This is a genomic window from Bradyrhizobium sp. Ec3.3 (assembly GCF_000472925.1).
In the GTDB taxonomy this organism is placed as follows: domain Bacteria; phylum Pseudomonadota; class Alphaproteobacteria; order Rhizobiales; family Xanthobacteraceae; genus Bradyrhizobium.
Genome location: NZ_AXAS01000018.1, coordinates 1 through 113,767 on the forward strand (window position 1 = coordinate 1; position 113,767 = coordinate 113,767).

The 113,767-nt window shown below is 64.0% G+C and carries 100 protein-coding genes, 1 tRNA gene and 2 pseudogenes (1 of these 103 cut by a window edge); 56 read left to right on the top strand and 47 right to left on the bottom strand.

Annotated features, from left to right (window positions below; all coding sequences use genetic code 11):
* From YUU_RS51200 to YUU_RS61260, 3 genes and pseudogenes are all read right to left on the bottom strand, one after another.
* Window positions 1-276, bottom strand: a pseudogene (locus YUU_RS51200) (IS110 family transposase); the annotation flags it as partial.
* A gap of 250 nt (window positions 277-526) precedes the next feature.
* Window positions 527-1,576, bottom strand: a complete 1,050-nt coding sequence (locus YUU_RS55145; RefSeq protein WP_051389806.1) for a lipopolysaccharide assembly protein LapB — start codon at window positions 1,574-1,576, stop codon at window positions 527-529.
* Between the two features lie 83 nt (window positions 1,577-1,659).
* Window positions 1,660-1,965, bottom strand: a complete 306-nt coding sequence (locus tag YUU_RS61260; RefSeq protein ID WP_245288051.1) for a hypothetical protein — start codon at window positions 1,963-1,965, stop codon at window positions 1,660-1,662.
* Between the two features lie 749 nt (window positions 1,966-2,714).
* Between YUU_RS61260 and YUU_RS51210 the strand changes: the two genes are divergently transcribed.
* Window positions 2,715-3,233 carry a GDSL-type esterase/lipase family protein gene (locus YUU_RS51210; RefSeq protein WP_245288052.1) on the top strand — a complete coding sequence of 173 codons (519 nt, stop codon included), beginning with the start codon at window positions 2,715-2,717 and terminating at the stop codon, window positions 3,231-3,233.
* Window positions 3,234-3,342: 109 nt separating this feature from the next.
* On the opposite strand, the gene YUU_RS0119695 is transcribed toward YUU_RS51210, so the two are convergent.
* The 4 genes and pseudogenes from YUU_RS0119695 to YUU_RS51215 all read right to left on the bottom strand — a co-directional run bounded on the left by YUU_RS0119695 (window position 3,343) and on the right by YUU_RS51215 (window position 6,042).
* A complete protein-coding gene (locus tag YUU_RS0119695; protein WP_035662825.1) occupies window positions 3,343-3,822 on the bottom strand; it encodes a hypothetical protein in 480 nt (159 codons plus the stop codon).
* Between the two features lie 247 nt (window positions 3,823-4,069).
* Window positions 4,070-4,741: a dienelactone hydrolase family protein gene (locus YUU_RS0119700; RefSeq protein ID WP_027523941.1), complete on the bottom strand. Its 672-nt coding sequence runs from the start codon at window positions 4,739-4,741 to the stop codon at window positions 4,070-4,072.
* 174 nt (window positions 4,742-4,915) lie between these two features.
* Window positions 4,916-5,254: a hypothetical protein gene (locus YUU_RS0119705; RefSeq protein WP_027523942.1), complete on the bottom strand. Its 339-nt coding sequence runs from the start codon at window positions 5,252-5,254 to the stop codon at window positions 4,916-4,918.
* 3 nt (window positions 5,255-5,257) lie between these two features.
* Window positions 5,258-6,042: pseudogene (locus tag YUU_RS51215) on the bottom strand (alpha/beta fold hydrolase).
* Window positions 6,043-6,350: 308 nt separating this feature from the next.
* Here YUU_RS51215 and YUU_RS0119715 point away from each other — a divergent pair.
* The 3 genes from YUU_RS0119715 (at window position 6,351) to YUU_RS0119725 (ending at window position 10,680) form a co-directional block, all read left to right on the top strand.
* Window positions 6,351-6,842, top strand: a complete 492-nt coding sequence (locus tag YUU_RS0119715; RefSeq protein WP_027523943.1) for a (2Fe-2S)-binding protein — start codon at window positions 6,351-6,353, stop codon at window positions 6,840-6,842.
* Complete coding sequence (locus tag YUU_RS0119720; protein WP_027523944.1) at window positions 6,839-9,130, top strand: molybdopterin cofactor-binding domain-containing protein; 2,292 nt, start codon at window positions 6,839-6,841, stop codon at window positions 9,128-9,130. Before YUU_RS0119715 ends, YUU_RS0119720 begins: the two co-directional genes overlap by 4 nt.
* 455 nt (window positions 9,131-9,585) lie before the next feature.
* On the top strand, window positions 9,586-10,680 hold the full coding sequence (locus YUU_RS0119725; protein WP_027523945.1) for an HD domain-containing protein: 1,095 nt from the start codon (window positions 9,586-9,588) through the stop codon (window positions 10,678-10,680).
* A 118-nt stretch (window positions 10,681-10,798) separates the two neighbouring features.
* On the opposite strand, the gene YUU_RS0119730 is transcribed toward YUU_RS0119725, so the two are convergent.
* Window positions 10,799-11,209 carry a VOC family protein gene (locus tag YUU_RS0119730; RefSeq protein WP_027523946.1) on the bottom strand — a complete coding sequence of 137 codons (411 nt, stop codon included), beginning with the start codon at window positions 11,207-11,209 and terminating at the stop codon, window positions 10,799-10,801.
* Window positions 11,210-11,312: 103 nt separating this feature from the next.
* On the opposite strand from YUU_RS0119730, the gene YUU_RS0119735 reads away from it, so the two are divergent.
* The 4 genes from YUU_RS0119735 (at window position 11,313) to YUU_RS0119750 (ending at window position 14,001) form a co-directional block, all read left to right on the top strand.
* On the top strand, window positions 11,313-12,287 hold the full coding sequence (locus tag YUU_RS0119735) for a tripartite tricarboxylate transporter substrate binding protein (RefSeq protein ID WP_027523947.1): 975 nt from the start codon (window positions 11,313-11,315) through the stop codon (window positions 12,285-12,287).
* Between the two features lie 170 nt (window positions 12,288-12,457).
* The gene (locus tag YUU_RS0119740; protein ID WP_035662828.1) at window positions 12,458-12,904 is read left to right on the top strand and encodes a helix-turn-helix transcriptional regulator; all 447 of its coding nucleotides are present in this window, start codon (window positions 12,458-12,460) and stop codon (window positions 12,902-12,904) included.
* Complete coding sequence (locus tag YUU_RS0119745) at window positions 12,787-13,248, top strand: SRPBCC domain-containing protein (protein WP_156944395.1); 462 nt, start codon at window positions 12,787-12,789, stop codon at window positions 13,246-13,248. The genes YUU_RS0119740 and YUU_RS0119745 overlap by 118 nt, the downstream gene beginning before the upstream one ends.
* A gap of 15 nt (window positions 13,249-13,263) precedes the next feature.
* Window positions 13,264-14,001, top strand: a complete 738-nt coding sequence (locus tag YUU_RS0119750; RefSeq protein ID WP_027523950.1) for a thioredoxin family protein — start codon at window positions 13,264-13,266, stop codon at window positions 13,999-14,001.
* 147 nt (window positions 14,002-14,148) lie between these two features.
* On the opposite strand, the gene YUU_RS0119755 is transcribed toward YUU_RS0119750, so the two are convergent.
* Window positions 14,149-15,390, bottom strand: a complete 1,242-nt coding sequence (locus YUU_RS0119755; RefSeq protein ID WP_035662831.1) for a S1C family serine protease — start codon at window positions 15,388-15,390, stop codon at window positions 14,149-14,151.
* A gap of 199 nt (window positions 15,391-15,589) precedes the next feature.
* On the opposite strand from YUU_RS0119755, the gene YUU_RS0119760 reads away from it, so the two are divergent.
* The 4 genes from YUU_RS0119760 to YUU_RS0119775 all read left to right on the top strand — a co-directional run bounded on the left by YUU_RS0119760 (window position 15,590) and on the right by YUU_RS0119775 (window position 17,925).
* Entirely contained in the window at window positions 15,590-16,207 is a 618-nt protein-coding gene (locus tag YUU_RS0119760; RefSeq protein ID WP_027523952.1) for a hypothetical protein, read from the top strand.
* The gene (locus YUU_RS0119765; protein ID WP_027523953.1) at window positions 16,194-16,568 is read left to right on the top strand and encodes a transcriptional regulator; all 375 of its coding nucleotides are present in this window, start codon (window positions 16,194-16,196) and stop codon (window positions 16,566-16,568) included. Before YUU_RS0119760 ends, YUU_RS0119765 begins: the two co-directional genes overlap by 14 nt.
* Before the next feature lie 30 nt (window positions 16,569-16,598).
* Window positions 16,599-17,330 (top strand): di-trans,poly-cis-decaprenylcistransferase, encoded by a 732-nt coding sequence (locus YUU_RS0119770; RefSeq protein ID WP_027523954.1) that lies wholly within the window; start codon window positions 16,599-16,601, stop codon window positions 17,328-17,330.
* Between the two features lie 109 nt (window positions 17,331-17,439).
* Window positions 17,440-17,925: a cyclic nucleotide-binding domain-containing protein gene (locus YUU_RS0119775; RefSeq protein ID WP_027523955.1), complete on the top strand. Its 486-nt coding sequence runs from the start codon at window positions 17,440-17,442 to the stop codon at window positions 17,923-17,925.
* Here the strand turns inward: YUU_RS0119775 and YUU_RS0119780 are convergent.
* Window positions 17,864-18,691: a metallophosphoesterase gene (locus YUU_RS0119780; RefSeq protein WP_027523956.1), complete on the bottom strand. Its 828-nt coding sequence runs from the start codon at window positions 18,689-18,691 to the stop codon at window positions 17,864-17,866. The two genes, YUU_RS0119775 and YUU_RS0119780, sit on opposite strands and share 62 nt — an antisense overlap.
* Before the next feature lie 159 nt (window positions 18,692-18,850).
* On the opposite strand from YUU_RS0119780, the gene YUU_RS0119785 reads away from it, so the two are divergent.
* From YUU_RS0119785 to acdA, 10 genes are all read left to right on the top strand, one after another.
* Window positions 18,851-19,537, top strand: a complete 687-nt coding sequence (locus YUU_RS0119785) for a DNA-3-methyladenine glycosylase I (RefSeq protein WP_027523957.1) — start codon at window positions 18,851-18,853, stop codon at window positions 19,535-19,537.
* A 55-nt stretch (window positions 19,538-19,592) separates the two neighbouring features.
* Window positions 19,593-20,321: an SDR family oxidoreductase gene (locus YUU_RS0119790; protein WP_027523958.1), complete on the top strand. Its 729-nt coding sequence runs from the start codon at window positions 19,593-19,595 to the stop codon at window positions 20,319-20,321.
* Between the two features lie 402 nt (window positions 20,322-20,723).
* Window positions 20,724-21,017: a hypothetical protein gene (locus YUU_RS0119795; RefSeq protein WP_027523959.1), complete on the top strand. Its 294-nt coding sequence runs from the start codon at window positions 20,724-20,726 to the stop codon at window positions 21,015-21,017.
* Between the two features lie 600 nt (window positions 21,018-21,617).
* The gene (locus YUU_RS0119800) at window positions 21,618-22,724 is read left to right on the top strand and encodes an OmpA family protein (protein ID WP_156944397.1); all 1,107 of its coding nucleotides are present in this window, start codon (window positions 21,618-21,620) and stop codon (window positions 22,722-22,724) included.
* A gap of 189 nt (window positions 22,725-22,913) precedes the next feature.
* Complete coding sequence (locus YUU_RS51220; RefSeq protein ID WP_035662834.1) at window positions 22,914-23,330, top strand: VOC family protein; 417 nt, start codon at window positions 22,914-22,916, stop codon at window positions 23,328-23,330.
* Window positions 23,331-24,070: 740 nt separating this feature from the next.
* Window positions 24,071-24,472 carry a hypothetical protein gene (locus tag YUU_RS60290; RefSeq protein ID WP_198031783.1) on the top strand — a complete coding sequence of 134 codons (402 nt, stop codon included), beginning with the start codon at window positions 24,071-24,073 and terminating at the stop codon, window positions 24,470-24,472.
* Window positions 24,469-25,125, top strand: a complete 657-nt coding sequence (locus YUU_RS0119815; RefSeq protein ID WP_245288053.1) for a TetR/AcrR family transcriptional regulator — start codon at window positions 24,469-24,471, stop codon at window positions 25,123-25,125. Before YUU_RS60290 ends, YUU_RS0119815 begins: the two co-directional genes overlap by 4 nt.
* 2 nt (window positions 25,126-25,127) lie before the next feature.
* A complete protein-coding gene (locus YUU_RS0119820) occupies window positions 25,128-26,126 on the top strand; it encodes an MDR family oxidoreductase (protein ID WP_035662837.1) in 999 nt (332 codons plus the stop codon).
* Window positions 26,127-26,143: 17 nt separating this feature from the next.
* Window positions 26,144-26,719: a peroxidase-related enzyme gene (locus tag YUU_RS0119825; RefSeq protein WP_027523963.1), complete on the top strand. Its 576-nt coding sequence runs from the start codon at window positions 26,144-26,146 to the stop codon at window positions 26,717-26,719.
* Window positions 26,720-26,756: 37 nt separating this feature from the next.
* Window positions 26,757-27,962, top strand: a complete 1,206-nt coding sequence (gene acdA / locus YUU_RS0119830; RefSeq protein ID WP_245288054.1) for a 3-sulfinopropanoyl-CoA desulfinase — start codon at window positions 26,757-26,759, stop codon at window positions 27,960-27,962.
* Between the two features lie 24 nt (window positions 27,963-27,986).
* Here acdA and YUU_RS0119835 read toward each other — a convergent pair whose 3' ends face one another.
* Entirely contained in the window at window positions 27,987-28,919 is a 933-nt protein-coding gene (locus YUU_RS0119835; RefSeq protein ID WP_084801488.1) for a LysR family transcriptional regulator, read from the bottom strand.
* A gap of 85 nt (window positions 28,920-29,004) precedes the next feature.
* On the opposite strand from YUU_RS0119835, the gene YUU_RS0119840 reads away from it, so the two are divergent.
* Complete coding sequence (locus YUU_RS0119840; protein ID WP_051389808.1) at window positions 29,005-29,949, top strand: MBL fold metallo-hydrolase; 945 nt, start codon at window positions 29,005-29,007, stop codon at window positions 29,947-29,949.
* Between the two features lie 211 nt (window positions 29,950-30,160).
* Here YUU_RS0119840 and YUU_RS0119845 read toward each other — a convergent pair.
* From YUU_RS0119845 to YUU_RS0119910, 14 genes are all read right to left on the bottom strand, one after another.
* Window positions 30,161-30,237: transfer RNA gene (locus YUU_RS0119845), tRNA-Arg, on the bottom strand.
* A gap of 155 nt (window positions 30,238-30,392) precedes the next feature.
* Window positions 30,393-33,503 carry an EAL domain-containing protein gene (locus YUU_RS0119850; RefSeq protein WP_027523967.1) on the bottom strand — a complete coding sequence of 1,037 codons (3,111 nt, stop codon included), beginning with the start codon at window positions 33,501-33,503 and terminating at the stop codon, window positions 30,393-30,395.
* 184 nt (window positions 33,504-33,687) lie between these two features.
* Window positions 33,688-34,773: a branched-chain amino acid ABC transporter permease gene (locus YUU_RS0119855; protein WP_198031784.1), complete on the bottom strand. Its 1,086-nt coding sequence runs from the start codon at window positions 34,771-34,773 to the stop codon at window positions 33,688-33,690.
* Entirely contained in the window at window positions 34,770-35,780 is a 1,011-nt protein-coding gene (locus YUU_RS0119860; protein ID WP_027523969.1) for a branched-chain amino acid ABC transporter permease, read from the bottom strand. Before YUU_RS0119860 ends, YUU_RS0119855 begins: the two co-directional genes overlap by 4 nt.
* Entirely contained in the window at window positions 35,777-36,499 is a 723-nt protein-coding gene (locus tag YUU_RS0119865) for an ABC transporter ATP-binding protein (protein WP_027523970.1), read from the bottom strand. The genes YUU_RS0119860 and YUU_RS0119865 overlap by 4 nt, the downstream gene beginning before the upstream one ends.
* A complete protein-coding gene (locus YUU_RS0119870) occupies window positions 36,496-37,260 on the bottom strand; it encodes an ABC transporter ATP-binding protein (protein ID WP_027523971.1) in 765 nt (254 codons plus the stop codon). Before YUU_RS0119870 ends, YUU_RS0119865 begins: the two co-directional genes overlap by 4 nt.
* A 70-nt stretch (window positions 37,261-37,330) precedes the next feature.
* On the bottom strand, window positions 37,331-38,512 hold the full coding sequence (locus YUU_RS0119875) for a substrate-binding domain-containing protein (protein ID WP_156944412.1): 1,182 nt from the start codon (window positions 38,510-38,512) through the stop codon (window positions 37,331-37,333).
* Window positions 38,513-38,630: 118 nt separating this feature from the next.
* Window positions 38,631-40,682, bottom strand: a complete 2,052-nt coding sequence (locus YUU_RS0119880) for an acyl CoA:acetate/3-ketoacid CoA transferase (protein ID WP_027523973.1) — start codon at window positions 40,680-40,682, stop codon at window positions 38,631-38,633.
* Window positions 40,683-40,798: 116 nt separating this feature from the next.
* Window positions 40,799-42,109 (bottom strand): MFS transporter, encoded by a 1,311-nt coding sequence (locus YUU_RS0119885; protein ID WP_198031785.1) that lies wholly within the window; start codon window positions 42,107-42,109, stop codon window positions 40,799-40,801.
* Between the two features lie 198 nt (window positions 42,110-42,307).
* A complete protein-coding gene (locus YUU_RS0119890; protein WP_027523975.1) occupies window positions 42,308-43,750 on the bottom strand; it encodes a sigma-54-dependent Fis family transcriptional regulator in 1,443 nt (480 codons plus the stop codon).
* 278 nt (window positions 43,751-44,028) lie between these two features.
* Window positions 44,029-45,765: a bifunctional diguanylate cyclase/phosphodiesterase gene (locus YUU_RS0119895; RefSeq protein WP_027523976.1), complete on the bottom strand. Its 1,737-nt coding sequence runs from the start codon at window positions 45,763-45,765 to the stop codon at window positions 44,029-44,031.
* A gap of 221 nt (window positions 45,766-45,986) precedes the next feature.
* On the bottom strand, window positions 45,987-46,949 hold the full coding sequence (locus YUU_RS0119900) for a sensor histidine kinase (protein WP_027523977.1): 963 nt from the start codon (window positions 46,947-46,949) through the stop codon (window positions 45,987-45,989).
* Window positions 46,950-47,330: 381 nt separating this feature from the next.
* Window positions 47,331-48,707 carry a cytochrome P450 gene (locus tag YUU_RS0119905; RefSeq protein WP_027523978.1) on the bottom strand — a complete coding sequence of 459 codons (1,377 nt, stop codon included), beginning with the start codon at window positions 48,705-48,707 and terminating at the stop codon, window positions 47,331-47,333.
* Window positions 48,708-48,834: 127 nt separating this feature from the next.
* Window positions 48,835-50,076 carry an LLM class flavin-dependent oxidoreductase gene (locus tag YUU_RS0119910; protein ID WP_027523979.1) on the bottom strand — a complete coding sequence of 414 codons (1,242 nt, stop codon included), beginning with the start codon at window positions 50,074-50,076 and terminating at the stop codon, window positions 48,835-48,837.
* Between the two features lie 546 nt (window positions 50,077-50,622).
* Between YUU_RS0119910 and YUU_RS0119920 the strand changes: the two genes are divergently transcribed.
* On the top strand, window positions 50,623-51,819 hold the full coding sequence (locus YUU_RS0119920; protein ID WP_027523980.1) for a PHB depolymerase family esterase: 1,197 nt from the start codon (window positions 50,623-50,625) through the stop codon (window positions 51,817-51,819).
* A gap of 1 nt (window position 51,820) precedes the next feature.
* Here the strand turns inward: YUU_RS0119920 and YUU_RS0119925 are convergent, their stop codons facing one another.
* Window positions 51,821-52,126 (bottom strand): hypothetical protein, encoded by a 306-nt coding sequence (locus tag YUU_RS0119925; protein ID WP_027523981.1) that lies wholly within the window; start codon window positions 52,124-52,126, stop codon window positions 51,821-51,823.
* Window positions 52,127-52,261: 135 nt separating this feature from the next.
* Here YUU_RS0119925 and YUU_RS0119930 point away from each other — a divergent pair, with 135 nt between their 5' ends.
* Window positions 52,262-52,633, top strand: a complete 372-nt coding sequence (locus tag YUU_RS0119930; RefSeq protein ID WP_027523982.1) for a helix-turn-helix domain-containing protein — start codon at window positions 52,262-52,264, stop codon at window positions 52,631-52,633.
* Between the two features lie 109 nt (window positions 52,634-52,742).
* Here YUU_RS0119930 and YUU_RS0119935 read toward each other — a convergent pair whose 3' ends face one another.
* Window positions 52,743-53,417 (bottom strand): MBL fold metallo-hydrolase, encoded by a 675-nt coding sequence (locus YUU_RS0119935; RefSeq protein ID WP_027523983.1) that lies wholly within the window; start codon window positions 53,415-53,417, stop codon window positions 52,743-52,745.
* 174 nt (window positions 53,418-53,591) lie between these two features.
* A complete protein-coding gene (locus YUU_RS0119940; protein WP_027523984.1) occupies window positions 53,592-54,710 on the bottom strand; it encodes a VWA domain-containing protein in 1,119 nt (372 codons plus the stop codon).
* A 231-nt stretch (window positions 54,711-54,941) separates the two neighbouring features.
* Here YUU_RS0119940 and YUU_RS0119945 point away from each other — a divergent pair, with 231 nt between their 5' ends.
* Window positions 54,942-56,543, top strand: coding sequence for an alpha-amylase family glycosyl hydrolase (locus YUU_RS0119945; protein ID WP_027523985.1), 1,602 nt, complete (start codon window positions 54,942-54,944; stop codon window positions 56,541-56,543).
* A gap of 51 nt (window positions 56,544-56,594) precedes the next feature.
* On the opposite strand, the gene YUU_RS0119950 is transcribed toward YUU_RS0119945, so the two are convergent.
* Entirely contained in the window at window positions 56,595-58,295 is a 1,701-nt protein-coding gene (locus YUU_RS0119950) for an alpha-amylase family protein (protein WP_027523986.1), read from the bottom strand.
* A 201-nt stretch (window positions 58,296-58,496) separates the two neighbouring features.
* Here YUU_RS0119950 and YUU_RS0119955 point away from each other — a divergent pair, with 201 nt between their 5' ends.
* Complete coding sequence (locus YUU_RS0119955; RefSeq protein WP_027523987.1) at window positions 58,497-58,988, top strand: MmcB family DNA repair protein; 492 nt, start codon at window positions 58,497-58,499, stop codon at window positions 58,986-58,988.
* 147 nt (window positions 58,989-59,135) lie between these two features.
* Here YUU_RS0119955 and YUU_RS0119960 read toward each other — a convergent pair whose 3' ends face one another.
* Both YUU_RS0119960 and YUU_RS0119965 read right to left on the bottom strand, forming a co-directional pair.
* Window positions 59,136-59,690 carry an ActR/PrrA/RegA family redox response regulator transcription factor gene (locus YUU_RS0119960; protein ID WP_027523988.1) on the bottom strand — a complete coding sequence of 185 codons (555 nt, stop codon included), beginning with the start codon at window positions 59,688-59,690 and terminating at the stop codon, window positions 59,136-59,138.
* A gap of 103 nt (window positions 59,691-59,793) precedes the next feature.
* Entirely contained in the window at window positions 59,794-61,116 is a 1,323-nt protein-coding gene (locus YUU_RS0119965; protein ID WP_027523989.1) for an ActS/PrrB/RegB family redox-sensitive histidine kinase, read from the bottom strand.
* Window positions 61,117-61,224: 108 nt separating this feature from the next.
* On the opposite strand from YUU_RS0119965, the gene YUU_RS0119970 reads away from it, so the two are divergent.
* From YUU_RS0119970 to YUU_RS0119985, 4 genes are all read left to right on the top strand, one after another.
* Window positions 61,225-62,031: an ABC transporter ATP-binding protein gene (locus YUU_RS0119970; RefSeq protein ID WP_027523990.1), complete on the top strand. Its 807-nt coding sequence runs from the start codon at window positions 61,225-61,227 to the stop codon at window positions 62,029-62,031.
* Window positions 62,028-62,846, top strand: coding sequence for an ABC transporter permease (locus YUU_RS0119975; RefSeq protein ID WP_027523991.1), 819 nt, complete (start codon window positions 62,028-62,030; stop codon window positions 62,844-62,846). Before YUU_RS0119970 ends, YUU_RS0119975 begins: the two co-directional genes overlap by 4 nt.
* Window positions 62,847-62,967: 121 nt before the next feature.
* On the top strand, window positions 62,968-64,296 hold the full coding sequence (locus tag YUU_RS0119980; protein WP_027523992.1) for a polyhydroxyalkanoate depolymerase: 1,329 nt from the start codon (window positions 62,968-62,970) through the stop codon (window positions 64,294-64,296).
* A 206-nt stretch (window positions 64,297-64,502) separates the two neighbouring features.
* Window positions 64,503-65,342 carry a M48 family metallopeptidase gene (locus tag YUU_RS0119985; RefSeq protein ID WP_027523993.1) on the top strand — a complete coding sequence of 280 codons (840 nt, stop codon included), beginning with the start codon at window positions 64,503-64,505 and terminating at the stop codon, window positions 65,340-65,342.
* A gap of 346 nt (window positions 65,343-65,688) precedes the next feature.
* Here the strand turns inward: YUU_RS0119985 and YUU_RS0119990 are convergent, their stop codons facing one another.
* On the bottom strand, window positions 65,689-67,887 hold the full coding sequence (locus YUU_RS0119990; protein WP_027523994.1) for a transglycosylase domain-containing protein: 2,199 nt from the start codon (window positions 67,885-67,887) through the stop codon (window positions 65,689-65,691).
* Between the two features lie 166 nt (window positions 67,888-68,053).
* Here YUU_RS0119990 and YUU_RS0119995 point away from each other — a divergent pair, with 166 nt between their 5' ends.
* Window positions 68,054-68,479, top strand: a complete 426-nt coding sequence (locus tag YUU_RS0119995; protein ID WP_027523995.1) for a DUF1330 domain-containing protein — start codon at window positions 68,054-68,056, stop codon at window positions 68,477-68,479.
* Between the two features lie 131 nt (window positions 68,480-68,610).
* Here the strand turns inward: YUU_RS0119995 and YUU_RS0120000 are convergent, their stop codons facing one another.
* Window positions 68,611-69,837, bottom strand: a complete 1,227-nt coding sequence (locus tag YUU_RS0120000) for an ABC transporter substrate-binding protein (protein WP_027523996.1) — start codon at window positions 69,835-69,837, stop codon at window positions 68,611-68,613.
* Window positions 69,838-70,022: 185 nt separating this feature from the next.
* Here YUU_RS0120000 and YUU_RS0120005 point away from each other — a divergent pair, with 185 nt between their 5' ends.
* Window positions 70,023-70,550 (top strand): methylated-DNA--[protein]-cysteine S-methyltransferase, encoded by a 528-nt coding sequence (locus YUU_RS0120005; protein WP_027523997.1) that lies wholly within the window; start codon window positions 70,023-70,025, stop codon window positions 70,548-70,550.
* 155 nt (window positions 70,551-70,705) lie between these two features.
* Here YUU_RS0120005 and YUU_RS0120010 read toward each other — a convergent pair whose 3' ends face one another.
* Entirely contained in the window at window positions 70,706-73,495 is a 2,790-nt protein-coding gene (locus YUU_RS0120010; protein ID WP_027523998.1) for a [protein-PII] uridylyltransferase, read from the bottom strand.
* 188 nt (window positions 73,496-73,683) lie between these two features.
* Between YUU_RS0120010 and YUU_RS0120015 the strand changes: the two genes are divergently transcribed.
* The 6 genes from YUU_RS0120015 to YUU_RS0120045 all read left to right on the top strand — a co-directional run bounded on the left by YUU_RS0120015 (window position 73,684) and on the right by YUU_RS0120045 (window position 80,079).
* Window positions 73,684-74,658 carry an aliphatic sulfonate ABC transporter substrate-binding protein gene (locus YUU_RS0120015; RefSeq protein ID WP_027523999.1) on the top strand — a complete coding sequence of 325 codons (975 nt, stop codon included), beginning with the start codon at window positions 73,684-73,686 and terminating at the stop codon, window positions 74,656-74,658.
* A gap of 136 nt (window positions 74,659-74,794) precedes the next feature.
* Window positions 74,795-75,640, top strand: a complete 846-nt coding sequence (locus YUU_RS0120020; RefSeq protein ID WP_371260492.1) for an ABC transporter permease — start codon at window positions 74,795-74,797, stop codon at window positions 75,638-75,640.
* Window positions 75,640-76,425 (top strand): ABC transporter ATP-binding protein, encoded by a 786-nt coding sequence (locus YUU_RS0120025; protein ID WP_027524001.1) that lies wholly within the window; start codon window positions 75,640-75,642, stop codon window positions 76,423-76,425. Before YUU_RS0120020 ends, YUU_RS0120025 begins: the two co-directional genes overlap by 1 nt.
* Before the next feature lie 54 nt (window positions 76,426-76,479).
* The gene (locus YUU_RS0120030; RefSeq protein WP_027524002.1) at window positions 76,480-76,989 is read left to right on the top strand and encodes an OsmC family protein; all 510 of its coding nucleotides are present in this window, start codon (window positions 76,480-76,482) and stop codon (window positions 76,987-76,989) included.
* Window positions 76,990-77,163: 174 nt separating this feature from the next.
* The gene (locus tag YUU_RS0120035; RefSeq protein ID WP_027524003.1) at window positions 77,164-77,958 is read left to right on the top strand and encodes a hypothetical protein; all 795 of its coding nucleotides are present in this window, start codon (window positions 77,164-77,166) and stop codon (window positions 77,956-77,958) included.
* 444 nt (window positions 77,959-78,402) lie between these two features.
* Entirely contained in the window at window positions 78,403-80,079 is a 1,677-nt protein-coding gene (locus tag YUU_RS0120045) for a PAS domain-containing methyl-accepting chemotaxis protein (RefSeq protein WP_027524004.1), read from the top strand.
* Window positions 80,080-80,187: 108 nt separating this feature from the next.
* Here YUU_RS0120045 and mutS read toward each other — a convergent pair whose 3' ends face one another.
* A complete protein-coding gene (gene mutS / locus YUU_RS0120050; RefSeq protein WP_027524005.1) occupies window positions 80,188-82,926 on the bottom strand; it encodes a DNA mismatch repair protein MutS in 2,739 nt (912 codons plus the stop codon).
* A gap of 350 nt (window positions 82,927-83,276) precedes the next feature.
* Between mutS and pcaF the strand changes: the two genes are divergently transcribed.
* The 5 genes from pcaF (at window position 83,277) to YUU_RS0120075 (ending at window position 88,062) form a co-directional block, all read left to right on the top strand.
* Window positions 83,277-84,485 (top strand): 3-oxoadipyl-CoA thiolase, encoded by a 1,209-nt coding sequence (gene pcaF / locus YUU_RS0120055; RefSeq protein WP_027524006.1) that lies wholly within the window; start codon window positions 83,277-83,279, stop codon window positions 84,483-84,485.
* Window positions 84,486-84,601: 116 nt separating this feature from the next.
* Entirely contained in the window at window positions 84,602-85,495 is an 894-nt protein-coding gene (locus YUU_RS0120060; protein ID WP_027524007.1) for a dioxygenase, read from the top strand.
* A 138-nt stretch (window positions 85,496-85,633) separates the two neighbouring features.
* Window positions 85,634-86,335: a protocatechuate 3,4-dioxygenase subunit beta gene (gene pcaH, locus YUU_RS0120065; RefSeq protein WP_027524008.1), complete on the top strand. Its 702-nt coding sequence runs from the start codon at window positions 85,634-85,636 to the stop codon at window positions 86,333-86,335.
* Entirely contained in the window at window positions 86,336-86,938 is a 603-nt protein-coding gene (pcaG, locus tag YUU_RS0120070; protein ID WP_027524009.1) for a protocatechuate 3,4-dioxygenase subunit alpha, read from the top strand.
* Window positions 86,939-86,997: 59 nt separating this feature from the next.
* Complete coding sequence (locus tag YUU_RS0120075; protein WP_027524010.1) at window positions 86,998-88,062, top strand: phosphotransferase; 1,065 nt, start codon at window positions 86,998-87,000, stop codon at window positions 88,060-88,062.
* Window positions 88,063-88,190: 128 nt separating this feature from the next.
* On the opposite strand, the gene YUU_RS0120080 is transcribed toward YUU_RS0120075, so the two are convergent.
* The 3 genes from YUU_RS0120080 to YUU_RS0120090 are packed head-to-tail and all read right to left on the bottom strand — an operon-like array spanning window position 88,191 to window position 91,397.
* A complete protein-coding gene (locus YUU_RS0120080) occupies window positions 88,191-89,747 on the bottom strand; it encodes an MDR family MFS transporter (protein WP_027524011.1) in 1,557 nt (518 codons plus the stop codon).
* A gap of 5 nt (window positions 89,748-89,752) precedes the next feature.
* Window positions 89,753-90,922 carry an HlyD family secretion protein gene (locus YUU_RS0120085; RefSeq protein ID WP_027524012.1) on the bottom strand — a complete coding sequence of 390 codons (1,170 nt, stop codon included), beginning with the start codon at window positions 90,920-90,922 and terminating at the stop codon, window positions 89,753-89,755.
* Entirely contained in the window at window positions 90,915-91,397 is a 483-nt protein-coding gene (locus YUU_RS0120090; protein WP_027524013.1) for a MarR family winged helix-turn-helix transcriptional regulator, read from the bottom strand. Before YUU_RS0120090 ends, YUU_RS0120085 begins: the two co-directional genes overlap by 8 nt.
* A 157-nt stretch (window positions 91,398-91,554) precedes the next feature.
* Between YUU_RS0120090 and YUU_RS0120095 the strand changes: the two genes are divergently transcribed.
* From YUU_RS0120095 to YUU_RS0120115, 5 genes are all read left to right on the top strand, one after another.
* The gene (locus YUU_RS0120095; protein ID WP_027524014.1) at window positions 91,555-92,046 is read left to right on the top strand and encodes a Fur family transcriptional regulator; all 492 of its coding nucleotides are present in this window, start codon (window positions 91,555-91,557) and stop codon (window positions 92,044-92,046) included.
* Between the two features lie 34 nt (window positions 92,047-92,080).
* Window positions 92,081-93,034 carry a DMT family transporter gene (locus tag YUU_RS0120100; RefSeq protein ID WP_027524015.1) on the top strand — a complete coding sequence of 318 codons (954 nt, stop codon included), beginning with the start codon at window positions 92,081-92,083 and terminating at the stop codon, window positions 93,032-93,034.
* 12 nt (window positions 93,035-93,046) lie between these two features.
* Window positions 93,047-94,330, top strand: coding sequence for a flavodoxin-dependent (E)-4-hydroxy-3-methylbut-2-enyl-diphosphate synthase (ispG, locus tag YUU_RS0120105; RefSeq protein ID WP_027524016.1), 1,284 nt, complete (start codon window positions 93,047-93,049; stop codon window positions 94,328-94,330).
* A gap of 286 nt (window positions 94,331-94,616) precedes the next feature.
* Window positions 94,617-95,513 carry a TauD/TfdA family dioxygenase gene (locus tag YUU_RS0120110; RefSeq protein ID WP_027524017.1) on the top strand — a complete coding sequence of 299 codons (897 nt, stop codon included), beginning with the start codon at window positions 94,617-94,619 and terminating at the stop codon, window positions 95,511-95,513.
* A 3-nt stretch (window positions 95,514-95,516) separates the two neighbouring features.
* On the top strand, window positions 95,517-96,338 hold the full coding sequence (locus YUU_RS0120115) for an N-acetylmuramoyl-L-alanine amidase (protein ID WP_027524018.1): 822 nt from the start codon (window positions 95,517-95,519) through the stop codon (window positions 96,336-96,338).
* A 115-nt stretch (window positions 96,339-96,453) separates the two neighbouring features.
* On the opposite strand, the gene YUU_RS0120120 is transcribed toward YUU_RS0120115, so the two are convergent.
* The 3 genes from YUU_RS0120120 to YUU_RS0120135 all read right to left on the bottom strand — a co-directional run bounded on the left by YUU_RS0120120 (window position 96,454) and on the right by YUU_RS0120135 (window position 99,659).
* Window positions 96,454-98,061 carry a Na+/H+ antiporter gene (locus YUU_RS0120120; RefSeq protein ID WP_027524019.1) on the bottom strand — a complete coding sequence of 536 codons (1,608 nt, stop codon included), beginning with the start codon at window positions 98,059-98,061 and terminating at the stop codon, window positions 96,454-96,456.
* Window positions 98,062-98,109: 48 nt separating this feature from the next.
* Window positions 98,110-98,967 carry a class A beta-lactamase gene (gene bla / locus YUU_RS0120125; RefSeq protein WP_027524020.1) on the bottom strand — a complete coding sequence of 286 codons (858 nt, stop codon included), beginning with the start codon at window positions 98,965-98,967 and terminating at the stop codon, window positions 98,110-98,112.
* A gap of 317 nt (window positions 98,968-99,284) precedes the next feature.
* Window positions 99,285-99,659: a nuclear transport factor 2 family protein gene (locus YUU_RS0120135; protein ID WP_027524022.1), complete on the bottom strand. Its 375-nt coding sequence runs from the start codon at window positions 99,657-99,659 to the stop codon at window positions 99,285-99,287.
* Window positions 99,660-99,808: 149 nt separating this feature from the next.
* Here YUU_RS0120135 and YUU_RS0120140 point away from each other — a divergent pair, with 149 nt between their 5' ends.
* Both YUU_RS0120140 and YUU_RS0120145 read left to right on the top strand, forming a co-directional pair.
* Window positions 99,809-100,231, top strand: a complete 423-nt coding sequence (locus YUU_RS0120140) for a GFA family protein (RefSeq protein WP_027524023.1) — start codon at window positions 99,809-99,811, stop codon at window positions 100,229-100,231.
* Between the two features lie 210 nt (window positions 100,232-100,441).
* Window positions 100,442-102,223, top strand: coding sequence for a caspase family protein (locus YUU_RS0120145; RefSeq protein WP_027524024.1), 1,782 nt, complete (start codon window positions 100,442-100,444; stop codon window positions 102,221-102,223).
* Between the two features lie 50 nt (window positions 102,224-102,273).
* On the opposite strand, the gene YUU_RS0120150 is transcribed toward YUU_RS0120145, so the two are convergent.
* Together YUU_RS0120150 and YUU_RS0120155 are read right to left on the bottom strand one after the other, a co-directional pair.
* Entirely contained in the window at window positions 102,274-102,954 is a 681-nt protein-coding gene (locus YUU_RS0120150) for a DUF1345 domain-containing protein (protein WP_035662844.1), read from the bottom strand.
* 90 nt (window positions 102,955-103,044) lie between these two features.
* The gene (locus YUU_RS0120155) at window positions 103,045-103,968 is read right to left on the bottom strand and encodes a polyprenyl synthetase family protein (protein WP_027524026.1); all 924 of its coding nucleotides are present in this window, start codon (window positions 103,966-103,968) and stop codon (window positions 103,045-103,047) included.
* A gap of 161 nt (window positions 103,969-104,129) precedes the next feature.
* Between YUU_RS0120155 and mtgA the strand changes: the two genes are divergently transcribed.
* The 3 genes from mtgA to YUU_RS0120170 all read left to right on the top strand — a co-directional run bounded on the left by mtgA (window position 104,130) and on the right by YUU_RS0120170 (window position 105,944).
* Window positions 104,130-104,807 (top strand): monofunctional biosynthetic peptidoglycan transglycosylase, encoded by a 678-nt coding sequence (gene mtgA / locus YUU_RS0120160; RefSeq protein WP_035662871.1) that lies wholly within the window; start codon window positions 104,130-104,132, stop codon window positions 104,805-104,807.
* Between the two features lie 163 nt (window positions 104,808-104,970).
* The gene (rpmF, locus tag YUU_RS0120165) at window positions 104,971-105,153 is read left to right on the top strand and encodes a 50S ribosomal protein L32 (RefSeq protein ID WP_024509484.1); all 183 of its coding nucleotides are present in this window, start codon (window positions 104,971-104,973) and stop codon (window positions 105,151-105,153) included.
* Between the two features lie 140 nt (window positions 105,154-105,293).
* Window positions 105,294-105,944: a hypothetical protein gene (locus YUU_RS0120170; RefSeq protein ID WP_027524028.1), complete on the top strand. Its 651-nt coding sequence runs from the start codon at window positions 105,294-105,296 to the stop codon at window positions 105,942-105,944.
* Between the two features lie 50 nt (window positions 105,945-105,994).
* Here YUU_RS0120170 and YUU_RS0120175 read toward each other — a convergent pair whose 3' ends face one another.
* Entirely contained in the window at window positions 105,995-106,258 is a 264-nt protein-coding gene (locus tag YUU_RS0120175) for a hypothetical protein (protein WP_027524029.1), read from the bottom strand.
* A gap of 234 nt (window positions 106,259-106,492) precedes the next feature.
* Here YUU_RS0120175 and YUU_RS0120180 point away from each other — a divergent pair, with 234 nt between their 5' ends.
* A complete protein-coding gene (locus tag YUU_RS0120180; protein ID WP_027524030.1) occupies window positions 106,493-108,187 on the top strand; it encodes a bifunctional diguanylate cyclase/phosphodiesterase in 1,695 nt (564 codons plus the stop codon).
* A 106-nt stretch (window positions 108,188-108,293) separates the two neighbouring features.
* Entirely contained in the window at window positions 108,294-109,214 is a 921-nt protein-coding gene (locus YUU_RS56455; protein ID WP_198031786.1) for an ankyrin repeat domain-containing protein, read from the top strand.
* A 6-nt stretch (window positions 109,215-109,220) separates the two neighbouring features.
* On the opposite strand, the gene YUU_RS51230 is transcribed toward YUU_RS56455, so the two are convergent.
* From YUU_RS51230 to YUU_RS0120205, 3 genes are all read right to left on the bottom strand, one after another.
* A complete protein-coding gene (locus YUU_RS51230) occupies window positions 109,221-109,844 on the bottom strand; it encodes a c-type cytochrome (RefSeq protein ID WP_245288055.1) in 624 nt (207 codons plus the stop codon).
* 67 nt (window positions 109,845-109,911) lie between these two features.
* Window positions 109,912-111,627, bottom strand: coding sequence for a PQQ-binding-like beta-propeller repeat protein (locus YUU_RS0120195; protein ID WP_051389811.1), 1,716 nt, complete (start codon window positions 111,625-111,627; stop codon window positions 109,912-109,914).
* Between the two features lie 461 nt (window positions 111,628-112,088).
* Window positions 112,089-113,767, bottom strand: partial view of a PAS-domain containing protein gene (locus tag YUU_RS0120205; RefSeq protein ID WP_027524033.1) — the 3' portion only. The gene runs 1,189 nt beyond the window's last position; the window shows 1,679 of its 2,868 coding nt (coding positions 1,190-2,868); its start codon lies beyond the right edge, outside the window; its stop codon occupies window positions 112,089-112,091.

Sequence of the window (113,767 nt, forward strand, 5' to 3'; positions counted from 1 at the left end):
CTGTCCCTTGCTATACGGCCGCACGTATTTGGCTGGCATCAGCCGGGCATTGTGGCCGAGTCCCTGTAGCTTGCGGCTGAGATGATGCGCGCCGACGCAAGCCTCCATCCCGATCAGGCACGGCGCCAGGTTGGCAAGTCGCGCCTCGACCTGGCCACGCGACCATTTTTGCCGGAGTACGATCGCACCACGCCGATCGTGCCCTACGACGTGAAACGAGTTCTTGCCGATATCGATACCAACCACGGCAATTGCGCTGCTAGATTTCTGAGACATGGCGCGCTCCTTTTCGGTGCCCCGAACCAGCTTCGATCACTGGCGGGGCTGGAGCACGGCCGGACCATGCCATTAGCGGTCACTGACAGGTCTAGCGGACAGTATCAATTTCCAGCGTCTAGTCTTCTTCACGCATGCCGGCTCACTATCGGAAATACTCTGGGGAAACCGTCGCCGCCGCACACGGGTGGGCCGCCGCACACGAATATCCGCAACAAGTCGCGCCTGACCGTCCTGCAGGAAACCCGAGCTAAGCCGACATGTGCTTCTCCAGAGCTACCGCGATCTTCTCCAGGGCGGCATTCCTGTGCTTCATGTCGACGGTCTGTTGTTCGCACATCTCGATCATCGTCCGGCCGGACCAGCGTCTGCGCGCATGCAAACCTAATCGGGAACAAAGCCAGCCCGCCACCGCGAAGAGGCCTATCGTGGCGAGCCAGGATAGCGCCTGCCCCTGACCGAAGTCCGCGATGGCGCGGCGGAAATCGCCCCTGGTCAGGTACGCGCTGGCGCGACCGCTATGGGCGTCGCTATCTTTCGGATCGAGCGCGATCATCTGATCGTAGTCGGCGATGGCGCGGTCAATATCGCCCTTGGCTTGATAAGCGTAGCCGCGGTTGTAGTAGGCGTCCCTGTATCTCGGATAGAGCGCGATCGCCTGACTGCAGTCGGCGATGACGCGATCGAGGTCACCCTTTGCCCTGTATGCGAGGGAACGGTTGTAATATGCGACCGCATATTTCGGGTCGCGCGCGATCACCTGGTCGTAGTCGGCGATTGCGCGATCAAGGTCGCCTTTGCCATAGTAGGCGTTGCCGCGGGCGGTGAGGGCGACATTGTTGTTCGCATCGAGTTCGAGGCTGTCGGTATAGTCGGCAATGGCACGGTCGTTGTCGCCCTTGGCCTGATAGGCGTCGCCGCGCTCGCCGTATCCGACGCGCTTTCCATAGTCCGACAGACCGCTTTCGAACGCCCGGTTCACGTCCGCTATCGCCCGATCGTAGTCGTGCCGCTGGTTGTAGATACGCGACCTGTTGAGCAGTGAGCCGGCGGCTTTCGGTTCGAGCCGGATCGCCTCGTTGTAGTCGTTCAAAGCGCGGTCGACGCGATCGGCGAGACTTGTCCACGACCAGGAATAGCCACGCGCATGATACAAGTTGGACAGGCCTTGGTCATCGTAGTCGCCGCTTTCGATCGCACGGGTACAGGCGGCGATGGTCGCGGCAGCGGTTTCCTTCGATCCGTTCAAACAGTCCTGTCGATCGCCGGCTGCCGCGGGCCGGCTGACGGCGGCTGCCATTGCGATTACCAAGGCAGCCAGCCAGGCATACGCAGAAATCCTAGAGCGCATCCTCTTCTCTCCGCGACGCACCGATGTTCGGGCTAACCGGCAGACGGCTTTTCCAGAGCCGCCGCGATCCTCTCCAACAATGCGTTCGTGCGTTGGGTTTCCACAACCTGCTGCTCGAAGAGATCGACCCAACTCGCTCCGGATGCTGCGCGCCCATTCCTGCGCGAAAACCACAGCCAAACGCCGATCAGCGCCAGGAACGGCAACCAGGACATGATCAGACTCACCAACCAGTACGGCGCACCACCGCGTGCTGTGAGCGTAAACCAGGCGAAGAAAGCTCCGACGAGAACGATCCACACAGCGGCGGGCAGAAACCAAGAGCGAAGCTTGGTCATTCCATGCACGACAGTTCCCCTTGGTTGATCTTGGGATACAGACGCTATCATTGGTTGATTGGTCTTTCCATGCAGTCCCCTCTGCAGCCGTCGCAACGTGGTTAGCCGTTTCTTTGCGAGATGCCTCAGCCACCATGAAAAGCTTGGCGCAAGCTGGCGCATTGCCGCATGTCACGACTGCGCCCCTTGCTGCAACGCCTCTACACCTGCAAGAAGTGCGGCACGGTCGAGGTAAACAGAGAGCTTGCGGACTCCACGCGCCGCTCCCGGTTCGGGGCCTGTCGCTACTCTGCTATTGATTACGGTTCGCGGCCGTCATGACGAAAGTGGCAGCGCCGTTGAGCTTGTTGCAATTGTCTGGATTTGGCCCATCGGCGAAGTGGCCGCGCGCCTCGTCGAGATCCGGACACGGTTGCTGGAGCGACACGGGTTCGAATCGCCGAAATAGGGCACGACCGGATATATGAAGATAGGAAATCTACTCGAGCCGGGCGTCGACCTGTTATGCTTCAATTGGAGACCGAATTGCCTGTCCCGCACGGGGCGCCGGAGGTAGGTGATGACGACTCGGCGCCCATAGTTCTATTCGCCGCAATCTTTCACAGCATCCATTCCAAGTTCAACTGAGCGAGGTTCTCGTGGCCAGGCGAATCCTGTGTTTTGGCGACTTTCTGACGTGGGGGTAGATTGCCGTTCGCGAGGGCGCACCAACGACAAGATTCCCTTATCCAGAGCGGTGGACGGGGATCATGGCCTCCAGACTTGGATCCGACTACGAGATCGTGGAGGAAGGTCTGAGTGCACGAACGACGGCGATCGATGATCCCGTTGATCCGCGTCTGAACGGATCCGTCTATCTGCCCTCCGCGCTGGCAAGTCACCTTCCGCTGGACCTCGTCATCATCATGCTCGGAACGAACGATGCGAAGAGTTACTATCATCGCACGTCATATGAAATTGCAGTCGGCATGTCGAAACTGGTCGGCCAGGTGCTCACGTCGACGGGTGGCGTAGGCACGGTTTACGGAGCCCCTCAGGTGCGCGTCGTGGTGCCGCCTCCACTTGCGCCGGTAGCCGATCCCTGGCTCCAGGGAATGTTCGAGGGCGGGCGCGAGAAGACGGTGGAGCTTGCGACGCAGTACAGGTCTCTGGCCAACTTCATGAAGGTCGACTTCTTCGACGCAGGACGCGTGATCCCAACAGGCGGTCTGGATGGGAATCCATTTCTCCGCGCAAAACAATGCGGATCTCGGCAACGCCCTGGCTGACAAGGTCTTGGAGATATTTTCGCGCAAGCACGGTGAATGTCGGCAGGTGAAGCTTGCGCGCCTCTGCCCATTGCTCGTGTGAATATACGGCTTGGTCACAACTCGCGCCTCACCGCCTGAAATCAAGTCGCCCGTTCGGAAAGCATCCGTCGATGCGCGCCGCGTCGACCACGCGCCCGACCCATGGCCGCGTGATGCCGGGGTCCGTCAGGTTGATGTATTTTCCGACCAGGCGATCTGCACCGTCGCGCACGGCATCGATGAGCCCGTGCCTTCGGCCATCGTCCCAATCGAAGCGCAGATAGATCCGGTTCCCCGCGACGCGGAGCTCGGCGCGGCCCTGTTTCCACTTGTCCGGCGCATCGCCCAAAATGGTCGGATCGGCGCCGCCGCTCCACCGGCTCGCCCAGGCGCCGTCCAGAGGATCGGATGCTGCAGGCATCGAGGCCCATTGTGCCGCGTTGCCGTCGTCCTCGCCGCCGCCGAGTGTCGCCGTCGCGGCATAGGTGATCACGTCATGGTCGTTGGGTTCCGGCACGTCCATTGTGCCGAACGGGTTGCGGATGACGCGGCGCATGGTGTCTTGCATGACGATGTCCCGAGATGAGTTGGCTTTGAAACAGCTCTATCGCCAGGACCAGTCATCGCCCACCCGATTTCCGCAAAGGCAAACGCGATCCTCCCCCTCCGTCATTCCGGGGCGCGACGAAGTCGCGAGCCCGGAATCCATTTCGTTACGATCTCTGAGGCGCGATGGATTCCGGGCCTGCGCCTGTCCGCGCATCCCCATTGCGCAAGTGCGCAATGTGGAATGACGACGGTGAGAGAGTCGCGCTCTACTTCAAATGCTTCGCAAAGAACGCCATGCTGCGCGGCCAGGCGATGTCGGCGCTGGTCTTGTCGTAGCTCGCGCGCTCGTCGCAGTGGAAGCCATGTTGAGCGCCGGGATAGATGAAGACCTCGACGTCCGCCCGCTTGCCCTTGATGGTCTCGACGTCAGTCAGGGGAATGCCGGCGTCTTTCTCTCCGAAATGCAGCTGCGTCGGCACCTTCGGCTTCTCGTCGGCAAAGCGCACGACGGCGCCGCCATAATAGCCGATCGCGGCCGAGAGGCCGGACAGCCGTGCCGCCGCGACATAGGCGATGCTGCCCCCCAAGCAGAAGCCGATGATGCCGACCGGGCCGACACTCTTCACCGCGTCGATCGCGGCCTGCGTATCGTGCAGCATCGCTGACCAGTCGGGGTTGACGACGAACTTGCGTGCCTCGGCGATCTCGTCGGGCGAATAGCCCGACTGGAAATTGGGCGAGGTGCGATCGAAGATCGACGGCGCGACCGCGACATAGCCTTCCTTGGCGAGCCGGTCGCACACCGAGCGGATGTGATGATTGACCCCAAAAATCTCCTGGATCACCACCACCGCGCCTTTCGGCGCGCCGGTGGGGTCGGCGCGATAGGCGCCAAGCTGAAAATTGTCGGAGGCCGTCAGTTGGATGTCCTGTCCCACGAGGTTGTCCTTCGTTGTTGGTTGTTGATCCAGAATACCGCTCCGACTCGTCATCCTCAGGAGCGTGCTCTTGCGCGCGTCTCGAAGGATGAAGGCCCTGTTGCTTCAGCGGAGGCTGCATGGTTCGAGAGGCGCCTTCGGCGCTCCTCACCATGAGGAGTGAGAGTCGCGGTTCTACTCCCACATCCAGTTCTCGCCGTAGTCTTCTTTCCAGCCTGCGAGGCGACCATGGCGGAATTGCAGGAACAGGCGGTGGCGGTGGGGGATGAGCCGGCTGCCGCCGAGATTGCGCAAGGCGAGGTAGATCTCGTTGCCGGGGCGTCCGCGAACATATTGCAGCGGCTGGCCCAGCGCCTGCGCCGCCTGGGTGGCATCCATCCCGAAGGCCAGCGGCGTGGTGTTCGACAATGTCATGACGAAGGGTAGGCGCGGCGGCGTCCATTGCTCGGCTTGCGCCGCGGCCGTCATCATGCCCAGCACTATCGCGACAGTTGCCATCATCGTCGGCTTCATCGTTCAGGTCCCTTCGCGGCCCGCCTCGTGCGGCAGATTTTTCAGGAAGGGGACCACTGCGTCAACAAAAGCCTGCGGCTGATCGATGTTGACGGCATGCCCGGCTGCGGGAATCACGACCTTGTGTGCGCCGGGGATTTTTGCCGCCATGTAGTCGGACGCGGCGAGGAACGGGGTGTCGTCGGCGCCGACCACGATTAGCGACGGCACCTCGATGTCCGGCAGCAGCTCCATCACCTTCGCGTCGCGCTGGGTCAGCATGCGCGCGCGGCGAGCGCAAGCCCCCTGGCGTTGCGGTGGCTGGCGGTCGCGCGCTCGCGGGTCGCCGATGTCAGCACCTCGAGACCTTCGCGGTCGAGCTTGTCGGCCGTGGCGCGTGCGCGCGCGTTCCAGGCCTCGCGCGCATGGTCCTTTTTGAAGCCCGGACCGGTGTCGACGATCAGGAGCGCACGCACGCGCTTCTGATGCGCGCGATAGAAGGCGAGCGACATGTAACCGCCGAGCGACAGCCCGCCGATGATGGCGCGCTGCGCGCCGACCGCATCGAGGACCCCGGCCATGTCGCCGACGGTCAGCGCTTCGCTATAGGCATTGGGGTCGTCGGGATAATCCGACTGGCCGTGACCGCGCATGTCCCACAGCACGAGCGTGGTGTGCCTGGCGAGCGCATCGATATGCCCATGCCACATCGCCGAGGTCGATGAATAGCCGTGGGTCAGAAGCAGCGGCGGCCCGCTGCCGTGGACTTCGTAGTGGATGGCAACTCCGTCCCGATCGATCCGTGGCATCGCGCCCACCTGTGTTGATGTCGAACATCCTAGCGTGATGAGTTACTTCGAGGAAACTGCCTCAGCGTGACGGCATGCATGCGTCATGCGAATTTTACGCTTATTCCGTCAGGCGGTTGCGTCAGATCGTTGTGGCAACGCACAACGGTGATGCCAGCATCATGTTTGTTTCGATCGTTTCCAAATTGCATTTGCCTCGGCAAACGAACGCGATCATTCTCGCGCCCAAGGCCGACGCCAGCCCGGTGGGTTTCGGTCAGACAAGTTGCCGCCGTAAGCGGCTTCATGCACCGGCAGGGGAAGAAACCATGCCTACTCTCACCATCAACGGGCGGAGTATGTCCGTGGATGCGGCGCACGATACGCCGCTCCTTTGGGCGATCCGCGAGCAATTGCAGATGACCGGCACGAAATTCGGCTGCGGGGCCGGTCTGTGCGGTGCCTGCACCGTGCACGTCAACGGCGAAGCCGTCCGCTCGTGCCAGACCATGGTCGGTGACGTCGCCGGCAAGAAGATCACCACCATCGAAGGCCTCTCCGCCAAGGGCGATCACCCCTTGCAGAAGGCGTGGATCGCCGAGCAGGTCCCGCAATGCGGCTACTGCCAGTCCGGTCAGATCATGCAGGCCGCAGCGCTGCTGTCGAAGAACTCGAACCCGACCAAGGAAGAGGTCGTCGCGCATATGGACGGCAATCTCTGCCGTTGCATGACCTATTCGCGGATTCAGAAGGCGATCATGCGTGCCGCATCCGAGATGCGCACCGCGTCCGCCTCCGGCAATGAGCGGAGGCCCACATGAATCAGCACGTAAAGAACGTCACCGCCGAGACGACTGATCTCAGCCGCCGCTCGTTCCTGGTCGGCACTGCGGCCACCGGCCTCGTGCTTGGCTATGCCGGCGTCCCCGGCGTCAGTGAGGCGCTTGCCGCGCCTTCGAATTTCGAGCCGAGCGTCTGGTACTCGATCTCGCCCGAAGGTCTCGTCACCGTGACCTGCGGCAAGGCCGACATGGGCCAGCACATCGCCTCCACCATGGCGCAGATCGTCTGCGAAGAGCTGGGCGCAAAGTGGAGCGACATGCGCGTGCAACTCGCCTCCAACGATCCGAAGTTCAACGACCCCGTGCTGGGTGCGCAGATCACCGGCGGCAGCTGGTCGACCATGATGAACTTCGACGCGATGAGCCGTGCGGGTGCCGCGGGCCGCATTGCGCTCACGGAAGCTGCGGCCGCCGCGATGGGCCTGCCGCCCTTCTACAAGGACGAGCTGGTCGTGCGCGACTCCGTGATCTCGCATCCGAAGTCGAAGAAGCAGATGACCTTTGCCGATATCGTCAAGAGCGGCAAGGCGACCAAGACCTTCACGGCCGACGATCTCAAGGCCATCAAGCTGAAGACGCCGGACCAGTACACCATGATCGGCGTGTCGGTGCCGCAGCTCGACATCCCCTCCAAGACCAACGGCACGGCCAAGTATGGCATCGACGTCATGCTGCCGGGCATGGCCTACGGCAAGGTCGTCACTCCGCCGGTGCGCTTCGGCGCCACGGTGAAATCGGTCGACGACAGCGATGCCAAGAAAGTGCCGGGCTTCATCAAGGCGGTCATCGTCGACGACAAGACGCAGACCACCTCGGGCTGGGTCGTGGCGGTGGCCAACACCTACGCGCAGGCCCGCAAGGCGGCGGACGCGCTGAAGATCGCCTATGACGGCGGTCCGAACGCAAAGCTGTCGAGCCAGTCGTTGCTGGACGAGGCGAAGCGGCTCCAGGGCCTCGACGATTCCGGACAGTATTTCGTCAAGGACGGCGATCCGAACGCGGCGTTCGGCTCGGCGGCCAAGGTGCTGGAGGCGGAATACACCACCAACATCAACATCCACGCGCCGATGGAGCCGATGAACGCCACCGCGGAGTTCAAGGGCGACATCCTGCACATCTATTCCGGCAACCAGTTCGCAACGCGCTCCGGCGCGATCGCCGCCGGTGCCGCCGGGATCGATCCGAAGTTCGTGGTCATGCACCAGATGTGGCTCGGCGGCGGCTTCGGCCGGCGGCTCGATGCCGACATGATGGTGCCGGCGGTGCAGGCGGCCAAGGCCGTGGGCAAGCCGGTCAAGGTGATCTACTCGCGCGAGAACGACATGACGATGGATTTCTCGCGTCCGCTCACCTACCAGAAGGTCAAGGCCGGCGTGGACGGCGACGGCAAGATCGCCGCGATCAGCCACGACGTAGTCTCGGCCTGGCCGACCGCGCGCTGGGGAATCCCCGATTTCCTGACACCCTCGGTCGACCAGAAGGGCCCGCTCGATAGCTTCACGGTGAACGGGTCGGACTTCTTCTACACCGTGCCCAACCACTATGTGCGGGCGATCAAGAACGAGATGGCGCACAACGCCACTCCGTCCGGTCAGCTCCGCTCGGTGGCGCCAGGTTGGACCTTCTGGGCCGTCGAAAGCATGATCGACGAGATCGCGGCTGCGACGGGCAAGGATCCGGCCCAGCTCCGCATCTCGCTGCTCGACGGCGCAGGCAAGAACGACGGCGGCGCTCAGCGGCTGCGCAACACGCTGCTCGCCGCGATGGGCCTTGCCGGCTACGGCACCAAGAAGCTCCCCAAGGGAGAAGGCATGGGCGTGGCCTGCGTGTCGTCGCAGGAGCGCGCCACCGCAAGCTGGACGGCATGCGTCGCGCATGTCGCCGTCGCGCCGTCGGGGGCCGTGACCGTGAAGAAGCTCACGGTGGCGACCGACGTCGGCACGCAGGTGCATCCCGACAACATCCGCGCCCAGGTCGAGGGCGCAGCGCTGTGGGGCCTGTCGCTTGCGCTGTACGAAAAGGCGACGCTGAAGGACGGTGGCATCGAGCAGACCAACTTCGACAGCTACACGCCCTTGCGCATGAGCCAGATGCCGGAAGTCGCGGTCGCCGTGATCGCCAATGGCGAGAAGGCGACTGGCGTCGGCGAGCCCGCGGTGACGGTGGTCGCCCCGGCCATCGGCAACGCCATCTTCAACGCCTCGGGCGCGCGCGTCCGCGCGCTGCCGATCACGGCGGAAGCCGTGAAGGCGAACATGAAGGCGTAAGGCCGGCCGCAAATTGCATCGAGACGATCCGCCGGAGGCAACCTCCGGCGGATTTGTTTTTGCGCTCGGCCTTGCCACAAACTCAACGTCATGCCCCGCGAAAGCGGGGCATCCAGTACGCCGCGGCCTCTCCGTATCCTCGCGCTGTCGCTGGAATACTGGATCACCCGCTTTCGGGGGTGATGACGGCCGAGAGTGGGGTTGGCATCCAGCACGGTCTCTTTGGCCGACCTGTCAAATGGCTTCGGCGACTGCCGCGTTACTTTGCATGGGGTTGTTTTCGACATTTTTGGCCGAGCCGTCGGCACCTCGGCAAAATCCCTCAAACTTTAACAAACCCCGCAGGTTCCCGTTCAGCACGCGCATTAAGGGCCGGAGAACCTGATGCCGCTAGGGTGGTGCAGTCGAGCGCAGTGCTCTTTTCAGTTTCCTGTTCAGTTGCTTTTGGGGAAGCCATGACCGCCTCAGCCAAACCCGCCGCCAAACGCAGGCTCCTCCTGGCCTCCGACCGCAGCGACCAGAGCAGCGAGCTCGCCCACATCCTGCAGTCCGTCGGCGACGTCGCAACGGTCTCGACTGAGGAGATCCCCGAGCAGCCGGCGCTCGATCTCTCCGGCATCGTCGTCGACATCAACCTGCGCTCGCCCGAGAGCGTGCAGCGGGTGCGCAACAAGCTGCGCGGCGATGCCTATCGTTCGATGCCGCGTCTGTTCGTGCTGGCGGATGCGCTTCACCACGGCACCATGCAGGCGTGGGCGCTGGGCGCCACCGACACGATCTCGCGGCCACTGCAACCCGAGGCCATTTTGCAGCGCATCCGCGCCGCGTTTCCGGACACCACCACTTACGACGCCAGCGATCGCGGCAAGACGCTGAACCGTGGCGTCGAGGCGGCGCATGGCGTGCTGGCGAAAATGTTCGAGAAGCTGCCGCTCGGCGTGCCCCTGACCTTCGACGACGTCATCGCCGCCGAGAGCAAGATCCTCAAGGCGATCAAGCATTCCTCGCTGCGCGAGTGGCTCACCACCGTCGGCTGCCATCATGTCGGCAGCTACCGGCACTGTCTGTTCGTCACCGGCTTTGCGGTTGCCTTCGCGCAGCATCTCGGCATGCGCGAGGACGACCAGCGCCGCCTGACCCGCGCCGCTCTGCTGCACGATGTCGGCAAGGCCTTCGTGCCGTCACAGCTTCTGGACAAGCCCGGCAAGCTCACCGACGAGGAGATGGACGAGGTTCGCCAGCATCCGCGCCGCGGTTACGAGGCGCTCGCGGCGCAAGGCGGCTTTCCGCCGGAAATGCTCGATGTGGTGCTGCACCACCACGAGTTCCTCGACGGCAGCGGCTATCCGAACAAGCTCTCGTCGAACCAGATCAGCGACATCGTCCGCCTGACGACCATCGTCGACATCTACGCGGCGCTGGTCGAGAAGCGCGCCTACCGCATGCCCTTCACCCATTCCCGCGCCTTCGCGATGCTGGAGGGCATGGCCGGCAAGCTGGACCAGCAGCTCGTGCAGGCCTTCCGCCCGGTGGCGCTGGGATCGTTCTGACTTCCCACTTTCTCATTCCGGGGGCGCGCGAAGCACGAACCCGGAATCTCGAGATTCCGGGTTCGGTGCTGACGCACCGCCCCGGAATGACGATCTACCTCATGAACGCCAGCCCGCTTCAATTCTCATACGACGAAATCTCGATCAGGCTCCCGTCCGGATCGCGGCAATAGACCGAGCGCAGCGTGCCGCGGGCGCCTTGCTTCTCCACCGGGCCTTCCTCGATCGCGACGCCATGCGCCGTCAGATGCGCCACCACCTCATCGGGCGTGGCCGTGGTGAGGAAGCACAGATCCTCGCTGCCGGCAGTCGCGTGGTTCGCGGTGAACCACTCCACCCTGTCGGCATCGCGCGGCCGGACGTTGATCTTCTGGTTGCCGAACTGAAGCGAGGTCCGCGGCGCTTTGCCGCCGCCCGGATCGAACACCCTCACTTCCATGCCGAGGATTTTGCGGTACCACTCGGCGGTAGTTGCGACATCTGCGACGTTGATGACGAGGTGATCGAGGGCCTGGACCTTGACGGACATGCCTTATCCTTTCGTCGCGATGCAGCTAGCGCACTTCTCGTCGCTGGCGCGCTTTGTTACAACGCGCTGCCTTCAAGAACAACAAACCGGGAGACGACTTCAGATGATCACACGCCGCACCGCGCTGCGCCTGCTCGCCGCCAGTCCGCTTGCAACCGCGCCGTTCTCAAGGGCCTTTGCGGCGGAGTATCCGGCGCGGCCGGTGAAATGGGTCGTCGGCTATCCGCCGGGAGGCGCCACCGACATCCTGGCGCGGCTGATCGGCCAGCGGCTGTCCGAAAAGTTCGGCCAGCAGTTCGTGATCGAGAACAAGCCCGGCGCCGGCAACAACATCGGCACCGAGTCCGTCGTCAATGCCGAGCCCGACGGCTACACGCTGCTGCTGGTCAACCCGGCCAACTACATCAACGCCTCGCTCTACGCCAATCTCAAGTTCAACTTCGTGCGCGACATCGCGCCGGTCGCCTCGTTCCAGCGCGTGCCGAACGTGATGACCGTGAACAAGGACGTGCCGGCGAAGAACGTCGCCGAGTTCATCGAGTATGTGAAGGCCAATCCCGGCAAGGTGAACATGGCCTCCTCCGGCAACGGCACCTCGGTGCATCTGTCCGGCGAGATGTTCATGGCGATGACCGGCTGCAAGATGCAGCACGTGCCCTATCGCGGCGCAGCGCCCGCGATCACCGACATGCTGGGCGGTCAGGTGCAGGTGATCTTCGACAACATGCCCTCGATCATCCAGCACATCCGCTCCGGCTCGCTTCGCGCGCTCGGCGTCACCACCGCCGACAGATCCTCGCAATTGCCCGACGTGCAGGCGATCGCGGAAACCGTTCCGAACTACGAGGCGAGCGCGCTGTTCGGCATGGGCGCGCCGAAAAACACGCCGAAGGAGATCATCGCGAAGCTCAACGGCGAGATCAACGCCATCATGAAGGAGCCCGACATGACCAAGCGCCTGGTTGAGCTCGGCGGCGAGCCGCTCGTGCAGACGCCGGACGGGTTCGGCGACATGATCAAGGCCGAGACCGAAAAGTGGAAGAAGGTCGTTGAGTTCGCCGGCCTGAAGGTCGACTAGCGATCTCGGCTAGCGCATCACGACGCTGACGAAGCCCCGCCGCGAGGCGGGGCTTTTTAATGTGCGGTCCGGAACAGGTTCCCGAGCCTGCGCGCGATCACGCACTCGTGCGGAGGAGTGTGCGCGCGGTCCGGCTTGACGTCCTCGCGCTTTCGCTTATACTAAACCATATGGTTAAGTATCAAAACGAGACGCTGGACCGAACCTTTGCGGCGCTGTCCGATCCGACGCGGCGTGCGCTGCTGGCGCGGCTCGGCGAGGAGGACAGCCTGTCGGTGAGCGAGCTGGCCGCGCCGTTTTCGATCTCGCTGCCCGCGATCATGAAGCATCTCGAGGTGTTGTCGGATGCAGGCCTGATCGTGCGGGAGAAGACCGGGCGCACGGTCGCCTGCCGGCTCACCGCCAAGCCGATGGAGCAGGCGATGGACTGGCTCAATCGCTACGCACGCTTCTGGTCCGACAATTTCGATCGCCTTGCAGCTTTTGTGGAGGACGACCCATGGCCATCAACCAAGCAGCCGCCCGCGCCGATGAGCGCCCAAGCCTCACCCTCACGCGCCGCTTCCGCGCGAGGCCGGAAAGGGTCTACGCCGCGTGGACGCAGGCCGAGCAGCTAGCGCAGTGGTTCGGCCCGCCGAACATGAAGCCCGCGACGGCGCAGGCCGACCTCGACGTCCGCACCGGCGGCCGCTACCGGATCAGCTTCACCCGCGACGATGGCGAATATTTCGAGGCCGGCGGCATCTACCGCGAGGTCGTGCCGAACGAGCGGCTGGTGTTCTCCTGGGCCTGGCACTCGACGCCGGAACGCGAGTCGCTCGTCACCATCTCGTTCAAGCCCGACAACGGCGGCACGCTGATGATCTTCCACCATGCCCAGTTCTTCGACGAAACCGCACGCGACAACCATCAGCGCGGCTGGAGCTCGTTCTTCGACAAGCTCGATGCCTTCGTCGCCTGATCAGCGGAGTTCATCATGCAGCAACATCAGATCGTTTCCCGCCAAGAGTGGATCACGGCGCGCAAGGCCCATCTGGCGCGTGAGAAGGAGCTTTCGCAGGCGCGCGAGCGCCTCGCTGAGGAGCGTCGCCGGCTTCCCTGGGTCAAGATCGACAAGGAGTACGTATTCGACGGCCTGAACGGCAAGGTGACGCTCGCCGACCTGTTCACGGGACGTCCGCAGCTCGTCGTGCAGCATGTGATGTTCGCACCCGACTGGGAGGCGGCCTGCAAGAGCTGCTCGTTCTGGGCCGATGGTTTTGAGCGCATGGTGCCGCATCTTGCCGCGCGCGACACCACCATGGTCGCGATCTCGCTCGCGCCGGTCGCCAAGCTCGAGGCGTTCAAGCAGCGCATGGGCTGGACCTTCGACTGGGTGTCCTCGGGCGGCAACGACTTCAACCATGACTTTGGCGTGACGTTCACGCGCGAAGAGATCGAGAAAGGCGAGCCGAAATACAATTTCGGTACCACGCCGTTCTACGGTCCCGAGCTGCCCGGCATCAGCGTGTTCTTCCGCGACGAATCAGGTGCCGTCTTCCACACCTACTCGTGCTTTGCCCGCGGTCTCGACATGATGAACGCGGCCTACCAGTACCTCGATCTCACCCCGCTCGGCCGTCACGAGGAAGGCCTGCCCTATCCGATGGACTGGGTGCGCCTGCGCGACCAGTATCAGCCAGAAGCGGCGAAGGCGGGGTGCTGCCATAGCTAGATCCCGGACGGCGCTGCCGTAGGGTGGGTAATGGCGCGAAGCGCCGTCCCCCCATCTCTCCGAGATTGCGAGAAAGGAGGTGGGCACGCTTCGCTTTGCCCACCCTGCGGCTCCTGAGTTGAGCGGGTCGTCCTGAATACGCACAAGCTACCGCTTCGCGTCGGCCTGCTCCGTGCCCGTGCACGAGATCAGCATCGTGTAGGCGCGGGCGTTGCCGGCGATGTCGGTGGTCTTAAGTTCGCCTTTCGGCTCTGCGGTCTGGTAGGGCACGACGGAATTGTCGAGGAAGTCGCGCACTGCGCCGGTCTTGATCGCGAAGTTGATGTTTTCGGGGATCGTCCCGGTCGCCTTGATCACTGTCCTGGCATCGAGCTTCGCCACGACGACGCCGACCAGCTGGCCGGACGTGTCGAACAGTGGGCCGCCGCTGTTGCCCGGCTGGACGGCCGCGCTGATCTGGAGGTGACGGGTGTCGTTGAGAATGCCGCTGAGCGAGCTCACGATTCCCGTCGTGACCGTGAAGTCGGAGGTCAGGAGGCCATGGTAGGGAAAGCCGATCGCCACGACGGAATCGCCGGAACGGATTGAACGATCGCGGATCCTGGCAAAGTCCTTGAACGTGGCTGTCGCGGGCGCCTGGAGCAGCGCCAGATCGTTGATCGCATCGCGCGACACGACGCGCAGCACCATCGTCGCTTCGCCGGTGAGATTACCCTTGATGTCCCCGACGCAGCCGTCGATGACATGATTGTTGGTGACAATGTGCCCGCTGGCGCTGACCACAAAGCCCGTGCCGCTGTAGGTTCCGGTCTTGCCCGGCTTGGCGGCGGGCGGCGCGGCTGGTTTCTCTCCCGTCGCCGGCTTCGCCGCGACCTTGGTGAAATCGCCGGCCTTGCTGAGTCCGTCGGCCTTTACCTTGGTGACGCAATTGGCCAGCGCCGCGATCACGGGCCCGCTCGACGTCAACTGGAATTGCAGGACGGTGCGGCCGGCCGTCGCGACCATAAGGCTCGCCTTCTGGAACGACCGCACGACATTCGACGGCATGATCGCGGTGAGCATGTCGGATCGATTGGCTGTGGCAAACACGCGCGCTTGCTCCTGGCCGTCGAAGATCACGTCGATCGCTGCGTTCTCGCCCTTGTTGAATTTGTAGCCGGGACTGGCGAAGCTCAGCAGCCACGAGCCCGCTGCATTCTGGGCGACGACGAGAATGACGCCGTTGGCATAGGGCGCCGTTGCTGCGCAATGCGAGAACGCGCCGGACTCATCATTGCTGAACGCGCCGCCGACCCAATTGCCGATATTGACGGACCCGAACGGCCCCGCGGCATTGGCAAACCCGACAAGAAGAACGTGCAACACGCACGCAACAGCCCACTTCAGCATCGCAAAGCCCCCGGAACGCCCTTGGGCCGCATCTTACCTGTCCGATCCGGCCAGGCGCAACCGGCAGTTGTCCGGCGCCGGCCGTCGCCCGGCCGGACGGCGGCGCCCTTGCATTTACTTTGCGACGCGGTATACTTTGCATCACAAAGTAAGGCTTGCACCCGTGGGTGCGAGGGTGGAACGAGGCTCGACGTTGCAGATGCGCGATCTCGACAAGGCGCTGGCGGATATCGTGGCGATCCGCAGCCAGATCGCAGCCGGCACCGCCTTTCGCGGCTACGGTCCCGCGACGATGGTCGCAACCGGAGCGCTCGCACTGATCACCGCCATCCTGCAATATCTCTTCATCGACGACCCGACCACCGAGCCGCTCGCGTTCTTCCTCGGCTGGGGTCTTGCGGCGGCGCTCTCCGGCGCCATCATCTGGATCGAGATGCGCGCGCGCTCGCGCCGTCATCACTCCGGTCTTGCCGATGTCATGATCTACCAGGCGATCGAGCAGTTCCTGCCGGCCGGTGTCGCCGGCGTGCTGCTTGCGGTGGTGTTGTGGAAGTTCTCGGCCGAGACGCTCTGGTTGTTGCCGGGCTTGTGGCAGATCCTGGTGTCGCTCGGCATTTTCGCTTCCGTCCGCTCGCTGCCACGCAGCGTGGCGCTGGCGGGCGCCTGGTATTTCGTGTCGGGATTCGCGGTCGTTGTGCTGGCGAGCCAGACCCACACGCTTTCGCCCTGGACCATGGGGCTACCCTTCGTGATCGGGCAGTCCGTGATGGCCGGGATTCTCTATGTTGCGTCTGGAGACAATGATGTCGAAGACTGAAAGCGCGCCCTTCTCCTACGAAGGCCTCGACCGCGTCATCCACGAGAAGGCGAGGCTTGGCCTTTTGACCTCGCTGATGGCGCATCCGAAGGGTCTTGCCTTCGCCGATCTCAAACAGCTTTGCGGCCTGACCGACGGCAATCTCAGCCGGCATCTCGCCGTGTTGCAGGAGGCCGGCCTCGTCGACGTGACCAAGGGCTACGAAGGCAACCGCCCCCACACCACCTGCCGGCTGACAAAAGCCGGTCGCCGCCGCTTCCTGGACTATCTCAGCGTGCTCGAACGCCTGGTGCGCGATGCCGCCAAGGCCGCCGGCCGCGAGGCGCCGCCGCTCGGCCGCCTCGGCATCATCTCGACCTGATCACCCCATTTCTTGACCGGAGACTTTGCGATGCAAAGTGACGTCACGCAGGCAAACGAAAAGCTTCACGTCGGCATCATCATGGACGGCAACGGAAGATGGGCGACACGGCGCGGCCTGTCGCGCGTCCGCGGCCACGAGGCCGGCGTTGAGACGATCAGGCGCATCGTCGAAGCGGCACCGAAGCAAGGCATCGGCACGTTGACGCTCTATGCGTTCTCGACCGACAACTGGCGCCGGCCCAAGGCCGAGGTCGCAGCGCTGATGACGCTGCTCCGCTTCTATCTCGCCAACGAGGTACAGAGCCTGGTCAAGAACGGCGTGCGGCTCTCCGTTATCGGCCGCCGCGACCGCCTGCCCGAGGGCATCGCCGCGGCGATTGCAGGTGCGGAGCGCGCGACCGCCCGCGGCAAGACTCTGCATTTGCGCATCGCCGTCGACTATTCGGCGCGCGACGCCATCCTCAACGCCGCCGCGAAGGCGGCCGCGCTGACGAGCCTGACCCGCGAGGCCTTCTCGCAGCTCGTCACCGGCGAAGCATCCTTGCGCGACGTCGATCTCATCATCCGCACGTCTGGCGAAAAGCGGCTGTCGGACTTCCTGTTGTGGGAGGGCGCCTATGCCGAGCTGCATTTCACCGAGCGGATGTGGCCCGAATTCGATGCCGGCGATCTCGCCGAGGCGCTTGCCTCCTTCCATCGCAGGGAACGCCGCTTCGGCGGCTTGCAGTCCCTGCCGCTGGAGCCCGCGCCGAGCATTTGACGCGATGCGGCATGGCGGCCGATGCCGAAAAGTTGAGCAGCTTCGCCGCTTTTATCCCTTCGACGCCGGACGTGCCGGTGCCTAGTCTCCCGGAGATGGGGATATCGATATGCGCGCAGTCCTTGACTATTGCACTGGCGGAACGCAGCGGCAGGTGCCAGCCGGAACCTTGATCCTCACCGAGGGCGGCGCCTCCGGGCACCTCTACGTGCTGATGGAAGGCAAGCTCGAGGTGATCAAGGGCGGCACCGTGGTTGCGACCATCGCCGAGCCCGGCGCCGTGTTCGGCGAGATGTCGGTGCTGCTCCAGCAACCCCATACCGCGACGGTACGTGCTTGCGTCGATTCCGTCATCTACGAGTTCGACGATGCCGCCTCGTTCCTGATCCAGAAGCCGGAGGTCGCGCTTCTGCTTGCGCGCCTGCTGGCGCAGCGGCTCAATGTCGCCAACACCTATCTTGCCGATCTCAAGCGGCAATATGCCGGCCAGGGCAACCATCTGGCGATGGTCGGCGACGTCCTGCAAAGCATGATCAATCTGCCGCCGCAGGAGGTTTCGCCAGGCTCGGATCGGCAATCCGATCCAAGAATGTGAGCCAGTCGGGCGGCCGCGTGATTGCTGCCGCAGGCCGCCGCAAAGGCGCATCGAGATCGATCCATTGGGCTTCGCCCGCCGCGAGCCAAAAGGCCTTGCCCGCGTCGAGATCGAGTACGATGTGGGTCGGCGGCCGGCCGTGCTGGAGGCCTGCATTGAATACCCAGGTGGTGCCGAGCCGGTCGTACCACGAGCCTTCGGTGATGAAGGGCGATTGGTGCACATGGCCCGAGATCACCATCGCCGGCTGGTACTGCGCGATCCATTGCACGAGATCGACGTCACCGAAGAAGCGCTTGCCGCCCCAGCTCGTCGGCGAATTCGCCGGCGGCGCGTGATGCGCCCAGATCCAGCGCCGCGGTCGTCTTGCGGCGGCCTCGCGCAGTTGCTCGGCGATGCGTGCCTTGGCCAGCGGCCCGTCCCACCACGGGCAGACCGTGAACAGCGTGTCGCCGATCCTCAAGTCGTCGCCGTCGCAGGCAATGCCGAGCTCGCGCACGTCAGCGATCCAGCGCGAGATTTTCTCGCCCTCGGCGCTGCGCTCGTCGAGGTCATGATTGCCCGAGCACAGGATGACGCGCGTCTGGCGCACCAGCGTCGCGAGGTATTTTTTCACCACCACGATCTGCGCGCGAAAATCCACCTGTGAGGAGATGTCCAGCGCATCGCCTGCGAAGATCACGAGGTCGAACTGCGGCGCCGCGCTGACGAGCCAGTCGAGCTGCGGCAGCGAGTAATGCAGGTCGGCGACGACCAGGCAGCGCATCGAAAATCCGTCAGGTCAGGAAATAAGGCGCGGGAATTCCGTATCGGAAAAGCAAGAAGCAGACCAGCGCGGCCAGCCCGCGGCCGCGGCAAATTGGCAAGGGCTGGACCTTCCCGGCGAAGTCTGATGTCGTAGCGCGGCCTCATCGCAGGTGATCGCATGACCTCGTTCAAAACCATTCGCGCCCGCGCCGAGAAGCGCAAGGGCGGGCCCAAACAGCTCGAGAAGCTGCTGCCGGCAAAGCCCGATGCAAAGGCGCTCGCCAAACTATCTGACGATCGCATCCTCGCGGAGATGACGAAGCGGGTGTTTTGCGCGGGCTTTGCCTGGAGCGTGATCGACCAGAAATGGGACGGCTTTGAGCAGGCCTTCCTGCGCTTCCAGCCGGCCAAGCTGAGTTTCCAGCCCGAGGACTACTGGGAAGGCCTGATGCGCGACGCCCGCATCGTGCGCAACGGCGCAAAGATTATGTCGGTGCGCGAGAATGCCGCCTTCGTGCAGGAGATTGCAAAAGAGCACGGCAGCTTCGGCAAGTTCCTGGCGAAATGGCCGACCTCGGATGAGATCGGCCTGCTCGATCTGCTCGCCAAGCGTGGCAGCAGGCTGGGGGGCAATACCGGCCAGATGTTGCTGCGCTTCGTCGGCTGGGACGGCTTCGTCACCTCCCGGGACGTCGTCGCGTGCCTGCGCGATGCCGGCCTCGATATTGCCGAGGAGGTGAAATCGAAGGGCGATCTCGCCAAAGTGCAGGCGCAGTTCAACGCCTGGGCCAAGGAGACGGGCTTGCCCTATGCGCACCTCTCGCGCATCTGCGCGTTGTCGGTGGGAGAAAACCGCGGGGAGTGACGGCCGCCGCGCCACGGCAGGCGCCGGACGAAGCGCCCAACAGGGAGAAGCGTCCATGGCAAAAGATCTGGAAGGCAAGGTTGCCGTCGTGACCGGGGCTGCGTCGGGCATTGGCCTTGCGAGCTCCGAGGCGATGCTGGCTGCGGGCGCGCGCGTGGTGCTGGTCGACCGCGACGACGCAGGCCTGAAGGCCGTTTGCAACAGGCACGGCGACGCCGCGATCCCGCTCGTCATCGACCTGCTCAACCCGAAGGACTGCGCCACACTGCTGCCGCGCGTTCTGGAGAAGGCTGGTCAGCTCGATATCCTGCACGCCAATGCGGGCACGTATATTGGCGGCGACCTCGTCGATGCCGACAGCGGCGCGATCGACCGGATGCTGAACCTGAACGTCAACGTCGTGATGAAGAATGTCCACGACGTGCTGCCTCACATGATCGAACGCCGGACCGGCGACATCATCATCACGAGCTCGCTGGCGGCCCATTTTCCGACGCCGTGGGAGCCGGTTTATGCGTCGTCCAAATGGGCGATCAACTGCTTCGTGCAGACGGTGCGGCGCCAGGTGTTCAAGCACGGCATCCGCGTCGGATCGATTTCGCCCGGTCCCGTCATCACCGCGCTGCTCGCGGACTGGCCGCCGGACAAGCTGAAGGAAGCGAGGGACTCCGGAAGCCTGCTCGAGGCCGGTGAAGTCGCGGATGTGGTGATGTTCATGCTGACGCGGCCGCGTGGCATGACCATTCGCGACGTGGTCATGCTGCCGACCAATTTCGATCTCTAGAGCATGATCCGGACCCGAAGGGCCGCGTTAGCGCAAAGTGCGAAGCGGTTTTCCCTCGCGACAAACGCGGAACGCGTTTGCGCGGAGATCATGCTCAAACAACAACCTAAAGCGCGATGACGATTCTCCCTAATCTCATCGCGCTTTAGACGCGTCCTGATCTCCAGACGCGTCCTGCGGGCAACCGCCGCAGCGTGTCGACTACGTTGAGCCGCCATCTCGATGTCGCCCCAATCATGCCACGAGCACGGCACACGCAACCGATCGCCTCGGACATGGTGGCGCGGGGGAACAATTGCGCGCGCGATCTGTTCGGAAGTCTAGGCCGGGGCGGCCAGTGCTGGAACAAAGTCCGCCACGGTTACGCCGGGGACAACAGACAAGCGCGAAATGGAGCGGCTCATGAAGCTGAATCCCATCCAGGTCAAAGAGACCATGAGACAGTTGGACGCCCAGGTGCTTCCCGACGGACACCCGGCCGTGCCTCAGCTCAACAGCCTGTTCGGAGACCATACGTTTTTCGTCGACGAGAGCGGACTGAAAGTGCTGGAGCCCACCGATTCCTCCGAGATGGAGAGCCGGACCGGCGAAGTCGTCAGTCTTGCCGACTGGAGCGATCCGGAGCTGACCAGCCTCCGGGCGCACGAGCCGGAGCCGACCGGCGTGATCGTGGTGTTCGAGCCGAGCAAGCATTGAAGGATTTCGCGCAAGCGCGACGGCCGTCGGCGCGCTGATGGGCGCGCCGCGGCCGATGACGATCGGATGACGACTGGACCCCAGATTTGCCATTGATGCCGCTCGCTAACCGGCGACCGAGCCGTCGCTCGCCCACGACAACGCGCTACTCGACGCCAGCAGCGTCGGACATTGCATGCGGAAGCTTGCCAGGGAGCGCCGCAGCCAATGAAGATGGGCACTGCTCGTTCTCCGTGGCGCCATGATGCAGCAGCCTGCTGCGCGATCCGCCGGGTGGTCGGGTTACCCCTGTAGTTGCTTCACCGATCACCACCATCGGCGGCTTGCTCTTGACGTGTAGTCGAGCACATGAAACCGTTCGCGCCCTGCGGCCATCGGATTTCAAGCTTGGTCGTTTCGTCATGTCTCCTTTTTAGGCACGTCTCGTTGTGAGACGAGGGCCAAATTGAAATAGTTAAAGGACTACGCGTGAAATCCCCGCTGCATTTGACAATCGCCATTCTTGCTCTCGTTGCTTCGACACCGGCCTGGGCGCTCAAGGGCCTTCCCGCGTCCGTTCAGTTGCCGCCAGGTGTGGCCTTCAAGAATACCGATCGCAATGTGGACGTCGAGGATTTTGGCCAGGCGGAGTTTCTGATCGAAAAGAATGCGGAAGGCTTCGATCAACGGATCGTGCAGCAGGGCAAGCACTATCAGAGCATTTTGCACATGATTCCTCGACCGAAGCCCGATGACAGCAACAAGACGTGGCAGGAGATCAAGCCCTATTGGCTCAAGGCCGGCTGGCAGATCGTGCGCGAGTGGGAAACTGGCGCGACGCTCAAGAGTTCTCAGGGCGGAGCGGAAGTTTGGGCGACGGTGGGTGTTGCCAATGATTTCGACGAGATACAGATCGATATCGTCGAGGTGGGCGGCTCGAAGGTCGCTCTGACCCTGCGCCCTCCGGGCGCCACGCCGGAAAAGGCCGGCGACAAGGATGACTTTCCTTATCTTGCGCACTTCCCCGGGACGACGCTTGGAGGCACCAGCCAGGATCCTTCGCCGCTTGATGTCACCGTGCCGCAGAAGGACCAGGAGAGAGTGCTGGCGGGAACCGGACAGGTCATCAAGAGCTATCGCTATCCTGCGAGCGTGTCGGTGCTGCAATTCATTACGGTCTACCGTGAAGCGCTAACCAAAGCCGGCTGGCAGATTCCATTTGAAAGCCAGGGCCTCTCCCAGTCAGACGGAATTCTGCTTGCGCACTACGCACAGGGAGGCCGAGACATCTGGGTCTCCATGCATATCGGCGCCGGTGAAATCAGCGTGGCTGTGGCTGATGCCGGCGCGGACGACCTCGCCGCGCGTCTGGACAAGGACTGTCATGTGCCGCTTTACGGCGTGCATTTCGATTTCAACAAGGCGACTCTGCGCGAGGAGTCCGAGCCGGTGCTCAGCCAGGTGCTGGGCACGCTCAAGGGCCAGCCAAAGCTGATGATCGAGCTGCAGGGACATACCGACAATGTCGGCAGTGACGATTACAATTTGAAGCTGTCGGGGGCCCGGGCGCAGGCCGTCATGCAATGGCTGGTCGCGCACGGCACTGAAACGTCCCGGGTGAGCGCGCAGGGCTATGGCAAGAGCCGGCCGGTCGCTTCCAACGACAGCGACGAGGGACGCGCGAAGAATCGGCGCGTCGAGCTCGCGCGCAAGGGGTGCCAGCGTTGACGGGATCCAAATTGCGACTGATCCAGGAGGTCGCGCGAATATTCTGATTGGCACGCCGCTGCGGATGAAGATGGGCACTGTTTCGCCGTGGCGCGATGATACGGCAGCCCGCCACGCGCTGCTGTTGGTAAGGTTGCGACACCCTCGCGACGTGACGGCCAGCTTGTCGCATTTGGTTTGGTATGAGCGATGAATCGGCATCTTTCCCTCGTCAGCCTCATAGTCGCGGACTATGACGAAGCGATCGCCTTCTTCACCGGTGCCCTTGATTTCGAGCTCTGCGAGGACACGCCGCTCGGCGGCGGCAAGCGTTGGGTGGTCGTCCGCCCACCGGGCGGCGCCGGCTCCGGCCTGCTATTGGCGCGGGCAAACGGTCCGGCCCAGGTCGCGCGCATTGGTGACCAGACCGGGGGCCGAGTCTTCCTGTTCCTGGAGACGGATGATTTCGATCGCGATCATGCGCGCATGATCACAGCCGGTGTGCGGTTCGTTGAGAAGCCGCGGCATGAGGCGTATGGCGTCGTCGCGGTTTTCGAGGATCTCTGTGGCAACCGCTGGGACCTGATCCAGCGCAACTCGATGCACGGCTGCGAGACCAGCCCTTAGCCGCCGCCGCCAAGAGGCGGTTTGCTGCAGCGCGTTGTGAATGCCCCGCCGGTGAGCGGCTAGTTGTTTGGGACTAGTCATTTATCTCTAACTCTCATGTCCGGCTTGGCGTTGGGGATGCGCACTGGGATTCTTGCCTGGCACGATCGTATTGGCCGTGCGTCTAAGCAGGAGCCGACGACAATGAATTTCCGCACGTTTTGTCTTTCATTCCTTGTTGTGAGCGCGTTGGTCGGCGTCGCGCATGCCGACACTGACGCCGCGAACCCCGCTTTGCCGATCATCATCGGTCCGCTACCCCCCGTGCACGTCGGGCCTCCTCCGATGCCGTGGTGGCCGCCACATATCCCTGTCGATCCGGTGCCGGTCCATCCGTGGCCGCCGCTTCCAGCGCCACATCCGATTGTTCCTGGTCAGGGGTGCGTGCCGGCGCCGGGCACAGCTTGCCCGCTCTGAGGCAGACACCGTCTGCTCGCGTCAGCCATAGCGCGACATATGCGCAAAGTACCGGCACGGCCTTGATAAAGGGCTGCAGCTAGTCGGATGACCCCGTAGCCGTGTGGTCCGCACCCGGTAGGGGAAACCTCAGGGCGCAAGAGTCGGAGTCGGCCGGCGTGATCGTGGTGTTCGAGCCGAGGAAGCATTGAGCGAAGCTTTGCGCTGCCCGATGGAGGTGGGCCAGCTTGCTGGCGCGCCACGGCCGATGAAGATGGGCACTACTGCTTCGCCGTGGCGCTATGATGAACCATCCCGATTTGCCAAAAGCCATCCTGACTTCGCCGTTGCCGCGAGGTCATCCTCATGTAAACGCCTTAGAGGAAGCGATGTTTGCAAGCCGTATGCGCGTCGGCGCCGGCGCTCTTGTCGTCTCCGGGGTCCTGTTCGTGATCTACCCGGCACTTCGCCCGTTCTCCGACGAGAGTTCGTTGCTGGGCGCGCCGCGGCCTTTGGGTCTGGGGCATGGCTGGTTTCGCACATGCTTGCCATTGTGGCGTTTGCCTTGTCGCCGCTGGGTTTGCTGGGGCTGCAATACTCTCTACTCGGGACATCGGCCGAACCGCTGCTCTTTCTCGCCGTCCGTGCGCTCGACGGTGGCACGGCTGTTGATTTTACAAGACGAACGGTCTAATAAATTGCTGTGAAAGCGATTTTGCCATCAACAGGGCCCCGTCGTCGTGGTCGCCCGCCCAAGGACCAATCGCGGCCGGACGCGCCGCGCGCACGGCTGCTACGCACCGGCGTCGCGATCCTGACCGAGAAGGGCTTCAGCGCCGTTGGAGTTGAGGAGATCCTGGAAGCTGCCGACGTGCCAAAAGGGTCATTTTACCACTACTTCGACAGTAAGGACGCCTTCGGTCTCGAACTGATCGACGCCTATGCAGACTATTTCGCGCGCAAGCTGGACCGATGGTTCGACAACATGGAGCGGGCTCCCCTCGACCGTTTCCGCGATTTCATTGCGGACGCACGGTCGGGGATGGCGCGGTACCGCTACCGGCGCGGCTGTCTCGTCGGTAATCTCGGACAAGAGATGGGTGTCCTGCCGGAGCCGTTCCGAAAACGCCTGGCCGCCGTCTTCCGTGACTGGGAAGCGCGGACGTCCCGTTGTCTGCGCTCGGCGCAAGAGGCGGGCGAGATACCCAGTGGCATCGATTGCGAAGGCCTAGCGCAGTTTTTTTGGACAGGCTGGGAGGGCGCGGTGCTGCGCGCCAAGCTTGAACGGCGCCCCGACGCGCTCGACTTATTCGCCGAAGGCTTTTTTGCGATCATCCGGGCAAAGTGTAAGGAGAGTTGATAGTGGGTTCGAATTTCAAAGCCATCCTGATCGAGCATGATGGCAACCGGCAGTCGGTAAGACTGGCCGAGCTTCCACGGGAACGATTGCCCGAGGGGGATGTGACGGTGCGCGTTGCCTGCTCGACGTTGAATTATAAGGATGCGCTGGCCATCACGGGAAAGAGCCCGGTTGTTCGTAACTTTCCCATGATCCCTGGCATCGATTTCGCGGGGACCGTCGAAGAATCTTCGAACGCGAACTTCAAGCCAGGCGACCGGGTGGTGCTGAACGGCTGGGGCGTGGGCGAGCGGCACTGGGGCGGATTGGCCGAAGTCGCCCGGGTGAAGGGCGATTGGCTGATCCCTTTGGAGCCGGCCCTTTCCCTGGCTCAAGCGATGAGTATCGGGACGGCCGGTTACACCGCTGCGCTCTGTGTGATGGCGCTTGAGCGCCACGGCGTTACGCCGGGAAGTGGCGAGGTGCTCGTGACCGGCGCGGCAGGCGGTGTGGGCAGCGTCGCAACGGCGCTGCTCGCCAAGCTCGGTTATGAGGTGGCCGCAGTTACAGGGCGTCCAGAAGAATCGGACTATCTCACGAAGCTTGGTGCCAAGCGCATCGTGCCGCGATCGCAGTTCCGCGAACCGGGGAAGCCGCTCGCGAAGGAAGAATGGGCCGGCGCGGTCGATGTGGCCGGCGGGCAGGTGTTGGCCAACGTCTGTGCATCGATGAAGTATCGCGGGGTGGTCGCGGCTTGCGGACTTGCCGCCGGCATGGGCTTGCCGGCGACCGTCGCCCCCTTCATCCTGCGAGGCGTCACGCTCGCCGGCATCGACAGCGTCATGTGTCCTCGCGAGGAACGCCGCGAGGCGTGGCGGCGACTTACCCGCGACCTCGATCCTTCTCTCCTTGATGCGATGACCGAGCGCGTGCCGCTCGAAGCCTGCATCAGCGTTGCAGATCGTCTCATTGCGGGCACGGTGCGCGGCCGCGTAATCGTGCCAATCTCCAACGAGCAATAATTTAGGGATCCAAAGTCATGACCCAAGCCCTTGCAGTCAGCCGCTTCCCTGTCCCCGATCTCGCCGACATGCCGGATGACATCCGAAACCGCATCCTTGCCGTTCAGGAGAAGTCGGGCTTCATTCCGAATGTCTTCCTCGTGCTCGCGCACCGACCGGACGAGTTCCGCGCGTTTTTCGCCTATCACGACGCGCTGATGGACAAACCCGGCAATCTCACCAAAGCCGAGCGCGAGATGATCGTGGTCGCGACAAGCAACCTCAACCAGTGCCAGTATTGTGTGGTGGCGCATGGGGCGATCCTGCGGATCCGTGCCAAGGATCCCCTTATCGCTGATCAGGTCGCCGTCAACTACCGCAAGGCGGACATCACTGATCGCCAGAAAGCGATGCTGGATTTCGCCGTCCGGGTCTCTACCGAGGCTCAGAAGGTCTCCGAGAGCGACTTCGCCACGCTGAAGTCGCACGGATTCACGGAAGAGGACATGTGGGACATCGCTGCGATCTCGGCCTTCTTCGGCTTGTCGAACCGGCTCGCCAACGTGACAAGCATGCGTCCGAACGCCGAATTCTACTCCATGGGTCGTGGCTGAGAGGAGAGAGGACGCTATGGAGTATTCGTCCCAGCAATTGGCCCTGAAGGAACGAGCCGCCGCGCTCTCAAACGGGCTGCTCCGCAAACGCGGCGTCGAGATCGATCAATCGCGTGAGTACCCCTGGGATGTTGTCGAAGCGTTGAAAGCCGAGCGCTTCATGGGAATGACCATTCCGAAGGAATACGGCGGCCAAGGCCGGAGTTTCCTTGATACTGCATTGGTCATTGAGGAGATGGCACGCTCCTGCACAGTCTCGGCACGCATCGTCGTTGAAGCCAACATGGGTGCCATCTCGACCGTCATGGCGTACGGCACCGATGCGCAGCGCCGGCGCGCCGCCGATCTTGTATTGGCAGGCGACAAGCCCGCCATCTGCATCACAGAGCCAGAGGCAGGCAGCGACGCGAGCGGAATGAAGACCCGGGCTGACAAACGCGGCAATCGCTACGTGCTTAACGGCAGGAAGCATTGGATCACCGGTGCTGGCGTGTCGCGTCTGCACCTGATTTTCGCCCGGGTTTTCGATGAGGGCGGCGAGGAACTCGGCGTTGGCGGCTTCCTGGCGGTGCGCGGGGAAGTCGAAGGACTGCGGATGAGCAAGCGCGAAACGACCATGGGGCTCTGCGGCATGCCCGAGGGCGAGCTCATATTCGAAGATCTCGAGATTACGCCAGAGATGGTGCTGCTGCCCCCGTCGGGCTTCAAGCGCGGCTTTGCCGATCTCATCAACGCCTATAACAGCCAGCGCGTCGGCGCGGGCACCGTCGCCATGGGGATCGCCGCCGGCGCGCTGGAGCACGCGGTCGAATGGGTCAGGACGCGCGAACAGTTCGGGCGGCCGATCGGCGAGTTCCAGGGCCTGCAATGGATGCTAGCTGACATGCAGACCCAGCTCACGGCGTCCCGCCTGATGCTGCATGCGGCAGCATCCTCGCGCGGTCCGGGCAGCGCGTTTCCCGACCCGATGCTCGCAGCCCAGGCAAAAATCTTCGCGTCGGAAGCCGCGATCAAGATCGTCAACGACGCGCTGCAAATGTTCGGGGCACGCGGTTATTCGCGTGACTTTCCGCTTGAGCGCATGGCGCGCGACGTGCGCATGTTCACGATCGGCGGCGGCACCGCACAGGTTCTGCGCACCCTCGTCGCCAGCAAGGTTCTGGGCTGGAAGCTGCCGCAGACCCGCGATGGCTACACGATACTCGAAAACCAACTAGATCGAGATCTAGGATCAAAGCCATGACCTTGAGATCGTTGGCGTCACCATTCAGGGTTTCTTCGCGCCTTGGCTCTTCCTCAGATCAGCAAACTCTTGCCTGAGCAGGTCCACGACCGTTCTGACCTTGGGTAGATCCGCCATGCGCTTGTGGCAGATGATCGTGAGTTCTGCGCGGAGCGAGGTTGGAAGTTCGAGCTTGAGCTCCACGAGTTCGCCCGGTCGTTTGAGCCGATGGGAAGTCTTCAGAAGGATCATCGCGCCGACGCCGGCCTGGCAGGCCGCGACCTGTACGCTGTAATCGTCAGATGTGAAAGCAGGACGAAAGTCCGGGATCCTGGCCGCGAGCTCCGGATTCGGGCTCGTCATCTCGCGCTCTCCCGCCCATGCGATCCAATCGAGGTCGCGGAAACCGTATTTCGCGGGCAGTCTCCGCGCGTAGTCCCTGCTCGCGTAGGCGCCGATCGGAACGACAACTTCATCGACTGTGATCAGATCAGGATCATCGGACGGGTATCTCCTGAGCGCGATGTCCGCCTCGCCGAGCGAGAGGTTCAGGCGTTGCGTGCTGGCCAGAACCTCGAGAGTGATCTGTGGATGCTTTCTCTTGAGCTTTTCCGCGATCGGAGCCAGGAAATCGAAGGCGAATGAAGGTACCGCCGCGATGCGTACGCGGCCGCTCACGGGTGAGTTCTTCGCATCGAGTGAGCGGGCAGCTTCCGTCGCCCATTGCGCCATACCTTGAGCCGCGGGAAGTAGCCTCGCTGCGGTTTTCGTCAAGGTGATGCCCAGGTTCTTGCGGACGAAAAGCGGCTCGCCGAGCCCGTACTCCATCTCTGCAATCCTCCGGCTCAAAGTGGGTTGGCTCACCTTGAGGCGCCGTGCGGCGCCGCTCAGACTCCCCGCGTCGCAAACGGCGAGAAAGATCCGCAGGTCATCCCATTGTAGTTCCACCTTCTCACTCCCCAGTCCGCGGTCATCCATTTATGTATGGTGACATAGGAAGTTAGGCGATTGCTATTCTGCCTGTCGAGGGCAAAAGGAGCGCCAGAAATGAGGAAAAACAATCATGCTCCGCAAGCCAGGTCTCTTTTTCATTGGCGCCTTTGCCATCGCCGTACTTCCCGCGTGCACGCAAACCTCGCATCCGGGGAAGCCCGCCGATCTCGGCAAGCCTATTAGCTCGGCGGCAATGGAAGCCTTGATCGATCAGCCGGGACCGATTGAGCTCAAGACGGTCATCGGCGCGGATTGGATCGCCGATCTTTCGGGCCTGCTCAATCTGAGCGATCCGAAAGCCGTCCAGGCCGGGCTCAAGGATCACGAGGAGCCGATCAAGGTCTATACACACGTCGTGCGGCATCCGACGCAGGGATTTTTCCTGGTCGACACCGGGGTTTCAAAGCGGCTGGTGGAGGATCCGGCGAGCTTGGGGGTCGGATGGGTTCTGAGAAAATTCGCCAAGATTCAAAGGATGCAGGTTCGGGAAGACACGTCGTCGGTCATCAAATCGGAAGGCGTTCCTCTCAAGGGTGTGTTCATGACCCATCTCCATCTCGATCATATCTCCGGCATGCCTGATGTTCCGAAGGACATTCCGATCTACACAGGCCGCGGTGAGCCCGAATATTCGAGCCTTGTGCATATGGTCGTTCAGGGGACGGAGGACAGCCTGCTTGAAGGAAGGCCCCCACTTCGGGAATTCCAGTTCTCGAAAGATCAGGATGGGAAATTCGAAGGGGTGATCGATGTCTTCGGTGATGGTTCATTCTTCGCGATACAGACCCCGGGACATACTCCGGGCCATGTCTCCTATCTCGCCCGCACACCAACAGGTCCGGTGCTCCTGACGGGCGACACAGCCCATACGCGTTGGGGGTGGGAGAACGACGTCGAGCCTGGGACTTACACGGACAACCGAGAAAGCGAACGGAAGAGTTTGCTCGCGTTGAAGGCCCTGAGCGAACGTCACCCGAAGATGATTGTGAAGCTGGGTCATCAGCCTCTGGACTAAAGGGCAGCTAGTAACTGGTCCACAAGCTCAAGGCGCGGCTCGAGCATGGTGAGGCAGCAATTAGGCCTCGCCTCAAGCCGCCGCCCGTCACTTGCCGCTGAGGCATTCGTGGACCTGCTGGTGGTCGAGGTCCCCCCTGCGTGACGCCGCTTGCCTGCTCTGACAGGGCGAGCACATTCAGCAGACAATCGTGATTGCGCATCGATGATGTTGGCGCACCCGACACGATTCGAACGTGTGACCTTTGCCTTCGGAGGGCAACGCTCTATCCAGCTGAGCTACGGGTGCAGCGAGCCTCATTTAGCTGATTGGCGCGGGGTCGGCAACCTCTGGCCGGCGTCCTTCTCAGCCCCCGGGCGGACCTGCGCCGCCGGGGCCGGAACCTCCCGAATCCCGCGATCGAGGCCGGCGATTTCGGTCTTGGGGAGGCGGGAAACGCCGCTTCAGGCCACCGCCGCCACTTGGGCGCTGCGCGGGCCGAACAGCTTTCGCACGTCGCTTGCGGCCTTCGGTGCGCTGAACAGATAGCCCTGCATCTCGGTGCAGCCGAGGGCGCGCAGCATCTCGCGCTGCGCCTCGGTCTCGACGCCTTCGGCCACGGTGGTCATGTTGCTGGCGCTGGCGATGTTGACCACCGCCTGGACGATGACGGGCGCGCCGCTGGTTTCCGCGATGTCCGCGATGAAGCAGCGGTCGATCTTGATCTTGTCGAACGGGAAGCGCTTCAAATAGCTCAGCGAGGAATAGCCGGTGCCGAAATCGTCGAGCGCAATGCGCACGCCGATCGAGCGAAGCTGATGCAGGATCGAGAGCGCGGCCTCGTCGTCGCGGATCAGCACGGCCTCGGTGATCTCGAGTTCGAGGCGGCACGGATCGAGACCGGACGCGGCGAGCGCGCCGGCAATCTTCAGAGCCAGCGTCTCGCATTTGAGCTGCACCGGTGAGACGTTGACGGCGAGCCGCACATGGCGGGGCCAGCTTGCGGCCTCGGCACAGGCCGTGCGCAGCACCCAATCACCGAGCTCGTTGATCAGGCCGGTGTCCTCAGCCACGGGAATGAACTGGGCCGGCGAGACCATGCCGCGCTCGGGGTGATGCCAGCGCAGCAACGCCTCGCAGCCGGAGACCTCGCCGGAGCGCAAATTGACCAGCGGCTGGTAGTGGAGCTCGAAGCCGCCCTCGACCATTGCCTGACGCAGGTCCTGCTCCATGGCAAGGCGCGCCTTGGCACAGGCATCCATCGCCGGCACGAAGAAGCGATAGGTGCGGCGGCCTTCCGCCTTGGCGCCGTACATAGCGAGGTCGGCATTCTTGATGAGCTGGTCGAGATCGGTACCGTCCTGCGGCGCCAGCGCGATGCCGATCGAGGCATCGGTCGAGAGCTGATGGCCGAGACAATGGTAGGGCTGCCGAATCGCCTCGTGGATCCCTGTCACGAAGGCCAGCACGTCGGCGGATGTCTCGATCCCGGTCTGGATCACCGCGAACTCGTCGCCGCCGAGCCGCGCGATCAGGTCGCCCGGCTTGAGGCAGGTGCGGATGCGGGCCGCGACCGCCTTCAACAGCTCGTCGCCGACGTGATGGCCGAGCGAATCGTTGATGCCCTTGAATTCGTCGACGTCGATATAAAGCAGCGCGAACCGCCCGCCACCCGCGACCTTCTCGAGCTCGCGCTCGATCTGCTCGCGGAACAGCAGGCGGTTCGGCAGATCGGTCAGCGCGTCGTAATGCGCCATATGCGCGATCTTCTCGTCGGCGCGGCGCCGCTCCGTCACGTCCTCGATGACGTTGATGATGTAGCGCGGCTCGCCACCGTTGTCGCGGATGCCGATACGCTTGGAGATGACGTAGCGATGGCCACCGGTCCTGGTTTCCCAGGCCTGCTCACCCAGGACCAGGCCCTCGGGCGACTGCAGCAGGCTGTCGTCCTCGCAGGTAACGGTCTCGGCGTCTGCCGGTGGAAGAATGTCGAAGGCCGTCTTGCCGACAATCGTCTTGCCCGATTCCCCGAACACCTCCTCGGCAATCCGGTTGACCAGCAGATATTGCCGCGTGCGGGCGTCCTTCACCGTGATCTGCGAGGGGATATGGTCGATGATCTCGCGCAGGAAGGTGTAGTTGCGGTCACGCTCCTGCTCGAGATTGCGCCGTTCGGTAATCTCCTCGATCGTGGCAACCCATCCGCCCTGTGCAAGCGGGGTGTTGATGACCTGGAAGGCGCGGCCGTTCGAGAATTCATGGATCCTCGTCGAGACCTTGCCCTCGGCGACGATCTTCATGACGCCGGCGCAAAACTCCTCGACGTTGCCGTCGAACGTCCCGCGCTCCTTGCGATGATGCATCGCCTCGTGGATGTGGCAGCCGGGCTTGATGACGTCCGGGGACAGGCCGAACATGTCGGCATAGCGCCGGTTGCAGGTGACGATGTATCCGTTGGCATCGTAGAGGATCAGGCCCTGCGACATGTTGTTCAGGGCGGTATCGAGCCGCAGTCGTTCCGCCTCGATCCGCGCTTGCGTCTCGCGGTTCTGGCGGCTGATCTGGCGAATGATGAGATAGAGGATGAACGCGATGATCGTCGCCACCAGCGTGGCCGCTGTTATCATGAAGCGGGTTTGCTCGCGCCAATCCGCAAGCGCCGATTCCGTCGTGTTGGTGGCGATGACGATGATCGGGAAATGCACGAGCGACGCACCGGCGCCCAGCCGCCCCACGCCGTCGACCGGACTCTTCTCGATCCGCACCGTCTGCCGACCGCCCTTGGCCGCGATCTTCCGCAACAGCGGTGCGTCGGCGTAACTCTTGCCGATCAGCGTTTCGATGTGCGGGTACCGTGCCAGCATCGTGCCGGCGCTGTCGAACAGCGATATGGCGGCGCCACTTCCGAGCGCAACGGAGGAAAAATATTTCTGATAGCTCGCCGGATCGATCCGGCGCACCATGATGCCGAGGAGCCCGCCCTGCGGGCTGGTCAGCCGACGTGCCACCACCGTGGTCCATTTGTCGATGATGAGACTGCGCACCGTCTCCAGCAATACAGGCTGTGACTGGGGATTGGACTTGAAGGTCTGGAAATAGGCTCGCGACGAGATGTTGATTTTCGGCAGCGGCTCGTTTCGCGACCAGTTGATGATGTCTCCGTTGATGTCATAGATCGCGATGTCGCCGAGATAGTTCACGGCGCTGATCTTGTTCGTGAGCATGCGATGGGCTTCATCGCTCGACATCCGCTCGCGGAACACCTCAGGCGAAGAGATCTCGGCGAGCTTCATCTGCGCCACCAGATCGGCGGCGACGGTCTCGGAATCCTCGAACTGCTGATCGAAATGGCGGGTCAGCAACACGACGGTGTTCTTGAGCTCGCGTTCGTTGTTGACGAGGGCGCGCTCGCGGAAATCGTCGATCACCATGGTGGTGACGACGAAGATGCCGGCCACCAGCAGCGCGCCGCACAGCGTCAGCCACAGCACGGGTCCGCGCCGTACGGCAGCGTCCCAGCCGCCCCTTGTGGCGGTGGCTATTCTGCTCGTGATCGTGGACGACATCAGGCGCATTCCCCCTCCCAGGGGGAACATGCATACTATGCACAAATGGCCTAACCCTTAGGAAAGCCGGTTATTTAAGGCTTAACCGGGCGGCGCCACTGTCCGGGTCGATGGCGACAGCGGACTATCCTGCTTCGCCTTCAGCTTGCGCGTTACACGCGTGAAACGGAGCAACCGCGGTGTTAACGCCGACTTAATGCGATGCGTCTTTGGCGGGCTTGGCGCCGGCATTGCGCAGACGCCCGACCACGCCGGTCGGAAAGAAGTAGACGCTGGCAATGAAGAGCAGCCCGAGCCACAGCAGCCAGCGGTCCGGGTGCAGCAGGCCCGGCAGCAGCGGCAGACCGGCATCGGCCACCGCCTTCGAGGCAACGCCCATCAGGGACTGAAGATAGTTTTGCGCGAGGATGAAGATGGTCGCGCCGATGATCGCGCCGTAGATCGTGCCCATGCCTCCGATCACGACCATCAGGAGAATATCGAGCATGATCGAGAAGCTGAGCGAGGTGTCGGGCCCGGCGTAGCGTAGCCACAGAGCGTTGAGAATGCCGGCGCTGGCGGCGACCAGCGCCGCGAGGCAGTTGGCATAGGTGAGGTGGAACACGGTGCGGAAGCCGAGCGCCTCGGCGCGAAAACGGTTCTCGCGGATCGCCTGGAGCACGCGGCCGAACGGCGAGTTCACCACGCGCAGCAGCGCGAGGATCATCAGGGCTGATGCCGCGAAGACGAGGTAGAAGGTCAGGGTGCGGCCGTTCAACTCGAAGCCTGCAAAGCTCTTCGGGATCAGTACGGTGCCTGGCCGCAGCAATTCCGGCAGCTGAAAGCTCCGCCCGTCCTCGCCTCCGGTGAGCCAGGAGAGCTGCGAGGCCAGCACCTGGAACGCGGAGGCGACCGCGAGCGTGATCATGGCGAAGAAGATCGCCGCCACCCGCAGCGAGAACAGTCCGATCGCGAGCGCCAGCAGCGCCGCGAGCGGCAGGCCGATGACGATGCCGGTTGCGACTGCGCCCCAGTTCGGTCCCATCGAATAGAGCGCGATCGCGATCGCGTAGCTGCCGATGCCGTAGAACATGGTGTGGGCGAACGACACCGAGCCGGTATAGCCGAGCAAGAGATCATAGGAGGCAACGAGCGCCGCAAAGATGCAGATCTTGGCCGCGACGTTCATCGCCTTGGCGCCCGGAAACAGATAGGGCGTCGCCGCCAGCGCCAGGATAATGACGACGAGAATGAGGGTGAGGACGCGGCTGCGCGGCGGGTCGCCTGACAGGATCATCATCGGCTGGTCACCGCATAGAGGCCGCGCGGCCGCCACATCAAAACGGCGACCATCAGCAGGATGTTGGACACGAGGGCGAGCTTCGGCACCAGGAAGCCGCCGTAATTGGCGACCATCGCGACCAGAAGCGCGCCGATGAAGCAGCCGCCGATCGAGCCGAGCCCGCCGATGATCACGACGATGAAGATCAGCACGGTGAGATCGTCGCTCATGGAGGCGTGGACCTGCTCGCGATAGAGCGCCCACATCACGCCACCGAGGCCTGCAAGCGCCGATCCCGTCATGAACACGCCGAGGAACAGGCGGCGGATGCGATAGCCGAGCGCCTCCACCATTTCGCGGTTCTCGACGCCGGCGCGGATCAGGAGCCCGAGCTTGCTGCGGTTGAGCACGAGCTGGATCGCGATGAAGACGACGAGGCCGACCAGCATCGCGAGCAGGCGATATTTTGCGATCGCGACGTCGCCAAAGATGAACGAGCCGCGCAGCGAGGTCGGCAGCGGCAGCGGGATGATCTGCGGGCCCCACACGGCATAAAGCGTCTGCTCGGCGACGATCAGGCCACCGGTCGTCATCAGGATCTGCTTCAGGTGCTGGCCGTAGACCGGGAGAATCAAGATGCGCTCGACGACGAGGCCGAGCGCACCGGACACCGCCATCGAGAGCAACGCGGCCGGCGCCAGCACGGCAAGGTTCATCAGAAGCGAATCCGCCTGCATCGCGGCGGCAAACGGTAGCAGGATCAGAGTTGCCACATAGGCGCCGACGGCGATGAAGGCGCCGTGGCCGAAATTGAGCACGTCCATCAGGCCGAACACCAGCGTCAGGCCTGAAGCCATGATGAAGATCATCATGCCCATGGCAAGGCTCGCGGCGGTCAGCGTCAGCCAGGAGCTGGTCGAGCCGACGAAGGGAATCATGGCGAGTGCGAGCGCGATCGGCAGTACGATCGGCGCAATGTCGCGCTTGGGCTTCGGCAGCGGATCGGTTGCGGCAAGGTCGGTCATTGATGCGCCTCCAGGCTCAGGCCGAGCAACCGCTCCTGGAGCGGCACGTCGGCGGCGAGCGCCGCCATCTCGCCGCGATGGACGATGGTGCCATTGTCCATCACCAGCACGCTGTCGCCGAGCTCGCGGGCGGCAAAGAAATTCTGTTCGACCAGGAGAATCGTCGCGCCCTTGCGCTTGATCTCCTTCAGGCACTCGATCAGCGCCATGACGATGGCGGGCGCCAGGCCTTTGGTCGGTTCGTCGATCAGCAAGAGCTTGCGCGGCTCGATGATCGCGCGGGCAATCGACAGCATCTGCTTCTGTCCGCCTGAGAGAGAGCCGGCGCGCGACAGCCAGAACCGACGCAGCGCGGGGAAGAAGCCAAAAATCCAGTCGAGTTGGGCGTCGTCGAGCGGACCGTCGCGCGCTGCGAGCACCAGGTTCTCCTTCACCGTGAGGTCGGAGAACACCGCCATGCTCTCCGGCACGTAGCCGACGCCCAGCCGGGCGATGTCGGGCGTGGCGCGGCCTTCGATGCGCTCGCCGGCGAGACTGATCTCGCCGCTGGAGGCCTGCCACAGCCCCATGATGGTGCGCAGCGTCGTGGTCTTGCCTGCGCCGTTGCGGCCGAGCAGCATGGTGGTCTGCCCCTGGGCGACCGCGAGGTCGATGCCCTGGAGGATGTGATAGCGGCCGATATGGGTGTGCACGCCGGAGAGTTTGAGCAGATCGGTCATGCGGCGCTCTTCGGGGCAACGCCGAGATAGGCTTCCTGCACGATCGGCGAGGCGATCACCTCGGCCGGCGGGCCGTCGGCGACGAGCTGGCCGTTATGCAGCACGATGATGCGGTCGGCGAGCGAGCGCACCACATCCATCTTGTGCTCGACCAGGAGGATGATCTTGCTCCTGTCCTGCTTGAGTTGCGCAATGAGGTTGAGCACTACCGGAACCTCGTCGATGCTCATGCCTGCGGTCGGCTCGTCGAACATGAAGACCTTCGGCTCCAGCGCGATCATCAGCGCGACCTCGAGCTTGCGCTGGTCGCCATGCGAGAGCGCGGTCGCGGTGACGCCGCGGCGGTTGCCGAGCGCGACCTGGTCGAGGATGCCGTCTGCGCGCGCGATCATGTCGCGCCGCACCATCCAGGGCCGTAGCATGTCATAGTGCGTGCCGTTCGCCGCCTGCACCGCGAGGCGGACGTTCTCTTCCACCGTCAGGGTCGGAAACAGGTTGGTGAGCTGGAACGCGCGGCCGAGACCAGCGCGCGTGCGCAGCGGCGCCGAGTGCTCGGTGATGTCGGTGCCGTCGAACAAAATGCTGCCGCTCGACGCGCGCAACTGGCCCGAGATCAGGTTGAAATAGGTGGTCTTGCCGGCGCCGTTCGGTCCGACGATGGCGGTGAGCTCGCCCGGGCGGAAGCTGCAGCTCACATTGTTGACCGCGACATGGCCGCCAAAGCGGATGGTCAGGTCGCGCGTCTCTAACGTCAGGGCCATCGGGAGAACTCTCGGATCATTCACGGAAAGTCCTCTCCCCGCGAGAGATCGCGGGGAGAGCAAGACAGCATCACCGCTTGTTGCGGATCGGAACGTCCATGTCCTCGATCTTCAGCTCGCGCACCGGCTCGAGGATGGCCCAGGCGACGTTCGGATCGACCTTGACCTTGAAGTGATACATGCTCTGGAGCGCCTGATGGTCTTCTTTCCGGAACACCATCTTGCCCTTCGGCGTGTCGAACTCCATGCCTTCCATCGCCGTGATCAGCTTCTCGGTGTCGGTCGACTTCGCCTTGGTGACGGCGGCAACGACGGACATCGCCGCGGCAAAGCCGCCCGCGGTGAAGAAGTCCGGCGGCGCGTTGAAGCGCTTCTGGTGCTCGGCAACCAGCCAGTCGTTCACCGGGTTCTTCGGGATGTCGTAGTAGTAATAGGTCGCGCCTTCCATGCCCGGCAGCGCCTTGTAGGCGGCGAGCGCCGGCAGGATGTTGCCGCCGGTCGAGAGTTCGATGCCGTAACGCTTCGGATCCATGTCCTGTAGCTTGGCCAGCGGATTGCCGGCGCCGGCCCAGATCACCCAGATCACCTTGCGGCCCGGCTTGTCCTTCAGCGCGTCGAACAGGCGCTGGCCGACGGCGGTGAAGTCGGTGGTCGAGGTCGGGGCATATTCTTCGGCAGCTAAGGTCGCGCCGGTCTTGGCCAGCGCTTCCTTGAAGGCGGCGACGCCGTCACGGCCGAAGGCGTAGTCCTGCGCCAGCGTTGCAACGGTCACGCCCTGCTTGCCGATCGCGACCGCGTTGGAGATCGCGTCCTGCGAGGAGTTGCGCGCGGTACGGAAGATGTAGCGATTCCACTTCTCGCCGGTAATCTGATCCGCGACGGCGGGCTCGACGATCAAAATCTTCTTGTTCTCTTCGGCGACGGGCAGGATCGCGAGGGCCGCGGCCGACGACGTCGTGCCGATCGCGATGTCGACCTTGTCGTCCTGATAGGCTTCGGCGAGCGCAGCTTTCGCTAGGTCCGGCTTGCCCTGGTCGTCCTTGGTGATGATGACGATCTTGCGACCGTCGAGCATCATCGTGCCCTTGGTGGCGTATTCAAAACCCATTTGCAGTCCGGTCTCGGTCTGCTTGGCATAAGCCTCCAGCGGGCCGGTCTTGCCGTAGATCAGCGCGACCTTGAGATCATCTGCGCACGCTGTGGTGGCCGCGGCGAGGCCAAGAATCGTTGTTGCTATGGTTGTTGTTATGATGACTGGTAAACGCAAGATGATCCCTCCTGATCCATTTTGTTGGGCAATAGCGATTTGCACAGCGCGGCGGACATTGCAATTCAACCTTCCGCCCGGGCCTGCGCATGCAAGGTCTGCATCATTTTTGAGCCTTCCGCGCGCCGCGTGACGCGCCGTCATCGCGTGCGTCAGTCCCTTCGACCTGCCGCATATCCGACTGCGCCTCGGCGGCGCTCTCGAAGATGTGCGGCGCTACGCCGCGTTTTTCCAGCGCCTCGCCGAGCTTGATGCGCAGGAACCCTGATGTCGTGTAGCGCGAGACGCCGGAATAGAAGCGGTCGACGAGGCCGCGGACCATGGCCGAATAATCGTCCATCAGCTCGGGCAGGATCGAAAAGTTGTCGTAGTTGACGATGGCGTAGACCCTATGGCCGAGCGGGGCGAGCCTGGCCTCGACGATGCGCGCGATGGCGTCGATATCGGCCTTGCTGCGCAGGGGATAGCGTTCCAGATTGACGAAGAACATGTTCTGCTGCTCGTCCAGCGTGAAGCGCTGGTCGAGCGGGATGGTCAGAAGCCGTTCGCGCAGCTCCATCAGATCGTCACGGAAGATGCGCGCGTCCATCAGGGCGGGGTCGCGCGGGACCAGCGGCTTGAAGTCCATCAGGCGCAGGATGTCGCGCTCGATATCGATGCCGGGCGCGACCTCGATGAGCTCGAGGCCGTCGGGGCGTAAGCTGAAGACGCAGCGCTCGGTGACATAGAGCACGCGCTGCCCGCGCGCCGCCGAGACGGCTCCGCTGAAGGTGACGTGCTCGACATGGTCGACGAACTTGCGTGACTTCGCTTCTTCGACGATCGACAGCTTGCCGTCGCTGACCGCGATGTTCTGCTTGCCCGCGCCGAAGGTGCCGACGAACACCACCTCCTTGGCGTTCTGGCTGATATTGATGAAGCCGCCGGCGCCCGCAAGCTTCGGCCCGAACTTGCTGACGTTGAGGTTGCCGGCACGATCGACCTGCGCGAGGCCGAGGAAGGCCGCATCGAGTCCGCCGCCGTCGTAGAAGTCGAACTGATACGGCTGGTCGATCACGGCCTGCGTATTGATGGCCGCGCCAAAGTCGATGCCGCTCGCGGGGATGCCGCCGATCACGCCGGGTTCCGCCGTCAGCGTGATGAGGTCGATGATGCGCTCCTCATTGGCGACCGATGCGATTCCCTCGGGCATGCCGATGCCGAGATTGACGACGCTGTTGGCCTTGAGTTCGAACGCGGCGCGGCGGGCGATGATCTTGCGCTCGCTCATCGGCATCACGGGCAGGGATGCTGCACGCACCCTGATCTCGCTCGAAAAAGCGGGGTTATACTGCGTGCCAAACGTCTGCCAGTGATGCTCGGGCTTCGCCACCACGACGCAGTCGACGAGGATTCCGGGAATCTTGACCTGGCGCGGATTGAGGCTGCCGCTCTCGGCGACGCGCTCGACCTGGGCGATGACGATGCCGCCGGAATTATGCGCGGCCATGGCAATGGTGAGCGCTTCCAGCGTCAGCGCTTCCTTCTCCATGGTGAGGTTGCCGTCGGGATCGCCGGTGGTGGCGCGGATGATCCCGACATTGATCGGGAACGTCCGGTAGAGCAGGCATTCTTCGCCGCCGATCTTGATCAGCTCCACCATGTCCTCGGTGGTGCGTGCGTTCAGCTTGCCGCCACCGTTGCGGGGGTCGACGAAGGTGCCCATGCCGACGCGGGTGATGTGGCCGGGCCGGTGCGCGGCGATGTCGCGGAAAAGATGCGTGATCACGCCCTGCGGCAGATTATAGGCCTCGATCTGGTTGGCGATCGCGAGCTGCTGCAATTTCGGTGCAAGGCCCCAATGCCCGCCGATCACGCGCCGGACCAGGCCCTCATGCGCGAAATGGTTGAGACCGCGGTGCTTGCCGTCGCCCTGGCCCGCCGCATAGACCAGCGTCAGATTGTGCGGCTTGCCTTGCGTATAGGGCGCATCGCCCTCGTTGGAGAGGTAGAGCTCCTCGAGCGCCATCGCGATCTCCTCGGCAAAGCCGATGCCGACGAAGCCGCCGGTGGCGACCGTGTCGCCGTCGCGGATCAGCATGACGGCTTCCGCCGCCGTGACGATCTTGCCCTTCTCGGAATTGCGCAGGTAAGGCAGAGCTGGGTGCTGGCTCACGGCGTTCCTCCCGATTCCTGGACCGCATGCCGTTGTTGTTCTATTGCGTCGATCTTAGCGCGAGGAGCGGTCCTGGAACAGGCCGCTCCTCGCGGCGCGAGACGTGGTCGGGCCGGTCAGGCCTGAACTATCTTGCGTGTTTCGGTGGCGAAGTAGACCGACACGATGGTGATGATCGCCAGCGCGATCATGTACAGTGAGATCGGCCAGGTTGCCGGCGCATAGGCCGTCATCAGGCCGGTCGCGATCAGCGGCGACAGCGCGCCGGCGAAGATCGAGGCGAGGTTGTAGCCGAGCGAGACGCCGCTATAGCGCACCTTGGTGCCGAACAGCTCGGACAGGAAGCTCGCCTGCGGGCCATACATCGCAGCATGTCCGACGGCGAGGCCCAGCACGATCGCGATCCAGGCCAGGTGCGGTTCCTTGGTCGACAGCAGCATGAACAGCGGGAACGACATCAGTGCGGAAAAGACCGCGCCGAAGATGTAGATCGGCCGCCGCCCGACGCGGTCGGAGAGCGCGCCGAACGCAGGGATCGTGAAGGTCTCGATCGCGGCCGCGATCAAAACGCCGTTCAGCATGTCCTGCTTGTTCATGCCGAGCGATTGTGTCGCATAGGCGAGCACGAAGGTGGCATAGATGTAGAAGAATCCGTTCTCGGCGAAGCGCGCGCCCATCGCGAGCAGGATGTTCTTTGGATACATCCGGATCGCCTCGAGGATCGGCATCTTCACTTCCTGCTTGGTGTCCTTGACCTTCTGGAACTCCGGCGATTCCGCGATGGTGAAGCGGATCCACAGGCCGACCAGCACCAGCGCGATCGAGAACAGGAACGGGATGCGCCAGCCCCAGGCATAGAGCTGCGCGTCGGTCAGCATCGAGGAGACGACCGAGAACACCAGCGTGCCGAGCACGAGGCCGAGTGGAGCGCCAAGCTGCGGCCAGCTCCCGTAAAAGCCCTTCTTGTCCTCGGGGGCATGCTCGACTGCCATCAGCACGGCGCCGCCCCATTCACCGCCCAAGCCGAAGCCCTGGATCAGGCGGCAGGCGACGAGCAGGATCGCGGCCCAGATGCCGGCGGTCTCATAGGTCGGCAGGAAGCCGATCGCCGCGGTCGCAGCACCCATGATCAAGAGCGTCAGATACAGCATCGTCTTGCGGCCGATCTTGTCGCCATAGTGGCCGAACACGACGCCACCGAGCGGGCGTGCGATGAAGCCGAGCGCATAGGTCGCAAACGCCAGCAGCGTGCCCATCATGGGGTCGAAGGTCGGAAAGAACAGCTTGTTGAAGATCAGCGCGGCGGCGGTGCCGTAGAGGAAGAAGTCGTACCACTCGATCGCCGTGCCGATCAGGCTCGCGGTGGCGACGGTGACGTGCGATGGCTGCTTTGCCTGAAGCTGATTGACTGTGATCGCTCCACTCATCTTGGGTTCTCCCTGTTTTTGCCAAGCGCGCATTTGCAGCATGCGTCTTTGTGCAGAGCGAAAAGCAAGCTCCGCGCCAGATGCGGCGGATGTGGGCAAAGTGGCTGAAAACGCGGCAATTCGCGCATCTGCGCCAGGAAGAACGCGCAGCGAGTCGTGTCCGGAGTCTGAGACTCCGGACAATCTCAGTCTCGAAACTCAGACGGAGGCCGGCCCTGAGGCGAGGCCGAACTTGGCGAGCTTCTTGTAGAAGGTCGCACGCGAGATCTGGAGCATCTTGGCCGCTTCCGAGATCTGGCCGTTGCTGGCGGCGAGCGCCTGTTCGAGCGTGTGCTTCTCGAACTCGGCTTCGGCTTCGGCATAGGGAATGACGGTGCCGCCGGTCCGGGCCTGCGCCACGGGTCTGGTGTCGGCGCCGACGGGAAGGATGCGAGCAAAATCCTCGCCGGTCAGCCGTCCCGAATCGCTCAGGATCAGCGCCCGCTCCAGAATGTTGCGGAGCTCGCGGACGTTGCCGGGCCAGTTGTAGCGGGCAAGGCTTGCGAGCGCGCTCGGCGTGATCCTGGCATTGACGTAGTCGCCGGTGGCACTGATGTCCTCGAGCAGCCGCGCGCAGATGTCGGGGAGATCGTCGAGACAGTCGCGCAAGGGGGGTAGGCCGATCGAGAGCACGTTGAGCCGGTAATAGAGATCGGCGCGAAAGGCGCCCTCGCTGACGCGCTTGTGCAAATCGACATTGGTGGCGGCGACCACACGCACGTCGATCTTGGTAACTTTGTCGGAGCCGAGCGGCTCGATCTCGCGCTCCTGCAACACGCGGAGCAGCTTGGCCTGGAGCTGGAGCGGCATCTCGCCGATCTCGTCGAGGAACAGCGTGCCGCCATCGGCGATGCGGAATTTTCCCTCGCGGCCCTTGCGGTCGGCCCCGGTATAGGCGCCCGGCGCAGTGCCGAAAAATTCCGACTCGATCAGCGTGTCGGGAATCGCGGCGACGTTGACGCTGACGAACGGCTTTTCGGCGCGGGAAGAGGCGTTGTGAATGGCCTGCGCCAGCATCTCCTTGCCCGTTCCGGTCTCGCCGGTCAGCAGCACGGTGACGTTCTGCCGCGCGGCGCGCGCCGCCAGTTCCTTGGCCTGCGCGATCCCTGGCGTCGCACCGACGTAATCGGCAAAAGTGAAGCGCGCGGCACGTGCGTGCGACAATTGCCGCCGCGCCAGCCGCAGATCGCTTTCGAGCTGGGTGACGCGCGCGAGCAGCGGCTTCAGGCCTTCGAGGCGGTCATAGAGCACGAAGCCGATAGCGCCGATGATGTTTCCGCGCTCGTCCTCGATCGGCATGCGGGTGACGACGAGCTGCTCGCCGCCGAGCTCCATGATGTCGAGGATGATCGGCTCCCCGGTCTCCACCACCCGCCGCATCAGGCTGTTGGGAATGATCTCCTCGATCGGACGTCCCAGCGCCTCGGACTCGTGCGAGAGGCCGATCGCGGTGACGTATTTCTCGTTGACGTAGACCACCCGCCCGTTGCGATCGATCGCAATGGCGCCCTCGCAAAGATGCTCCAGCCGCTCGAACAGCGTCTCCATGGCGCGGGCGCGAATATAGGCGGGATCGCTGACGACGGAGGAGGGAGCGGACATGGCGTACCTCGGTGGCTGCCAAGCGAGGCAAGCCCGGACGTTCGCCTGCTTCTTAGCAAAAGGCCAGCAATTTCAAAGGGAGAATTCGCTGCTTGTAAGGATGGTCGATCCCCAGCACGTCGTCCTGGACAAGCGCAGCGCAGATCCAGGACCCATTACCCCAGGGAGTAGTTTGGCGAAGACTCGTGGTCACCGACTTCGCGCCACAACCACTCCCTGGGGTAATGGGTCCTGGCTTTCGCCAGGACGACCTCGAGGTGGTTGGGCCGCTTCAGGGCCTACCGCCGGTATCCACCCGCCCGTGAATAGCCCTGCCGGTTCTGCTGCATCGGGCGGCTGGCGATGCTGACGCGCGCTTCGCTGGCCGCGGGGGTTGCGAGCTTCAGCTCTTCCAGGAAGACCGGCCGGGCGAAATAATAGCCCTGCGCATAGCGGATCTTGGTCGCGGCCTGGAGATAGGCCAGCTCCTCATAGGATTCGAGGCCTTCGGCGATGACCGTCATGCCCAGCGCTTCGCTCAAGGATTCGATCGCGCGCAAGATGCCCTGGCTGCGCGGGCGCTTATGGATGTCGGTGATGAAGGAACGGTCGATCTTGATTTCGTCGGCCGTGATGTCGGCGAGCGCCGAGAGCGAGGAAAAGCCGATGCCGAAATCGTCGATGGAGATACCGACGCCGAGCTTGCGGAACATCGGCAGGATTTCGGACTGAAAAAGATTCGTGGCGACGAAGGCATCTTCCGTCACTTCGATCATGAAGCGTTTCGGGAAGCCGGTCTCGTCGAGCGCTTGCGCAAAAGAGCGCATGAACTCGGGATTGCCGGCCTGCTTGGCGGCGACGTTGATGCTGATGCTCGCTTCGGCGCCAAAGGTGTCGTTGATCAGGTCGATCGACCTCACGATCTCGGCCAGCACGAGATGGGTGAGCTCGTCGATGAGCCCGAGCTCGACCGCGAGGTTGATGAACGAGCCCGGTGCCTGGATCACGCCCTCATCGTCGCGCAGGCGCACCAAGGCCTCGATGCCCTTCACGGCCTGGGTCCTGATGTCGACCTTGGACTGGAACGCGCAGCAGAAACGCTTCTCGAGGATGGCGAGCCGCAGCGACTGCTCGATCTTCATGCGCGCGAGCGCCTCGCGCTCCATGCCGGAGTCGAAGAACGCAGCAGAACCCTTGCCCTGGTTCTTGATGCGGTACATCGCGATGTCGGCGTTCTGGCGCAGCACCTCGAAGGAGCGGCCGTGATCGGGATAGAGGCTGACGCCGACCGAGGTGGAAGCGAAGATCTCGGAGGAGTCGATGAAGAAGGGCGCGGTCAGGCGCTTCAGCGTCGCCTGGATGAATTCGGCGACCTCCTCTTCGCTCTTGATCGGCGAGAGCAGCAGCAGGAATTCGTCGCCCGAGATCCGCGACAGCATGTCGGTCTCGCGCAGGTCGCGGCCGAGCCGCTTCGATAGCTCGACCAGCAGCGCATCGCCGACCGAATGGCCGTAATAATCGTTGATGTGCTTGAAATTGTCGACGTCGAGAAAGGCGAGTGCAAAACGCTCGCCGTTGCGCTCGCGCCCCAAAATGCTGTTGACGCTATGCTCGATCACGCGCCGGGAGGGCAGGCCGGTGAGCTCGTCGAAATAGGCCGAGCGAAACAGCTGGTCCTCGAAATTCTTCTGCTCGGTGATGTCGGAGGAGGCGGAGATGAGGAGATCGCGGCCGGCAAGGCGGATCGGGCGATGGGTGGTGAGCAGGACCTGGCGCGCAGTGCCGTCGTGGAGGGATTCCTCGGCCACCACGGGCTGGCCTGCCCGCATCGCCTGTTGGCAGGCTTCGTGGCGCTGCGCCAGGTCCGGCGCCGGCCGGCTGCCATCCATGCCGAGATGGCGGGCAGCGGCATCGTTAACCAGAATGAGGTCGCCGCGCGCATCCTGCACGGTCACGCCGGCAGGCAGCATTCTAACGATTTCCTTGAGAAATCCGAGCTCGGCATCAGTCGCGCCGGAGTATTTGCTGTCGTTCATAGAATTCATGAATCTTGTTGTTCAGGCGCGCCTTTGTAATGGTGCGATCTTGCCGAAGTCCCTCTTAGGTTTGGTTAAGGGATACACAGAAATTCGGGAATGGTTCGCCGCAACTTGTCGCGCCGGCGCGAGCGGCGCCGATCGTCATTAACAGAGCGTCAACGCCACTTGCGAAACTGCGGGGGATGCGCGCAGCTCGCTTTCGCTCTGCCGTCAAAGTGTCAGGATTTGGGAATGCGACATTGCATGATGCAATGAACGCCGCTCTTCAGGTATGAGATCTCGGTCTTGCCGTCGAAGGCGACGAGCGCCGATTTCAACAATTTGGTGCCGAAGCCAGGCGCCGAGACCTTGTCGACGCTGGGTCCTTCGGTTTCGTCCCAGGTGATGGTGAGGCGGTCGTCGGAGACGGTCCACGACACCATCAGCAGGCCGCGCAAGGCGGAGAAGGCGCCGTATTTGCTCGCGTTGGTGGCGAGCTCGTGAAACATCAGTGACAGCGTGACCGCGAGCTTCGCCGGCAGGAAGAGCCGCTCGCCGTTCAGCGTGAAGCGGACATGGCCGTAAGGACCGAGCTCGGAGATCAGGAGGTCGCGGATGTCGCAGCCGGAATTGTCGACCCGCGCGATCAGATCGTCGGTTGCCGCCAGCGACCGCAGCCGCGGATCGATGCGGGCCCAGACCTGCGGCTGGTCATGCAGCACCTGATGCAGCACCGCATGTACGGTCGAGAGCTTGTTCTTGAGCCGGTGCTGCAATTCATCGACCAGGAGCTTGCGATACTCCTCTTCCTCGATCAGGCGCTTGGAGATCCGCCGCTGCTCGATCAGGAGCGAGCGGTAGTGCTCGACGCCCCAGATCGTGAGCGCGGTGACGGCCCAGTACAGCACGAGCAGGACGAAGCGCGCGGTGTCGGCATGGGCGTCGCCGAAATTCAGGCTGACGCCGAGCACGCCGCCGATCAGTGCCGTGATGACGCCGATGCGCAGGCCGCCGAATGCAGCGGCAAAGAACACGGCCGGAAAATACGGTGTGAAGAAGATGTCCGGCCGTACCTGGGCGAGGCCCCAGCGCACCAGCGTCGCGAGCACGAGACAGATCGTCGCAAAGCCGACGCTGAGCGCCAGCGAAGGCGGCGAGATGCCGAGCCAGCCCTTCCGGAATTCGTCGACCAGTTTCACCATCTGCCGTTTAACCGCGAAGCGAGCTCGATAGGCGGGCTGCAAATGAAGGCGATGCACAGGCCGTCTGCGCAAGCATAGCTTGCCTCGGCATTGGCGGGCGCGGATATTGACCGTTGGAACGACAGCGCCGCACGGTGCCGGTCTATTGGCCTCAAATCATTCGAAAACAGGAACATCCCACGGGCAGGCTGGAGCGACCAGTGGGAGTCTTTATCGTCGAAGATGCCAAAATTGTGATCGATGGATGGCTATACCGGAAGGCGAGGTGGCCAGACCACAGCGAAGAATCCGTGAGGTGGGCAAAGCGAAGCGTGCCCACCAATTCTCCATCCGCGAAAAGTGGTGGGCACGGCGCTCCGCGCCTTTGCCCACCCTGCGATCTCACACCGCCTTCACGTTCACCCGCAATCCGTCGCGCGGCTTGGGGATCGGCCACATCTGCCAGTCCGGCTTGTAGCCGGGCTCCAGCGATACCTCGAGATTCTGCAAGAAGTGCCGCGCAAAGCATTTCGCCTGCATGTAGGCGAAGTGCAGGCCGAGGCACATATGCGCGCCGCCGCCAAACGGGATCCAGGCGAAGCGGTGGCGGTTGCGCTGCGCCTCCTCGGTGAAGCGCTTGGGATCGAAACGGTCCGGCTCCGGCCAGATGTCCTTCATGTGATGGGTGTAGAGCGGATTGACGCCGACCGCCGTGCCGGCCGGAATCGTAAACCCCTTGAATGTGAAGTCGCGCATCGCACGGCGCGGCATCGACGGCACCGGCGGCTTGATCCGCAGCGCCTCCTTGAATGCCATCTCCGACAGCGGCATCTTTTCGAGATCGTCAAAGCTCGTCGGCGAATCGGCCGAAAGTTTTAGCGCCGCAACCTCGTCGCGCAGCCTGCCTTGCCAGTCCGGATGGGCCGCGAGCTCGCCGATGAACGACGTCAGCGACGAGGTCAGCGTGTCGTGCGCGGCCATCATCAAGAAGCTCATATGGTCGATGATGTCCTGCTCGGAGAGCAGCGCGCCGTCCTCATGGGTGGCGTGGCAGAGTTGCGAGAACAGGTCCTCGCCGCCTTGCTTAGCGCGGCGCAGCGGAATCTGCTCCCTGAAATAGGCGACGATGCGCTTGCGGCCGTTGACGCCGCGCGCCATCTGCGTGCCCGGGAGCGGACGACGGATCGGGGTGACGGCGGCCGCCACCATGTCGACGAAGGCGCGATTGATCTCGGCGACCTCCGGCCCGATATCGGCGCCGAGGAAAGACGTCGCGGCGAGATCGAGCGTAAGTTGCTTCATCGCCGGATAAAGCTGCATCACGCCCGGTTTTGCCTTCCACTGTGCGACGCGCGCCGCGATGCCCTTGTCGAGATCGGCGAGATAGGACTTCATCGGCCCGGACTTGAAGGCGACCGACAGCGCCTTGCGGTGCAGGCGGTGCTCGTCGAAATCGAGAAGCATCAGGCCGCGCGGAAACAACAGGCCGAGCACCTTGTTCCAGCCATGGGTCGAGGAGAACAGCTTTTGCTGGTCGAACAGCACAAGCTCGTTCGCTTCGGGCCCGAGCAGCACGACGTTGGTCTCGCCGAAAATGTGGGTGCGATAGACCGGGCCGTATTTTGCGCCGGCCGCCTCGATGTGGCCCTTGGGATCGGCCAACACCTGGAACGTCTTGCCGATGATCGGCCAGCCCTCGTCGCCCGGAATGTGCGTGAGCTCGTTGCGCTTCGGTGCGGTCCAGCTGATCGCAGGCGAGGCCACACTCTGCATCGACATGGCGTTGGCTCCCGGTTGTTGACCGAACCGGATCGCGCGACCACGACCCGGCTGACGTCGACAGCATAGCACAGTTGGCGCGGAAATGATGTGACGGCATTCCCAGGCGAATGTCGCGATGCAGACCCTAGGCCTGCCGTTTCGCAGCTTCCTTCTGTAAATCCGGTGCGTTGACGGCGGGTATCGCGACGCGGCCGGGGCCGGTCTGCTTCAAGGCCTCGGCGGCCTTCTCGTTCTCCATGATCTTGGCCATCACCGCCTGTCCCGCCCGCTCGAAGATCGCGCGGTTCTCGATCACGAATTTTTGCGACCTGCGAAGCCCGTCGATATAGCCGTTGATCTCGGGCACCACATAGCACGCGACCATGTCCCAGCTCCGGCGCGTGGCTTCCGGATTGGCCCAGTCGTGCACGAAGCCGATGATGGCGCCGACACCGCCGGATACCTCCATCACGTTCTTGATGGTTTTGACGAGATCATCGGGCGTGCCGATGGTGGAGGCCGCGCCATCGACGAAGGCGGTCTTGTCCACGGCCTCGTCGGGCGAGGAGAACGCTGTGAGGCCCGGCCGCTGCAGCGTGCCGACATTATATTCGTTGTGCCAGCGCATCAGCCCGGCGCCGGCCTCGCGGCGCGCCTGCTCGCGGGTCTCGGCGATGTGCCAGGTGAGCAGCACACGCCAGTCGGCGCGGTTGACCGTGGTGCCGTGCTTCCTGGCTGCATCCTCGGCAAATTCCCATTGTTGCCGCAGCGACATCAGGCCCTGCGTCGTCATCGAGCCCAGCGAGATGATGCCGATGCCGTATTTTCCGGCGAGCGTCATGCCCGACGGCGAGATCTGCGAGGCCACCACGAACGGCATCTCCTCCTGCAGGGGCAGCAGCTGAAGCGCGGCGTCGTTCATGGTGAACCAGTCGCTCTTGGCGGTGACGCGCTCGCCGTTGAAGAGGCGGCGGATGATCGCGATCGCCTCGTCCTGGCGGTCGCGCTGCGTCATCGGGTCGATGCCGAGCGTATGCGCGTCGGAGGCGAGCGCGCCCGGACCGGAGCCGAAGATCGCGCGTCCGCCGGTCATGTGGTCGAGCTGCACCATGCGCTGGGCGACGTTGAACGGATGGTGATAGGGCAGTGACACGACGCCGGTGCCGAGCTTGATGCGCTTGGTGCGCTCGCCGGCCGCGGCCAAGAACATCTCGGGCGAAGCGATCATCTCCCAGCCGGAGGAATGATGCTCGCCGCACCAGAACTCGTCATAGCCGAGGCTATCCAGCTGCTCGACCAGGTCGAGATCGCGCCGGAACTGGAGCATCGGATGCTCCCCGATCGGGTGATGCGGGGCAAGAAAGGCTCCGAATTTCAGGCGCGCCATGGGTTTCTCTCCGGCTTGTTGTTGCAGGCTTTCGGTCAACCTACGGCTCGGCCCGAGCCGACGCAATCCTTCGAGGCCGCGCAGACGTCATGGTTGTCGCGCAAATGAGCGCTGCTTGCCGGCAGCCGGAATTTTGCGCCAGCCGTCGCTCCGATCTCACGGCGTGTTCAGCGTGCGTATCACGCGAAAGCTGTGGCATCGCCTTCGAGCCACGGCGCGCCGTCGGTCGGGGTGCTTGGTCGCGCGCCGAAAAGATCGCGTTCATGTTGCGATCGGCGCAGTCTTCTTCGCGAGCGAATCGTTGCAATCGGCGCGCGCAGCATTTCTCGTCGCACTCGCCTCGTTTGCGACGTTAATCGTGATCTGCGTCGCATTTCTGACATGGATGCGCCGCGTGTCCGCATGAACTCTAGGCAACATTGTCGATTGCGCTGTCGAATTGCCCGTTAATTCACGGGGATTGACGACACACAGACTTTTTATTTTGCGACGCAGCAACTATCTGTTTTGGGGTGACGTTGGAAGTCGCCCCATCAGGAGCTGTCGGTGTCGTTAACCAGGAATGTCGATCTGTTAAGACGTCTGCCAAAGCTGGACGGTCTGCGCTTTGCCGAAAACTTGCGCGGCGCGGGCCAGCACAGTCCGCTGACGGAGATCACCGGATTCGGCTCTAATCCCGGAAACCTGCGCATGTTCGCGTACGTGCCGGCGCAATTGCAGCAGGTGCGCGCGCTCGTCGTCGTGCTGCATGGTTGCGGCCAGTCCGCGGCTGGCTACGATCTCGGCGCGGGATGGTCGACGCTTGCAAAGCATTACGGCTTCGCGCTGCTGATGCCGGAGCAGCAGCTCGTCAACAACGCCAACGCCTGCTTCAACTGGTTCAATCCGGAAGACACCACGCGCGACAGCGGCGAGGCCTGCTCGATCCGCGAGATGATCGCGCACATGGTCACGACGCACGGCATCGATGCGCGCCGCATCTTCATCACCGGCCTATCGGCCGGCGGCGGCATGACCTCGGTGATGCTCGCAACCTATCCGGAGGTTTTCGCAGCCGGCGCGGTCATCGCGGGGCTGCCTTATGGCGTGGCGTCGAACCTGCGCCAGGCACTCGATGGCATGTTTCATTCGCCCGAGCGTCCCGCGCGCGAGCTCGGCGATCTCGTGCGCAAGGCGTCCGACCATCGCGGTCCCTGGCCGAAAATCTCGGTGTGGCACGGCAGTGCCGATCGCACCGTCAATCCCGGCAATGCCGATGAGATCGTCAAGCAGTGGCTCGACCTGCACGACCTGCCGCTGGCGCCGATGGCGGAGACCGTCGTCGACGGCTATCCGCGCCAGGCCTGGTGGAATGCGGACGGCGAGACCATCGTCGAATCCTTCGCCATCACCGATATGGCGCACGGCACCCCGCTCGGCGTCGCCGACAACGATCATCGCTACGGCGTGGAAGGCGCCTTCCTGATCGAAGCGGGCATCTCCTCGTCGTACCACATCGCAAAATTCTTCGCCCTGACCGACTGGATCCGCAGCCCCGCGCCGGAGCAGAAGCCGACCGCGGCGGCAAAGCCGGTGCCGGCCCTGTCGCCCGCGCCGCATCTTGCGAGGTCGATCCGCACCGCCGTCGCCGAGCCGCATGGAAATGCCAAGCTCAAGGCCAAGCCCAGCAAGAAGGCCAGGCGCGGCCTCGACATCAGCGCCGTCATCACGCGCGCGCTGACGGCCGCGGGGCTGATGAAGTAGATCAGGCTGCGGTGGCGTCGATCACCTCGATCGGCGTCACCGTCACCTCGCCGCCGGCGACCTGTCGCGTCATCTCGGTATAGTGCTTGAAGAAGTCGCGCGATTGCAGCGTCTTCTGCGCGGCCTCGTCGGTGACGCTGGCGAGGTGGAAATAGCTGTTGTCGTCGCGGTTCTTCATGCAGCGATAGCCGATCCGGCCCTTGAGCTCCGGATCCGCGTTGATCGCCTTGATGAAGCGGCCGATCTCCTGGTGCCAGGCTTCCGTCGTGCCGTTCCTGAACTGGTACTTGATCATGAAGTGCTTCATGTGACGCTCCCTTCGTCATGTGCGCCATCATCTGCGCCTTGGGAGCAGTTCTGCAAGTATGGACAAAATTGATAGTATGGACTTTTTCCGCATCCCTCCTATCCTCAATCCCCGCGATGCGATGGAGGTGACGAGATGGCGAAAGCGAGATCGGCCTTAAGGAGCTGCCCGGTCGCAGCCTTCCAGAAGATGATCGCAGGCAAGTACAAGCTCAGGATCGTCTGGGACCTGAAGGACGGCCCGCGCCGCTATGGCGAGATCAGGAGCGGCCTGCTGCGAGGTGCCGTGGGCAGCGCCGAGATCACCCCGCGCGTGCTCAGCCGCGAATTGAAGGCGCTCACCGAGAGCGGGCTGATCGACCGCCGGGATTTCGGCGTGGTGCCGCCGAAGGTCGAATACCGCCTGACCCGCAAGGGCAAGAGCTTCGTGCCCGTGATTGCCGCAATCCGCGACTGGGGCGAGCGGAATTTGAGCGAGCCGGCGGCGCTCGCGGATGCAGCCGAATAAAGCTTGGAGCGTGATGGATTTGGTCGAATCGGTGCGAGCCGCGGATTCGGTTCACCTCTCCCCGCTGGGGAGAGGTGAACGACCGCTTCGTAGTTTAGCTCATCATGCTCTACATCTCGCCGGTGATGAACGGATTGGTCATCCGCTCATGGCCGATGCGCGAGCCCGCGCCATGGCCGCAGATGAAGCCGACGTCGTCGCCGAGCGGCAGGAGCTTCGTCTTGATCGAGTTGATCAGCGTCGCGTGATTGCCGCCGGGCAGGTCCGTGCGGCCGACTGAACCCGCGAACAGCACGTCGCCGACATGGGCAAAGCGCAGCTCCTTGTTGAAGAAGACGACGCTGCCGGGCGAGTGGCCGGGGCAGTGCAGGATGTCGAAGGAGAGGTCGCCGATCGAGACGGTGTCGCCTTCCTCCAGCCAGCGGTCCGGCGCGAAATTGCGCACGCCGGTCATGCCGAAGCGCGCGCCGCTCTCGACCACATTGTCGAGCAGGAACTTGTCGGCGGCGTGCGGCCCTTCGATCGGCACCTTCAGCGCGTCGCGCAGGTCGGCGGCGCCGCCGACGTGATCGATATGGCCGTGCGTCAGCCAGATCTTCTCCACGGTCACGCCGGTCTGCTTGATTGCGTCCAGGATCTTCGGAACGTCCCCGCCGGGATCGATCACCACGGCCTTCTTGCTGGGCTCGTCCCAGATGATGGTGCAGTTCTGCTCGAACAGCGTCACGGGAACGATGATTGCGCCCGCTTTCGCCGCCTCGGATTGTTCGGTTTGCTCGGTCATGGCCTCACATTGCCGATTTTTGGCAGCCCGCCAAGCAAAAGATTCGTGCGGGATCTCGCGGAACGGTTGTCCTGAAGTCTTGAGGGATCTTGAGGGAGGCCGGATCCCTGGACGATGACCGCAGCGGCGAGGATCTGATTGCAGTTTGTCCCCGCCGCCGGCGCCGGAGTGGTCCTACCGCTTGATCTGTGCCTTCAGCGTATCCTCAACGACCCCGTCGAAAGAGGATGTTCTCGGCGCCTTCGCAAGCTGGTCGCCGACATACTTGTCGCGCTTGGCGACCAGCGTTGCGAGTTGCTCGTTGAGCGCCTTGCGTCGGTCGATCTGTTTGGCGACCTCGGCCGAGCGCTCCTCGGGTTTCATCGCGCGCAGCCTCACCGGCAGGTCTTCTTCCTTGACGGAGGATACGCTGGTGCCTCCGGCAGCGGCGTCGGCGACGAGATCGCCGCCGCTGGTGATGGCCTGCGAGGTCACTTTGGACCGCTTGTTGATGAAGCTCGCCATGTCGGAGGCGCTTGCCGGCGCCGCGTTTGCCATGCGCCCAGCTTTTTCCACCTGGATTTCGGTGCGCTTCTGGAGCTCCGGCGACCCATAGGGAATCACGGTTTCGTTGATCTGCCGCTGCAGGATGATGATGTCCTGGTCGTAGGGCGTTTCGATCACCACGACCTGCCCTCCGTCCTGCGGTATCGCGATGAAACGGCCGTTGCCAATCTGTGCGATGTCGCGCCACACACGCTCGGTATCGCGTGCATCGCCGGCGAGCACGGTGTTGACGATGATGTCCTTCTGCCTGGCGACTGCCAGGGTCAACGGATATTTGGTGTCCTGCGCATAGTCCATGTGCGGCGGTGCGTCGCCAACCAGGAATACGATGCGTCGCGACTCCGCGCCTGGTGTCCACTGCAGCTTGTTGATGGCGACATCCAGCGCCTCATTGACGCTTTCCGGCCAGTCGCCGCCACCGCGCGCCTTGAACTCGAGCAGGTTGGCGTAGAGATCCTGGATGTCGCGCGTGAGCTCGATCTTGGTCGTGACGTACTCATCCCCGATATCGCGGTAGGCCACGAGGCCCATGCGGATATCGGCGTCCGGATTGGAATCGACGATGGCCGTGGCGATCGACCAGATCTTGCGCTTGGCGCCCTCGATCAACCGGCTCATCGAGCCGGTTGTATCGAGCACGAAGGCGACCTCGACGGTCGGTCGTGCCATGGCCGAGGACAGGCCTGCGGGCAACGGAAGTACGGCGAGAGCGAAGGCGAGCGAGTAACGGGTGATGCGTGACCTCATAGGTCTCCTCCAGGGTTTCGTCCCCGGAACCAAGGTTCCATCCGCATCGCGGTGGGCTGAAGGCGGGATCGGCGCGAAATTGCGGTACGAGTCCGCATCACGCGCCGTCCTCGCGGCATGACGCGAACTCGCGGTCATACGGACGTCCCATTACCCTGTTCCTCTGAACGCGCGCGCCAGTCCCGCGTTGCTTCGTCTGAAGCGCATATTTTCGGGGGAAATCACAAGAATATGGCCCAGGACGACGAATACTGGTGGCGCGACGGCATCTTCTATCAGATCTACCCGCGCTCGTTTCAGGACACCGACGGCGACGGGGTCGGCGATCTCGCCGGCATCCTCAAGCGCCTGGCTTACGTGAAATCGCTCGGCGTCGATGCCATCTGGCTGTCGCCGGTCTTCCGCTCGCCGATGGCCGATTTCGGCTACGACATCTCCGAGTACACCGGCATCGATCCCCTGTTCGGCACCATGGAGGATTTCGATGCGCTGCTTGAGGCCGCGCATGAAAGCGGGCTGAAGCTGATCCTCGATCTCGTGCCGAACCACACCTCCGACCAGCATCCCTGGTTCATCGCGAGCCGCTCCTCGCGCGACAACCCGAAGCGCGACTGGTTCATCTGGCGCGATGGCGGGCCCGACAGCGGTCCGCCGAACAACTGGCTGTCCGAGTTCGGCGGCAGTGCGTGGCAATATGACGAGGCAACGGGACAATATTACTACCACGCCTTCCTCGCCCGGCAGCCGGACCTCAACTGGCGCAATCCTGATGTCCGCGAGGCGATGTATGACGTGATGCGGTTCTGGCTGGAGAAAGGCGTCGACGGCTTTCGCGTCGACGTCATCTGGCACCTGATCAAGGACGCGGAATTCCGCGACAATCCGCTGAACCCGCATTATGTCGAGGGACGTCCGCCGCACGAAAAAATCCTCACGCAGTACTCGACCGACCAGCCGGAGGTGCATGACGTCATCGCTGAGATGCGCCGCGTCACCGATGCCTATCGCGCACGCGTGCTGATCGGCGAGATCTATCTGCCGCTGCATCGCCTGATGGCCTATTACGGCAACGATCTCGCCGGCGCGCAAATGCCGTTCAATTTCGCGCTGCTCTCGACCTTCTGGAGCGCGCGCTCGATCGAGAAGATCATCGAGGACTACGAGAAGGCGTTGCCGAAGGGCGCCTGGCCAAACTGGGTGCTCGGCAATCACGACCGGCCGCGCGTCGCAAGCCGCGTCGGGCCGGAGCAGGCGCGGGTCGCCGCCATGCTGCTGCTGACGCTGCGCGGTACGCCGACGCTCTACTATGGTGACGAGATCGGGATGAACCAGGTCGCGATCGCGCCCGAGGACGTCCGCGATCCCTTCGAGAAGAACGTGCCCGGCATCGGCGTCGGCCGCGACGGCTGCCGTACCCCGATGCAATGGGATTCTTCGAATTTTGGTGGCTTCTCGGAAGTCACGCCGTGGCTGCCGCTGCCGGAGATCTACGTCCATGCGAACGTGGTCAATCTCGAGGCCGACAAATTCTCGATCCTGAATCTCTACAAGCGCCTGGTCGCCTTGCGGAAGGCGCATCGGCCGCTGGTCGCCGGCGACTATCATCCGATCGCCGCGCAAGGCGACCTCCTGATCTATCGCCGGCAGGCCGGCGACGACGCGCTGGTGGTGGTGCTCAATCTCGGCCCGGACCCCGTCGCCGTCACCACCAGCGCCATCCGCTTCGGAAGCGAGATCCTGCTCTCGACCTTCCTCGACCGCGAAGGCGAAGAGCTCGAAGGCGTGCTCGACCTGCGCGGCAATGAAGGCGTGGTGATCGGACCGACGCGATGATCGCTGTCGTCCCGGGCTCGCGCTTCGCGCGCCCCGGAATGACGGGAGACGTCACTTCCCACGCGCATTCTTCCGCATCGCCTTGGCGTCGATATCGCTGCGCTTCAGGAGATAGTCGAGCCCGCCGACGCGGTACCAGCGATAGCCGTAGGGCTCGAGCACGACGCGGTGCCGGCCGCGTTTGTCGGCGCGGCTGTGATCTTCCGCCAGGAGATTGATCAGCAGCCCGCCATGGCCTTCAGGCAGCTTCGTCGAGAACGCGACCTCGCGCGGCTTCTCGTCGAGATTGTGCACGAACAGCACCGAATTGTTGCGCCAGTCATAGCGGATGATGAAGATCGCCGGGTCCTGCACGGCGATGACCTCGAAGTCGCCCCAGCCGACCTCCGGCACTTCTTTTCGCATGCGGATGATGCGCTCGGTCCAGTTCAGCATCGAGTTCGGATCGCGCCGCTGCTTGGCGACGTTGACGTGCCCGAAGCCATATGGTCCTTCGTCGATGACCGGCGAGACCGGCTTGTTGCTGTCGGTGAAGCCTCCGTGCGGTTCGGTCGACCATTGCATCGGCGTGCGCGCGCAATTGCGCTCGGGCAGCGACAGGTCGTCGCCCATCGCGATCTCGTCGCCGTAGCGGATCACCGGTGTCCCCGGCAGCGTGCACATCAGGCTGTAGGCAAGCTCGAGCCGGCGCCGGTCGCCGCCGAGCATCGGCGCGAGCCGCCGGCGGATGCCGCGGTCATAGAGCTGCATGTCCTTGTCCGGGCCGAAGCATTTGAAGACGCGATCGCGCTGGGCCTTGGTCAGGCGTCCGAGATCGAGCTCGTCATGGTTGCGCAGGAACAGGCCCCATTGGGCGGACGCCGGCCGCGGCCTGGTCGCCTTCACTGCCTTGGCGAGCGCGCGCGAGTCGGCCGAGGCCAGCGCATAGAACAAATGCTGGTTGACGTGGAAGTTGAACATCATGTGCATGCGGTCGCCGTCGCGGCCGAAGTACTCCATGTCGGTCCTGGGCAGCACATTGGCTTCCGCAAGGATGATCGCGTCGCCCTCGCGCCATTGCAGAAATTCGCGGAACGAGCGCAGCATATCGTACTGCTCCGTCGGCGTCTTGACCTTCGCTCCCTTGGTGGCGATCACGAACGGCACGGCATCCATCCGGAAGCCGGAGACGCCGAGCTGGATCCAGAAGCCCATGATCTTCAGGAGCTCGGCCTGCACGCGCGGGTTCGAGGTGTTGAGGTCGGGCTGGAAATCGTAGAAGCGGTGGAAGTACCAGGCGCCTGCTTCCCTGTCGCGCGTCCAGGTCGATTTCTGCACGCCTGGAAACACGACGCCCTTGGCTGCGTTCGCAGGCTTCTTGTCGGACCACACATACCAGTCGCGGTGGGGCGAGTCCTTCGAGCTGCGCGCAGCCCTGAACCAGGGATGCTGGTCCGAAGTGTGGTTGACGACGAGATCGATGATGATGCGGATGCCGCGCTGCTTGCAGCCATGAGCGAATTCGACGAAGTCGCCGAGCGTGCCGTAGCGTGGATCGACGCCGTAATAGTCTGATATGTCGTAGCCGCCGTCGCGCCCGGGCGACGGCTGAAACGGCATCAGCCAGATCGCAGTGATGCCGAGGCCGTGCAGATAGTCGAGCCGCCGCAACAGCCCCTTGAAGTCGCCGACGCCGTCGCCATTGGCATCCATGTAGGTGGCAACAGAGAGGCAGTAGATGACGCCGTTCTTGTACCAGAGGTCGTCGATCATGTCGGGGCAGCCTCGTGGGTCCGCGCGGCGGTTGGTGGCTGCGTGATTAAGTGTCGGCGAGAGGCGAGGTTCCACACCTCGCACTCAGTGTCGTCCCGGGCTCGCGCTTCGCGCGCCCCGGAATGACGACGGAGAATGGGCACCAGCTGCGTCTCCATCCAACTGTGGGCGCACCCAGTGGAATCGGCTAAGCTCACGTCCATGGACAACACCGCCCGCCACATCGCACTCGTTCCGCCGACTGACGGCCGTCAGTCGGAAACCGCGCTCGCGGTCGCGCGCGGTACGGCGCGGCTGTTGCGCTCGCTCGGCTTCTCCTGCATCAGCGAATTGCCGCTGCCGTCGGGCCGCCGTGCCGATCTCGTCGCGCTGAACGAGCGCGGCGAGATCTGGATCGTCGAGATCAAGTCGTCGGTCGAGGATCTTCGCAGCGACCAGAAATGGCACGAATACCGCGCCCATTGCGACCGGCTGTTCTTCGCCTTCACGCAGGATCTTCCTTGCGAGATCTTTCCGGAAGGCACCGGCCTGATCATCGCAGATGCCTATGGCGCGCATCTCCACTGCGAGGCGCCCGAGCACAAGCTGCCGGCCCCGACGCGCAAGCAGATGACGGTACGCTTCGCGATGGCCGCCGCGCTCCGGATCAACCGCCTGGTCGATCCGCAGGGCCATGCCGAGTTTTGGGAGTAAGGCAAAGAGCGACGCCGACCCGTCATCCTGAGGTGCGAGCGTAGCGAGCCTCGAAGGATGAACGGCCGGGATGCGGCCGGGCCGTCGCCCTTCGAGGGCCGCTTCGCGGCCACCTCAGGGTGACGGTGCCAGAGTACGATCCTGAAACTACCGCGGCGCGCGCTTGGCCAGAATTCGCTGCAGGGTGCGGCGGTGCATGTTGAGGCGGCGCGCGGTTTCCGAGACGTTGCGGTTGCACATCTCGTAGATGCGCTGGATGTGCTCCCAGCGCACACGGTCGGCCGACATCGGGTTCGCCGGCAGCTCGGACTTTTCGGTGCCGGTCGAAAGCAGCGCGGCGACGACGTCGTCGGCGTCGGCCGGCTTGGAGAGATAATCGATCGCGCCCATCTTCACCGCGGTCACGGCGGTGGCGATGTTGCCATAGCCGGTGAGCACGATGGCCCGTGCCTCCGGGCGCTTCTTCTTCAGCGCCGAGACCACGTCGAGGCCGTTGCCGTCGCCGAGCCGCAAGTCGACCACCGCAAACGCCGGCGCGGCCTTGCCGATCTCAGCCAATCCATCCGAGACGCTATCGCAGGAGGTCACCGTGAAGCCGCGCGTCTCCATGGCGCGTGACAGCCGCTCCAGAAACGGCTTGTCGTCCTCGACGATCAAGAGCGAGCGGTCGGCCTGTTCATTCAGTTCGGCGATGGCGTTCAAGGTTTTGTCCTCTCTCCAACGCTGAAACATATGGCGTTGCAATCGGGCGCTGCCAAGGTCGCCGAAAGTCGATCGTACTTGCAGTGCGACCCAACGTCGCGGCCTATCCTATTGTTTCTTCGGCTGTCTCGGTAGCCTCAAAACGCTCGCGCGGCCATGCGATCTGCACCACGGCGCCATGCTCGGGGAAGGTCCGATTGGTAAACGAGACTTTCGCGCCCGTGCGCTCCAGGAGCGTGCGTGCGATGAACACCCCGAGCCCCAGGCCGCGACGCTCGCCTCCACCGTCGTCCTGCAAGCGCCGCCGCGATAGATAGGGTTCGCCGATCCGGTTCAAGAGATCGGGTGGAATGCCGGGGCCGTCGTCGGAGATCAGGATCTCGAGACTGTCATTGTTCCACCACGCGTTCACCTCGACGGTGGTGTGGGCAAAATCGACGGCATTTTCGACGATATTGCCGACGCCATAGAGGATCGCTGGATTGCGCGAGCCGACCGGTTCCATGGTCGCCGCCACCGCGATCCGCACCTTGATGGCGACACCGAAATCACGGTGTGGCGCTACGACCTCCTCGATCAGCTCGGACAGCTTCATGCGGTCGAATGGCGCGCCGGTGGACGAGAGCTGGGTGATCTTGCTCAGGATGTCGCGGCAACGCTGCGTCTGCTCGCGCAGGGTTTTCAGATCGGCGGCGAAGCTCGCGTCCTTCACCGTCTTCTCCAGTTCGCGCGAGATCAGGAAGATGGTTGCCAGCGGCGTGCCGAGCTCATGCGCGGCCGCGGCCGCAAGCCCGTCGAGCTGGGTCAGGTGCTGCTCGCGCGTCAGCACCAGCTCGGTTGCGGCGAGCGCGTCCGCGAGCTTCCGCGCCTCTTCGGTCACCTGGAAGGAGTAGAGGCTCGTGACGCCGATCGCGAGCACGATCGAAAGCCAGACGCCGACCAGATAGATCGGCGGCAGCACCAGGGGATCGTCGGTGTCCCAGGGCAGCGGCAGATGAGAGAAGACCAGAATCGAGGCGCAGGCGACCGCGAGCAGGCCGAGGCCGAAGGTAAGCCGGGCCGGCAGCGCGGTCGCGGAGATCAGGACCGGGGCCAGGAACAGGAATGAGAACGGGTTCTGCAATCCGCCGGTGAAGAACAAGAGACCGGCCAGTTCCACGATGTTCAGCGCCAGCAGTGCGGCCGCATGGACCGGCTTCAGCCGCTGCATCGGATTGGCCGCCGTTTGCAGGGTGAGGTTGAGCGCCGCCGACAGCCCGATGATGGTGACGCAGGGGATGATCGGAACGTTGAATTCCAGCCCCTGCGCCACGATGAAGATGGCGGCGAGCTGGCCGAGCACCGCAAGCCAGCGCAGCCGCAGAATCGTATCCAGGCGGATATGTCGCTGCGAATGGCGAAACTCGGAAGCGGCAATTTCAGTCATATCGGCCAATTGGGCACTGCCTTCTCAGGTCACAAACACCGTGGCTCACACAATCCGACTGGTTACAAGTCTTGCGCTTGCCGCCGCAATAGCAGAAGAACGCCCAGCATGACCGAGAATGACAAGGCTTCAAGTCGGCTGACTGTCGCGGACGGCGCCCTGTCCGCGGCGATCGAGGTCGACCATCTCGTCAAGGTCTACAAGCAGACCCGCGCGGTCGACGACATTTCCTTTTCGCTTGCCCGCGGCACCATCACGGGCCTGCTCGGCGGCAACGGCGCCGGCAAGACCACGACGATCGCGATGATCATGGGCCTCGTGCTGCCGACCTCGGGCCGCGTGCGGGTGCTCGGGCATCGGATGCCCGAGGAGAGCGCCGATGTGCTCGGGCGGATGAATTTCGAGAGCCCCTATGTCGACATGCCGATGCGGCTCACGGTGCGGCAGAATCTGACGATTTTCGGCAAGCTCTATGCGGTGAAGGATCTGTCCGGTCGCATCGCGCAGCTTGCCGACGATCTCGATCTCAATGAATTCCTCGACCGGTCGAACGGCAAGCTCTCGGCCGGGCAGAAGACCCGCGTTGCGCTTGCGAAGGCGCTGATCAACCAGCCCGAGCTGCTGCTGCTGGACGAGCCGACGGCCTCGCTCGACCCTGACACGGCAGACTGGGTGCGGGCGCATCTCGAGGCCTACCGGAAAGCGCACAATGCCACCATCCTGCTCGCCTCGCACAACATGCTCGAGGTCGAGCGGCTGTGCGACCGCGTCATCATCATGAAGCGCGGCCGCATCGAGGACGACGACACGCCCGACGCCATCATGGCCCGCTACAACCGCGACACGCTGGAAGAGGTGTTTCTGGACGTCGCGCGCGGCCGGAGCAATGGAGCGCCGCGGGAGGCGGTGCGATGAGCGAGCTTGCGCTTCATCGTGGCCTCGCCATGCATCGCATCAACGCGATGATCCTGCGCTACTGGTACCTGTTGATGTCGTCCTGGCCGCGGCTTCTGGAGCTGCTCTACTGGCCGGCGCTCCAGGTCATCACCTGGGGCTTCATCCAGCTCTATATCGCGGAAAATGCCAATTTCTTCGCGCGGGCAGGCGGCACGCTGATCGGCGCCGTCATCCTCTGGGACATCCTCTTTCGGGGCCAGCTCGGCTTCTCCATCTCGTTCCTGGAGGAGATGTGGGCGCGCAACATCGGCAATCTCATGATGAGCCCGCTCAAGCCGATCGAGTTCCTGCTCGCGCTCATGGTCATGAGCCTGATCCGGCTCGCGATCGGCGTCATCCCGATGACGCTGCTCGCGCTGTTTCTGTTTCACTTCAATTTCTACAGCCTCGGCCTGCCGCTGATCGCTTTTTTCTGCAATCTGATCTTCACGAGCTGGGCGGTCGGCATCTTCGTCTCCGGCCTGGTGTTGCGGAACGGGCTTGGGGCCGAAAGCATCGTCTGGACCTTGATGTTCGCGATCATGCCGCTCGCCTGCATCTACTATCCCGTCAGCGTGCTGCCCGGCTGGCTGCAAGTGGTCGCCTGGATGCTGCCGCCGACCTATGTTTTCGAGGGGATGCGGGCGCTGCTGATCGAGCACAGCTTCCGGGCCGACCTGATGCTCGCCGCCCTCGTCATCAATGCGGGCCTTCTGGCTGCATCTTTCGGGGCATTCCTTGCCCTTTTGCGCAGCGCCAAGAAACACGGCTCGCTGCTGTCCAGCGGCGAATAGTTTCACTTTCCCGTGGATTCAGGCTCGTTTTTGCTACTTCAAGCCCGTACATGTACGGAACCATGCATTGACGCAATATTACGCATTCGGCAGTATGCTGCGATGCGAGAGGATATACGATATGCCTATTGGTGAGTTTGGCGGCGCACCGCCCCTGGTGGCCGAAGGCAGTCCGGTCTTAACGACGCCGATGTACTGGATGTACGAGATGGCGCACGCCTCTCTCAATCCAGCGCGCGCAGTCACCGACGCCACCAAGATCCTGTTTCAGAATCCCCTGAATCCGTGGTCGCACACCGATGTCGGCAAATCGCTGGCCGCGGCTTGCGAATTGTTCGAGCGCACGACGCGCCGCTACGGCAAGCCGGAATGGGGGCTCGACGACACCGAGGTCAACGGCATCCGCGTCCCCGTCGAGGTCCGCCCGGTCTGGGAAAAGCCGTTTTGCCGGCTGCTCTATTTCGATCGCAAGTTTACCCGCCCCTTGCGCAGCCCGCAGCCGCGCGTGCTGATCGTGGCGCCGATGTCCGGCCACTACGCGACGCTGCTTCGCGGCACGGTCGAGGCCCTGCTGCCCGCGCATGAGGTTTACATCACCGATTGGGCCGACGCTCGCATGGTCCCCTTGAGCGAAGGCCGCTTCGATCTCGACGACTACATCGACTACGTCATCGAGATGCTGCATGTGCTCGGCGGCAACACCCATGTGATGGCGGTGTGCCAGCCTTCCGTCCCCGTCGTCGCGGCCGTTTCGATCATGGAAGCGCGGCGCGACCCCTTCGTGCCGACCTCGATGACGCTGATGGGCGGCCCGATCGACACCCGCCGCAATCCGACCGCGGTGAACAAGGTTGCCGAACAGCGCGGCATCGACTGGTTCCGCAACCACGTCATCACCAAGGTGCCGTTCCCGCATCCCGGCATGATGCGTGACGTTTATCCGGGCTTTTTGCAGCTCAACGGCTTCATCAGCATGAATCTCGACCGGCACATGGATGCGCACAAGCAGCTGTTTGCCAACCTGGTGAAGGGCGACGGCGATCTCGTCGACAAGCATCGCGACTTCTATGACGAATATCTCGCGGTGATGGACCTGACCGCGGAGTATTACCTGCAGACGGTCGACACCGTGTTCGTCAAGCACGCGCTGCCGAAGGGTGAGATGACCCATCGCGGCACGCGGGTTGATCCCACCAAGATCACGCGCGTTGCGCTGATGACTGTGGAAGGCGAGAACGACGACATCTCGGGTCTCGGTCAGACCGAAGCGACGCATGGTTTGTGCAGCTCGATCCCCGAAAATCGCCGCGTGCATTACGTGCAGAAGGGCGTCGGACATTACGGCGTGTTCAACGGCTCGCGTTTCAAGTCGGAAATCGTGCCGCGTATCCACGATTTCATGATTTCGGCGGCGAATCCCAAGGCTTCACTGGCGTTGGCGGCCGAATAGGCCGCTTTTTCGGGTTTCCCGCGCCTGCCGGACCCCTCCGGCGGGCCTGGGTTCCCGCCAGATTCGCGGTAATTAGGTAGCGCTCTAGGAGTGAGTCCGCCCTCAGATTTTGGGGCCCCAGCATGCGTCCAGCGGGGGCGAAAAAATCGGGTTCCAACCCCAGTCTGTAGGGTCTCCCGGGCTGCCAACCCCTGTATATTGGGCAAATGATTTGTTTTTGCGCCGAGCGCTTTCCCTGGCGGCGGTTATGGCAGAATCCGGGCGAACTCCTGCCCCCCGGACTGACAGACATGGCCACTCGCGCGCTACTTTATCGGCGGCCTCACGAACCCAAGACCTTTGTGATCCACCACGGATCGCAATTCTTCGCGATAAGGCTGCGCCGGCACCGCCGCGCGCGTCGCTATACGCTTCGAATTCATCCGAGCGATCGCGAAGCGATCCTCACCATGCCGCCGCGCGGCACGCTCGCGGAGGCAAAAGACTTCGCGCAGCGTCACGGTGCATGGATTGCCGCGCGCCTTGGCCGCTTGCCAAAGGCTGCGCCGTTCCAGGCGGGCACTGTGATACCGCTTCGGGGCTTGCCGCACCGGATCGTGCATCGCGCCGGCGTCCGCGGCACGGTGTGGACCGAGACGCGCGATAGCGGCGAGCGCATCATCTGCGTTGCCGGCGGCGTCGATCATGTCGATCGCCGTGTCCATGACTTCCTGAAGCGCGAGGCGCGCCACGATTTGCAACGGTCGGCGGAAGCCTATGCCGCCGAGCTCGGCGTTCGCGTCAGGCGCCTCTCGATCCGCGATCAGTCGAGCCGCTGGGGCTCCTGCACCTCCGCCGGCTCGCTGTCGTTCTCGTGGCGCCTGATCCTCGCGCCGCCTTACGTGCTGGATTATCTCGCAGCCCACGAGGTCGCCCACCTCGTCGAGATGAACCACTCGCCACGGTTCTGGCGCGTCTGCGCGAAGGTCTGCCCGTCGGTGGAGCGCGCCAAGAAGTGGCTCGACACCCACGGCAACGACCTGCATCGGTACGGGATCGAGGATTAAGCTCTCATTGCTAGCCAGGCTGTAAGCCGGCGGCCGTCTCCGAAGCTGTCATCGCCCGCGAAAGCGGGCGATCCAGTATTCCAGAGGCGGTGACGAATACGGAGAAGCCGCGGCGTACTGGATTCCCCGCCTGCGCGGGGAATGACAGCGGAGAATGAGGCGATTTCTGCGCGTCTCTCTCGATTCTTCCCAGTCGCTGCGATGATCGCGCGGCAAGCTTGGTTTATCCCGCCGCATCAAAGACTTCGCAAAATCTACCGCGCATGGCGCCGGAAGTCACCGGCTAGTTTGCATGGGGTTGTTTTCGAGACTCTTGTTTTGGGGTCACAGCGATCCCAGACAGAACCTACCTGTTCCCGCCGAACAACCGATCCATCAGCCAGCCGTCGAGACCCGCGGCCGGCTCCGGCCGGACATTGGCGCGCGTCGGGGGCGGGCGAGTGCCGCTGTTGTTGACGGGAGCAGGCGGCGTCGGGGCGGAGACTTGCGAAGCCGCCTGCGCGAGGTTCGACAGACCCCAGCCGACTTGCGAGTTCGGCAGGCTTGCGACCGCCACGCCTTCGTGCGCGGTGCGCATGAAGCGCGACCAGACTTCCACAGGCAGGCCGCCGCCGGTCGCCTTCTTGGTCGGCGAGTTGTCGTCATTGCCGAGCCAGACGCCGGTGACGAGGTTGGCGGTGTAGCCGACGAACCAGGCGTCCCGGTAATCCTGGCTGGTGCCGGTCTTGCCCGCGGCCATCCAGCCCGGGATCTCCGCCTTCTTGGCGGTGCCGGAGATCAGCGTTTCCCGCATCATCGTGTTCATCATCGCCACATAGCGCGGCTCGATCACCTGGTTGCGCTCGTCGGGTTGGCGCATGTAGAGCAGTTTGCCGCCTTCTATCGTCTTGATCTTCGTCACCACATGCGGCGACACCGCGAAGCCGCCATTGGCGAAGGGCGCATAGGCGCCGACCAGCTCGACCACCGAGACCTCGGAGGTGCCGAGCGCGATCGAGGCGTTGGGCTCGAGCTTCGAGGAGATGCCGAGCCGGTGCGCCGTGCGCACCACGTTCTTCGGCCCGACTTCGAGGCCGAGGCGAATTGCGACCGTGTTGAGCGACATCGCGAGCGCCTGCGTCAGCGTCACCGCGCCGAAATATTCATGAGTGTAGTTCTCGGGCTTCCAGCCCTTGACCTCGATCGGCGCGTCCTGGCGGATCGTGTCCGGCGTCAGCCCCTGCTCCAGCGCGGTCAGATAGACGAACGGCTTGAACGAGGAGCCCGGCTGGCGCTTGGCCGTCACGGCGCGGTTGTACTGGCTATCGGAATAATTCCGCCCGCCGACCAAGGCGCGCACCGCGCCGTCGGGCGTCATCGCGACCAGCGCGCCCTGGCTGACGTTGAATTTCACGCTTTTCGCCGCGAGCTCGTCGATGATGGCGGCCTCCGCCACGCTCTGGAGCTTTGGATCGATCGTGGTCTCGACCGTGATGCTCTGGTCGATCTGGCCGACGAGATCGTCCAGCACTTCGCCGATCCAGTCGGCGACGTAGTTCACGGTGCCGGCGCCGGCCGGCTTCACGTTGTAGGAGGGATGGCCGATCGAGGCCTGCGCCTGGGCTTCGGTGATGAACTTGGCCTCCGCCATCGCGGCGAGCACGACCTGCGCGCGCGCTTCCGCGCCTTCGGGATTGCGGTTGGGCGCAAGGCGCGAGGGCGATTTGACGAGGCCCGCGAGCATCGCGGCCTCCGCGATCGTCACGTTCCTGGCCGACTTGCCGAAATATTTCTGCGCGGCGGCCTCGACGCCATAGGCGCCGGAGCCGAAATAGACGCGGTTGAGGTAGAGCTCCAGAATCTCGTTCTTGGAGTGCTTGCGCTCCAGCCAGATCGCAAGCTCCGCCTCCTGCAGCTTGCGCTGCATGGTGCGCTCCTGCGTCAGAAACAGGTTCTTGGCGAGCTGCTGCGTCAGCGTCGAGCCGCCCTGCGAGACACCGCGACGGAGAACATTGGTGACGGCGGCGCGCAAGATGCCGACCGGGTCGATGCCGAAATGCGAATAGAAGCGGCGGTCCTCGATGGCGATGAAGGCCTTTGGCAAATACGGCGGCAGATCCCTTAGCGCGACATTGGCGCCGGCCATCTCGCCGCGCTGCGCCAGCACGCTGCCGTCCATGCCGACGATCTGGATCGTCGGCGGGCGCTTGGGAATCTCCAGCGATTGAATCGGTGGCAGATGGGCGCCGACCCAGATCACGACGCCGACCACGGCGATCACGCCCCAGAGGCCGAGCACGGCGCCCCAATAGAACAGCCGGCCGATGCCAAAGCCGATCCTCGACTTCGACCTTCGCTTTGCGCCGCTGCGGCTCACGGGGGCTTTCCTCTCGCGCGGCGGCTCGTCATCGGCATCGTCGCTCTTGCGCTTGGCCTTGGCCTTTTTCGGCTTGTCGTCGGCAGCGTTCGGGATGCGATCGGCAGCCGTCAGGCGCAAATCGGCCAGCGCTGCGGGCAAGCCAAACAGCGGCTCCTTGCGCCCGCCTTTTTTCTTTCCCAACGCCATCCGCGAAACGCCCGCTAGCCCGCCCGATCGCACGCTAGCGGTGGCTGTTTAAGGCCCGGTTACGCAAAGCTTAACGCGGGATTAGGAGGTGCGGCGGGCGCGTGCCGGTGGTTCCGCGAGGAGGGCGGCAAAGCTAGGATCGAGCCATCAACGAAAGGAAACGCCCATGGGCCATATCGATCCGACCAAGGAGGTTTTCGCGCAATTCCGGGAGAACGACCGCCCGGGCCCGATCCACATGCTCAACCTGGTGCGCCTGCGCAAGGAGGCCGCCTATCCGGACGGCCGGAAAGCGACCGGCGCCGAGGCCTATGCGGCCTATGGTCGCGAAAGCGGTCCGGTGTTCACACGCCTCGGCGGCCGCATCATCTGGCAGGGCAAGTTCGAGATGATGCTGATCGGCCCGCAAGAGGAGCGTTGGGACCATTGCTTCATCGCCGAATATCCAAGCGTCACCGCCTTCGTCGAGATGATCCGCGACCCCGTCTATCGCGAAGCGGTGAAACACCGGCAAGCGGCCGTGGAGGACTCGCGCCTGATTCGCCATGCCGTGCTGCCGGTTGGAAAGAATTTCGGCGAGGTGCCGACGTAAGCGAGGGGACCACTGGCTGATTTGATTGAAGTCAGCGCCGCAATCACCGCTGCGCTCCCTCCCCCCTTCAGGGAAGGGAGCGAGAGAGCATACGCTCTGGCCTAACCAAAGCGAGAGAGTCAGCGCTGTAACTAACCGGACGGTCCGGTGTCTTCCATGATCGGGCCAAACAGCTCCCAGCGTTCGCCGTTGAACTTCATCATCTGCATCTGCTTGTTGACGCGGAAGTCGTTCGGTCCGGTGTTGATCTTGATGCCGGGGAGCGCGAAGCTCGGGGTGAAGTCCTTGATGTTGGCGACCTGCTTCATGACGTTCTCGCGCGTCAGGTCGTCGCCACACTGCTTCAGCACCTGCGTCAACAATTCGGCCACCGAATAGGCATAGGTGTTGACGGTGTTGAGCTTGTCGCCTTCCGGGAAATACTTGTCCATGAAGGCGAAGAAGGCCTTCACGCCGGGATCGTCCTTCCACTGCGGATCGCCGGGCTCCTTGCCGTACTGGGTCGAGATGATGCCCTTGGAGATGTCGAGGCCGGCAGGTTTCAGCGTCGCCGAGATCGGGCTCGCATTGATGTCGACGATGTGGACCGGCGTCCAGCCGAGGTCGGCGAGCTTCTTGATCGCCTGTGCCGCGAATTTCGGCGTCGAGGCATCAAAGAACACGTCTGTGCCCATCGACTTCAGCTTGACCACCTGCGAGTCGACGGTTGGATCGGTGACCTCGTAGGACACCTCGCCGACGATCATGCTTGTGGCCTTGTCGCCGAGGCCGCTCTTCAGGCCGGCGAGATAGTCGCGGCCCATGTCGTCATTCTGGTAGAGCACGCCGATCTTGGCGTTGGGGTGATTTTCGAGAATGTATTTTGCGTAGATGCGCCCCTCGGACACGTAGTTGGGATTATAGGCGATGGTCCAGGGATAGTTCTTCGGATCATTGAAGCGTGCGGCCCCGGTCGAGGCGAGCAGCTGCGGCACCTTCTTGCCGTTGAGATATTTCTGCACGGCGGCATTTGCCGCGGTGCCGATGATCTGGAACGTGAACAGCACCTCGTCGCCTTCGACCAGCTTGCGCACCTGCTCGACCGTCTTCGGCGGCGAATAGGCGTCGTCATACTGGATCAGATTGATCTTGCGGCCGTTGATGCCGCCCTGATCGTTGATCATCTTGAAGTAGGCGGCCTGGGTCTTGCCGATATTGGCGTAGACGGAATAGGGGCCCGAGAACGGCACGGTCTGGCCAATCTTGATCTCGGTGTCGGTGGCGCCGGTGTCGTATTTCTTCTGCGCGAGCGCCGGCGAGGCTGCGAGCGCAAGGGCGAAGGCCGCGGTGGCGGCCAAATGAGCTAGACGATTGTTCATCCGGAATCTTCCTCCTGACGGAATTATCTGCCGATGGTCTGATTGCGCCTATTTTGAGCGGCCGCCATCGCTGTCGGGAATTGTGGAGGAAGCCCCGCCACGGCGCAAGGCGGATCAGCTTTCGGGTGGCGTTCACGGGCGTGCCGCGACAATGTGTGCCTGCCCATTTGGCAGAGATCATCCTGATGAAGTCGACGACGCAGAACCCGGAAGCATTCGGTCTCGATCGCCTCGCGACGCCGATCGGGGCCGCTTTGCTCGTCTTCGATGCCGACGGCATTCTTCGCGCGCTCGATTGGGAAGATTACGAACATCGCATGCGGGAGCTGTTGCGCCTGCACCACGGCGCGGTCGATCTGCGCGCGCGGCGCGCGCCCGCCGAAATGCGTTTCGCGCTGTCAGGCTATTTCGACGGTGATCTCGATCGGCTCAAGTCGATCAAGTGGCGTGTCACCGGCACGCCGTTCCAGCGCAAGGTCTGGACGGCGCTTGCAACGATTCCCTCAGGCACAACGCTGAGCTACGGCGCATTGGCGGCAAGGCTCGATATGCCCAAGGCGGTGCGCGCCGTCGGTCATGCCAATGGCTCCAACCCGATCAGCGTGGTGCTGCCCTGTCATCGCCTGATCGGCGCTGACGGATCGCTGGTGAAATACGGCGGCGGCTTGGAGCGCAAGCGTTGGCTGCTCGGGCACGAGGGGGTGGAGGTGTAGCGCGTCTCTCTCTACTCGTCCTACTCGTCATTCCGGGGCGCAGCGCGCGCGGCGAGCCCGGAATCTATCGGGCCACTGGTAACGCGGATGAATGGATTCCGGGCTCGCGCTACGCGCGCCCCGGAATGACACGTGGAGAGAGTCGGGCGCGCCCCTCACGCCGCCGGCTGAACCGCCTTCTCGCCCGCCATCACATGCGTCAGCGCGCTCTTGATCGCGGCCTGGCGTGTCGGCGCGTTGATCTGCGCGCCGAGGAGGTCGGTGACATAGAACACGTCGCGCGCGCGCTCGCCGAAGGTCGCAACATGAGCGGAGGCGATGTTGAGGTTCAGCTTGGAGATCGCCGTGGTCAACTCGTATAGCAGGCCGGGACGGTCGAGGCCGGAGACCTCGATCACGGTGTAGCGATCGGACCACTGGTTGTTGATGATCACTTCCGGCTCGATCACGAAGGGGCGCGCCTTGCTGCGCACGGTGCGCCGCGCCACCACCTCGGGCAGCCGCAGCTTGCCTTCCAGCACGTCCTCGATCATCTCGCCGATGCGTGTGGCGCGGCGGCCTTCATCCTCGTCGCGCTCGTATTCGCGCGAGATCGAGATGGTGTCGAGCGCACGGCCGTCGGTCGTGGTGTAGATCTGGGCGTCGACGATGTTGGCGCCGGCGGACGCACAGGCGCCGGCGATGATCGACAGCAGCCAGGGATGGTCGGCGGCGAAGATCGTGAGCTCGGTGACGCCGCGCACCTCGTCGAAGCCGACATTGATCGCGAGCTTGTGGCCGGCCTGCTCGCTCGCGCGCACGAAGCGCGCATGGCGCATCTTGCGCGGCAGTTCGACCTTGAGCCAGTAGGCCGGATAGTGCCGGCCGACATAGGCGTCGAGCTCATCCTTTGGCCATTCGGCAAACGCAATACGGAATTCGGCCTGCGCGGCGGCAAGGCGCTTGCCGCGGTCGACTTCGGAGAAGCCGCCGGTCAGCACCGGCTCGGTCTCGTAGTAAAGCGAGCGCAAAAGCTGCGCCTTCCAGCCGTTCCACACGCCGGGCCCGACGCCGCGGATGTCGGCGGTGGTCAGGATCGTGAGCAGCTTCATCTGCTCGACCGACTGCACCACGGCGGCAAAGTTCTCGATGGTCTTGCGGTCGGAGAGATCGCGCGACTGCGCGACCGTCGACATGGTCAGATGTTCCTCGATCAGCCACGCCACGAGCTCGGTATCGGCCGGGCTGAAGCCGAGCCGCGGACAGAGCCGCCGTGCCACCTTGGCGCCCGCGATGGAGTGATCCTCGGGCCGGCCCTTGGCGATGTCGTGCAGGAGCGTCGCGACATAGATCACCGAACGGTGCTCGGGCCGGGTCTTGCGCATCAGGTCGCTGGCGAGCGTGAACTCTTCGATGCCGCCGCGCTCGATGTCCTGCAGGAAGCCGATGCAGCGGATCAGATGCTCGTCGACCGTGTAGTGATGATACATGTTGAACTGCATCATCGAGACGATCTTGCCGAAGGCGCGGATGAAATGACCGAGCACGCCGGTCTCGTTCATCCGTCGCAGCACGGTCTCGGCGTCGTTGGAGGTCAGGATCTCCATGAACAGCCGGTTCGCTTCCGGATTCTCGCGGAGCTGCGCGTTGATCAGGTTGAGCGAGCGCGTCACGGTACGCATCGCGTCGGGGTGGAACGCGAGGTTGTTCTTCTGTGCCAGGCGGAAGATGCGGATCAGGTTGACCGGATCGTGCTTGAACACGTCGGGTGCAGCCAGGTTGATGCGGTTGTTGTCGACGATGAAGTCGTCGCTATCAGGCACGCGCCGCTTCACGGTGCTTGGCCTCAGGCGCGCCATCATCCGGCTCAGCACCGGCGCGGGCTTGGCCTGCTGGTCTTCCAGCTTCGCGCACAGGATGGCGGTAAGATTGCCGACTTCCTTGGCGACCAGGAAGTAGTGCTTCATGAAGCGCTCGACGTCCTGCATGCCGGGATGCGAGGTGTAGCCGAGGCGAACCGCGATCTCGCGCTGGAGGTCGAAGGAGAGGCGCTCCTCGGCGCGGCCGCAGTAGAAATGCAGATTGCAGCGCACCGACCAGAGGAAGTCGGCGCAGCGGCGGAAGGTGCGGTACTCCTGTGCGTCGAACACCCCGCGCTCGGCGAGTTCGTCGGTGTCGCGCACGCGATAGACGTATTTCGCGATCCAGAACAGCGTGTGCAGGTCACGCAGGCCGCCCTTGCCATCCTTGACGTTGGGCTCGACGAGATAACGCGACTGGCCGCCGCGGCGATGCCGCTCCTCGCGTTCGGCGAGCTTTGCGGTAACGAATTCGGATGCGGTGCCCTGCACCACGTCCTTGTCGAACCGCGCGACCAGCTCGTCATAGAGCGGCTGGTCGCCGGTCAGGAAGCGCGTCTCCAGGATCGCGGTGCGGATGGTCATGTCGCCGCGCGCCTGCCGGATCGATTCATCGACCGAGCGCGTGGCGTGACCGACCTTCAGGCCCATATCCCAGAGGCAATAGAGGATGGCTTCGGCCACCTGCTCGCCCCAGGCCGTCTGCTTGTAGGGCAGGATGAACAAGAGATCGATGTCAGATTCCGGTGCCATCAGCCCGCGGCCATAGCCGCCGGTCGCAACCACCGCCATGCGCTCGGCGCCGGTCGGGATCGGCGAGCGGTAGAGATGGCGGGTCGCGGCCGAATAGAGAATGCGGATGATCTCGTCCTGCACGTGGCACAGCCGCTCGGCGCAGCGCCTTCCGTGGCGGTCTTTCAGCAGGATCTTCTGCGCTTCGGCGCGCGCTGCGATCAGCTCGGTCTTGAGCAGTTGCGCCATCGCCGTGCGGAACGCGTCCTCGCGCCCCTCATGCTTTGCGGCAAGCGCGTCGACTGCGGCGGTCACCCGCGCGCTGTCGAAGCGATCATCCATCTCCTGCTTGTGCTGGGTCGTGACGCTGTCCATGCTTCACCGGATATAAGAGGTGACAGGCGCTGTCACCCGCCATTCTTTCGCAATAGTCGTTCCATGCTTGGAAAGGCCGGCTTTCGGCAAACTTGTTCTCGGTCGGCCCGGTTTCAAGACAGGGATTTTCTCGTTGACCTCTAGGTATAACTCATTGAAAAACAATGAAGTTTCGTAAGGAGGCCGGCATGACCAGATTTTCACGACGCATTCTGCTGGCGGGCGCTGTGGCGCTCGCGCTGACCCCTGGTTTGGTGCGCGCCGCCGAGCCGCTGAAGGAGCTTCGCATCGACTGGGCGACCTACAATCCGGTGTCGCTGGTCCTGAAGCAGAAGGGGCTTCTCGAGAAAGAGTTCGCCAAGGACGGCATCAGCATCACCTGGGTGCAGTCGGCCGGCTCCAACAAGGCGCTCGAATTCCTCAATGCCGGCTCGATCGATTTCGGCTCGACTGCGGGTTCGGCGGCGCTGGTGGCGAAAATCAACGGCAACCCGATCAAGTCGATCTACGTCTATTCGCGCCCCGAGTGGACGGCGCTGGTCACGACCAAGGACTCCAAGATCGCAAGCGTCGCTGACCTGAAGGGCAAGCGCGTCGCGGTGACGCGCGGCACAGATCCGCACATCTTCCTGGTGCGTGCGCTGCTCGGCGCTGGCCTTTCCGAGAAGGACATCACGCCGGTGCTGCTCCAGCATGCCGACGGCAAGACCGCGCTGATTCGCGGCGACGTCGACGCCTGGGCCGGCCTCGATCCGATGATGGCGCAGGCCGAGGTCGAGGAGGGCGCGAAGCTGTTCTACCGCAAGGCCGACGCCAACACCTGGGGCATCCTCAATGTGCGCGAGCAGTTTTTGAAGGATTATCCGGACATCGTCCGCCGCGTGCTCGCCGTGTACGAGGACGCGCGAAAATATTCGCTGGCGAATTACGACGAGCTGAAGAAGACCTTCATCGCGGTGACGAAGCTGCCCGATGCCGTCGTCGACAAGCAGCTCAAGGAGCGCACCGAGCTGACCCACAGCCGCATCGGAGCCCCGCAGCGCGAGTCGATCCTCGCCGCCGGCCTCGCCCTCCAGCAGGCCGGCGTCGTCGACGCCAAGGTCGACGTCAAGGCCACGCTCGATGCCCTGATCGACGACCAGGTCCCGCTGCCGACGAATTAGTTCCTGTCGGGAAGAGGCGCGTCGGCGCAACAAACTCCGTTGTCGTCCCGGATCGCGCTCCGCGTCGCTGCGCTTGTCCGGGACGACGACTGAGATTGCCGCGCGGCCTTGCATTCCCTCGTGAGACGCGCTTGCTATGGCTATGACCTTCGAAGCCCCAGCGGTGGAACAATCCGATCGCGGCGTAACGCGTGCGCCGCGCCTCTCCCGCTATGCGCGACCGCTGCTCGGGCTCGCGCTGCCGCTGACGCTCGCGCTTGGCTGGGAGCTCGTGGTCTGGCTCGGCTATTCCAACGGCCGGCTGGTGCCGCCGCCCTCGCGCGTCCTTGCGACCATTCTCGATCTCGCCCGCTCGGGCGAGCTGACGCGGCACATCGCCGCGACCTTGTGGCGCGTTGGTCTCGGCTTCCTGCTCGGCGTCGTCGCGGGCACGCTGCTCGGTGCGATCGCCGGCTACTGGTCGCTGGCGCGACGGCTGCTCGATCCGACCGTGCAGGCGCTGCGCGCGATTCCTTCGATCGCCTGGGTACCGTTGTTCATCCTCTGGCTTGGCATCTTCGAAACCTCCAAGATCGCGTTGATCGCGGTCGGGGTGTTCTTTCCAGTCTATCTCGGCGTGATGGGCGCGATTCTCATCGTCGATCGCAAGATCGTCGAGGTCGGCCGTATCTTCCGCCTGTCCGGCCCGGCCATGATCCGCCGCATCCTGCTGCCCGCCGTGCTCCCGGCCTACGTCGTATCGCTGCGAGTCGGGCTTGGCCTTGGCTGGATGTTCGTCGTTGCCGCCGAATTCATGGGCGCCTCCGAAGGCCTCGGCTATCTCCTGATCGATGGCCAGCAGCTCGGCAAGCCTGCGCAGATCGTCGCCGCGATCGTCATCTTCGCCATCCTCGGCAAGCTCACCGACTGGCTGATCGAGGTCGCGAAGGCGCCGCTGCTGCGCTGGCAGGATGCCTTCGGGCGCGAGCAGGGAGGGGCGTGATGCTGGCGCTCGAACGGGTGAGCAAGACCTACCCCAATGGCGTCGAGGCGCTGGCGCGCTTCTCGGCCGCGATCAGGCAGGGCGAGATCGTCGCCATCATCGGCGGTTCCGGCTGCGGCAAGTCCACGCTGCTGCGCGCCATTGCCGGCCTCGATCGCGCCAGCTCGGGCACGGTGACGCTCGACAACGAGGCGATATCGTCGCCGCATGCCAAGATCGGCATCATCTTCCAGGAGCCGCGGCTGTTGCCCTGGCTCAGCGTCGCCGACAACATCGGCTTCGGCCTTGCGGACCTTCCCGCGGGCGAGCGACGCGAAAAAGTCGCGCGCGCGCTCGAGCGCGTCGGACTTGCCGACAAGGCCGATGCCTGGCCGCGCGAGCTCTCCGGCGGACAGGCGCAGCGCGTCGCGATCGCGCGTGCGCTGGTACCGCAACCCGAGGTGCTCCTGCTCGACGAGCCGTTCTCAGCGCTCGATGCCTTCACCCGCAGGGATCTCCAAGACCATCTGCTCGACCTCTGGGCCGATACGCGCCCGACGCTGATCCTGGTGACCCATGACGTCGACGAGGCCGTGGTGCTGGCCGATCGCGTGCTCGTGATGCGGCCGCGGCCGGGCCGGCTGTTCGACCAGATCGAGATCAATCTCGCACGCCCGCGCGACCGCAACTCGCCTCTGTTCGACAGCTTCAAGCGCAGCGTCCTGACTTCGCTCGACCGCTCGCTCGATCGCAACGTGCCTGACCGTGACGCAACCCAGGGTCCCGGCCAGGCGATGTGGTGGTGACAATTTTGCTCCCAGCCGGTACATCGAGGGGCGATCTTCCGGGAGAGAACAAAAATGGATGCCGCAGAACTCCGCCAGATGCAGGCCCCGATCAAGGAACGCTACAAGACCGATCCGAAGGCCGCGCTGATCACGCTGAAGGCCAAGGGCACGACCGACAACGACGGCATCGCCTGCAAGGTCGAGACCGGCCGCGCGCTCGCGGTGGCTGGCCTGCATCCGGCGACCGGCGGCTCCGGGCTGGAGCTTTGTTCGGGCGACATGCTGCTCGAGGCGCTGGTTGCCTGCGCCGGCGTCACGCTGAAATCGGTCGCGACCGCGATCGATGTGCCGCTGAAAACCGGCAATGTCTACGCTGAAGGCGATCTCGATTTCCGCGGCACGCTCGGCGTCGACAAGGAGACCCCGGTCGGCTTCGCCGAGATCCGCCTGCGCTTCGAAGTCGACACCGACGCGCCGCAGGACAAGCTCGATCTGCTGCTGAAACTCACCGAACGCTATTGCGTGGTCTACCAGACTATCAAGAACGGCCCGAAGGTCTCGGTGTCGATGCACAGGATGTAGCCGTCCACCTCTCCCGTAGGGAGAGGTCGCACCGAAGGCGCGGGTGAGGGGCTGCGCTCTCTCGTGGGACCTGAATCCCTCACCCGATTTGCTGCTGCAACTCGACCTCTCCCTACGGGAGAGGCGAACGAGCCCGCGGATAATTCACTTCAACAAAAATCATCCCGCGCAAAAATGCCCGCCGAACTCACCTTCCTCTTCTTCCTCCTCTTGCGCATGGCGATCGCTGCGGCGTTTGTCGTGACGGCGTCGATCATCACCGAGCGCTCCGGCCCGGTGATCGGCGCGCTGGTTGCAACGCTGCCGATCTCGGCGGGGCCCTCTTACGTCTTTCTCGCGCTCGATCACGATGCCGCCTTCATCGCGCAGGGCGCGCTGGCGAGCCTTCCCGTCAACGCCGCGACGATCTTCCTCGGGCTCACCTATGTCGTGCTGGCGCAGCGGCGTAACCTCATCGTCAGTTGTGGTGCGGCAATCGCAGTCTGGATCGCGCTCGCCTCGATCATCCGCCAGTTCGACTGGTCGCTCACATCAGGCCTTGCCGCCAACCTGATCGCGTTCGGCATCTGCATTCCGCTGCTGGCGCGCTATCGCCATGTGAAGATGCCGCTGGTGACGCGCCGCTGGTACGACATTCCCTTCCGCGCAGCGCTGGTCGCCACTCTGGTCGCCATCGTGGTGTCGACCTCAGGCTGGGTCGGGCCGCGCGTCAGCGGCATCATCGCGCTCTATCCGATCGTCTTCACCAGCATGATGGTGATCCTGCACCCGCGCATCGGCGGCCCGCCGACCGCCGCCGTCATCGCCAATGCCGCCTGGGGCCTGCTCGGCTTCGGCATGGCGATCGCGGTGATGCACGTCGCGGTCGTGAAATTCGGATCGGTGATTGGCCTCACTCTCGCGCTCGCCACCTGCGTGAGCTGGAATCTGACGTTGTGGTGGACTGCGCGAAGAAAGAAACTTTCCTGATCGTGGCGGCAGTCTCTGCTGCAGTGAAAGTGTCTTGCCTTCTCGTCGCCGTCCATTCGCCCCTGAGCGCTGCTACTGCAAGTCGACGACCTTCGGGCCCGGGCCTATTGCAAGCTGAAGTCCGCGCGTTTGCGGGCGGTTCGTTGCCGAATTCCGATCGTATCGTTAAGCGAATCTTCGCATCTCGGCGCAATTGTAATTCCAAATTGATTCTTTCGGCAGATGAGCTGGGGCGCCTCGATGAGATGACGGTGTTCATCGACGACGAGCATCCGAGACGCCCTCGAGTTACATCGATTGAGATGCGCAACCGCGGCGATAAGCCGAGCGCTCAGCTGCTTCACTGAAAACGGCGCGGCAAGCCAACGGAGGCGTCGCTCTGGACACATTGCAACACGAGACGGATTGTTCGCGCGGCTCGAGCGCAACTTGGGAGACACAAAGGTGTTTGGACGCAAAACGACTTCCGATGCGTACGCGCTGCTTGCCGCCAAGGTCATCGACGCAAATGTCATGATCGCAGATGAGAACCTGAACATCGTCTACATGAACGAGTCCGTGACCCGCCTTCTGCGGGGCGCGGAAGCCGATCTCAAGAAGGACCTGCCGCAGTTCAACGTCGATCGTCTGATCGGCACCAACATTGACATCTTCCACAAGAACCCCAGCCATCAACGGCGAATGCTTGAGGCTCTCAATTCCAAGCATCGCGCGACGATCAAGATCGGTCGGTGGAGCTTCGATCTGGTTGCGACGCCGCTGAAGCACCCGGACGGAAGGCGCGCCGGCACGGCGGTCGAGTGGACCGATGCGTCGATTCGCCTGCAAAATCTCAATTTCGAAGCCCAAGCCGCAGCCATTAGCCGCGCACAAGCCGTGATCGAATTCAATCTCGACGGCACCGTCGTGACCGCCAACGACAACTTCCTCAACGCGTTAGGGTACTCCCTCACAGAAATCCAAGGCAAGCACCACAGCCTGTTCATGCCTCCCGATCAACGCGACGGCGGCGCCTACCGCGAGTTCTGGGCTGCACTCAATCGCGGTGAGCTTCAGTCCGGTGAGTTCAAGCGGATCGCCAAGGGCGGGCGCGAGGTCTGGATTCTCGCGTCCTACAATCCTGTGCTGGACGAGAAGGGGAAGCCCTTCAAGGTCGTCAAATTCGCAACCGACGTGACCGCGGACAAGCTGAAGAATGCCGATCTCGCCGGCCAGATCGCGGCGATTGACAAGGCGCAGGCCGTGATCGAGTTCAACATGAACGGCACGATCATCACCGCCAACGACAATTTCCTGGCGACGCTCGGCTATTCGCTGGCCGAGATCAAGGGCAAGCACCACGGCATGTTCGTCGAGCCGTCCGAGCGCGACGGCGCGGCCTATCGCGAGTTCTGGGCTGCGCTCAACCGCGGCCAGTACCAGGCCGCCGAGTACAAGCGCATCGGCAAGGGCGGCAAGGAAATCTATATCCAGGCCTCCTACAACCCGATCCTCGACCTCAACGGCAAGCCGTTCAAGGTCGTGAAATATGCGACCGATACCACCAGGCAGGTGCTGGTCCGCATGGGCAATGAGCGCGTCCGCGGCATGATGGAATCGGTCGCCGCCGGCTCCGAGGAGCTCAACGCCTCGGTGCGGGAGATTTCGGAAGCGATGACGAAATCGCGCGAGACCGCGATGGGCGCGGTCGAGCAGGTCGCCTCCGCCGACGCGCAGGCGCAGCGCCTCACCGAGGCCGCGCAGGCGATGACCGGCATCGTCGAGATGATCAACAGCATCACCGGCCAGATCAACCTTCTGGCGCTCAACGCCACGATCGAATCGGCGCGCGCGGGGGAAGCCGGCCGCGGCTTCGCGGTGGTCGCCTCCGAAGTGAAGAGCCTCGCCAACCAGGCCAAGCAGGCAACCGACAAGATCGGCCAGGAGATCGGCAGCCTCAACGGCATCTCCGGCGACGTCGTCAGCGCGCTCGGCTCGATCAAGCAGGCGATCAACAATGTCAGCGAATATGTGACGTCGACGGCGGCCGCCATCGAGGAGCAGAGCACGGTCACGAACGAAATGTCGACCAGCATGCAGCGCGCCGCCGCCGAAGCAGCGGCGATCGCGGCGAGGGCTTGAGCCAAACACGCAGATCGTAGGGTGGGTTAGCCGAAGGCGTAACCCGCCGCTTTCGTCGCCGCGAGAGAAGAGGTGGGTTACGCTTCGCTAACCCACCCTACGGCACCGTCACTGCTTCGGCAGCTTCGCCTTCAACGCATAGAGCGCATCGAGCGCCTCGCGCGGGGTCATCTCGTCGGGGTGCAACGCCCTTACCGCTTCGATCAGCAGTTCGGCTTCGCTTGGCGGAGCGGCTTCTGCCGCGGCGCGTGAGGGGACCGCGAACAGCGGCAGATCGTCGACCAGCGCACGCGCGGTCTGGCCGCGGTCTTGTGCTTCGAGTTTCGCCAGCACGGATTTGGCGCGCGTGATCACTGCCGGCGGCAGGCCGGCGAGCTTGGCGACCTGGATGCCGTAGGAGCGGTCGGCGGAGCCCGGCAGCACCTCGTGCAGGAACACGACGTTGCCCTGCCACTCCTTGACCCGCACCGTGGCGTTGAACATCCGTGGCAATTTTGCCGAGAGCGCGGTCAGCTCGTGGTAGTGCGTGGCGAACAGCGTCCGGCAGCGGTTGCTCTCGTGCAGATGCTCGATCGCGGCCCAGGCGATCGAGAGACCGTCGAAGGTCGCAGTTCCCCGTCCGATCTCATCGAGGATGACCAGCGAGCGCTCGCCGGCTTGGTTCAAGATCGCTGCGGTCTCGACCATTTCCACCATGAAGGTGGAGCGGCCGCGGGCGAGATCGTCGGCGGCGCCGACACGCGAGAACAGCCGGTCGACGATGCCGATGCGGGCGCGCGAGGCCGGCACGAAGCTGCCGATCTGCGCCATCAGCGCAATCAGCGCGTTCTGGCGCAGGAAGGTCGATTTACCGGCCATGTTCGGGCCGGTGAGCAGCCAGAGCTGGCCGGATTTCTGGCCAGGCGCCGGCGACAGATCGCAGGCATTGGCAATGAACGGCTCGCCATTGCGCTTCAAGGCCTGCTCGACCACCGGGTGCCGGCCGGCCTCGATCGCAAAGCCAAGGGAACTGTCGACCTCAGGCCGCACGTAGTTCTCGTCGACCGCGAGCTTTGTCAGCGACGTTGCGACGTCGAGCAGCGCGAAGCCATGCGCGGCAGCGCGCAAATCTTCGCTGATATCAAGCGCCTTGGCGCAGAGCCGCTCAAAGATTTCGAGTTCGAGCCCGAGCGCGCGGTCGCCCGCATTGGCGATCTTGGCCTCGATCTCGCCGAGTTCGGATGTCGTGAAGCGCACCTGACCCGCCAGTGTCTGGCGGTGGATGAAGGTCGCGTTCAGCGGGGCCGACATCAGCTTGTCGCCATGCTGCGCGGTGACCTCGACGAAATAGCCGAGCACGTTGTTGTGGCGGATCTTCAGGCCCTTGATGGAGGTCGCGTCGGCGTAGCGCGCCTGCATCGAGGCGACCACCAGGCGCGAGGCATCGCGCAAATTGCGGGCTTCATCGAGCGCCGGCTCGTAGCCTTCGCGGACGAAGCCGCCGTCGCGCTTGATCAGCGGGAGCTGTTCGGCGAGCGCGGTCGCAAACTCAGCCGCGAGCTCGCGCGAGGGCCGCTGCATCGCTGCCATCACGGCGGCGATCTCCAGCGGCGGCTGGTCGAGCTCGGAGAGCCGCGCCAGCGCCTGGTCGGCCGCCAGAATGCCGTCGCGGATCCCGGCGAGATCGCGCGGTCCGCCGCGGCCAACCGAGAGCCGCGCCAGCGCGCGCGACATGTCAGGGGCGCCGCGCAGGATGCTGCGGATGTCCTCGCGCGCGGCGGTATCAGCGACGAAGGCGCTGACCGCATCGAGCCGGCGCGCGATGCCGGTCGCGTCCGTCAGCGGGGCCGCGAGCCGCTGCGCGAGCAGGCGCGAACCCGCCGACGTCACCGTGCAATCGATGGCATCGAGCAGCGAGCCGCGGCGTTCGCCAGCCAGCGTCCGCGTCAGTTCGAGATTGGCGCGGGTGGCAGGATCGATCGCCATGGTCGCGCCCGAGGCCTCGCGCGCGGGCGGCGACAGCGGTGGATGTTTTCCGACCTGGGTGCGGTCGACATAGGTGACGGCGGCGGCCGCAGCCGTGGCCTCGAGGCGCGTGAGCTGCGCCAGCCCATCCATGGTTGCGACGGCAAAGTAGTCGCACAGGCGTTTCTCGGCGGTGGCGCCGTCGAAGACGTCACGCGTCAGCGGCGTCACTGCCGGCAGCTCGCGCAAGGTTGGCCCGAGCTCGCTGTCGTTATAGAGCGCGTCGGTGACGATCGCCTCGTTAGGGTTGATGCGTGCCAGCGTAGCGGCAAGCTCGCCGCCCGCGCATTCCGTCACCATGAACTCAGCGGTCGAGATGTCGATCCAGGCGAGGCCGAAACGGTCGCCGCCGGAAGAGGAGCGGGCGCGCGCGATCGCCAGCAGATAGTTGTTGGCCCGCGCATCGAGCAGCGTGTCCTCGGTCAGCGTGCCCGGCGTGACCAGCCGCACCACGCCGCGCCGCACGACGCTCTTGTTGCCGCGGGCCTTGGCGGCCGCGGGATCCTCGGTCTGTTCGCACACCGCGACCCGGTGGCCGGCTGATATCAGGCGGTGCAGATAATCCTCGGAACGCTCGACCGGCACGCCGCACATCGGGATGTCGGCGCCCTGATGCTTGCCGCGCTTGGTCAAGACGATGCCGAGAGTCCTGGAAGCGATCTCGGCGTCCTCGAAGAACAATTCGTAGAAATCGCCCATCCGGTAAAACAGCAGGAGGCCCTGATGCGCCGCCTTTATTTCAAGGTACTGTTCCATCATCGGCGTGACGCGCGCGGCAGCTTCCGCCTGCGGCGGGGGCGCGGGTTCAGGTTCTGGCGCGGGGATGGGCTGTTGCAGTGTCATGGGCGGCGCAACCTACAAAATTTCGCCCTGTGGTCCTATGGCTTTGGCCGGAGAGAGCGGGTTTTCCACGTTGTCCGTATTGTGGAACGCGGGTCGACACATCCTCAGTCGTCATTCCGGGATGCGCCGACAGGCGCAGGCCCCGAATCCATAACCCCGATCGATGGTTATGGATTCCGGGCTCGCCCTGTGGGCGCCCCGGAATGACGACTGAGATTGTTGCAGACGCACATGCGCCGAGCCACGCGCGCCCCCGCGAAACCGTCAATTGACCTGCCGCGGGCGCCCTCCTAAAACTCCGCCGTCATTGAAGAATTTTGGCCGAACCGCGGCGCTCAGGGAGAACAACGATGCGTGATGTGTTTATCTGCGATGCCGTCCGGACCCCGATCGGCCGTTTTGGCGGCTCACTCGCCAAGGTGCGCGCCGACGACCTCGCCGCCGCTCCAATCAAGGCGCTGATGGCCAAGCACCCCAAGCTCGACTGGTCGCAGGTGGATGAGGTGTTCTTCGGCTGCGCCAACCAGGCCGGCGAGGACAACCGCAACGTCGCGCGCATGGCGCTGCTGCTTGCAGGCCTCCCGGATTCGGTTCCCGGCCAGACACTCAACCGCCTCTGCGCCTCCGGCCTCGACGCGGTCGGCGCGGCCGGCCGCGCGATCCGCTCCGGCGAGATCGAATTCGCGATCGCCGGCGGCGTCGAATCCATGACCCGCGCGCCCTTCGTGATGGGCAAGGCGCAGGAAGCCTTCTCGCGCTCGGCCGAGATTTTTGACACCACCATCGGCTGGCGCTTCATCAATCCGCTGCTGAAGGCGCAATACGGCGTCGATGCCATGCCGGAGACCGGCGAGAACGTCGCCGAGGAATTCCAGGTCTCGCGCGCCGACCAGGACGCCTTCGCCATCCGCTCGCAGCAGCGCGCGGGCGCGGCGATCGCGGCGGGCTATTTCGCCGAGGAGATCACGCCGATCACCATTCCCGGCGGCAAGGCCGGCCCCATTACGGTCGACAAGGACGAGCATCCGCGTCCCGAAACCACGCTTGAGGGCCTCGCCAAGCTGAAGCCCATCGTGCGCAATCCCGGCACGGTGACCGCCGGCAACGCCTCCGGCGTCAATGACGGCGCCGCCGCGATGATCCTTGCCTCCGAAGCTGCCGTGAAGAAGCATGGCCTCACGCCCCGCGCGCGCATCCTCGGCCTTGCATCGGCCGGCGTGCCGCCGCGCATCATGGGCATCGGCCCGGTGCCCGCCACCCGCAAGCTGATGGAGCGTCTCGGCAAGAAAATCAGCGATTTCGACCTGATCGAGCTGAACGAAGCCTTTGCCTCGCAAGGCATCGCCTGCCTGCGCCAGCTCGGCGTCAAGGACGATGCTGATTTCGTCAATCCGCATGGCGGTGCGATTGCGCTCGGCCATCCCCTCGGCATGAGCGGCGCGCGTCTTGCGCTCACCGCCGTCCACGGCATGGAGAAGCGCGGCGGCAAGCTCGCGCTCGCCACCATGTGCGTCGGCGTTGGCCAGGGCGTCGCTGTCGCGATCGAGAAGCTGAATTGACGGGACGCGCATCGTCCCGTCATCCCGGGGCAGCCCGACAGGGCTGAACCCGGGATCTCGAGATTCCGGGTTCGATGCTTCGCATCACCCCGGAATGACGGGGGAAAGGACCGCCCATGATCATCGAGCGCGAGCAGGACGTCACGGCCGCGGCACTGGCGGTGATGGAGCGGACATCTGATCCGCGGCTTCGCCAGATCATGGTCTCCCTGGTCGAGCACCTGCATGCCTTCGTCCGCGATGTTCGGCTGACGGAGGCGGAATTCCGCGATGCCACGGCGATCGTGGCCGAGCTGGGCAAGCTCTCGACCGACACGCATAATGAAGTCGTGCTGATGGCGGGCTCGCTCGGCGTCTCGCCGCTGGTGTGCCTGCTCAACAATGGCGATCAGGGCAATACGGAAACCGATCAGTCGCTGCTCGGGCCGTTCTGGCGATTGAACTCGCCGCGGGTGGAGAATGGCGGATCGATCGTCCGCTCGAAGACGCCGGGTGCGCCGCTGTTCGTCAGCGGACGCGTCGTGGACGGTGACGGCCGTCCCGTCACTGCGGCGGAGGTCGATGTCTGGCACGCTTCGCCCGTCGGCCTCTATGAGAACCAGGATCCGGAGCAGGCGGACATGAACCTGCGCGGCAAGTTCACGACCGACCAGGACGGACGCTTCTCCTTCCGCTCGGTGATGATGGTTGGCTATCCGATTCCGACCAACGGCGTGGTCGGCCGCCTCCTGAAGGCGCAGAGCCGGCACCCCTATCGTCCCGCGCATCTGCACGCCCTGATCTTCAAGCACGGATTCAAGGTGCTGATTTCGCAGGTCTACGACCCCGCCGATCCGCACATCGACAGCGACGTGCAGTTCGGCGTGACGCAAGCGCTGATCGGCAAGTTCGAGCGCCACGATTCGCCGCATCCGACCGAGCGCGAGGTTGCGACGCCCTGGTATTCGCTCGACCACACCTACCGGCTCGAGGCCGGCGAGGCCGTGCTGCCGCGTCCGCCGATCAAGTAGTGCGCCCATATGTCAGGTGCCGGGCGCAGGAAGCCCGCCAAACCGCTTCCCCCAATTAGTTATATACTATAATGATTGGCCGAAGCGTTGACCGGCCGGACTAAAATGGCCGGGGAGGAACTCGCCAGGAGTTTGGCCATGACATTCATTTATCCCGTCGACAGCAACAAGGCGCATCCCCTGCCGCTGTCGCCCGACTACAAGAGCTCGATCAAGCGGGCGCCGAGCAAGCCCCTGATCCCGATGCGCCACACGCTGTCGGAGCTGACCGGCCCGGTTTACGGCCACGAGACCGTCCGCGAGGGCGACAAAGATCTCACCCTGCAGCATAAGGGCGAGCCGCTCGGCGAGCGGATCATCGTGCACGGCCATGTGCTCGACGAGGACGGTCGCGGCGTGCCCAATTCGCTGGTCGAGATCTGGCAGGCCAATGCCTGCGGCCGCTACGTGCACGTGCGCGACCAGCATCCTGCGCCGCTCGATCCGAACTTCACCGGCGCCGGCCGCACCCAGAGCGATGCGGCGGGCTACTACCGCTTCGTCACCATCAAGCCGGGCGCCTACCCCTGGGGCAATCATCACAATGCCTGGCGGCCCGCGCACATCCACCTCTCGGTGTTCGGCCATTCCTTCGTCACGCGCCTGGTGACGCAGATGTATTTCCCCGGCGATCCCCTGTTCCCGTTCGATCCGATCTTCAACTCGGTGCCGGACGAGAAAGCGCGCATGCGGATGGTCTCATCCTTCGATCTCGAGAACACCCAGCCCGAATGGGCGCTGTGCTATCGCTTTGACATCGTGCTGCGCGGCAAGAACGCCACGCCAATGGAGAACACCTAAGTGCAGGATTCTGTGAAGCCCAACGGGATCACGCCATCGCAAACCGTCGGCCCATTCTTCAAATACGGCCTGACGCCGACCGGCGATTACGAGTGGAACGACGCCTTCACCAACTCGACGCTCACGCCCGACGTCACCGGCGACCGCCTCCGCATCGAGGGCAAGGTGTTCGACGGTGACGGCGTCGCCGTGCCGGACTGCATGCTGGAGATCTGGCAGGCGGATGCGCAGGGACGCTTTGCCGATCCGCAGGACAAGCGCGCGCTGCCGAACGCCAGCTTCCGCGGCTTTGCCCGCTGCGGCACCGACAAGGACGGCAACTATTCCTTCGACACCATCAAGCCGGGCGCGGTGCCTGATCCCGACGGCAGGCCGCAGGCGCCGCACATCCTGGTCGCGGTGTTCGCGCGCGGCATGCTCAGGCATCTCTACACCCGCATCTATTTCAGCGACGATGCAGGCCTCGCCTCCGATCCGGTGCTGGCGCTGGTGCCCGCCGACCGCCGCGCGACGCTGATCGCGATGCGTGAGGCCGGCAAGCCGGTCTATCGCCTCGACCTGCGGCTCCAGGGCGATGAGGAGACGGTGTTCTTCGACGTGTGACGCGGCTGGCGCTTCCGGGTGTGATCGTGCAGGATGAGCGCGGCACCCGGGGGCGCTTCATGACAACTCCACAACTGCCGGCGGTCGCTGAGGCCGCCCATCTCACCGTTGCGCTGCGCAAGGCCGGCGCGCTGGACCGCGGCGCGGTGCGCGAGGTCAAGGTGCTGTCGTCGTACGACACGATCGTGTCGCACATCAAGCGCCTCGGCCTGCGCTATGTCGGGGAGTCCAATGGGGCGCCGCAATCCCTGATCTTCAAGACGGCCCATGCGTCGTTCGCCAAGTCGCTGCCGAACGCCGGCCGGCGCGAAGTGGCCTTTTACACGCAGCTTGCACCCAAGATGCCCTTGCGCCTCGTGCCACGCTGCTTCGACGGACATTTCGACGAGGAGAGCCTCGCCTGGCATCTGACACTGGAAGATTTGACCGACAGCCACGAGATCGCGACGGCGTGGCCGTTGCCGCCATCACACAGGCAGGCGATGGGGATCGTCACCACGCTCGCGCGCATGCATGCGGCGTGGTGGGATCACCCAAGTCTCGGCGAGACGGTTGGCGTCTGGATGACCGCCGACGAGACGGCAAATCTGCTGGAGACGTTCACCGGCCACTACGACCGCTTCGCCGATGTGCTCGGCGATCGCCTCGGCGAAGAGCGGCGCGATCTCTTCCACCGCTTGCTCGCGCAATGGGGCCGGCTGTTCCAGCGTTACCATTCGCGCCGCAACGTCACCATCGTCCATGGCGACGCCCATATGTGGAATTTCCTGCTGCCGCGCGCCGCCGTTGCCGACACCGTGCGCATCTTCGATTTCGACCAGTGGCGCATCAACGTGCCGACCGGCGACCTCGCCTACATGATGGCGTTGCAATGGTATCCCGAGACCCGGCAGGCGCTCGAACGGCCGCTGCTGGACAGTTACTACGATACGCTGATCGCGCACGGCGTGACCGGCTACAGCCGCGACGCGCTTCACCGCGACTATCGCCAGTCGGTGCTCTGGCACATCACCAACCCGGTCTGGCAATGGAGCGTCAACATCCCGCCGGTGATCTGGTGGAACAATCTTCAGCGGGTGCTGATGGCCGTCGATGATCTCGGCTGCGAGGAGTTTTTGGAGTGAGGGCGCCGCACGCTCGCTGTCATCGCCCGACTTGAATCGGGCGATCCAGTATTCCAGAGGCAGTGACGAATACGGAGATGCCGCGGCGTACTGGATGCCCCGGTCAAGCCGGGGCATGATACCTACATTTACTCCATCACCGCATGCTCCGGCCCGGCCGCCTGCTTGCGCAACGCGGCCTTGGTCGAGCCGATCATCAGGGCCAGCGGGATGGTGCAGAGGATGAAGATCATCACGAGCGAGTAGTCGTGCGCGAAGGCGATGATCTGCGCCTGGATGGCGACGATCTTGTCAGCCATGGCGCGGCCGGCGTCGGTGGAGAGGTTGATCATGCCGGCTACATCAGGCATCTGCAGCGCGTGGTTGAACGGGTTGATGTGCTCGGAGAGGATCGCATAGGTCTTGCGCGAGCCCTGCGTCAGCTCGGCGATGACGATGGAGATGCCGACCGAGCTTGCGACGTTGCGGAGCAGCGTCAGCATCGAGGTGCCGTCGGTGCGCAAATCGTTCGGCAGCGTCAGGAACGACACGGTCGAGAGTGGCACGAAAACGAGACCGAAGCCAAAACCCTGGAAGATGCTGACGGTAATGATCTCCGGGGCCTGGGTCTGGTCGGTCCATCCGGTCATCTGGAACAGCGAGCCGGCGGTCAGCGTCAGCCCCGCAATGATCAGCGTGCGCGCCTCGAAATAGCGCATCATGCGGCCGACCAGCATCATGGCGAGGAAGGTGCCGAAGCCGCGGGTCGCGAGCAGTTCACCCGCGGTGATGATGGGATAGCCGATGACGTTCTGCAGGTAAGGCGAGGCCAGCGCCATGGTCGAGTACAGCACAAGTCCCATCACCGTCATGAAGATGCAGCCGGTGAGGAAGTTGCGGTCTTTGAACAGCGCGAAGCGGATGAACGGCCGTGAGGTCGTGAAGGAGTGGGCGAAGAAATAATAGAAGGCGATGGCGGAGACCACGAACTCGGTCACGATCTCGGCCGATTCGAACCAGTCGAGCTGCTCGCCGCGGTCGAGCGCGAGCTGGAGTGCGCCGATCGCAATGGCCAGCGCCGTGAAGCCGAACCAGTCGAATTTCAGGCTGAGATCCTTTTTGGTCTCGTCCATGAAGACCATCAGACCGAGCACGGTGATCACGCCGAACGGCAAATTGACGAAGAACACCCAGTGCCAGGAATAGGTCTCGGTCAGCCAGGCCCCGAGCGAGGGGCCCATGATCGGGCCCATCATCACGCCCATGCCCCAGATCGACATCGCCTTGGCGCGTTCCTGGAGCGTGTAGGAATCCAGCATCACTGCCTGCGACAGCGGCACCAGCGCGGCGCCGAACACGCCCTGCAACAGGCGGAACAGCACCATCTGGTTGATGTCCTGTGCGAGCCCGCACAGCACGGAGGCGAGTGTGAAGCCGGCCGAGCAGACGATGAAGATGCGCTTGCGGCCGTAGCGGTTGGCGATCCAGCCCACCGGTGCGGTCATGATCGCGGCGGCGACGATGTAGGAGGTCAGGACCCAGTTGATCTGGTCCTGCGAGGCCGACAGCGTGCCCTGCATGTAGGGCAAAGCGACGTTGGCGATCGTCGTGTCCAGCGCCTGCATGATGGTCGCGGTCATGGCGCAGATCGTCACCATGTTCCGGCGCAGGCCGGGAACCATCGCTGTGCTGGCGGGACCGGACATCGACGTCAGTCTTCCTTGTCCTGGTTGGCATTCGCCGACAGGCCGAGCAGGCCGGCGAGCGAGCGCTGGTGGCCGGTGTCGATGGTGGCATAGACGCTCATGCCGGCCTTCAGCTTCTTCACGAACTTGTCGCTTTCGTCGAAATAGATCCGCACCGGCACGCGCTGCACGACCTTGACGAAATTGCCGGTGGCGTTCTGCGGCGGCAGGATCGCGAACTGCGCGCCGGTGCCCGGCGACAGCGAGCCGATCTTGCCCTTGAACACATGGTTGGGGAACGCATCGACCTCGAGCGTGACTGGTTGCCCGACCGCGACATAGGTGAGGTCGCTCTCCTTCGGATTGGCGTCGACCCAGGGGTGGGCGATGTCGACGATGGAGAACACCGGCGTGCCGGCGGCGACGAAGCGGCCGAGCTGGATCTGGTCGACCTGGGTCGCCACGCCGCTCATCGGGGCACGCAGCACGGCATGGTCGAGATTGCGCTGGGCGTCATCCAGCTTGGCCTTGGCCTGCACATAGGGCGGGAACTCTTCCAGCGGCAGGTCGGGATTGCCGAGCAGCTGCGTCTTCGCGTTGGAGAGCTGCTGCTTGACGAACTGCGCCTGCGCGCCGGCCGTGACCATCGCGTTCGACGCGTTGTCCAGGTCGAGCTGCGACCCATAATTGTTCTTCACCAGCGCCTGCTTGCGCTCGACGTCGCGCTGCTTCAGGTCCATGCCCTGCTGGGCGAGATCGAGCATCTGGCCGTAGATTTTGACGTTGGCGACGAGGTTGTCGTAGGTGGTCTTTGCTTGCGCGAGCTGCGCCTTGGCCTCCTCCACCGCGAGGCGGAACGGGACCGGATCGATCTCGAACAGCTCGTCGCCCTGCTTGACGAGCTGACCTTCCTTCACGACGACCTTGTTGATCTTGCCGGAGATGTCGGGCGTCACCAGCACCTTCTGCGCGCCGACATAGGCATCATCGGTGCCGACATAGCGGCCGCCATGCAGATAGAAGGTGATGCCGCCGATCGCGGCCGCCGCGGGCAGCACCACCATCAGCAGGAAGCGGCGATAGCGGCGCAGGCCGGCGAGCAGCCGGCGACGCGGCTCGGCCGCGAGCTTCTTGCTAGGCTTGCCGCTCTGGCCGCCCTTCTGCTCGGGGGCGAATTTCAGGACCTGATCAGCCATAGCGCTGCTCCTTACGTGCTTGTTCCGCTCCACTGGTCTGGATGGCGTGACGCACGTTTTCCTTGATTGTTTCGAGTTGGGTGAGGAGACGATGGGCGTCCGCCGGGTTGATGCCGTCGAGCGCGTTGGCCGTGAGCTCGGACTTCAGGCCGCTCATCTTGCCGAGCAGCGCGCGGCCGGCCTTCTTCAGATAGAGGCGGTTGACGCGGCGATCGCTGGCGTCGCTGCGGCGCTCGATCCAGTCATTGTCGCAGAGCTTGTCGATCAGCCGCGTCAGGGTGATCGGCTGCATCTCCAGGAGCTCGGCGAGCTCGGACTGCTTCATGCCCTCGCTGCGCTCGACCTTGGCCAGCACCGCCCACTGCGCGCGGGTGATGCCGTAGCGGGATGCCTCCTTGTCGGCATAGACCCGGAGCAGGCGATACAGCTCGCCGAGCGTGAACAGGAAGTTCTGATCGACCGACGTGCGGCTCATAAGCTTGGTCTCCAATAAGCTTTGCATATAATAAGCAAGCTTATGATTATTTCATGGCAAGTTAACGCGGCGCTGCTCCGCCACAAAAGCATGGCTGGCAGCCATTCGAAGCCGCGCCCTTTGGGTTCCCGGTCCGGAAATGCTAAAAGCCTGCGCGATGAGCCTCGTAAAGCCGGCCTTTCCCGCGCCTGACCACGATCACGGCCGCTGCACTGCGGATGCCTTGACGCATGCGGAAGCCGTCTGCGAGCAGCGCGCGCAGAAATTCACGCCGATCCGCCGCGAGGTGCTCAAGGCACTACTCTCGAGCCACCGTCCGCTTGGGGCCTATGAAGTGATCGACGAGCTTGCCAAAACGATGCCGCGGCCCGCGCCGATCACGGTCTATCGCGCGCTCGAGTTCCTGATGGCCAATAGCCTCGCGCACCGCATCGAGAGCCGTAACGCCTATCTCGCCTGCGCCCACGACCACGATGCGACCTCGGCGGTCGCGTTCCTGATCTGCGAGCGCTGCGGCCTCGTCGGCGAGATTCCGGCTGCGTCCGTCGCGCAAGGCCTCAACCAGGCTGCCCGCGCCTCCGGTTTTGCCCCCAAACTGTCTGTGGTCGAGATCACGGGCACCTGCACCCATTGTCAGAAAGCTTCTTAATCAACAAACGGCGCCAAGCCGGTCCCGGGAAGATATGTCGATCGAACCAACAAGCCCATCCGCCGGCCGCCCCCTGAGCGCCGGCGCCATCGCCCTGATGCTCATGCTGTGCCTGACCTGGGGTTTCAACCAGATCGCGGTGAAGCTGGTCATCCCGGATATCCCGCCGGTGCTGCAGGCGACCATCCGCTCGATGGGAGCGCTGCCGGTGGTGTTCATCATCGGCACCTTGCGCGGCGCAAAATTCTTCGAGCGCGACGGCACGCTTGCCGCAGGCCTCATCGCCGGGCTGATGTTCGGCCTCGAGTTCGTGCTGATCTATGAGGGCCTGCGCTTCACGCCGGCCTCGCGCGCCGTGGTCTTCCTCTACACCGCGCCGTTCTTCGTTGCGCTCGGCTCCTACCAGGTGCTGGGCGAGCGGCTCAGCGGCACGCAGTGGCTCGGGCTCGCCGTCAGCTTTGCCGGCGTGGCGCTTGCGATCGGCGTGCCGCAGCCCAACGTGGATTCACAGGTCCTGCTCGGCGACCTCATGATCGTCGGCGGCGCCGCGCTGTGGGCGGCGACCACGCTGGTCGCCAAGTCGACGCGGCTGCGCTTCGCCCCGCCGGAAAAGGCCATCGGTTACCAGGTCGCGATGTCGATCCCGATTCTGGGCCTGGCCGCGTACCTCCTGGGCGAGTCCATTCCCCATACCCCGAGCCCGCTCTCGATCACGCTGATGGTGTTCCAGGCGGTCTGGGTCGTCGGAACGACGTTCACGCTTTGGTTCGCGCTGGTGAAGGCCTATTCGGCGAGCAAATTGTCGGCTTTTACCTTCATCACCCCTTTGTTTGGCGTCGTCGCTAGCTATTTCATCCTGCATGACACCCTCAGCCTCACGTTCGGGGCCGCCGCCATCCTTGTAATTGCTGGGCTTTTTCTGGTTAACCGTCCCAGCCAAGAAGCTGCGGCCCCGCGCGATGCATTGCTGAATGTCACCAAAACCTGATATTTGGACCCCATGAACAAGCCCGAAAACACCATCGATTCCGACATCGCGGGGCCCGCGCCGCGCCACAACACCACCCAGGTCAAGGTCGGCGACGTCGCCGTCGGCGGCGGCGCGCCCATCGTCGTGCAGTCGATGACCAACACCGACACGGCCGATATCGACGGCACCATCGCCCAGGTCGCAGCGCTGTCGCGCGCCGGTTCCGAGATGGTCCGCATCACCGTGGACCGCGAGGAGGCCGCCGCCGCCGTTCCGCACATCCGCGACGGCCTGCGCAAGCGCGGCATCACCACGCCCCTGATTGGCGACTTCCATTATATCGGCCACAAGTTGCTCGCCGACTATCCGGCCTGTGCCGAAGCGCTCGACAAGTACCGCATCAATCCCGGCAATGTCGGCTTCAAGGACAAGCGCGATACGCAGTTCGCCGACATCATCGAAATCGCCAACAAGCACGACAAGCCGGTGCGCATCGGCGCCAATTGGGGCTCGCTCGACCAGGAGCTCTTGTCCAAGCTGATGGACGAGAACGCGGCCTCGGCCAATCCGCGCGATGCCCGCGCCGTGATGCGCGAAGCCATGGTGCAGTCCGCGCTGCTGTCGGCGGCGCGCGCCGAAGAGCTCGGCATGCCCAAGAACCGCATCATTCTGTCGGCCAAGGTGTCGGCGGTGCAGGATCTGATCGCGGTCTACGAGGTCCTGGCGAGTCGTTCCGACTACGCCATCCATCTCGGCCTCACCGAGGCCGGCATGGGCACCAAGGGCATCGTCGCCTCGTCCGCCGCGCTCGGCATCCTGCTGCAGCAGGGCATCGGCGACACCATCCGCATCTCGCTGACGCCGGAGCCCGGCGGCGACCGCACCCGTGAGGTGCAGGTTGCGCAGGAGCTCTTGCAGACCATGGGCTTCCGTACCTTCGTGCCGCTGGTTGCGGCCTGCCCGGGCTGCGGCCGCACCACCTCGACCACGTTCCAGGAACTGGCGCGCTCGATCCAGGATTTCATCCGTGACGAGATGCCGACCTGGAAGACGAAATATCCCGGCGTCGAAGAGCTCAACGTTGCCGTCATGGGCTGCATCGTCAACGGCCCCGGCGAATCCAAGCACGCCAATATCGGCATCTCGCTGCCCGGCACCGGCGAAGCGCCGGCTGCGCCAGTCTTCGTCGACGGCAAGAAGTTCCGCACCCTGCGCGGCCCCGGCATCGCCGCCGACTTCAAGGCGCTGGTGATCGACTACATCGACCAGCGTTACGGCCAGGGCGCCAAGGTGCCGGAGACCGCGGCGGAGTAGAACTGAGCGGAGTGATTTTGCTCCGCTGGTGCCCCATTCTCCGCTGTCGTCCCGGCGCAGGCCGGGACCCATAACCCCAGGGAGAGGTTGTGGCGCGAGCTGGTAAACGCGAGTCTTCGCCAAACCCAATCCTGTGGTTATCGCGACGAGCGCAAGCGCTCGCGCGGGGGTCCCGGGCTCGCGCTACGCGCGCCCCGGGACGACGAATTGAGTTTGTGGCTCCGGATTGCGCTTCGCTCCATCCGCGCTACCATGCCCTCAATCAAAACGATTGGGAGCAACACCCATGAGCTCGCTCGCCGGCAAGCAGGGTCCGCGCTATCGCCACATGGCAGACGACGGCGCACCGTATGAGACCATCGCCGTCGAAAAACTCACGCCGATCATCGGCGCTGAAATCACCGGCGTGGACATCGGCAAGCTCGTGTCCGACGATGCGCGCTCCAACCGGCAGATGGACGAAGTCCATCGCGCGCTGGCCGAAAACCTCGTCATCTTCTTCCGGGACCAGCACATCACGCCGCAGCAGCATCTCGCCTTCGGACGCAAGTTCGGCGAGCTGCATTTTCATCCCGCCGCTCCGCATGAGGACGACGATCCCGCGCTGATGAAGATCTATGCCGACAAGAACTCGCCGCGCGCCAATGGCGAGGGTTGGCATTCCGATGTGTCCTGCGATCTCGAGCCGCCGATGGGATCGATCCTCTACATCAAGCAATGCCCGCCGCGCGGCGGCGACACGCTTTTCGCCAACATGTATGCGGCCTATGAGGCGCTGTCGGACCGCATGAAAGCCTATCTCGACGGCCTCATCGCGCTGCATGACGGCGAGCCGATCTATCGCGGGCTCTACGCCAATTACGGCGTCGCCGACAAGCAAAGCTACCCGCATGCCGAGCACCCCGTGGTGCGCACGCACCCCGTCACGGGCAAGAAGGCCCTCTACGTCAACCGCGGCTTTACCCGCAACATCAACGGCATTCCCCGCGACGAGAGCGACGCGATGCTCGCTTATCTCTATCAGCACGCGGAAAACCCGCTGTTCCAGTGCCGCTTCCGCTGGACCGAGAACGCCATCGCCTTCTGGGACAACCGCTGCACCCAGCACCGCGCGATGTGGGACTACTGGCCGCACACACGGTCAGGGACGCGCGTGACGGTGAAGGGGGAGCGGCCGGTGTAGCGCTTGGCGTCCGTGAGGGCCATCATTGCAGCGGTCGTTGCTTCGCTTCTTCCGCTGTTGCTCGCGCCGGTCGATGCGAGGCATGCCGTACCGGCGCGGAAGATCGTGCGCGCGAAGCCCAGGCCCAATCCCAAGCTCGCGCCCGAAAAATGTGAGCCGGCCAGATTCCGCATCGTCGTGGACGTCGGCCACACCGCCGAAGCGCTTGGCGCGGACAGCGCTCGCAACGATCCCGAGTTCGCGTTCAATCTCCGGCTTGCCAGGCTCATCTCGGAGAAACTGAAGTCGGAAGGTTTTGCCACGACGCGCCTGCTGGTGACGGAAGGCCGGGCGAGGCCGAGCCTGTTCAAGCGCGTCAACGCCGCCAACGACTGGCGGGCCGATCTCTTCCTGTCGATTCATCACGACGCCGTGCCGGACAAATTTTTGGAGCAGTGGGAGTTCGAGGGCGCAAAAAGCCATTTCAGCGACCGCTTCTCCGGCTATTCGCTGTTCGTCTCGCGGCAGAACCCGCGATACGCAGCGAGCCTCGCGTTCGCCCGGCTCGTGGGTAAGGAGCTGAAGGCGCAGGACCTGACTTACGCGCACCAGTACACGCTGCCGCTGATGGGCCGCTATCGTCACGAACTCGTGGACAAGGATGTCGGGGTCTATCGCTACGACCAGCTCGTCGTGCTCTCACGCACGAGAAGCGCCGCGGTGCTGCTGGAGGCTGGCTCGATCATCAACCGTGACGAGGAGATGGCGATGAACTCGCCGGAGCGGCAGCAGGTGATTGCGACAGCGGTGGCCGCCGCCATGGAGGAATTCTGCGAGAAACGCTAGTCTGGTGCAACACCGTCATTGCGAGCGCAGCGAAGCAATCCAGACTGTCGCCGCGGAAAGACTCTGGTTTGCTTCGCTGCGCTCGCAATGACGATCGGCGGAGACACCCGCCCATTCACAGCGGCACCCTCTGAAACTCCCGGTTCGCCAGGCTTGCTTCCTCCAGATCGAGATCGCGCTCGATTCGTCGCCTTGCTTCGTCGGTGATCTTGCCCTCGCGCAGGAGCTCATGGATGAACCTGCGCTCGGCACTGATCAGCTCGCGCGTCAGCGCGGTGCCGGCGGCGGAGACGTCGTGGCGGCTCGGTTCGAGCGAATCGGGAAGCTGGCTGGCGCGGATTTCGTGCCGGGCGCGCAACAGGTGCACGACCTCGCCAGACAGCTCCTTCTCCGCGGCGAGCGTATCGAGCGACCTCAGGGCGGCATCGAGCGCCTGGCGCCGTGCGGCGATCTCGGCCTCGTGCTCGGCAACGTGTTCGGAGCGGCCGGCTTGGGCCACGCCGAGCCATCGCACCACCTTGGGCAGGCCGAGGCCGACGCCGACCAGCGTGACGAAGATGACGCCAAAGGCGACGAACAGGATCAGGTCACGATAGGGGAAGGCCTGGCCGCCTGGCAGCACGAAGGGCAGCGCCAGCGCCGCCGCGAGCGACACCGCACCGCGCACGCCGGTGAAGGCCAGGGTGAACACCCATTGCCAGGGCGGCGAGGGATCGCGCCGGCGCAGGCTCTCGCTCAGCATCCGCGGCAGGTAGGTTGCGGGATAGAGCCATGCAAAGCGCGCGATGACCACGATGACCACGACCACGCCAGTCGCGATCAGGATCTCGTCGAGCGGAAACGCCTTTGACTGCTCATAGAGAGCGCGCATCTGGAAACCGGTGAGCAGGAACAGGATGCCCTCGATCAGGTAGATCACGAGGTCCCAGAAGAAGATGCCCTGCAGGCGCGTCGCCGATGAAATCCACAACGGCCCGTTCCAGCTCACATAGAGCCCGCAGGCGACGGTGGCGATCACGCCGCTTCCGCCGACATGCTCAGGCAGCCAATAGGCGAGGTAGGGCGTGATCAGCGACAGCGTGATCTCGACCTGCGGATCCCTGGCCCATTTGCGGGCGCGCAAGGAGAGCCAGCCGACCCCGATGCCGTAGGCGACCTCGCCGGCGATGATGAGGAGGAATTCGCCGGTCGCAAGCGGCAGCGAGAAGCTGCCGGTCATGATCGCGGCGAGCGCGAAGCGGTAGAGGATCAGCGCGGTGGCATCGTTGGCAAGCCCTTCGCCTTCGAGCACCACCAGGATACGGCGCGGTATGTGCAGCTTGCGTGCGATCGCAAGCGGCGCCACCACGTCGGGCGGCGCGACGATGGCACCTAACAGGAAGCCGGTGGTCCAGGGCATGCCGATCAGGAAATGCGCAGCGGTTGCCACCATCGCCGCTGTGAAGATCACGCAGCCGACCGCGAGCAGCACGATCGGGCGCAGATTGTTCCTGAACTCGCGCCAGCTCATGGCGACGCTCGCCGAGTAGATCAGCGGCGGCAGCACCAGCAGCAGCACGAGCTCCGGCGGCAGCTCGACACGCGGCATGCCCGGCACGAAGGCCAGGCCCACGCCGGCCAGCATCAAGAGGATGGCGGGCGCGATGTTGAGGCGCCGGGCCACCAGCGCCGTACCGGCGAGCACGCCGAGCAGGATCAGAAAGATCTGAAATCGCGCTTCCACCATTCTTTCACTTGGCCCGGAAGCGCGGCCGAGGTCAATGCGGCGGGATCATCCCAGCTGCGCGGCGACCGTCTTTCCGATGGAAGCGAACACCGTATCGATCTGCGCGGCGTTCGGCGTGCCGCCCTGGGTGTAGGCCGCAATCAGGATCGGCGTATCGGGCTTCGGCCACGCCACCACGATATCGCCGGAAGCGTCCTTGCCGTTGTTGCCGGTCTTGTCGCCGATCCTCCAGGTTCCCGGCAAGCCGGCGCGCAGCCGTTTTGCGCCGGTCTTGCAATTCACCATCCACTCGGTGAGTTGCGCGCGCGAAGCCGCAGACAAGGCTTCGCCGAGCACGAGCCGGCGGAAATTGCCGGCCATGGCAGAGGGCGTGGTCGTGTCGTGCGGGTCGCCCGGCGGCGAACGGTTGAGCTCGGGCTCGTTGTGGTCGAGCCGCGAGGTGGTGTCGCCGAGCGAGCGCCAGAACGCGGTGAGTGCCGCCGGTCCCCCGATCCGCGCCAGCAGGAGATTGGCGCAGGTGTTGTCGCTGAGCTCGACACTGGCCTTGCACATGTCGGCGACTGACATTGCGCCTTTCGAAAGGTTCTCCCTCGCCACCGGCGCATAGTCGAGCAGGTCGTCCCGGCCATAGCCGATCATCGCCGAAAGCTGGTCCTCGCCGCGATCGACCCGCGCCAGCACGCAGGCCGCCAGCGATGCCTTGAACGTAGAGCACATGACAAACCGCTCGTCGGCGCGCCAGCCGAGCTTTTTGCCGGAGCTGAGGTTTTCAGCATAGAAGCCGACCCGCCCGCCGCTCTCGCGCTCGTAGGTTTCAAGTGCAGGCGGTGCGCCTTCAGCAAATACGGGACGTGCGGCCAGCGCGCACAAAGAAGCGAGCAGGGAACGACGATCGAGCAGCATGGGGATCTTTCAGGCAGGATTGGGGTGAGGCATTGCGGAGATGTCATGAGTGCGCTCACGACGGTGTCATTGATTGTTCTGACAAATCTATGGCGACACGTCGCTCATCGCGCTGGTGTGAACGCGTCGCCGCGAAATGCAGTAACGAAGCACGGTGCGGTGTGCGATCTCTCCCGCCGTCATTGCGAGGAGCGCAGCGACGAAGCAATCCAGACTGTCTCCGCGCAAGAATCTGGATTGCTTCGCTTCGCTCGCAATGACGGAAAAATTGAGGAACGTCTTCGATCGCGACGCCCAACCGCCGCGGCCGCCGTCCCTCAATCCTTCAGATCATACCGATACGACTTCGACACGATCTGCCAGCCGTCGGCGAGCTTCATCGCCACGAGATAGTCGGTGAAGTAGCGCGGCGGCAGTTGGCATTTGGCCTTGATGAAGGCGGTCTTGTCGTCCGAGCGGTCGATGGTGACGATGAAATCCTCGCGCGGCTTGCCTTCCGACTTTGCGGAGGCGCGCTTGCGCACCCAGGCGAGCCAGTCCGGCACCGTCAGGATCTTGAGCTCGCCCTTTTCCACCCAGCGCAGATCGGCGGAGGGATGGAACACCGCGCCGAGTTTGTCGGCGTCGCCTTCATAGAGCGCATCGAAATAGCCTTGCACCACGGCCTCGACACTCGAACGGTCATACCCCATGCTTCTCTCCTTCCCTGGCACGTTGCCGCGACGAGAGAACGTAGGGCGGACCTCGCGAAACCGCCAGCGTTTTGCTCGCGAAAAGCTGATCGGCACAGGCTGGCCGACCCGCTAGATTGTCATGCCGCATTCCGCGCTGGAGAAAGATCGTGACAAGCTCGACAAGCCGTCGCCGCCTCGCTGGGAAATGTTACTGCGGCGCCGTGCAGTACGACGTCGCGGATGAATTCGTCTATGCGCTGAATTGCCATTGTTCGGATTGCCGCCGCACCACCGGCTCCGCCTTCAAGCCGTTCGCGGGGATCGAGCGGCACAAGTTCTGCGTGGTCGCGGGCGAGGATGCGCGGCTGATCTATGGCGACGAGATGACTCATGATGCGCATTGCGCCCGCTGTGGCTCGCTGCTTTATTCGGTGGTGCGCGAGGGGCACTGGGTCCACGTGACCATGGGAACCCTGCTCGACGATCCCTCGATCCGCCCCACTGCGCATATGTTCGTCGGCTCGAAGGCGCCCTGGTACGAGATCACGGACAATCTGCCGCAGCACCGCGGGCACGTCGGAGCCGGCTGAGCGGGCCGGAAACGCCTGATCCTGCGAACCGCTACCCTTCTGGCGACACTAACAAAAAGGGCTTTGCTCGCGAGCTGTCGCGCCCTTCGTGACCTCGGTTACAAGCTGTGGACCCGGTCACAAGCTGTGAGTCACAAGCTGTGACCTTCGTCACAAGCGGATGACGCGGATGTTGCTAGGTAGATCCAAAAGGGAGCTGGAAGTTCCGTCATGCGCAGCCTGTTCAGATTTTGCCCGCTTCTCCTCGTGCTCGCGCTGCTGCTCGGCGCCGGGCCCGCCTTTGCCGGCAAGCGCGTCGCGCTGGTGCTCTCCAATTCCGCCTATCAGAATGCGCCGCAGCTCGCGAATCCCGACAATGACGGGGCCGTCATCGCGAAGACGCTGAAGGAGGCCGGGTTCGATGTGGTCGACGCCCGCCACGACCTGCCGGCGCTGGAGACCCGCCGCGCGCTGCGCGAATTCGCCGACTCCGCGCGCGATGCCGATATCGCCGTCGTCTATTATGCCGGCCACGGCATCGAGGTTGACGGCGCAAACTATCTGATCCCCGTCGACGCCAAGCTCGAGCGCGACACCGACGTCTATGACGAAGCGCTGTCACTGGACCGCGTCCTGGTCGCGATCGAGCCGGCCAAGCAGCTTCGTCTGGTGATCCTCGACGCCTGCCGCGACAATCCCTTCGGCAAGACCATGAAACGCACGATCGCCTCGCGCGGGATCGGGCGCGGCCTCGCCCAGGTCGAGCCGACCAGCCCCAACACGCTGATTGCATATTCGGCCAAGGCCGGCTCCACGGCCCAGGACGGCGACGGCAGCAACAGCCCGTTCACGATCGCGCTGGCGAAGCATCTGACGACGCCAGGCCTCGACGTGCGCCGTGCCTTCGGCTTCGTGCGCGACGACGTCTTGAAGACCACCAACTACAAGCAGGAGCCGTTCGTGTACGGCTCGCTCGGCGGCGACGACGTGCCGCTGGTGCCGGCCAAGATCGCGGCGGTCGCGCCGGCCCAGCCGGCCGTCAATGCGCAGGCCGAGGTGCGGCGCGACTATGAGCTCGCGCTCCAGGTCGGCAACAAGGCGGCGTGGGATGCCTTCCTGGTCCAGCATCCGAACGGCTTCTATTCGAGCCTGGCAAAACTCCAGCTCGACAAGATCGCGGCCGAAGAGGCGCATGCGGCGGCGACCGCCAAGGCGAAGCAGGCGGAAGCCGAGCGCGATCGTCTTGCCGCAGCCGGGGCGCAGAAGGAGGCGCAGGCCAAGGCCGAGGCCGATGCAAAGGCTGCCGAGCAGGCGCAGCTCACCGCCCAGAAGGCCAAGGAGCAGGCGCAGCAGCAGGCGGCCGCCGCCGAGCAGCAGCGCGTCAATCTGGCTGGCGCTGCGCCCGACGGCTCGACCGTCAAGGCGAACAATCCACCCGGCACCAACGTTGCCGCGCTGACACCGAGCGCACCAGCCGACCTGACCCGCTCGGTGCAGACCGAGCTCGGCCGCGTCGGCTGCTTCTCAGGTCGAGCCGACGGCAACTGGAATACGGCCTCGCAGCGCTCGCTGTCGCAGTTCAACCGCTACGCCGGCACCAAGCTCGACGTGAAGGTCGCAAGCACCGATGCGCTCGACGCGGTCAAGGCCAAGCCGTCGCGGGTCTGCCCGCGGGTCTGCGATCGCGGCTTCAGGGCGGATGGCGACAAGTGCACCAAGATCGTATGCGGCGACGGCTATGTGCTGAACGACGACAATGAATGCGAGAAGAAGCGCGGCAAGCCGCCCGCGAGCACCGCCAAGCGCGACGACGGCCAGCAGCAGGATCGTCCGGCAAAACAGCGTCCACAGGCTGGCGCCGCCGCTGCGGCGGCCGGAGGCCGCGCCTCGGGAGGCAGCGGTCAGATCTATTGCAACGACCTCATCTGCCGCCCGGTCAAGCGCGGCTGTCATCTCGGATTTCGCGGTGGCGGTGGCTATGGCGCCGACCCCAACCCGGAGATCTGCGACTGAGCTCCCTGACGTCGTCCTGGCTTTCGCCAGGACGACTCCAAGGATGCAGCCTACGTCGCGATCGCGCTTGCCGCGATGTTCACCGTCAGTGCCAGCAACGCCGTATTGTAGATGAACGAGACGATGCCGTGCGCGGTCGCGGTGCGGCGGATGGTCTTGTCGGTGATGCCGACGTCGGAGACCTGTGCGGTCATGCCGATCACGAAGGAAAAATAGACGAAGTCCCAGTAGTCGGCGTGGTCGTCCTTGTCGCCGCTCGGAAATTGCAGGCCGCCCGGCTTGGCGTGGCGGTAGTAGTCGTGGGCGTAATGCAGCGCGAAGGTCGTGTGCACGGCAGCCCATGACAGCGCGATGGTCGAGATCGCGAGCGAGAGTTCGCCGACGCCGCGATGGGTGCCGAGTTCGGCAACGATGGCCGCGATGCTCGCGAATGCGCCCATCGCTATCACCAGCAGCAGTACGAAGCGGCCGTCGTCCTGCATGACGGCGGCCCGGCGGATGTGGCTGTGGTCCTGGTTCAGCATCATGCTGTAGACGAGCACGAGATAGACCGTGATCAGCGCGTCCCAGCCGAGCAAGAGCCGTGTCACCAGCCGCAACGAGCCGGGCAGCAGCAGGCAGACGAGAACGCCGACGCCGAGCGCGATGAAGGTCCGCGGCCGCGCATAAACCACGCGCACCGGTCGCGACATCTTGCGGAAGCGGATGAGGACGGGATCTTCTTGGTCCATGGCCTTCAATGTCCCGGACTGCCGCCGCGTTGCAGGTGCACTCCCTCTCCCGCTTGCGGGTGAGGGCTGGTCAATTTCGTCCTTGAAAGCCTAGTTCTTCCGCTCCGCCACGAACCGCGCTGCTGCCTGCAGCACCGCGGCGCGGTCGCCGAAGATCGAGACGGCGGCGTCCGCGCGCGCGAGCAGGTCACTCACGCGCTGCTTGGCGCCCTCGATGCCGAGCTGGGTGACGAAGGTGGTCTTGCCAAGCGCTGCGTCCTGGCCCGAGGGCTTGCCGAGCGCCGCCGCATCGCCCTCGACGTCGAGCAGGTCGTCGGCGATCTGGAAGGCTTCGCCGAGCGCGCGGCCGTAATCGTCGAGCGCCTGATACTCCTTCGCGGTGGCTTGTCCCAGGATCGCGCCGGCGATGCAGCCATAGCGCAACAGCGCGCCGGTCTTCATCTGCTGGATGCGTGCGACGTCGACCGGCTCGCGATCGCCGAAGCGGCCTTCACCGGCGAGATCGAGCATCTGCCCGCCGACCATGCCGCCGATGCCGGCGCAGCGCGCCAGCGCGCGCGTGAGCAGGAGCCGGACATTGGCGTCGCGATGGATCTCGTCGCGGGTGACGATGTCGAAGGCGAGCGTCAAGAGCCCGTCGCCGGCGAGGATCGCGGTGGCGTCGTCGGTCTGCTTGTGCAGCGTCGGGCGTCCGCGGCGCAGGTCGGAATTGTCCATCGACGGCAGATCGTCATGGATCAGCGAATAGCAGTGGATGCACTCGAGCGCGGCGCCCACGAGCAAGGCGGCCTCGCGCGGCACGTCGAACACCGCGGCGCTCTCGACCACCAGGAACGGCCGCAGGCGTTTGCCCCCGCCGAGGCTCGAATAGCGCATCGCGTCCATCAGCCGCTTGGGGCGCGCGATCTCGTCTGGCAGGATGTCGTCCGACAACAGCCTGGCCAGCAGGGCCTCGGTATCGTCAGCGGTCTTGTCCAGGCGTTTAGCGAAATCGGACGGGGTCGTGCCGGTCATCAAGAAGGGCTCCAGAACTAAAATTCGGCCGGACAATCCTTTATGCGGGCGCTTCCGTCAATCACTTGGAACGCCTTAAAACTGCTGGAAAAGCCCCGAATTATCACAGGCTTAATCGCCGGGCCGGTTCATCACTTCCATTTTGGCGCAGGACAAGGTCGATTTTTCGCATCGTCAAAACCCTGGCTCTGGTGCTGACCGTTGCGGCGCTCCTGCCCTATCTGATTGCGCCATTCTACCGTGCCGGCCACCCGGTCTCGACGCTGATGGTCTGGCGCTCCCTTCGCGGTGCTCCGATGCAGCGGCAGTGGATCGAACTTTCGGCGATGTCGCCCTATTTGCCGCGCGCGGTGGTCGGGGCTGAAGATGCCCATTTCTGCAAGCATCACGGCATCGACTGGGGCGCGCTGCGCGAGGCGATCGACGATGCGCAAGAGGACGGAACGCCGTTCCGCGGCGCCTCCACCATCACCCAGCAGGTGGCCAAAAACCTGTTCCTCTGGCAGGGACGGGATCCTATCCGGAAAGTGCTGGAGTTTCCGCTGGCGCTGTGGATCGACTTCGTTCTGCCGAAACACCGGATTCTCGAGATTTACCTGAATATTGCCGAGCTCGGCCCTCAGGGGCAGTTCGGGGTAGAAGCGGGCAGCGCCTATGCCTTCGGCAAGTCCGCAGCCAGTCTCTCGCCCCGGGAGTCGGGGCTTTTGGCCGCGATCCTGCCAAACCCGGTCAAACGCAGCGCCCGTACGCCGGGACCGGGGGTGCGGCGGCTGGCGGTGACCTATATGGCGCGGGCGCAGGCCGTTTCGACCTGTTGGCGGGAAAATCGCGGATTTTGAGCCCATTTCGGGTGCTTTTTCCGCCCCAAAACCCTAGCTTTACGAGCAGCCTTCCTCTATAAGCCCGGCCTTGATCGGCATTCAGCTCGCCCCGTTTGCGGGTGCTGAGCCGTCCGGAAGGCCGGACGATGCCCCGAACACCAATCCCTAGAGGATATTGATAATGGCCGTTCCGAGAAGAAAAACCTCGCCGTCGCGCCGTGGCATGCGCCGCTCGGCTGACGCGCTGAAGAAGCCGACCTATGTCGAGGACAAGGACTCCGGCGAGCTCCGCCGCCCGCACCATCTCGACCTCAAGACCGGCATGTACAAGGGCCGGCAGGTCCTGAAGAAGAAAGAGTCCTGAGGCCGGCGTATCAACAGGCGAGGCGATTGACCCGCCTGGATTCGGCCAATCAGTGAGTTAAGACGGTGACGGCGGCGGAGCAAACGCTTCGCCGCCGCATTGTCCTGCCCGGATGTCTCGATCAGGAAGGCGCGCACGCGATGGTCGGTTTCCCGCTGCTTCTCATTCCGCTCGCGGTCTACAACATCATCGTGTTCCTGATGCACGACGTGTCCTTCACGGCCGTGCTTTTCAAGGTGCCGATGCTTGAGGGCCAGGTCTGGCCGGTGACGCTGAGCGACCTGCTGCTGGCACTCGGTGTGGTGCTGCTGCTGCTCGAGATCGTCAAGGGCGCGCGGCCCGGCGCGAAATTCCTGATGGACCATCTGCTGTCGCTGATCGTGTTCGGCGCGGCCGCGGCCGAATTCGTCATGTGGCCGGACAAGTTCGGCAACTCCACCTTTTTCCTGCTTGTGCTGCTTGCGATGGCCGATTTCTTCGGCGGCGTCGCCCAGCGTACCCGTCGCCGCGCCTATGTGACCGAGGCAGCGCCCGCACCGCGCAAGGCGCGCCGTCAGGTCGAGGAGGAGGCGGACGAGCCGGTCGTCGAGCCGCGCATGGCGCCTGCACCGCAACCCGCACCGGTCGTGCCTCCTGCACCCGCGCCATCCGCGCAGTCCGTCGCCGAGTCCGTGCTGATGGATCCCCCCGCGCCAAAAGCACCGCAAGCCGCGCCCTCGCCGGAAATCCCTTCGCCGCATCTGCAGCCGAGCAACGGCACGCCGACGTCGCCTGATACGCCGCAGCGCTGATCGCGCTAAGGGTGCCTCGCGGCTCGGATTGCGAAACTAACCAACGTCCTTCATGCCACCTGGCGCGTCCTGGCGCTCACGGTGCCCAGCGGGCGCTTATGGCCATAGGCCATGTTCGCATCGGCGGGGCTCGCCCGGCGCAGCCGGCTCGCCTGCGGCAGGTGCTCGGCATTGGCGATGAGTTGGGTGACGAAGCTCGGGTCGGGGCGGGGCAGCACCACCACCTTGTGCGCCCATGCGAGCGTCGGGGTCAGCAGGACCAGGGCGGTCCCCGTGCCGCCTTCCGCTTCCTCTGCTCGGTCCGTACTCACCATCGCAAACACCGTTAATCCGGCTCGAAATCCGGCGAGACTGTCGCGTTTCGGGACGCGGGTCGCCGTGCGTGTGAGGTACTCGCAAGGTCTATGCCGGCGGGGCCGTTCTGGTTCCGGACCAGCTTCGAAACGTGGTTTCCAAATTGTTTATGAACTTTGCCTAGGGTCAAAGCCGAATCTCGCTTTATCCTCAGGAGTGCGAGACCGTCTCCGCTGTCCCGAAACGAGGCGCCTTTGACCGCTGCCCTGCCGCAAGCCTCCGACATTCTGGCCTCCCTCGGCGAGGCCGTCTTCATCTGGGATATCGCGAGCGATGCGATTCAGTGGGGCGAGCAGGTCGGTTCCGTCTTCCCCGGCATCCCCGCCGAGCGGCTGACGACCGGCGCGGACTTCGCCCGCCTGATCGAGCCGTCGCAGTCGCTGCGCACGGCCGCCCTGGCCCAGTCGCCGGCCGTGCACGGCGCCGACGGCACGCCCTACCGTGCCGAATATGGCGTGCGCATGAGCGCTTCCGACCCCGTGGTCTGGATCGAGGAGACCGGCCGGTGGTTCGCAGGTCCCGATGGCCGGCCGGTCCGTGCGATCGGCGCCGTCCGCATCAACAATGAGCGCCACGCCCGCGACGAAGAGCTTGCAAAGCTCGCCCGGCTCGATCCCCTGACCGGCGAGCTCAACCGCACGCATCTGATCGCGGCGCTCGCCGAGGCGATCGAGGAGTCAATCCGCTTCCGCTCCTCCAGCGCCTTCATGCTGGTCGGGATCGATCATCTCGCCCGCGTCAACGACGCCTTCGGCTTCGACGTTGCGGACGCCGTGATCCTCGACGTGGCAAAACGCATTCGCGCGCGGCTTCGCGGCGGCGACGTGCTCGGGCGCTTCTCAGGCAACAAGTTCGGCCTCATCTTGAAGAACTGCACCATTGACGACATGAACGTCGCCGCCGAGCGCTTCCTTGCCGGCATTCGCGACGAAGTGGTGCCGACCAAGTCGGGCCCGGTTTCGGTCACCGCCTCGATCGGCGCGGTCGGCGTTCCCCGCTATGCCCGCAACACCGATGAAGCGATCAACCGCGCGCACGAGACGCTGGATGCCGCCAAACGCCGCCGCGCCGGCTCGTTCGGTACCTGGCGGCCGAATGCAGAGCGCGACGCGCAGCGCCGCGTCAACATCCGTGTCACCGACGAGATCGTCACCGCGCTGAACGACCGTCGCATCGTGCTCGCCTATGAGCCGGTCGTCTCGGCCGCGACGCGCGACGGCGCATTCTATGAATGCCTGGTGCGGATGGAGCAGGGCGACGGGCGGACGCTGCTCGCGCCCGACATCGTGCCGGTGGCCGAGCGGCTCGGCCTCATCCGCCTCGTCGACCATCGCGTGCTCGAGCTCGTCGTCGCCGAGCTTGCCGCCTCGCCCGAGGTCAGGCTCAGCCTCAACATCTCGCCCGATACCACCATGGATCCCGACTGGTGGGCGGGAATCGAATCGCTGATGCAGGCCCATCCGGGCGTTGCCGAGCGGCTGATCGTCGAGATCACCGAGACGGTGGCGATCCAGGACATCGACGACGTCCGCGCCTTCGTCGGCCGTCTCAAGCATTTCGGCAGCCGCATCGCCATCGACGATTTCGGTGCCGGCTACACCTCGTTCCGCAACCTGCGCAAGCTCGGCGTCGACATCGTCAAGATCGACGGCGCCTTCGTGCAGAACATCACCCGTTCCGCCGACGATCGCGCCTTCGTGCAGACCCTGCTCGACCTCGCGCGCCGCCTCGACATCAAGACCGTCGCCGAATGGGTGCAGGACGAGGAAGCGGCAAACATGCTGCGCGACTGGGGCTGCGACTACATCCAGGGCCGCCTGATCGGCCTCGCCTCAGCCGAGCGGCCGTGGGGGGTGTCGCCCGATCGCGTGATGCCGGCCATAGGATAGCGGCCCGCCTGTGGCGCCTGCCTCCGGCGTGGACGCCCGATGGCTTGGCATGACGTAGCCGTCGTGCCACCCTGCGCGAACCGAAATGCGACGGGGAGGCACAGCCATGTATCGCCGTGTCGTGTTGTTTTGCCTGGTTGCGATCGCTTCGATGAGCGCGGCGTCATCGAGCCTCGCAGTCGGCCCCGAACGATGCCAGGAACTGGCGCGCCGGTTTCAATCCTTGAAACCTCAGGTCAGCGCGATCGAGGTCTCATTGACTTTGTTTTCGGCGGCGGATGCGAATTGCATAGCACTAGCAACCGAACTACTGGACGATGGAGCGTCCGTTGACGCGCGCGACCGGTTCGGCGCTCGCCCGCTTAGCCATGCTGCAAGGTTCGGTCACCTTGAGATGGTCGACCTGTTGCTTGCGCGCGGTGCTCCAATCAATGCGCGCAATCTGGCCGGGGCGACTGCACTGTACTTTGCGGCCGAACGAGGCCATGTCGCAGTCGCACAACGGCTCATTGAGCGGGGGGCTGACGTCAGGCTGACCGGGCGCAGTGGCATCTCGCCAGTAGCGGCCGCGGCCTATGCCGGCAGTGATGCCATCATCGAAATGCTGCTCGCGCATGGCGCCGACGAGCGCGCACCCGACGAGACGGGGAAACCGCCAATCGTCTATGCGGCGGCCCGGGCATGGCTCGACATCGTGAAGCGGCTGCTGGCGCAGAATATCGACATCAATGCCCGTTATCCCAACGACCTCACCCTGCTGATGTGGGCGGCGGGGCCTGATGAAAAGGTACCCGAAGCGGAGGCGGTGAAGGTCGTCGGATATTTGCTGGATGCGGGTGCACGTGTTGATGACCGGGATGTCCGCGGGCGCACGGCGCTGATGATTGCCGCTGAAGGCGGACACGCGGAGATCGCCGCTCTCTTGCTGGCGCGAGGTGCCGATCCATCGCTTATGGACAATGCCGGCAGACGTGCCGCAGATCTTGCCATTCCGTCGGCTCTGCGTGAACGCCTGTCAGTGCGGTGAGCCGGCTCACTGGCTGCGAGGAATTTGGAGACCGGCCAAATATTCCGCCAGCGCTGTAAGGTCGTCGCCCGCGGTGGCGATCATCAAGTCGGACATGCCCGGGTTGTTACCGCGCGCGCGGGTGCGGAAGTCGGCCATCGTCTTGGCCAGGTATTCGAGGCTTTGGCCGGCAAGCCGGGGCACCGTGCTGTCGCCCTGAAATCGATCGCGGTGACAGCTGGTGCAGCCCACCGAGTACTCGGCGCGCAGGGCTCGTTCCGCAACGTTCCTGGCTGTGACGGGCTGGCCCAGATCAGGCCAGGGCTTCTTCGAAAAAATTTCAGCTATCGCCAGCATGTCATCCTTCTCGAGCGTCGACGCGATGGGCTGCATAATGTCGCTTTTCCGGTCACCGCGTTTGTAATCGCGGAGCTGGATGTAAGCGTATCCGAGTTTTTGTCCCCAGATGACGGGAGTGGTCTTGTCGATCGGCTTGCCGTCCAGGCCATGACAGCGGGCGCAGCCCTCGGCCTTCTCGGCAATGCTTTCGGCAACTGCCGGAGCGGGGCTTGCCCCCGACAACGCTCCGATGATGATCCCGCCGGCTAACCAGCCAAGCGGCCTCTGCGACTTGCTGCGCATCCATCCCATTGCGTGAGCCTCAAAAGTGCGGGGCCGCGAACGGCCCCGCCGGTGTGAACACCTGATGCCAGCCCGCTCAATCGAGCGTGAAGGCGATGATGTTGTTGCCGCGTCTGAAGTTCACCTGCGTGTTGCCGCCCGCGCCGACCACGATGTATTGCTTGTCGCCCAGCATATAGCTGGATGGCGGCGCATTGACGCCCGCACCGGCGCGGAAGCTCCACAATTCCTTGCCGGTCGACGAGTTATAGGCGGCGAACTTGCCGTTGCCTTCACCGGCAAACACCAGACCGCCTGCGGTGGCGAGAATGCCGCCGATCATCGGCTCCGGCGTCTTCACCTGCCACCTGATCTTTCCGTTGTTGTAGTTGACGGCGGTGATATTGCCCGACTGTTTTTCACCAGGAATCGCCGTGAAGGCGCCACCAAGCCAGAGCTTGCCGTTCGGATAGGGCGAGTTCTCGACCCGGTAGTGCATGGGCTGATGCAGGTTGATGGCGTAGGCCAGTTCCTGTCCCGGATCGGTAGCGATCGGCGACCACTCGACGCCGCCATTCGCACCCGGAAGCATGCGGGCTCCTTCCTTGGTCGGAAGCGTCCACATGTTCTCCTGTGGCACCATGGCTTCGGAGAACCGGATCAGGCTGCAATCCTTGCGGTCGTGAACGTAGATGTGACCGGTCTTGCCGGCATGGATCACGCCAGGGACGGTCTTGCCGGCCTTGTCCTTCACATCGACCAGAACCGGCGGGCTCACGGCATCGAGATCCCAGACATCGTGGGCGATGTACTGGAAGTGGCAGACATACTTGCCGGTCTCGAGATCAAGCGAAACCAGCGAGTCGGTATAGAGATTGTCGCCCGGCCGCACGGAGCCGTCGAGGTCGGGTGATGGATTGCCAACCACGAAATAGATCCGCTTGGTCTCGAGATCGACGGCCGGATTTTGCCAGACACCGCCACCGAGCTTCGCGTAGGGATCGCCAGATTTGGAGAGCTGGGCCTTTTCCGCTGCGATGTCGCGGTGCATGTCGCGCCCCGTGGCATCCTTGGTCGTCCACTCGCCGACGGAATTTTCCGGAATCGTATCGAAATTCCAGATCAGCTTTCCGGTCTTCGCACCGTAAGCCCTCACGAAGCCACGGATGCCATACTCACCACCATTCGTTCCGATCAAAACCTTATCGTTGACGACGGTCGGAGCCATCGTCTCGCTATAGCCGAGCTCAGGATCGGCAACGTCCGTCTTCCAGACGACGTCACCGGTCTTTGCATTGAGTGCGACGAGCTTGGCGTCCAGCGTGGCGAGATAGACGAGATCGCCAAGAACCTGGACGCCCCGATTGTTGGGACCGCAGCAGTAAATCGTCACGGGTCCCATCTTGTGAGCATAGTGCCAGAGCTGTTCGCCTGTCTTGGCGTCGATTGCATAGACATGGCTGAAGGATGTTGTCACATACATCACGCCATTGACTACAATGGGCGACGTTTCCAGAGATTCCTTGACCTCGGTCTGGAAAATCCAGGCGACGCGCAGGTTCTTCACGTTGTCGCGGTTGATCTGCTTTGCAGGGTGAAAGCGCGTCTGAGCGTAGTTGCCGTTGGTCAGCAGAAAATTCGTCGCGTTCTTGCCTGCTGCGTTGAGTTGATCTTGAGTGACTGGAGAAATCTTCGCCTCGCGCGGTGGCGTCCACTGGTCCGGATTGGGGACCTCTTGCGCATGACTTGCTGCTGCAGCGAGCGTGCAACTCATGCCGAACAAGGTGGCGCATGCAATAGAAAATCTATTCATGGTTCCGCCCCTATGATTTGAACCGGCCCATTTACTTGCCGGTGTTGTTCAAGTCTGATCCCACAGGGGAACCTTGACAAGGAAAAAGCGGCAACTGGCGCGTCTTGCAATCGCTCTGTTTGCGACTGCGAGATAAGCGTGCGTTGCAGTGTTTGCGTGACTGCAATGACGGCGCGGCGGCGTCCTCAACGGCGCGAGCGGAAACGGTACTGCAGCAGATTCACGTGTGCTGGCGGTGGGCGCGCGTCGGCTGGGAGGCGAGCCTCTTGCTGCAGTCCAGCTGGCTGTTGCTCGTGTGGGCGGTTTATCCCGTTACCGCTTTCGCGTGAACGCTGCGCGGAAGTGGGGCGTTCAATTCCAGTGCCGCGTAACTCAGACAGTTCGGGTTGTCGCCGATGGCGCGGCGGAGCCGGGTTGAGATGAAGCCGACCTCTCCGCAAGCGGGGCGAGGTGAAGAAACATCATGCCACGCGCCTGATCGCGTTCAGCCGCTCGATCGTGCGGCCGACTTCCGCGGCCTGGCATGGCTTGCCGAAATAAAATCCCTGCACCGCGGTGCAACCGCATTCGCGGACGAAGTCGAGCTGGTCGGAGGTCTCGACGCCTTCCGCCGTGGTCTCGACGCCGAGCACCGAGCCGAGGCTGGCGATGGTGCGGACGATGGCGACGCTTTCCGGGCTTTCGCCGAGCGTGCCGACGAAGGAGCGGTCGATCTTGATGCGGTCGAAGGGAAATTTTCGCAAATAGCTGAGCGAGGAATAGCCGACGCCGAAATCATCGAGGCTCACGCGCACGCCGAGTGCGCGGAGCTGATGCAGGATCTCGATCGTCGCCTCGCTGTCGTCGAGCAGCGCCGTCTCGGTGACCTCGAGCTCGAGCCGATGCGGCGCAAGGCCGGCCTCAGCGAGCGCGCTCGTGATCATGGCGACGAGACCACGCGCGCGGAACTGCACCGGCGACAGGTTCACCGCGATGGTCATGTCCGGCCAACCCGCCGCCGTCGCGCACGCGGTGCGCAAAACCCATTCGCCGATCGGAACGATCAGCCCGGTCTCCTCCGCGATCGGAATGAACTCCGCCGGCGAGACCATGCCGCGCGAAGGATGTTTCCAGCGCAGCAGCGCCTCGAAACCGGTCAGTTCGGATGTGTCCAGGCGAACCTGCGGCTGGAACACCAGATGAAACTCGTAGGCTTCGAGCGCGCCGCGCAAGTCCGCCTCCAGCGCATGCCGCGCGCGCGCCTCTTCCTCCATCGCTGGCTCGAAGATCTGATAGGCGCCGCGCCCCTTGGCCTTCGCGCCATAGAGCGCGAGGTCGGCGCACTTCATCAGCTCGTCCGCGTCCAGCCCGTGATCGGGCGCGAGTGCGATGCCGATGCTGACGCCGACATGGATCGACTGGTTTTCCAGCGGCGGCGGGCGGCCGATGATCTCGATCAGGCGGCGCGCCAGCTTTTCTGCCGCTTCCGGCTGCGGCCCGCGCTGGATCAGCGCGAATTCGTCGCCGCCGAGCCGCGCCACGGTGGCGTGCTCGCTCGCCTGCTCCTTCAGCCGCGTGGCGACCCAGCGCAGCAGCTGGTCGCCGGCGGCGTGGCCGAGGCGGTCGTTGACGGTCTTGAAATTGTCGAGGTCGAGGCACAGCACGGCCATCGCGCCGCCGGCGGTCGCGACCTCGTTCAGGCCCTCGCTCATCTGCTCACGAAACAGCACGCGGTTGGGCAGGTCGGTCAGCGAATCGTGTCGCGCCATATGCGCGACGCGGGCCTGCGTCTTGTGGCGCTCGGTGACGTCCTCATAGGTGACGACCCAGCCGCCATGTGACATGCGGGTGTGGTTGAGCTTGATGATGCGACCGTCGCTCAAATGGCGGTGCAGCGTATGCGCGCCCTCGCGCAGCCGCTCGAGATAGTCGGCATAGAGTGCGGCCGCCGTCGTGTTCGGGTTGATGCCGAGCGCGCAACTATGCTCCATGATCTCGCGCATCGAGACACCGGGCTTGACGATCTCGGGCGACAGGCCGAACATCTCGATGTAACGCGTGTTGCAGACGATGACCCGCAGGTGGCTGTCGAACATGCACAGCCCCTGACTCATGTTGTTCAGCGCCGCATCGAACCGGCGATACTGCTCGCTGAGCTCCT

Excerpts from the sequence above, each read along its gene's own strand:
- YUU_RS55145 (WP_051389806.1), bottom strand. The coding sequence starts at position 1,576 with ATGGCAGCCGCCGTCAGCCGGCCCGCGGCAGCCGGCGATCGACAGGAC.
- bla (WP_027524020.1), bottom strand. The coding sequence starts at position 98,967 with ATGCTGCTCGATCGTCGTTCCCTGCTCGCTTCTTTGTGCGCGCTGGCC.
- YUU_RS0119910 (WP_027523979.1), bottom strand. The coding sequence starts at position 50,076 with ATGGCGCGCCTGAAATTCGGAGCCTTTCTTGCCCCGCATCACCCGATC.
- YUU_RS0119705 (WP_027523942.1), bottom strand. The coding sequence starts at position 5,254 with ATGAAGCCGACGATGATGGCAACTGTCGCGATAGTGCTGGGCATGATG.
- YUU_RS0119765 (WP_027523953.1), top strand. The coding sequence starts at position 16,194 with ATGTCGAAGACTGAAAGCGCGCCCTTCTCCTACGAAGGCCTCGACCGC.
- YUU_RS0119790 (WP_027523958.1), top strand. The coding sequence starts at position 19,593 with ATGGCAAAAGATCTGGAAGGCAAGGTTGCCGTCGTGACCGGGGCTGCG.
- YUU_RS0119840 (WP_051389808.1), top strand. The coding sequence starts at position 29,005 with ATGCTCCGCAAGCCAGGTCTCTTTTTCATTGGCGCCTTTGCCATCGCC.
- YUU_RS0120145 (WP_027524024.1), top strand. The coding sequence starts at position 100,442 with ATGCGCAGCCTGTTCAGATTTTGCCCGCTTCTCCTCGTGCTCGCGCTG.
- YUU_RS0119905 (WP_027523978.1), bottom strand. The coding sequence starts at position 48,707 with ATGTCGATGCAGAGTGTGGCCTCGCCTGCGATCAGCTGGACCGCACCG.
- YUU_RS0120080 (WP_027524011.1), bottom strand. The coding sequence starts at position 89,747 with ATGTCCGGTCCCGCCAGCACAGCGATGGTTCCCGGCCTGCGCCGGAAC.
- YUU_RS0119735 (WP_027523947.1), top strand. The coding sequence starts at position 11,313 with ATGATCACACGCCGCACCGCGCTGCGCCTGCTCGCCGCCAGTCCGCTT.
- YUU_RS0120060 (WP_027524007.1), top strand. The coding sequence starts at position 84,602 with ATGATCATCGAGCGCGAGCAGGACGTCACGGCCGCGGCACTGGCGGTG.
- YUU_RS0119940 (WP_027523984.1), bottom strand. The coding sequence starts at position 54,710 with ATGAGGTCACGCATCACCCGTTACTCGCTCGCCTTCGCTCTCGCCGTA.
- YUU_RS0119935 (WP_027523983.1), bottom strand. The coding sequence starts at position 53,417 with ATGACCGAGCAAACCGAACAATCCGAGGCGGCGAAAGCGGGCGCAATC.
- YUU_RS0119795 (WP_027523959.1), top strand. The coding sequence starts at position 20,724 with ATGAAGCTGAATCCCATCCAGGTCAAAGAGACCATGAGACAGTTGGAC.
- YUU_RS60290 (WP_198031783.1), top strand. The coding sequence starts at position 24,071 with ATGAACCATCCCGATTTGCCAAAAGCCATCCTGACTTCGCCGTTGCCG.
- YUU_RS0120095 (WP_027524014.1), top strand. The coding sequence starts at position 91,555 with ATGAGCCTCGTAAAGCCGGCCTTTCCCGCGCCTGACCACGATCACGGC.
- YUU_RS0119865 (WP_027523970.1), bottom strand. The coding sequence starts at position 36,499 with ATGACCGATCTGCTCAAACTCTCCGGCGTGCACACCCATATCGGCCGC.
- YUU_RS0119785 (WP_027523957.1), top strand. The coding sequence starts at position 18,851 with ATGACCTCGTTCAAAACCATTCGCGCCCGCGCCGAGAAGCGCAAGGGC.
- YUU_RS0119730 (WP_027523946.1), bottom strand. The coding sequence starts at position 11,209 with ATGTCCGTCAAGGTCCAGGCCCTCGATCACCTCGTCATCAACGTCGCA.
- YUU_RS0119975 (WP_027523991.1), top strand. The coding sequence starts at position 62,028 with ATGAGCGAGCTTGCGCTTCATCGTGGCCTCGCCATGCATCGCATCAAC.
- YUU_RS51210 (WP_245288052.1), top strand. The coding sequence starts at position 2,715 with ATGGCCTCCAGACTTGGATCCGACTACGAGATCGTGGAGGAAGGTCTG.
- YUU_RS0120085 (WP_027524012.1), bottom strand. The coding sequence starts at position 90,922 with ATGGCTGATCAGGTCCTGAAATTCGCCCCCGAGCAGAAGGGCGGCCAG.
- YUU_RS0119945 (WP_027523985.1), top strand. The coding sequence starts at position 54,942 with ATGGCCCAGGACGACGAATACTGGTGGCGCGACGGCATCTTCTATCAG.
- YUU_RS0119740 (WP_035662828.1), top strand. The coding sequence starts at position 12,458 with ATGGTTAAGTATCAAAACGAGACGCTGGACCGAACCTTTGCGGCGCTG.
- YUU_RS0119900 (WP_027523977.1), bottom strand. The coding sequence starts at position 46,949 with ATGGTGAAACTGGTCGACGAATTCCGGAAGGGCTGGCTCGGCATCTCG.
- YUU_RS61260 (WP_245288051.1), bottom strand. The coding sequence starts at position 1,965 with ATGACCAAGCTTCGCTCTTGGTTTCTGCCCGCCGCTGTGTGGATCGTT.
- YUU_RS0120100 (WP_027524015.1), top strand. The coding sequence starts at position 92,081 with ATGTCGATCGAACCAACAAGCCCATCCGCCGGCCGCCCCCTGAGCGCC.
- YUU_RS0119695 (WP_035662825.1), bottom strand. The coding sequence starts at position 3,822 with ATGCAAGACACCATGCGCCGCGTCATCCGCAACCCGTTCGGCACAATG.
- YUU_RS0120005 (WP_027523997.1), top strand. The coding sequence starts at position 70,023 with ATGAAGTCGACGACGCAGAACCCGGAAGCATTCGGTCTCGATCGCCTC.
- YUU_RS0119855 (WP_198031784.1), bottom strand. The coding sequence starts at position 34,773 with ATGATGATCCTGTCAGGCGACCCGCCGCGCAGCCGCGTCCTCACCCTC.
- YUU_RS0119955 (WP_027523987.1), top strand. The coding sequence starts at position 58,497 with ATGGACAACACCGCCCGCCACATCGCACTCGTTCCGCCGACTGACGGC.
- YUU_RS0119930 (WP_027523982.1), top strand. The coding sequence starts at position 52,262 with ATGGCGAAAGCGAGATCGGCCTTAAGGAGCTGCCCGGTCGCAGCCTTC.
- YUU_RS0119965 (WP_027523989.1), bottom strand. The coding sequence starts at position 61,116 with ATGACTGAAATTGCCGCTTCCGAGTTTCGCCATTCGCAGCGACATATC.
- YUU_RS0119825 (WP_027523963.1), top strand. The coding sequence starts at position 26,144 with ATGACCCAAGCCCTTGCAGTCAGCCGCTTCCCTGTCCCCGATCTCGCC.
- YUU_RS0119885 (WP_198031785.1), bottom strand. The coding sequence starts at position 42,109 with ATGAGTGGAGCGATCACAGTCAATCAGCTTCAGGCAAAGCAGCCATCG.
- YUU_RS0119775 (WP_027523955.1), top strand. The coding sequence starts at position 17,440 with ATGCGCGCAGTCCTTGACTATTGCACTGGCGGAACGCAGCGGCAGGTG.
- YUU_RS0119780 (WP_027523956.1), bottom strand. The coding sequence starts at position 18,691 with ATGCGCTGCCTGGTCGTCGCCGACCTGCATTACTCGCTGCCGCAGCTC.
- YUU_RS0119715 (WP_027523943.1), top strand. The coding sequence starts at position 6,351 with ATGCCTACTCTCACCATCAACGGGCGGAGTATGTCCGTGGATGCGGCG.
- YUU_RS0119745 (WP_156944395.1), top strand. The coding sequence starts at position 12,787 with ATGGCCATCAACCAAGCAGCCGCCCGCGCCGATGAGCGCCCAAGCCTC.
- pcaH (WP_027524008.1), top strand. The coding sequence starts at position 85,634 with ATGACATTCATTTATCCCGTCGACAGCAACAAGGCGCATCCCCTGCCG.
- YUU_RS0120035 (WP_027524003.1), top strand. The coding sequence starts at position 77,164 with ATGCCCGCCGAACTCACCTTCCTCTTCTTCCTCCTCTTGCGCATGGCG.
- pcaF (WP_027524006.1), top strand. The coding sequence starts at position 83,277 with ATGCGTGATGTGTTTATCTGCGATGCCGTCCGGACCCCGATCGGCCGT.
- YUU_RS0119925 (WP_027523981.1), bottom strand. The coding sequence starts at position 52,126 with ATGAAGCACTTCATGATCAAGTACCAGTTCAGGAACGGCACGACGGAA.
- YUU_RS0119895 (WP_027523976.1), bottom strand. The coding sequence starts at position 45,765 with ATGAACGACAGCAAATACTCCGGCGCGACTGATGCCGAGCTCGGATTT.
- YUU_RS0119750 (WP_027523950.1), top strand. The coding sequence starts at position 13,264 with ATGCAGCAACATCAGATCGTTTCCCGCCAAGAGTGGATCACGGCGCGC.
- YUU_RS0119970 (WP_027523990.1), top strand. The coding sequence starts at position 61,225 with ATGACCGAGAATGACAAGGCTTCAAGTCGGCTGACTGTCGCGGACGGC.
- YUU_RS0120155 (WP_027524026.1), bottom strand. The coding sequence starts at position 103,968 with ATGACCGGCACGACCCCGTCCGATTTCGCTAAACGCCTGGACAAGACC.
- mutS (WP_027524005.1), bottom strand. The coding sequence starts at position 82,926 with ATGACACTGCAACAGCCCATCCCCGCGCCAGAACCTGAACCCGCGCCC.
- YUU_RS0119995 (WP_027523995.1), top strand. The coding sequence starts at position 68,054 with ATGGGCCATATCGATCCGACCAAGGAGGTTTTCGCGCAATTCCGGGAG.
- YUU_RS0119870 (WP_027523971.1), bottom strand. The coding sequence starts at position 37,260 with ATGGCCCTGACGTTAGAGACGCGCGACCTGACCATCCGCTTTGGCGGC.
- YUU_RS0119990 (WP_027523994.1), bottom strand. The coding sequence starts at position 67,887 with ATGGCGTTGGGAAAGAAAAAAGGCGGGCGCAAGGAGCCGCTGTTTGGC.
- YUU_RS0119770 (WP_027523954.1), top strand. The coding sequence starts at position 16,599 with ATGCAAAGTGACGTCACGCAGGCAAACGAAAAGCTTCACGTCGGCATC.
- YUU_RS0119860 (WP_027523969.1), bottom strand. The coding sequence starts at position 35,780 with ATGACCGACCTTGCCGCAACCGATCCGCTGCCGAAGCCCAAGCGCGAC.
- YUU_RS0120175 (WP_027524029.1), bottom strand. The coding sequence starts at position 106,258 with ATGGTGAGTACGGACCGAGCAGAGGAAGCGGAAGGCGGCACGGGGACC.
- YUU_RS51220 (WP_035662834.1), top strand. The coding sequence starts at position 22,914 with ATGAATCGGCATCTTTCCCTCGTCAGCCTCATAGTCGCGGACTATGAC.
- YUU_RS0119720 (WP_027523944.1), top strand. The coding sequence starts at position 6,839 with ATGAATCAGCACGTAAAGAACGTCACCGCCGAGACGACTGATCTCAGC.
- rpmF (WP_024509484.1), top strand. The coding sequence starts at position 104,971 with ATGGCCGTTCCGAGAAGAAAAACCTCGCCGTCGCGCCGTGGCATGCGC.
- YUU_RS0119725 (WP_027523945.1), top strand. The coding sequence starts at position 9,586 with ATGACCGCCTCAGCCAAACCCGCCGCCAAACGCAGGCTCCTCCTGGCC.
- YUU_RS0120195 (WP_051389811.1), bottom strand. The coding sequence starts at position 111,627 with ATGAATAGATTTTCTATTGCATGCGCCACCTTGTTCGGCATGAGTTGC.
- YUU_RS0119760 (WP_027523952.1), top strand. The coding sequence starts at position 15,590 with ATGCGCGATCTCGACAAGGCGCTGGCGGATATCGTGGCGATCCGCAGC.
- YUU_RS0119755 (WP_035662831.1), bottom strand. The coding sequence starts at position 15,390 with ATGCTGAAGTGGGCTGTTGCGTGCGTGTTGCACGTTCTTCTTGTCGGG.
- YUU_RS0119890 (WP_027523975.1), bottom strand. The coding sequence starts at position 43,750 with ATGTCCGCTCCCTCCTCCGTCGTCAGCGATCCCGCCTATATTCGCGCC.
- YUU_RS56455 (WP_198031786.1), top strand. The coding sequence starts at position 108,294 with ATGTATCGCCGTGTCGTGTTGTTTTGCCTGGTTGCGATCGCTTCGATG.
- YUU_RS0119850 (WP_027523967.1), bottom strand. The coding sequence starts at position 33,503 with ATGCGCCTGATGTCGTCCACGATCACGAGCAGAATAGCCACCGCCACA.
- YUU_RS0120150 (WP_035662844.1), bottom strand. The coding sequence starts at position 102,954 with ATGGACCAAGAAGATCCCGTCCTCATCCGCTTCCGCAAGATGTCGCGA.
- YUU_RS51230 (WP_245288055.1), bottom strand. The coding sequence starts at position 109,844 with ATGGGATGGATGCGCAGCAAGTCGCAGAGGCCGCTTGGCTGGTTAGCC.
- YUU_RS0120010 (WP_027523998.1), bottom strand. The coding sequence starts at position 73,495 with ATGGACAGCGTCACGACCCAGCACAAGCAGGAGATGGATGATCGCTTC.
- YUU_RS0120030 (WP_027524002.1), top strand. The coding sequence starts at position 76,480 with ATGGATGCCGCAGAACTCCGCCAGATGCAGGCCCCGATCAAGGAACGC.
- ispG (WP_027524016.1), top strand. The coding sequence starts at position 93,047 with ATGAACAAGCCCGAAAACACCATCGATTCCGACATCGCGGGGCCCGCG.
- YUU_RS0119980 (WP_027523992.1), top strand. The coding sequence starts at position 62,968 with ATGCCTATTGGTGAGTTTGGCGGCGCACCGCCCCTGGTGGCCGAAGGC.
- YUU_RS0120110 (WP_027524017.1), top strand. The coding sequence starts at position 94,617 with ATGAGCTCGCTCGCCGGCAAGCAGGGTCCGCGCTATCGCCACATGGCA.
- YUU_RS0119985 (WP_027523993.1), top strand. The coding sequence starts at position 64,503 with ATGATTTGTTTTTGCGCCGAGCGCTTTCCCTGGCGGCGGTTATGGCAG.
- YUU_RS0120135 (WP_027524022.1), bottom strand. The coding sequence starts at position 99,659 with ATGGGGTATGACCGTTCGAGTGTCGAGGCCGTGGTGCAAGGCTATTTC.
- YUU_RS0119835 (WP_084801488.1), bottom strand. The coding sequence starts at position 28,919 with ATGGATGACCGCGGACTGGGGAGTGAGAAGGTGGAACTACAATGGGAT.
- YUU_RS0120090 (WP_027524013.1), bottom strand. The coding sequence starts at position 91,397 with ATGAGCCGCACGTCGGTCGATCAGAACTTCCTGTTCACGCTCGGCGAG.
- YUU_RS0119950 (WP_027523986.1), bottom strand. The coding sequence starts at position 58,295 with ATGATCGACGACCTCTGGTACAAGAACGGCGTCATCTACTGCCTCTCT.
- YUU_RS0120075 (WP_027524010.1), top strand. The coding sequence starts at position 86,998 with ATGACAACTCCACAACTGCCGGCGGTCGCTGAGGCCGCCCATCTCACC.
- YUU_RS0120025 (WP_027524001.1), top strand. The coding sequence starts at position 75,640 with ATGCTGGCGCTCGAACGGGTGAGCAAGACCTACCCCAATGGCGTCGAG.
- YUU_RS0120170 (WP_027524028.1), top strand. The coding sequence starts at position 105,294 with ATGGTCGGTTTCCCGCTGCTTCTCATTCCGCTCGCGGTCTACAACATC.
- YUU_RS0120000 (WP_027523996.1), bottom strand. The coding sequence starts at position 69,837 with ATGAACAATCGTCTAGCTCATTTGGCCGCCACCGCGGCCTTCGCCCTT.
- YUU_RS0120020 (WP_371260492.1), top strand. The coding sequence starts at position 74,795 with ATGGCTATGACCTTCGAAGCCCCAGCGGTGGAACAATCCGATCGCGGC.
- YUU_RS0120015 (WP_027523999.1), top strand. The coding sequence starts at position 73,684 with ATGACCAGATTTTCACGACGCATTCTGCTGGCGGGCGCTGTGGCGCTC.